This window comes from Acidobacteriota bacterium, assembly GCA_016715115.1.
Classification (GTDB): domain Bacteria; phylum Acidobacteriota; class Blastocatellia; order Pyrinomonadales; family Pyrinomonadaceae; genus JAFDVJ01.
The window spans coordinates 171,713-287,055 of the sequence record JADKBM010000001.1; the positions used below are offsets into that span (position 1 = coordinate 171,713).

The 115,343-nt window shown below is 54.5% G+C and carries 80 protein-coding genes and 3 pseudogenes (1 of these 83 cut by a window edge); 37 read left to right on the plus strand and 46 right to left on the minus strand.

Features of this window, described 5'->3' with window-relative positions; genetic code table 11:
- Positions 1-24 precede the first annotated feature (24 nt).
- The 15 genes and pseudogenes from IPN69_00850 to IPN69_00920 form a co-directional block, all read right to left on the minus strand.
- Positions 25-231 carry a hypothetical protein gene (locus IPN69_00850; protein MBK8809269.1) on the minus strand — a complete coding sequence of 69 codons (207 nt, stop codon included), beginning with the start codon at positions 229-231 and terminating at the stop codon, positions 25-27.
- 31 nt (positions 232-262) lie between these two features.
- Positions 263-775 (minus strand): annotated as a pseudogene (locus IPN69_00855) (restriction endonuclease).
- 17 nt (positions 776-792) lie between these two features.
- Complete coding sequence (locus IPN69_00860) at positions 793-3,330, minus strand: DUF2357 domain-containing protein (protein MBK8809270.1); 2,538 nt, start codon at positions 3,328-3,330, stop codon at positions 793-795.
- Positions 3,331-3,332: 2 nt separating this feature from the next.
- Positions 3,333-5,063 (minus strand): AAA family ATPase, encoded by a 1,731-nt coding sequence (locus IPN69_00865; GenBank protein ID MBK8809271.1) that lies wholly within the window; start codon positions 5,061-5,063, stop codon positions 3,333-3,335.
- A gap of 56 nt (positions 5,064-5,119) precedes the next feature.
- Complete coding sequence (locus IPN69_00870) at positions 5,120-6,070, minus strand: hypothetical protein (GenBank protein ID MBK8809272.1); 951 nt, start codon at positions 6,068-6,070, stop codon at positions 5,120-5,122.
- A 99-nt stretch (positions 6,071-6,169) separates the two neighbouring features.
- Positions 6,170-6,526, minus strand: coding sequence for a hypothetical protein (locus IPN69_00875; GenBank protein ID MBK8809273.1), 357 nt, complete (start codon positions 6,524-6,526; stop codon positions 6,170-6,172).
- A gap of 304 nt (positions 6,527-6,830) precedes the next feature.
- A complete protein-coding gene (locus IPN69_00880) occupies positions 6,831-7,181 on the minus strand; it encodes a transposase (GenBank protein ID MBK8809274.1) in 351 nt (116 codons plus the stop codon).
- Between the two features lie 91 nt (positions 7,182-7,272).
- Positions 7,273-8,013, minus strand: a complete 741-nt coding sequence (locus tag IPN69_00885; protein MBK8809275.1) for an OmpA family protein — start codon at positions 8,011-8,013, stop codon at positions 7,273-7,275.
- A 3-nt stretch (positions 8,014-8,016) separates the two neighbouring features.
- Positions 8,017-9,825 carry a MotA/TolQ/ExbB proton channel family protein gene (locus IPN69_00890; GenBank protein MBK8809276.1) on the minus strand — a complete coding sequence of 603 codons (1,809 nt, stop codon included), beginning with the start codon at positions 9,823-9,825 and terminating at the stop codon, positions 8,017-8,019.
- A gap of 17 nt (positions 9,826-9,842) precedes the next feature.
- Positions 9,843-13,973 carry a hypothetical protein gene (locus IPN69_00895; GenBank protein ID MBK8809277.1) on the minus strand — a complete coding sequence of 1,377 codons (4,131 nt, stop codon included), beginning with the start codon at positions 13,971-13,973 and terminating at the stop codon, positions 9,843-9,845.
- Positions 13,974-14,006: 33 nt separating this feature from the next.
- Positions 14,007-15,542 (minus strand): hypothetical protein, encoded by a 1,536-nt coding sequence (locus tag IPN69_00900; protein ID MBK8809278.1) that lies wholly within the window; start codon positions 15,540-15,542, stop codon positions 14,007-14,009.
- A 25-nt stretch (positions 15,543-15,567) separates the two neighbouring features.
- Positions 15,568-16,062, minus strand: coding sequence for a hypothetical protein (locus IPN69_00905; GenBank protein MBK8809279.1), 495 nt, complete (start codon positions 16,060-16,062; stop codon positions 15,568-15,570).
- A 30-nt stretch (positions 16,063-16,092) separates the two neighbouring features.
- On the minus strand, positions 16,093-17,619 hold the full coding sequence (locus IPN69_00910; protein MBK8809280.1) for a hypothetical protein: 1,527 nt from the start codon (positions 17,617-17,619) through the stop codon (positions 16,093-16,095).
- Positions 17,620-17,639: 20 nt separating this feature from the next.
- The gene (locus IPN69_00915) at positions 17,640-18,215 is read right to left on the minus strand and encodes a thermonuclease family protein (protein MBK8809281.1); all 576 of its coding nucleotides are present in this window, start codon (positions 18,213-18,215) and stop codon (positions 17,640-17,642) included.
- A gap of 1,150 nt (positions 18,216-19,365) precedes the next feature.
- Positions 19,366-19,689 carry a hypothetical protein gene (locus tag IPN69_00920; protein ID MBK8809282.1) on the minus strand — a complete coding sequence of 108 codons (324 nt, stop codon included), beginning with the start codon at positions 19,687-19,689 and terminating at the stop codon, positions 19,366-19,368.
- Between the two features lie 519 nt (positions 19,690-20,208).
- Here IPN69_00920 and IPN69_00925 point away from each other — a divergent pair.
- Entirely contained in the window at positions 20,209-20,574 is a 366-nt protein-coding gene (locus tag IPN69_00925) for a hypothetical protein (GenBank protein MBK8809283.1), read from the plus strand.
- Positions 20,575-20,880: 306 nt separating this feature from the next.
- Here the strand turns inward: IPN69_00925 and IPN69_00930 are convergent, their stop codons facing one another.
- The 4 genes from IPN69_00930 to IPN69_00945 form a co-directional block, all read right to left on the minus strand.
- Positions 20,881-22,677 carry a hypothetical protein gene (locus tag IPN69_00930; GenBank protein ID MBK8809284.1) on the minus strand — a complete coding sequence of 599 codons (1,797 nt, stop codon included), beginning with the start codon at positions 22,675-22,677 and terminating at the stop codon, positions 20,881-20,883.
- Positions 22,674-24,206 (minus strand): C1 family peptidase, encoded by a 1,533-nt coding sequence (locus IPN69_00935; GenBank protein MBK8809285.1) that lies wholly within the window; start codon positions 24,204-24,206, stop codon positions 22,674-22,676. Before IPN69_00935 ends, IPN69_00930 begins: the two co-directional genes overlap by 4 nt.
- Positions 24,207-24,259: 53 nt before the next feature.
- Positions 24,260-25,672 carry a hypothetical protein gene (locus tag IPN69_00940; protein ID MBK8809286.1) on the minus strand — a complete coding sequence of 471 codons (1,413 nt, stop codon included), beginning with the start codon at positions 25,670-25,672 and terminating at the stop codon, positions 24,260-24,262.
- A 682-nt stretch (positions 25,673-26,354) separates the two neighbouring features.
- A complete protein-coding gene (locus IPN69_00945; protein MBK8809287.1) occupies positions 26,355-28,439 on the minus strand; it encodes a hypothetical protein in 2,085 nt (694 codons plus the stop codon).
- Between the two features lie 273 nt (positions 28,440-28,712).
- Here IPN69_00945 and IPN69_00950 point away from each other — a divergent pair, with 273 nt between their 5' ends.
- Both IPN69_00950 and IPN69_00955 read left to right on the plus strand, forming a co-directional pair.
- Positions 28,713-29,603, plus strand: coding sequence for a DUF2935 domain-containing protein (locus tag IPN69_00950; GenBank protein MBK8809288.1), 891 nt, complete (start codon positions 28,713-28,715; stop codon positions 29,601-29,603).
- Between the two features lie 32 nt (positions 29,604-29,635).
- Positions 29,636-29,860, plus strand: coding sequence for a hypothetical protein (locus IPN69_00955; GenBank protein ID MBK8809289.1), 225 nt, complete (start codon positions 29,636-29,638; stop codon positions 29,858-29,860).
- A 401-nt stretch (positions 29,861-30,261) separates the two neighbouring features.
- Here IPN69_00955 and IPN69_00960 read toward each other — a convergent pair whose 3' ends face one another.
- The gene (locus IPN69_00960; GenBank protein ID MBK8809290.1) at positions 30,262-31,815 is read right to left on the minus strand and encodes a radical SAM protein; all 1,554 of its coding nucleotides are present in this window, start codon (positions 31,813-31,815) and stop codon (positions 30,262-30,264) included.
- Between the two features lie 257 nt (positions 31,816-32,072).
- On the opposite strand from IPN69_00960, the pseudogene IPN69_00965 reads away from it, so the two are divergent.
- Positions 32,073-32,440: pseudogene (locus IPN69_00965) on the plus strand (transposase).
- Between the two features lie 27 nt (positions 32,441-32,467).
- Positions 32,468-33,246 (plus strand): annotated as a pseudogene (locus tag IPN69_00970) (IS3 family transposase).
- Positions 33,247-33,976: 730 nt separating this feature from the next.
- Here the strand turns inward: IPN69_00970 and IPN69_00975 are convergent.
- Positions 33,977-34,786: an SDR family oxidoreductase gene (locus IPN69_00975; protein ID MBK8809291.1), complete on the minus strand. Its 810-nt coding sequence runs from the start codon at positions 34,784-34,786 to the stop codon at positions 33,977-33,979.
- A 295-nt stretch (positions 34,787-35,081) separates the two neighbouring features.
- Between IPN69_00975 and IPN69_00980 the strand changes: the two genes are divergently transcribed.
- Together IPN69_00980 and IPN69_00985 are read left to right on the plus strand one after the other, a co-directional pair.
- A complete protein-coding gene (locus IPN69_00980; protein ID MBK8809292.1) occupies positions 35,082-36,338 on the plus strand; it encodes an exonuclease SbcCD subunit D in 1,257 nt (418 codons plus the stop codon).
- A 5-nt stretch (positions 36,339-36,343) separates the two neighbouring features.
- Positions 36,344-37,042 carry an LON peptidase substrate-binding domain-containing protein gene (locus IPN69_00985; GenBank protein ID MBK8809293.1) on the plus strand — a complete coding sequence of 233 codons (699 nt, stop codon included), beginning with the start codon at positions 36,344-36,346 and terminating at the stop codon, positions 37,040-37,042.
- Here the strand turns inward: IPN69_00985 and IPN69_00990 are convergent.
- Positions 37,036-38,013 carry a hypothetical protein gene (locus IPN69_00990; protein MBK8809294.1) on the minus strand — a complete coding sequence of 326 codons (978 nt, stop codon included), beginning with the start codon at positions 38,011-38,013 and terminating at the stop codon, positions 37,036-37,038. The two genes, IPN69_00985 and IPN69_00990, sit on opposite strands and share 7 nt — an antisense overlap.
- 155 nt (positions 38,014-38,168) lie before the next feature.
- On the opposite strand from IPN69_00990, the gene IPN69_00995 reads away from it, so the two are divergent.
- Both IPN69_00995 and IPN69_01000 read left to right on the plus strand, forming a co-directional pair.
- Positions 38,169-40,010: a hypothetical protein gene (locus tag IPN69_00995; protein ID MBK8809295.1), complete on the plus strand. Its 1,842-nt coding sequence runs from the start codon at positions 38,169-38,171 to the stop codon at positions 40,008-40,010.
- A gap of 216 nt (positions 40,011-40,226) precedes the next feature.
- Complete coding sequence (locus IPN69_01000) at positions 40,227-40,775, plus strand: HD domain-containing protein (GenBank protein ID MBK8809296.1); 549 nt, start codon at positions 40,227-40,229, stop codon at positions 40,773-40,775.
- 229 nt (positions 40,776-41,004) lie between these two features.
- Here IPN69_01000 and IPN69_01005 read toward each other — a convergent pair whose 3' ends face one another.
- The 4 genes from IPN69_01005 to IPN69_01020 all read right to left on the minus strand — a co-directional run bounded on the left by IPN69_01005 (position 41,005) and on the right by IPN69_01020 (position 44,231).
- Positions 41,005-41,523, minus strand: a complete 519-nt coding sequence (locus IPN69_01005; protein MBK8809297.1) for a GNAT family N-acetyltransferase — start codon at positions 41,521-41,523, stop codon at positions 41,005-41,007.
- Positions 41,524-41,838: 315 nt separating this feature from the next.
- A complete protein-coding gene (locus tag IPN69_01010) occupies positions 41,839-43,014 on the minus strand; it encodes an acyl-CoA dehydrogenase (protein ID MBK8809298.1) in 1,176 nt (391 codons plus the stop codon).
- Positions 43,015-43,081: 67 nt separating this feature from the next.
- Entirely contained in the window at positions 43,082-43,726 is a 645-nt protein-coding gene (locus IPN69_01015; protein ID MBK8809299.1) for a pyridoxamine 5'-phosphate oxidase family protein, read from the minus strand.
- 4 nt (positions 43,727-43,730) lie between these two features.
- On the minus strand, positions 43,731-44,231 hold the full coding sequence (locus IPN69_01020) for an SRPBCC domain-containing protein (GenBank protein MBK8809300.1): 501 nt from the start codon (positions 44,229-44,231) through the stop codon (positions 43,731-43,733).
- 679 nt (positions 44,232-44,910) lie between these two features.
- Between IPN69_01020 and IPN69_01025 the strand changes: the two genes are divergently transcribed.
- The 7 genes from IPN69_01025 (at position 44,911) to IPN69_01055 (ending at position 53,555) form a co-directional block, all read left to right on the plus strand.
- On the plus strand, positions 44,911-45,981 hold the full coding sequence (locus tag IPN69_01025; protein ID MBK8809301.1) for a flippase-like domain-containing protein: 1,071 nt from the start codon (positions 44,911-44,913) through the stop codon (positions 45,979-45,981).
- A 60-nt stretch (positions 45,982-46,041) separates the two neighbouring features.
- A complete protein-coding gene (locus tag IPN69_01030) occupies positions 46,042-46,596 on the plus strand; it encodes a 6,7-dimethyl-8-ribityllumazine synthase (protein ID MBK8809302.1) in 555 nt (184 codons plus the stop codon).
- Between the two features lie 5 nt (positions 46,597-46,601).
- A complete protein-coding gene (nusB, locus tag IPN69_01035) occupies positions 46,602-47,072 on the plus strand; it encodes a transcription antitermination factor NusB (protein ID MBK8809303.1) in 471 nt (156 codons plus the stop codon).
- Positions 47,073-47,087: 15 nt separating this feature from the next.
- Positions 47,088-48,215 carry an Hpt domain-containing protein gene (locus IPN69_01040; protein MBK8809304.1) on the plus strand — a complete coding sequence of 376 codons (1,128 nt, stop codon included), beginning with the start codon at positions 47,088-47,090 and terminating at the stop codon, positions 48,213-48,215.
- A gap of 2 nt (positions 48,216-48,217) precedes the next feature.
- Complete coding sequence (locus IPN69_01045) at positions 48,218-48,856, plus strand: hypothetical protein (GenBank protein ID MBK8809305.1); 639 nt, start codon at positions 48,218-48,220, stop codon at positions 48,854-48,856.
- A gap of 242 nt (positions 48,857-49,098) precedes the next feature.
- A complete protein-coding gene (locus tag IPN69_01050; protein MBK8809306.1) occupies positions 49,099-51,186 on the plus strand; it encodes a S8 family peptidase in 2,088 nt (695 codons plus the stop codon).
- Positions 51,187-51,479: 293 nt separating this feature from the next.
- Positions 51,480-53,555 carry a S8 family peptidase gene (locus IPN69_01055; protein MBK8809307.1) on the plus strand — a complete coding sequence of 692 codons (2,076 nt, stop codon included), beginning with the start codon at positions 51,480-51,482 and terminating at the stop codon, positions 53,553-53,555.
- 483 nt (positions 53,556-54,038) lie between these two features.
- Here IPN69_01055 and IPN69_01060 read toward each other — a convergent pair whose 3' ends face one another.
- On the minus strand, positions 54,039-54,275 hold the full coding sequence (locus IPN69_01060; protein MBK8809308.1) for a hypothetical protein: 237 nt from the start codon (positions 54,273-54,275) through the stop codon (positions 54,039-54,041).
- A gap of 173 nt (positions 54,276-54,448) precedes the next feature.
- Between IPN69_01060 and IPN69_01065 the strand changes: the two genes are divergently transcribed.
- The 3 genes from IPN69_01065 to IPN69_01075 all read left to right on the plus strand — a co-directional run bounded on the left by IPN69_01065 (position 54,449) and on the right by IPN69_01075 (position 60,421).
- Positions 54,449-54,607: a hypothetical protein gene (locus tag IPN69_01065; GenBank protein MBK8809309.1), complete on the plus strand. Its 159-nt coding sequence runs from the start codon at positions 54,449-54,451 to the stop codon at positions 54,605-54,607.
- Between the two features lie 137 nt (positions 54,608-54,744).
- Positions 54,745-58,458, plus strand: coding sequence for a multifunctional oxoglutarate decarboxylase/oxoglutarate dehydrogenase thiamine pyrophosphate-binding subunit/dihydrolipoyllysine-residue succinyltransferase subunit (locus tag IPN69_01070; protein ID MBK8809310.1), 3,714 nt, complete (start codon positions 54,745-54,747; stop codon positions 58,456-58,458).
- Positions 58,459-58,657: 199 nt separating this feature from the next.
- Positions 58,658-60,421 (plus strand): tetratricopeptide repeat protein, encoded by a 1,764-nt coding sequence (locus tag IPN69_01075; GenBank protein ID MBK8809311.1) that lies wholly within the window; start codon positions 58,658-58,660, stop codon positions 60,419-60,421.
- A gap of 44 nt (positions 60,422-60,465) precedes the next feature.
- Here the strand turns inward: IPN69_01075 and IPN69_01080 are convergent, their stop codons facing one another.
- Both IPN69_01080 and IPN69_01085 read right to left on the minus strand, forming a co-directional pair.
- Complete coding sequence (locus IPN69_01080; GenBank protein MBK8809312.1) at positions 60,466-60,786, minus strand: DUF4157 domain-containing protein; 321 nt, start codon at positions 60,784-60,786, stop codon at positions 60,466-60,468.
- Positions 60,787-60,861: 75 nt separating this feature from the next.
- The gene (locus IPN69_01085) at positions 60,862-62,766 is read right to left on the minus strand and encodes a winged helix-turn-helix domain-containing protein (protein MBK8809313.1); all 1,905 of its coding nucleotides are present in this window, start codon (positions 62,764-62,766) and stop codon (positions 60,862-60,864) included.
- 162 nt (positions 62,767-62,928) lie between these two features.
- On the opposite strand from IPN69_01085, the gene IPN69_01090 reads away from it, so the two are divergent.
- From IPN69_01090 to IPN69_01100, 3 genes are read left to right on the plus strand one after another with little or no spacing between them, the layout of a single operon-like run.
- Positions 62,929-63,189: a hypothetical protein gene (locus IPN69_01090; protein ID MBK8809314.1), complete on the plus strand. Its 261-nt coding sequence runs from the start codon at positions 62,929-62,931 to the stop codon at positions 63,187-63,189.
- Between the two features lie 57 nt (positions 63,190-63,246).
- Positions 63,247-65,118 (plus strand): tail fiber domain-containing protein, encoded by a 1,872-nt coding sequence (locus IPN69_01095; GenBank protein MBK8809315.1) that lies wholly within the window; start codon positions 63,247-63,249, stop codon positions 65,116-65,118.
- Positions 65,119-65,138: 20 nt separating this feature from the next.
- A complete protein-coding gene (locus IPN69_01100) occupies positions 65,139-66,206 on the plus strand; it encodes a VCBS repeat-containing protein (GenBank protein MBK8809316.1) in 1,068 nt (355 codons plus the stop codon).
- Positions 66,207-66,269: 63 nt separating this feature from the next.
- On the opposite strand, the gene sulP is transcribed toward IPN69_01100, so the two are convergent.
- The 4 genes from sulP to IPN69_01120 all read right to left on the minus strand — a co-directional run bounded on the left by sulP (position 66,270) and on the right by IPN69_01120 (position 73,196).
- The gene (gene sulP, locus IPN69_01105; protein MBK8809317.1) at positions 66,270-67,943 is read right to left on the minus strand and encodes a sulfate permease; all 1,674 of its coding nucleotides are present in this window, start codon (positions 67,941-67,943) and stop codon (positions 66,270-66,272) included.
- A 60-nt stretch (positions 67,944-68,003) separates the two neighbouring features.
- Entirely contained in the window at positions 68,004-69,263 is a 1,260-nt protein-coding gene (locus IPN69_01110) for a VCBS repeat-containing protein (GenBank protein MBK8809318.1), read from the minus strand.
- 276 nt (positions 69,264-69,539) lie between these two features.
- A complete protein-coding gene (locus IPN69_01115; protein ID MBK8809319.1) occupies positions 69,540-71,333 on the minus strand; it encodes an SLC13 family permease in 1,794 nt (597 codons plus the stop codon).
- Positions 71,334-71,420: 87 nt separating this feature from the next.
- Positions 71,421-73,196, minus strand: a complete 1,776-nt coding sequence (locus IPN69_01120; protein ID MBK8809320.1) for an alpha/beta fold hydrolase — start codon at positions 73,194-73,196, stop codon at positions 71,421-71,423.
- Positions 73,197-73,385: 189 nt separating this feature from the next.
- Between IPN69_01120 and IPN69_01125 the strand changes: the two genes are divergently transcribed.
- The 5 genes from IPN69_01125 (at position 73,386) to IPN69_01145 (ending at position 80,113) form a co-directional block, all read left to right on the plus strand.
- Positions 73,386-73,712: a hypothetical protein gene (locus IPN69_01125; protein MBK8809321.1), complete on the plus strand. Its 327-nt coding sequence runs from the start codon at positions 73,386-73,388 to the stop codon at positions 73,710-73,712.
- Positions 73,699-74,187, plus strand: a complete 489-nt coding sequence (locus IPN69_01130) for a hypothetical protein (protein ID MBK8809322.1) — start codon at positions 73,699-73,701, stop codon at positions 74,185-74,187. Before IPN69_01125 ends, IPN69_01130 begins: the two co-directional genes overlap by 14 nt.
- A gap of 117 nt (positions 74,188-74,304) precedes the next feature.
- A complete protein-coding gene (locus IPN69_01135; GenBank protein MBK8809323.1) occupies positions 74,305-75,537 on the plus strand; it encodes a VCBS repeat-containing protein in 1,233 nt (410 codons plus the stop codon).
- A gap of 580 nt (positions 75,538-76,117) precedes the next feature.
- Positions 76,118-77,011 (plus strand): right-handed parallel beta-helix repeat-containing protein, encoded by an 894-nt coding sequence (locus IPN69_01140; protein MBK8809324.1) that lies wholly within the window; start codon positions 76,118-76,120, stop codon positions 77,009-77,011.
- A 270-nt stretch (positions 77,012-77,281) separates the two neighbouring features.
- Positions 77,282-80,113, plus strand: coding sequence for an SBBP repeat-containing protein (locus IPN69_01145; protein MBK8809325.1), 2,832 nt, complete (start codon positions 77,282-77,284; stop codon positions 80,111-80,113).
- 88 nt (positions 80,114-80,201) lie between these two features.
- Here the strand turns inward: IPN69_01145 and IPN69_01150 are convergent, their stop codons facing one another.
- Positions 80,202-82,421, minus strand: a complete 2,220-nt coding sequence (locus IPN69_01150) for a TonB-dependent receptor (GenBank protein MBK8809326.1) — start codon at positions 82,419-82,421, stop codon at positions 80,202-80,204.
- A gap of 362 nt (positions 82,422-82,783) precedes the next feature.
- Here IPN69_01150 and IPN69_01155 point away from each other — a divergent pair, with 362 nt between their 5' ends.
- Entirely contained in the window at positions 82,784-84,589 is a 1,806-nt protein-coding gene (locus tag IPN69_01155; protein MBK8809327.1) for a M20/M25/M40 family metallo-hydrolase, read from the plus strand.
- A gap of 703 nt (positions 84,590-85,292) precedes the next feature.
- Here the strand turns inward: IPN69_01155 and IPN69_01160 are convergent.
- The 6 genes from IPN69_01160 to IPN69_01185 all read right to left on the minus strand — a co-directional run bounded on the left by IPN69_01160 (position 85,293) and on the right by IPN69_01185 (position 94,662).
- Positions 85,293-86,075 carry a response regulator transcription factor gene (locus IPN69_01160; GenBank protein ID MBK8809328.1) on the minus strand — a complete coding sequence of 261 codons (783 nt, stop codon included), beginning with the start codon at positions 86,073-86,075 and terminating at the stop codon, positions 85,293-85,295.
- Positions 86,076-86,080: 5 nt separating this feature from the next.
- Entirely contained in the window at positions 86,081-87,964 is a 1,884-nt protein-coding gene (locus IPN69_01165) for a histidine kinase (GenBank protein MBK8809329.1), read from the minus strand.
- A 158-nt stretch (positions 87,965-88,122) separates the two neighbouring features.
- On the minus strand, positions 88,123-89,883 hold the full coding sequence (locus IPN69_01170) for a transglycosylase SLT domain-containing protein (GenBank protein ID MBK8809330.1): 1,761 nt from the start codon (positions 89,881-89,883) through the stop codon (positions 88,123-88,125).
- A gap of 222 nt (positions 89,884-90,105) precedes the next feature.
- Positions 90,106-92,538, minus strand: a complete 2,433-nt coding sequence (lon, locus tag IPN69_01175; GenBank protein ID MBK8809331.1) for an endopeptidase La — start codon at positions 92,536-92,538, stop codon at positions 90,106-90,108.
- Between the two features lie 179 nt (positions 92,539-92,717).
- Positions 92,718-93,215, minus strand: coding sequence for a transcriptional repressor NrdR (gene nrdR, locus IPN69_01180; GenBank protein MBK8809332.1), 498 nt, complete (start codon positions 93,213-93,215; stop codon positions 92,718-92,720).
- Positions 93,216-93,579: 364 nt separating this feature from the next.
- A complete protein-coding gene (locus IPN69_01185; protein MBK8809333.1) occupies positions 93,580-94,662 on the minus strand; it encodes a flippase-like domain-containing protein in 1,083 nt (360 codons plus the stop codon).
- Between the two features lie 247 nt (positions 94,663-94,909).
- Between IPN69_01185 and IPN69_01190 the strand changes: the two genes are divergently transcribed.
- From IPN69_01190 to IPN69_01215, 6 genes are all read left to right on the plus strand, one after another.
- Positions 94,910-95,503 (plus strand): sigma-70 family RNA polymerase sigma factor, encoded by a 594-nt coding sequence (locus IPN69_01190; protein ID MBK8809334.1) that lies wholly within the window; start codon positions 94,910-94,912, stop codon positions 95,501-95,503.
- 76 nt (positions 95,504-95,579) lie between these two features.
- Entirely contained in the window at positions 95,580-96,353 is a 774-nt protein-coding gene (locus IPN69_01195; GenBank protein MBK8809335.1) for a zf-HC2 domain-containing protein, read from the plus strand.
- Positions 96,350-97,081, plus strand: a complete 732-nt coding sequence (locus IPN69_01200) for a B-box zinc finger protein (protein MBK8809336.1) — start codon at positions 96,350-96,352, stop codon at positions 97,079-97,081. Before IPN69_01195 ends, IPN69_01200 begins: the two co-directional genes overlap by 4 nt.
- Positions 97,082-97,163: 82 nt before the next feature.
- Entirely contained in the window at positions 97,164-97,379 is a 216-nt protein-coding gene (locus tag IPN69_01205) for a hypothetical protein (protein ID MBK8809337.1), read from the plus strand.
- A 273-nt stretch (positions 97,380-97,652) separates the two neighbouring features.
- Entirely contained in the window at positions 97,653-98,483 is an 831-nt protein-coding gene (locus IPN69_01210) for a M23 family metallopeptidase (protein MBK8809338.1), read from the plus strand.
- Positions 98,484-98,622: 139 nt separating this feature from the next.
- Positions 98,623-100,803 carry a S46 family peptidase gene (locus IPN69_01215; GenBank protein ID MBK8809339.1) on the plus strand — a complete coding sequence of 727 codons (2,181 nt, stop codon included), beginning with the start codon at positions 98,623-98,625 and terminating at the stop codon, positions 100,801-100,803.
- A 747-nt stretch (positions 100,804-101,550) separates the two neighbouring features.
- On the opposite strand, the gene IPN69_01220 is transcribed toward IPN69_01215, so the two are convergent.
- The 3 genes from IPN69_01220 to IPN69_01230 form a co-directional block, all read right to left on the minus strand.
- A complete protein-coding gene (locus IPN69_01220) occupies positions 101,551-102,312 on the minus strand; it encodes a transglycosylase domain-containing protein (GenBank protein MBK8809340.1) in 762 nt (253 codons plus the stop codon).
- Between the two features lie 383 nt (positions 102,313-102,695).
- A complete protein-coding gene (locus IPN69_01225) occupies positions 102,696-104,159 on the minus strand; it encodes a phytoene desaturase (GenBank protein ID MBK8809341.1) in 1,464 nt (487 codons plus the stop codon).
- A gap of 88 nt (positions 104,160-104,247) precedes the next feature.
- Complete coding sequence (locus tag IPN69_01230; protein MBK8809342.1) at positions 104,248-105,213, minus strand: histone deacetylase; 966 nt, start codon at positions 105,211-105,213, stop codon at positions 104,248-104,250.
- Between the two features lie 657 nt (positions 105,214-105,870).
- Between IPN69_01230 and IPN69_01235 the strand changes: the two genes are divergently transcribed.
- Positions 105,871-108,588 carry a protein kinase gene (locus IPN69_01235; protein ID MBK8809343.1) on the plus strand — a complete coding sequence of 906 codons (2,718 nt, stop codon included), beginning with the start codon at positions 105,871-105,873 and terminating at the stop codon, positions 108,586-108,588.
- Between the two features lie 266 nt (positions 108,589-108,854).
- On the opposite strand, the gene IPN69_01240 is transcribed toward IPN69_01235, so the two are convergent.
- From IPN69_01240 to IPN69_01250, 3 genes are all read right to left on the minus strand, one after another.
- Positions 108,855-109,895 (minus strand): hypothetical protein, encoded by a 1,041-nt coding sequence (locus tag IPN69_01240; protein ID MBK8809344.1) that lies wholly within the window; start codon positions 109,893-109,895, stop codon positions 108,855-108,857.
- A gap of 166 nt (positions 109,896-110,061) precedes the next feature.
- On the minus strand, positions 110,062-110,283 hold the full coding sequence (locus IPN69_01245) for a septum formation initiator family protein (protein MBK8809345.1): 222 nt from the start codon (positions 110,281-110,283) through the stop codon (positions 110,062-110,064).
- A gap of 97 nt (positions 110,284-110,380) precedes the next feature.
- Positions 110,381-111,772 (minus strand): phosphoglucomutase/phosphomannomutase family protein, encoded by a 1,392-nt coding sequence (locus IPN69_01250; protein ID MBK8809346.1) that lies wholly within the window; start codon positions 111,770-111,772, stop codon positions 110,381-110,383.
- A 681-nt stretch (positions 111,773-112,453) separates the two neighbouring features.
- On the opposite strand from IPN69_01250, the gene IPN69_01255 reads away from it, so the two are divergent.
- A complete protein-coding gene (locus IPN69_01255) occupies positions 112,454-114,481 on the plus strand; it encodes a radical SAM protein (protein ID MBK8809347.1) in 2,028 nt (675 codons plus the stop codon).
- Positions 114,482-114,772: 291 nt separating this feature from the next.
- On the plus strand, positions 114,773-115,343 hold the start of the coding sequence (locus IPN69_01260) for a HEAT repeat domain-containing protein (protein MBK8809348.1). Its footprint extends 3,149 nt past the window's final position; 571 of the gene's 3,720 nt are visible here — the first part of the coding sequence; it begins with the start codon at positions 114,773-114,775; its stop codon lies off the right edge, out of view.

The following is a 115,343-nucleotide window of genomic DNA, read 5'->3' on the forward strand; positions in this document are numbered from 1 at the left end:
CACTCGCGCCGCGGCGCCGCCGCCCTACCTTTTTTCCCGGAGCATCTTCAGCATCCGTTGATAGACAGCGAATACTTCACGCGGCGAAACCGTCGGCAGGCGATTGTCCTCATTCGGCGTGTAAAGCGTCGTCCGACGGTCCTCCCCAAGAAAAGCCTCACGGCGAATTTGTCCGGCATAAAATGCCTGGGTCAGATTGCTCGCAATAATCTCCAAATCGTTCTTGATCACAACTTACCTCCAATTTTTTCGCGAGTGGCTTCTAATCCCTCGCCACCACCGTATCGTAAAGTCCATAACGCGTAAGCCCCGCGTGGCTCTCGATTCCTGTGTAATTCAATGAAGCGTCCTCATACCGACGAAATGCGAAGACGACCTGATTCATTTGCTCGGTGTTGAAGACCCGCAAACTCACCAGCGCATGAAAATCCTGGACCGTCAGGCCGGTGACGATCCTGAACAGGTCCGGTTCGAGCTTCGTGATGACGTCCTGGAACGTGTTTTCACGAAAATCCGTCAGATACATAAACGCCGGAATGCGCTTTGCAAACTTGATCAGCTTTTCCTGAACCAGTTTGCGCTTCGACTTGTATTCCTTCTCTTCGTCACTGAGTTCCTTCTTCTCGCTTGGCGAAAGACCGCCGTTCTTGGCCTTGTTCTTCAACTCTCTCACCTTCTCGCTCTTGTTGATGATCGTCTCGATGACGTTGTCGCCGAGCGACCGCCATCCTTCGATCCGCCCAACGGCGGCCATCGCTTCGGGATCTCCGAGAATAAGGACCTGGACAGAATTCACTGACGCAGCAGCTTAGCGATGCAGTCTTTGGGACGAAACATCAATTCACTCCAAGAAAACTCAATATCGTTGCCAATGAAGCAGGCTGTCCAAGGATCAAAACGGACGTTCAAATTCGCTCGTTCGGACCTCTTGATCGAAAATCGCAAACGCAATTGACCAATGTCATAAACCTGCTCTCCGCCGCTTGATTCATCAAATACCCCAACATCAAGGCTTGCCAGACGGCACTCGCGATAAAAGCGACGTTCGGGTTCCCGCAAAAGCAGGAGTTCGGGAACGTTCGTCGCCTCATTCAGCGCCAATCTGGTGGTGAACGCGAACCTTGGCGGCTGGCCAGTGTAGCGCAACGGGGTCGTCAACGACTGTGGCGTAGAAAGTGAGAACCAGATATAGCGGTCATTCTCATCGCTGCCACGCGATGACGGCGGCGGGGGCGGCGCAATCTCCCTACGCTCCCCAAAATGAACGGACTTGATTTTTGCTTCGAACGCGACGCCACTTTGACCTGGAAATTTTGATTGACTTAGCAGGAACAGTATGAAGTCGGCCCTCAGGCGAAGGCCCCATTTGCGGTGTCGGTTATATGGGCTATGGTAAATACCCATTTCCCGAATGTAATTCAACTGTTCCTGCGATGATACAATTGCGATCAACCCGTATTCATGGGCAGACTCAATTCGGTACCGCTCGTCCGCCGTGCTCAACTCGACCGATGTATCCTCGACCGAATCCGACGACATTTGAATTATGCTCCGCAAGAGCGTCGTGACTTCAACACGTCTTGACGGTAAGAACGGTACACCTCCAATTCCAACCTTTCTTATCGATGTGAAGAAGCGATTCTGGTTCGCATCTGCTCCTGCATATGGATAAAGTACAAATGCCCCGACGGTCTGCTGAACCCATTGGCGATGTCCCATATCCCACACTGTGGCCCCGGCAGATGGAGACGGGCCAAGGGTATTTTGCTCCGCCACAATCTGATCCCTATATGCATGCATTCGATAAATCGTGTCTGCCGGCGGACCCGGCGCTTTGTTTATCCGCACGTAGTCCGGGTCGTCGTGCAGTCTATACTTAGCATCGAAGACGTACCGGAACGATCGGATGTCACCTTGCTTGAAGATCTCCAAGGTGTTGTCAGGACAGGCACTTCCGGTGGGTGTGTTGTCGTTGCGATTGTATACGACACGAACGCACTCCTCGCCATCCCTCTCCAGACTCAATACGGAAGTCTTACCTTTGACAAGTTCTAATGCTACCCGCTTTTGGGTTACCCGAAGCCAAGAGGGAGGGCGCGGGGTGAGTCCAAGTTCGTTGCGCAGAATGCTCGAAAGCGCAACGAAACACCACAATTCGTAAAGCGTGGCAAGATCTTTCTCTGGTAACTCGAGCGGTCCGCCACCAACCTCAAGAACCGATTCGAGCGCGAGCGCTGACGAAAAGAATTCCCGATACCCTGGAGAAAGGTGCAAAGCAAGGGTGGGAGCGATATGTGATTGTTGCTGCGGTTGCAGTTCACGCAAGAATGTCTGGGTCTGAAAGAAGCGCAACTTGTTATCAGCCTCTGACAAGAATTCGGTCCACTTCGCAAAACGCTCCGCGCCCGACACTCCGACAAGTTGATTCTGAAGCCGTCTCAAACGACTGCGAATGCGACCGATGGTAGACGCAACGAATCGGTTTTCTGGTGTGTTCGGCGTGAGCGTCTTTCGCATCCGCGGAATCTCGGGTGACAGCCACGAAACTCCTTGCACTTTGAAATGGCCGTTCGCGGCTTGAACACACTTGCTACCGTTTTTGCGTAGGTATGTTCGAACTACTGAACTCGGACGTGCAGATCTCATTGACCGCTCCAAAGCGTGGGTCACTTCAACCCTCTGCAACGGCGAACGCGATATGATGTCCAACGCGTGTACCAAATTCTTAAATTCGCTATTAAGGAGTGTCAACCACTCGATCTCGCTCGGACGTTGTCCACGCTTCCGGTGCAGGGTCTGAAAGGTTCGTCCATACAGCTCGAAAACCAGCGAACGCACTTCCATTTGCAGGTCTGCGCGAAGTTCAACGAGATCCGTTCGGTAATCAAGTTTTGTGGGAAAAACCTCAAGCCTCAGAGCGAAGCATCTTTTGCTTCCGATCCAAAGTTCGACATCCGTGAATCCGACTTCCGATTGAAAATTCACCGGCACGGAATATACATTTTGAGAGCCAATTTTTCGACGACCTTTAAGCAGGTCCTGCCCATGCAACAGCAAGCGCGGTTTTATTTGGACGTCAGTCTCAACCGAAAGATTGAATAGATACGAAGTCTGCTCGAATAGAAACGGACTTGTCGTGGCCGTACCTCCAGAACTTGCTTCTTCGGAGAGAACAAGAAGTTGGAATGGATCGGAGCTGCCACGCGCGACAAGACTTGTTCGCGTGAGCGTTGGGCTGCTCAAATGGTGCGTAGCTGGTGTCGGCCCGGAAATTGAGAATGTCGTTGTTCCCGGAATCTTCAATTCAAGCAACGCTGATTCGTTACTCATAATCACACAAGCCAAAACGACGTGAAGTTCTCCTCACGGAACACGAGTAGCATCCCCGCGATCTTCCGAACGACCATTGAAGTGTCGCCGTCACCGCGTAACTCGGCGAGCCGTTGGTCAAAGTTTGGATCTTCGATCTGTGGTGCCTCGATATCGCCTTTCAGTTTCTGGAGCAAGGAATACAGCAATTTTCCAACACGGGGTGAACTGCCGTGGATACGCGGCAGGATTTTTTGTAGTACGATTGCGTCCCCTATTGAAGCTTCCGCAAGTCCGGCCTCCGCTGCATAGACAGCAAAACTAATTGCCTCATCTCGAACGCGATAGCCTACCTCAAAGCCCGCGGCAGCGAGTTCAGTGTTCAGATCGTTAACGAACTTTGCGACTTCCTTCGCCTTTTCCCGATGTTTTGGCAATATGTCGTTCAAGCACGTGAACTCGGGACTGAAGAATGACTGATGAAGATCGAGAGCCGGCACATCGGCGAAAGCAATCTGTTCATCAAGACCTTGCATCAGGTCGATGTCGTTAAACTCAAGAGTGTGCGCACGATCCAAGACCTTTCTGCTAAAAGGTTGGGTCGTTTCATCCATGTTCACAGTTCCGAATACAAAAAGATTTTCTGGCAAACCAACAGGTTGATTCGACGAGATCAGGTTGTTTGCGGCCGCCCCAGCCTCAGAGCGCAGGCCATCCAACTTCATTTTATTCAGTTGGGCCTGAGAGAGGATGGGGTCGGTCACAATCTTTTCGCCGCTGCGCCGCCTTGACTCTACGATGCTCAAAAAATCCGAGAAATAATGCTCTACCTTCGCGAGGTTCATTTCGTCCAGACACACGAAAAACGGTCGCTCAGGCATATGGTGTGCCATCAAAATCGTGGAAATCAGGTGTCCCGGATTGAATTCACCATTTAGGTCGAAGTAACCCAAAAGCTCGGAGCTGTCGTTCCAGTCTGGCCGAACCGGAATCATCGTAAAGCGACCATTCTCAACCGTCGCGCCGCTTGCCTCGGCAAAAAGCCGAACGAGACGGGACTTTCCTGTTCCCGAGTTGCCGGCTAAGATGACGAACGGCTTGGAACGCAGTGACGCATAAAAGGCTCGCAGAACGTGTCCGGAAAAAACAAAGCCGCGCGACGAAATGTAGTTCTCAATTTCAATCAGGGTGTCGCTAATCCTGAGTTGCTCCGTATCTTCGCTCTCCTCATTCGCGTGATCCATATTCCGATCCATCTCTTCATGTTCTCCGTCTAGAGGCCAAGACGTCAGTTCTTCTAAATAGCCAGAGTTAGTAATCGCCGATCGCCGAAGGGCGTCAGACAAGCTCAAGGGCAATTTGCCTTGACCGGACAGAGGAGTTGGCTCGTTGAGGCGTTGAACGTCCCCGAAACGAAGTCGATACGGATAAATTACACGGGAATCACGTTCTTCGTCGGGCCATTCCGGCAATGTCTCCAACTGCAATTCTCTTGTTACTCGACCCCATGCGAGTTCGCTGATTGCGCCCAATCGCCATTGGTCCTCCGGAATACGCGGAGAACCGCCATCGAATCCTCGGCCAAAAAGGATATAGTCTCCAATCTGAATTTGTTCGGCATTTTGACTTCGGCTCGGTTTGAAGCCCCATAAGCCGTGTCGCAGGCCGTGGTCGTAATTTTCAAGACTTCCCTGTCCAACATAAACGATTAGAACTTTCATGGCATTCTGATTCCCAACATAGCGCTCGAGCATTCAAATGATCTAAAGGTTGGTCGATGAGTATACTCTCAATCAGTATCCAAAATGAACTAGTTGTGTTCTTGAGAATCTAATAATCTCTTGATTTCCTCACGATACCAATTCCCAAAGCAAATTGGTTTCCATTTTGAAAAGAGTTGACCAGAAATTTTTTTCGATAAAGTTTCGATCCCTTTGCCACTAAGGTTCTTTACGACTTCCTTTGTTAACGTATCGGCGTCTTTGAAAAACGCCTCTGCACCAATCGAAACACCGACCTGGGCCAAGACCCCAAACAACTGCAACGTCGATTTTGCGCGTCGAGTAAAACCACTTTCTTTCGCAACCTCGTTGTGATAAGCAATCAGAGCGTCGCGGTCTCGGTCAGCCTCGCATTGTAGCCATTCACGAAACCGCGTGGCTTTCGCCCGTATTCCTAGGACTTCGTGGAGCTCAATTCGCCCGTTATTGACATGTTCGCGGAGACTTGGAAATTCAACTTCTGTCACAAAACCCTCAATTATCTCAGGGATTCGCATCTGCCGCTGTTCTTTTTCTCGCTGACCGATTTCATAAAGTTTGTCACCGACAATCTTACTTATGGGACTTGCAAGAAACAGGTCGCAGTTCGCCGTCTCTGCACAGCGGATCATTAAGTTGGACAAACCGGTTTGCGATAAGGGCAACGTTGCAAGTCCTTTTGTTAATGGTGTTTTTGTACGGTCCAAAATCCTCAGGTTGTTGATAAGCTCACTGTTATACTCAACCTCATAGATTCGGTATTCGTCGTCGTTGAGATTTCGCCCAATCACAAAAGAGTTAAGATTCCGAGCCACTCGATCGAAATCCCTTGTGACCTCCCTAATGCTTACTCTAACAACCGGATTCTTTTTTACGTTATTTGCTCTGTAAGCTTCGGTGACAAGGTTCTTGACAATCAAGGCATTACGTTTCGAACTCAAGAAATCTTCATAGGCATTATCGACAATCCCAGCAGAGATTTCTTCGCTGGTCAAGGACAAAGCCGTTCGCTCCGCGGCTTTACAGAATCTAGTGAATTGCTTCTTCTGAAACGCACCAAAGACGGAGAAACTATCCTTTAGTTGCTCGAAACCGAGAAACTAGTCTGAAAAGTAGCCGGGTTTATCCATTGAGTCTTCTCGGAAAACCCAGAGACTGGAAACCATGTCATCTCTGCCGTAACCCATAAATGGCGCAACCCAGAGACTATTGCAGAACCGAAGTGTTCCCTCCTCTACAAGCGCATTTAACTGATCATATGACAGTCCTTGTTGAATAAGTAGACTTATTAGACCCGCAAACTGAGGCGGATTATCAACATGAACGTAAACAGTTTCATAATAAAGTAATGATTCTGCCAAAAGACCGGTATCAGCGACCACGCCCTTTACGAATAAGTCAGGCGACTGAAAATATCCGGTAGCAATTGGGGCAAGCGTACAAGTGTGGTTTACCATAATTTCATGTCAACACCAGCAACTTTGGGGCGCGTCCTCGAAACAACCGTATTTCACGAGTTTTTCCTAAAAAGCCCAACTAATGGAACTCAGCTCTTCGTTCAGAAAAAACTGTAAGCTGAATTGGTAACCGTTCCTAACCACCGCCATGAATCCGAGTTTCGTTGCCTTCGTTGACGGACTTTTTCATAGATGTGGAGCAGATCGACGACCGTTTCTGAAAACGTCGGTGAAACATCGGCAATCGTTTCGACAAACTCTCCGGCCGTCCTTGCCCAGAGTTCCTCGTCTTCAGTGATTCCATTTATCCAGACACGAAAGGGCTTATCAGCGGGTGTCCGGGTTCCGCGAAGCGCCTCACCACCTCACCTCGAGTGACCCAGTTTTTTTTCATCGAGTCCAGTTCAACTTTGAGTTGACCGATCTGCTGATAAAGCCAGTTGCGAAGTTCCTCCTCGTCACGCGCGTCGCGCGCCCGCCGGTCCGTAAAAACTCCCGGCAACTCTTCCTGTGCCTGCTTCTTCCAGAGGCTGACGAGGTTCGGATGAACGTCGTACCGCGAAGCGATCTCGTTGATCGTTTCCTGTCCCTTGATGGCCGCGATCGCGACCCGCGCCTTGAACTCCGCGCTGTATGATTTCCGCTGTTTCGGCATACACTTTGTCCAGTTTGCCGACAGCGATTTTACACCTTATTCAGTTGTCCGAAATTGGGGACCATCATATTCAGCACCATAGCGCGTTCACTTAACGGCGGTAAAAAAGTACGATTTCGATTCGCCGGTTCCGGCTTTTTGAAGTCAGGTCTTTATTATCCGCATCCAGTTTTTCCTTGTTATAAGGATCGGGATTGCGGACCCGCTGAACTGAATTATATTCACCGAAAGAGGTGGCTGACATTAAAGTCTCCTCTGGCTTGATGCCGACCATATCTTTGAAAAAGAAGAAAACGCTAATGGCTCTGTTTGCGGCCAATTGGGTGTTATTCGAACTCTTCGGGAGGTCGGTATCGGCATGGCCTTCGATTTGGATCTGTTTGATCCGGTCAAGCTTGGTCTTGATTACATCTCCAACAACTTTGAGTACGTCTTTACCCTTGGTCTTTAACTCATAGTTGCCGGAATCAAACAAGATCCATTCACTGAAAGTGATTCGTTGTTTATCGAGATCATTGTAAATTTCAATATCGTTTCCGATCGTTTCACGAAAACCAAGATCCTCGTCAATGGATTTTCTAAGTTCTTCGGGTAATCGAATGCCGTACGCATCCTTGATATTCGGTAAATCTTTGATCTCCGCCCTGTAGCGTTCGGCGACCGACTTAACAATGACCATCTGATTAGTTTCAACCTGTTTAAGGTTTACGGTTCCGAGCGTGATGACAGCAATGATGACAAACAACAACATACAAAGCACCAGCAAGAGAGAAAGCATGAGGTCGGCAAAAGCCGTCCAGAAATTAAAATCGAGTGATGAATCGTTTTCCATAACTTAACTCCAAAACAGCCTCTGTATGATATTTCCCGGGGGACGATCTTCTTTCGGTCGCGGTTGTCCTTTTTGGGTTGGATTGGAGGGGCGCGGGTTGGGCGGGACGTTGTTGATTATCTTAGCCCAATCTTTGACGGGTTTTTCCATATTGTTCAAGCTTTCCCGCAACGACCCCAGATCCTGGCTGAGCGTTCCGAGAGCAGAGTTCAGTAATTGGATTTGGGCCAGGTAATCATGATTCTGCTGGTTCTGATCAGAAAATTCGGTTCTTATCTGATCCAGCAAAGCTCCCATATTTGTGTCGAACATTTCAGTGATTGCGCTCATGCGTTCGGCGGCGAGATCGAGCGGTGTGGTGGTCTGGGTCAGCGTGGTTGAAACTCTGCCCAATTCGGTAGAAATGGTGCCTAAGGCGTTCGTCATTTCTTCTTTCAATGGAGTTCCGATGGTTTCCGCCAACCCGCGGATGACCGCCTCGTTTTGATTGCCCAGTTTTTGATTGGCTTCCTTAACGGCCGCCAGGGTCTCAACCAAAGTTTCATCAATGGAACGACGGGAAGAGACGTAAGCTTCTTCATAGAGGTTCAAACTGCCTAGTAATGTCGTAAGCTGTTCTTTCTGTTCATTATACTGAGTGTTGAACGACTCGTTTTGTTCAGCGAAATGCGCGCGCACGGTTTCCAGGAACTCTTTATTACTTTCGAGAAATACTTCACTGTCCTCCAGTGATTTATTGAAATTGGTCTGGAGCGGGACTAAGAAATTGGTCAGCTTTTCATCAATGTTTTGCATAACCGTGTTGAGGCCGTTATGCATAACCTGTAATGAGTGTCCGACGGTTATTTGAAGCAGTTCGGAATTTTTAAGAGTCTGTTTGTTCAGCTCACGCAGTTCATTCTGAAAAGCCGGTAAATTATTGATACTTTTGTTGAAATTCTCGGAAAATTTGACCAGATTTTCTGATGCGTCACGGAGATCTTTGAATTTAACCCGGGTCTCGTTTATATCTTTTTTCAACCCTTCGGCATCATCCCGGATCTCTTGGGCAAAGGCGGCCACATCTTGGGCGGCCTTCAGATTGTCCTGCAACTGTTGTTCGCTTCGTTCGAGCTGCTTCGTCAATTGTTGCGGGGTGCTCGGAAACAAATTGATCGCCCAGTTACTGACCGTTTCTTTTTCCAGAAGCAGACAGACGCCATAGATGTATCTTTGCAAAACCGCAAAAACACCGACCCCTAAAATGGTCAGTAACACTCCTAAAATACTCGGCGTAAAGGCCCCGCTCAGTTGTTCAAGCATAAGCCGGTAACTTTCAGACAAAACGCTGTTGTTGGGACCCGATGGGTTAATGGAGAGCTTTGATAGGCTGGTGGCGAGTCCCATCAGCGTGCCAAGGAGACCGAGAACGATAAAGAGTGAAATCACTGACCGATATGATTGATTGGATTTTGTGATTCTCGCTTCGGTATTTTTTATCAAGGACTGAACATCTAGATTACTGCGATTGAATGCAGCGCGGTAAAGTGTTTCCAAGTGTGAAACAATAAGGGATTTGTCAGGTAATAAAGCAACTTTTCTAAAATCATCAAAATTGGCTTTGGCCATATTAACGGCTGGGTTGCCGGCTCTTTCCAAGGTTTTGACCAGCGAAGTTATGTCTTTGCAGTTGGTTATTTCTCTTTTTGTTCGAATCAGGTTGATGGCTCTGAAAATAACGAAAACGAACCACAAAACAAATAGTCCGGACTGGATAATAATGATGATCTTTCCAAAAAGTTCCGTTGGGAAAAGGTAAGTAATATAATCCATTTATGAGCACCTCGAAATCAAACTTTTAGGGATAATTCCCCGGTGTTGATAAGCACCCACTGATCTCCGTTTTGTGAGAATTCCGCCGGTCGAATGATCTCGCTTAGTGCATGAGAATGACCGCTCTGATAATTCGGGCAATTGTAAACCCTTCCAAAACCACCTTCATTAAATGATGTTTCCGAAATGGTTGTTCCGAAGATTGGAACGACCAAATGGTTTGGCTCATTCGATAATTTGACGGCCAGAAATTCACCGCTGTCTTTAGATCGAAAGTCGAATTCCGTAGTTTCGCCACGGGCTTGCGCATAAGCATTTTTATTTCCGAAGCGATGCGTATTCTGGTATTTGGCCCAAAAATCCTGTCGTTTTGTCCGGTCATCAACCGAGAGATTGTATAAATCGATAAAGTCACGGCGCGGATCGTCATAGGGGACGACAATTGTTTTGTAACGTGATTCCTCACCCGAAGGGTCGAGAAAGCTTGTCGTTTGGTTATGATGACTTTCCGTATAGCCGACATAGGGACCTTGATTAGAAATCGGCCGTTCGGTTTCAGCGATATAGATTGACGTTTCATTAGAGGGCGATGTTTTACCAAATGTCTTTTGAGATTGATCAAGTTTTGTCATTTGAGGCCGATAAAGATCTTTGATTTTCTGAACCTTCAAATTTATCTGGCGCAATTCGCTATTCAGAATCTTCAACTCCTCTTGGAGTGATCTCTCTTCATTTAAGCTAAGAGCGTTCGAACTTTGGTTGGGAACAATGTTATCTAAGTGGTTATTTATCGTTTTTACCCAATTAGCAGCATTCGTTAACTCGTCCGTGATATTCCTTGAAATTTTTCGTTTGAACAGTTTGTTAAGTGGATATTTACGGCCCACAATAAACAAACTGCACCCCACCACGGCAAGTATGATTGAATAGAGTATTAACCACTTGGTATCGGGCAGAATCTGACTGTCCGATCGGCCGAGGGTTTCCAGCAAACTGCGTAATGCGAGTATAAATACGACTTTTTGTTCAGATGCGTCGGCCAGTCTAGTGTCCACCCGACGGTTTACCGAATCCAGAACTTCAGTAGTTAATTCTATTGTTTGAACCAGACCCCTACTCGGGCGCGCGAATTCATTAAATGATTCGACAAAGGCCGTTAAGTTTCCAAAGCTAGCCGGGGGTCTGAAGGTTCCATCCAGAAATTCCGGGTCAAGCTCGTGATCCCATGAATACGGAGCTTCATCATGTACAAAATCTTCGCCGCTGATAATTAGAATTTCCTCATCCGGGACAATAAGCTGGGGAGGACTTACCAGACCGTAGGCTGATTCATGTTTTAACCTTTCACTCATCGTGAGGTTAAAAGTACCTCTTAACGAGGAACTGACCGCCGCTTGAAAGACTTTTTCGAACAGTTTAACCAACGGATGTGAATTAGTAATGCTGGCTCCGCTACAGAGCCAGCGAAACATCTGCGAGCCGTTTCCACCAAAATATATATGGGGCATATCCGGTGCATAACGGTTCCGGTTCATCAGGTGCTTGATGTTGAGACCCAAATAATAAAATAATCCGGCCATTCCGACCGTCAGATATTGTTTCAAGGGCTCAAGCCGATCATCTTCGAAATGAGCGGGCAGATCGTGAAATATCCTGTTGCTGTTATTGCGCAAAACAGAATCGGCTTGCGACCAGAACTTTTCCCGGTTTTCCCTTAGATTCCTAAGGTCAGTCGTATCGATTTTGAACACATCAAAAACATCCAGATGACCCCACAAATAATTAAGAAATATGTCGCGTCCGGCGTAACGCAGGGAAAGTTGCAGCCGCAAGGAATCTTCCTGCCAGATGGAAATATCTGAGGTGCTACCGCCGATGTCGATAAAAACAGCACCTGTCACCGTTGGAGCCGGATCACCGTTTAAGGATGCTCCGCCGTTACGAAAACACTCGGCCGATGCAATGCTCTCGGAGAGATCCGTTGGCGGGCCGACAGACCTTATTCCAGTTAACTCGCTGTTGGTGTTGACGATCTGCTGCCAGGTCTGGTTAAAATTTGTGGCCTGAGCGGGCGAGAACGCGGTTGGGAAAGAATACCGCCAGGTGATTGCCCCGGCGCCCAGCACAGCTAATTCGGCGGAAGCCTGTAGGCAAACCTGCGCCAGAAAAGATTTAACGCGGTAATTAGTATTCGCCGCTGCGGACCATTTCAAATTGGTATAGATGTCGTCATCCGACAAATCCAGTACTAAACCGAATAAGTAATAAATATGCCCGTGTAACATTGTTTGGGCTTCCCCATCGTAATTGTTAAAATCCTGATAGATCGTCAAAAATGAAGGGATTATTTCATCTTTGGGCAAAAAGAACTTGAGTATTTCAGCCTCCTGAGTATCGGAAATTTCCGTGACTCGCAGCTTTAAGTTTGAGAACTTGAGGGGAATCTTCTGGTTTCCGTCGGAATAATAGATCATCGTGCCGGAAGCGCCGAAGTCAACACCGACCGTGAAATTGCGGTTTGGAACGGGAGCTTTCTCAGGTGTCGGAATCAGAAGCATTCCGATTTCGGCAAGTTGATTACTACCCGGCTGTCTCATTGTACATGCAAACGCTTCCGGAAATTTGCCTAGTCGCCAAATTTTGCGTGAGCCGCCCTGATTATGGGAGATGTTCAAATCGACCGGGTCAGAGTCGGCCGACACCGGGTCTATTTGAAACGTGTCATTTAGATTGTCGGTTGAATAGGCGATATAGTAAGCCTGCCAGATCTCGGAAGTGAAATTTGGAAAAATCTCCAGAATCGGCGATTGCTCAATCGGTTCCATGTCATCTCGTTTATAAATTTTTTCAATTTGATAGTTTCGAGGATGATTGTCGATCCCGGAAAGCCGGACAGTAAACTTGACGATTATTTCTCCGTTGTTATTTTGGCTGAAGACCAGGTTGGTTAAAATATCCGTAGGGTTCAGATGGTTAAGCAAAACTTTATTGAGGGGCAGGACTATTGAAATATCACGGCCGTTGAGATTAGGCGGATTTCCAGGCCAATTTTCAAGACTTGCACCTGGAAAAGCTCGCTTTTGTTGAAGGTAATAAATTTTTTCGGTTAGTAGATCCTGCGGCCGCCAAATCTCGGCGTCCGCAAAAATGGTATTGCCGATTCTGTCATGTTGGTTCGGTGCTAATCCCTCATATGGGATGGATCCCAAGGTCAGGTTTCGATGAATCAAAATAGTTTGTGGATTGAGCTGCCATTGTTCGGCAATATCCGGATCGGCGATTAGCATCGGTATGGCCGGGATCCGGTCATTTGATGGCAACAGTCTAACGCAGGAATGAGTCGGCGGAATCTCCCGCGGCTTGGTAGGTTTGTCGAGTAAAGTAAAAACTCCGGCCTTTACGCCGCTGATCCCAAATCCGAATTCAGATGGGATAAAGGGGAGCGGATTTTGAGTGAGGTCATCCCGGAAGTTTCTAATTAAACCGAGTAGTTTGTTGCCCCGATCACCATCTCGAGTTGGTTGAGGCTGCAAATTCGTGTAAAGATTGTGGAGCCACGAAGCCAGACCTTCACGGTCAATGGGTGAAATTTCATGCTGCAGAGGATCCGTTAGCTGAGTTTGGTTATACCAAATGACCTGTGCCCTCGGAATTGTCAGAACGGGATAATGGGTTCCGGTGGCGATTAGCGTCGTTGGTGAAGTAACACCGATGGGTCGGCCATCGACTAAAAAGAGAAACAGATTTCGCCAGGTTGTATTCTCATAGATCTGTGTGGAGGGAACTAACTTGAGGAGGGACGAATGCCAGATTAGGTTTCGATCGGCCGGATCCCCTTCCAAACTAAAAGGAACAGAAGCTAACAGGTTCAAATGTTTTATTTCCCGCAAGGCAAGCAAAGCCAGCATCCCGCGCCATTCGCCCATCACAACTGGATGAAGACGATGATTTTCATCAAAAAGGGCGTTTTCGAATAAAAGAAGCCGGGCCCACACGTCCGGAATTGAGTTGATATGGGTGGTTGTCGGTCGGGTTTCCAACCCGTCGCTGATGGCCAGCAAGGTGTCGGCGGTTACTTCAAGAAATCTGCCGCGTCTAGCAATCGGAACATTGTGGTTGGCAGTTAGGCGGGGAAGTTGGTTCGGCATAAAACTCTCCTTTTCAAAAGTGAAACATTTCGATTAATGGCTACCGCATTGACGGTACAAAGCATTGATGAAGGGCCATGAGTTAACAATACTGGGGTTTGATGGCAGTTCCCTACACAAGCGCTCCCACAGACTGGCCAGATCTGCGTTATCCCGTGACATATTGGGTAAAAGAATTTCCGCGAAACCGTTCTCCAGAAAATTTGCTTCAAAAGTATCATTATCCCGATTCCGGCCGAGCAAAGTGATCTCATTGGTATTGGTCGCCGGATTCAGAATATTATGAGCGAACGAAGTGTAGGGAATTAACTGGTGGCTCTCATTATCCTGCCCGTTGATACTAAACTCGATGTTGGCCAGCCAACGTAGAAATTTCTCACAGTATTCCTTGACGGAAGTTAATTCCGAACCTAGCCGCTCACGGAGATTCAAATTCTGATTTTCAAAGAAATCCACATACCAAGGGGCTCGGTAACCGCTACCCGTTGATTCGATATTTTCGAGCATCGGGTAATAGGTTGAAAGAAAGGCAAAGCTGAAACGCGCAAGTTTGAGAAGTTTTTCCTGAACTTCGGCGTGCGGCAGATCCTCCCATTGCAGGTTGTCTGCGGAATTGCAGCCAAGCAGACGATAGGTGGCGCTCGCGGCATTGTCGGCTCCGAAAAAGTCAACTGCCGCGAGCGCCCCACAAAGCTCAATCCAGTGCGCGGGGTTTTCCTGGGTGGCGCTGCCTAGTGAAGTGACGGGCATTTCCCGTTGCTGATCAGCTCCAAGCAAATAGGTGACATTGATGAATTCGTGAAAATTCTGCTGATGATAATACCTCAGCGCGGCCTGTGTATTGAGTACGAAATCATGCGATTGAACATGAACCTCGTTTTGGGGAATTGCATTGCTATCAAAAGAGAAATATGGCATTAGCAAAACTCCCCCGATTTGGAGGGGATTTTCCCGAGCATTTTGCGCCCAGTCGGAAAGGAGCCGGGAAATGGTCGGAAACCCCGCGGCACCAGTACCTCCAAAGATCGATCCAAAGACGACGACTTTAGAAACTTGTCCCATTCCGGCATCGGCTTGCATTCTCTGGCGCATGGACTGCCATGGTTCCGTTTCGTGAAGGTTGACAGCATTGGCCATCACGGCGGCTCCGATGGACGGGCGCCCTCGAAAGCCTTCATTGAGAACCGTCGCCGCTTCTTGCGGAGAGAACATCATATCGAAGAAGTATTTGTAATTTTCTTCCAGATTTTCTTTAACGATGAAATTATCAAGGCGTTCGCCAATCCGGGTCGGCGACCAGCTGTTTGGGGTATTTGCATCGCCCGCGCTTTGGAGCCGGGGAATCGCGGTTTTGAACAGATCCTCGCCACCGACATAATTTGCCCGGCATTCCTGATATGTTCTGAAGAGTTGTTCGGAACGGGTGCCATTGCCGTTTGAGCGGTCTGAGTCGACAAAAAGAAGATAAAGGTTATCTTTATCGGGCATTAACCCCGCGGCTGAAAGGTGAATCAATGCTTCAAGGCATTTTGCACCGGATCCACCGATGCCGATTGCGTAGTAACTCATAAAAGAAGTCCCTCCTGTGAAAAAATCAACTAATCAGGGTTCGTAAGGCTCTGATTTTGCGAAGTTGTTTAGCGCCGGGCGGCGCAAATTTAAGGGTTGCCGGCGATTGTAGAACAGTAGCTAACCAGTAAACGAAAACAGCATTGATTCCGTAAAAAAGCGCGGCGATATAGTTGCCAGCATCATCAGTTGCGAAATTCATAAAATACCCAAAAATGAAAACCACAAAGACCAGCAACCCGAACAGCACCCACCACAGAGTGCGGCCGCCCGCTGATCTCCAATTCGTGATTCGGTACTGAAAATAACCCGCGATTAGCCAGATAAATGTAAAGAACAGGCTTATTAACAAACAGTAGATTCCAACGTCACGGAATTGAGCGATCCATTGACTCTGGTCAATCTGGGTGAGAACGTCAAAGCTAGTTTCAAGGAAATATGACTCAAACGGAATTAGAAGAAAGAAAACGGGAACAGCCAAAATGATGGCAATCAAACAACTCAAAAGAACTCGGATCATCGTTAGCCTCCAGGGACGCGAAATAGGAGATTATTTGGTCTTAAAATAGCAATAAAAATCTGCTACTTTGGGATTATGTGTCTGCACAGTTGACTCCAGGATTGTTTGTAAGAAAGGAGCTAGGTTATAAGTTCGGCTACCGTCAAAATTCTTGTTCTTATAAAACAACTCGACCTGTTCGCCGGTCAGGTTCCAGTCGCTGATCCATCGGGGAAGCGTAAAGTCGGAGGGATGTAACGTGATCTGGAAACAATGATTTGACAATTGCTTGTCAAATTTGTCCGTTATGGCGGTAACGGACAAATAGATTTGATTCTTTGAATCAGCATTCACGTTCGGCTCGTTCGGTTTTTTGTCGTCCCCGGCTGATTCGGACTTAATCGCAATAGTTTTCTTCGGCGCAAAGACTTCAGACTCCTTAAAGCCGGCCTTGATTTCAAGTGCCCCGATTTGGCTCAATGTGGTTGAAATGTTGGATTCCTTTGTTTCGTTATTCATAACCGCGTTAGTATTGTTATTCTGTAAACTTTTTGTTGCGGTGGGACTTCCTTGTTGACATGAACAGCCTTGAACTTTGGGTTGCAACCGGGTGTATTCGGCGCTTTCAGGTAACGACTTGAACGGTATTTTCGCTTCAAAAAGAGCCGTCGTGGCGTTGCTCTGCAACTTAAATTCCTTGAAGTTGTTTTCGACGGGCGGGTTCTTGATGATCGAACCGGACGAAGTGTTCAAATTGTCTTTTTTGGTAATCTCGACGGTTGAAAACGGTGTCAATTTGTCAGTTAGCAAGCGGGAGAAAATGACGTTATTTTTATCGGGAAAAACAGAAGTTTCATTGTTTAACCCGTTGAAGTATTGCGCTATGTCGGGATGGGTACCAAAAGCTAGCAAATAAAAAGGACGTAAGGCGGTTTTTCCGCGTTCGGTTGGATACGGAAATGAATAGTTGTTTGTCCCGACATCAAAAACCGTTCCCTGAAACTGGCTTTTGATACCCATAACACCGATAGCCAGGTTGTTCGCAATATACTTATCCTTGATAATCTTGCTAAGCAAGTCAATGTCGGATTTCTCTTGAAACAAGTCCGTTATGATGACGATCAGATGGTTATTGTCAGCCGTTTTCAAGACGTTTTCGATCAACGTTTTATTATTGATCTCGCTGTCAAGATAGAACGATTTCTTATCGGCATCACGGTAGGCTCTGTCGGCTAATGGTTTGATTTCAGATCCAAATTTATAGAAGTTTACGTGGCCCCCGTGATTGATTGTCGGCCGTTCAAGCAAGGAAATGGTCTGCTGATAATAACTTAATGAGCCTTCGGTGATAAAACCTTGCATCGAAAGTGTTGAGTCGAAAAAGATGTCGACCGTCAAATTCTGAGTCGGTGCCTGAAGGGTATCGGTTATCGGCAATGTTGGCGGGACGGAGCAGGTTTGTTTTGTTTTGTAGATGTCACAGCTAACCCCTATAAAAGATAAAAAACCAAAAGTGAACATACCCACGATCCACTTTCGACCTATTAGCACTTTGTACAGATTACCGTGATTATTCATAACTCTCTTCTATTTCTGCGTCAATCCTGGCCATAACCATTTCGCCGCTGTTCCCGAATACTCCATGGCGGCATTGGATCCTGACTTTGCCAGAGGCCAGTGCGCTCCGTCCGTGCCTTCGTTTCAGCATCGTCGTACAGTTTGCGGTCGGATGGGGATTGTTCTTCTTCGTACTTCTTGAAATGCCAAGCCAATCCTTTCCGAACCATTTCCAGACAAACATCACGATCTGTCAAAACCTTTGCGACGCGCCGGCGAAAACGATCAATCTTTTCACCTTCCAACATAACTTCACGATTCCACACCAACGCACTGAGTGCTTCCGTTGCCACTTTCGAGTAAGGCTGTCCTCTCTCCGGAGAATCAATACCTGCGAGGCGAACGCGAAACAAATTGTTGTGTTCATCACGGACGTCGATCGTATCCCCGTCAATCACCTTCGTCACGCGAAATCTTCTAGGCGAGATCTGTGCGTTCGGCGTAGACCCAACTACGTTCGTCGGGAGGTTACGGTTCCGTAGCTCGCGGCTGCGGCATCCCGACAACTCGAGACTGCTAATGACGATGAGCGCGGCAAGCAAGAAATGGCTCAACATCGGCTTGCTCCCTCTCACGTTTTCGGATGCCCGTGACATTTGTGAACCTGTCGAGTGTTTTTCGAATTGCAGTGCGCGCAACGGACACCACCGCTCGTCGTGGTTCCGCAGTTGTGGCAAGAGTGCTTCCCGCAATCGTTGCACTGATAGATCCACATCCACGAGCTGGTAAAACCGTACGGATTGTGGTCGCAGTTGGGGCATGTGGCCATATTGTGCGTTCTAACCTCCGATTGTCATTTCACGACGCAGTACTTAACTCCAACGACGTTCCGAACTCAGAACATCGAAATTATTGTGTAACTGTGAATTCCCTCTCTCCGATTACGAAGGTCGAAACTCTGTGCTCCGTGACAAGGATTCCTGTTTTTTTCAAAGCAAAAAATGTGAGCCGAACTTTAACTCCATACGCCACGCTGAGTTCGGAAAACCGCGGTTCGAAGATCAACCAAAGGCAACCGATCGAACCTGTAACTCACCATTTCTCAGCGCTTGACCCGTAGGAAGAAAAAAACAGTTGGTGCTACTAAATGCATGAAGCCTGTAAGACACCGTCATTTCACTTTCTGATCCGATTGCGTCAAACCCGTTCACGATCTCTCGTATAAGCCGGGAATGAAGACTTTCGAGAAGATCGCCCGCGCTAAACATGCAAGCAAGGACATCGTTAAATCATTGGACTGACAACGGCTTTATAGCACACGCCTGCAAAACACGCAAGATTATTTATTCACAGATTATTAATTCACAGATGAAAAGTCGCTTTCGTCCCGCAGGCATCATTCGCGAATCAATCTTGTCGCCCGGTTCGTTCATTCGGGAGACGAATTTCATAGAGATTTCCAGTTGTAGTCGATCAATGCGAATGCGGCCAGCGCAAGATACGATCCGATGATCGCAAGGAACAAATAATTCACCACCACCGCATGCGGCCCCCGCGTTCATCCATCCGGGTCGTGAAATCATACAAAACGAATTCACGAATGGCTCCGCGCACTGCTTTTTTCCATCCTGCCCCACCCGTCTCAGCCGGTTCACAAGGCACTCCTACAAATTTCTTCTTATTCGACCATTTAGTAATGTGTTTTTTAGCTAAAACCTCACAAATTTTTTTCGATTTCTTTATTTTTTTCTCTATATACCGGTTTTCTCACTCTTCATCCTGAATCTCGACGCATTGGAACTCGTTTGGTCTTCGGCGCACCAATTTCGTCGCAGGCATATCAGGTTTCATCGTCGGGAAACTAAGTCTCGCCGTCGGCAGATTAAGTTCGGTCGTCGGCAAACTAAGTTTCGTTTTCGGCGGAATGAGTTCGGTCGTCGGTAAACTACGTTTTGTCGTCGGCGGATTTAGTTCGGTCGTCGGCAAACCAAGTTTCGTCGTTGGTGAATCAAGTTCGGTCGTCGGCAAACTAAGTTTCGTCGGCGGCCGATTAAGTTCGGTCGTCGTCCGTCTAAGTTTTGTCCTCGGCAAACTAAGTTCCGTCGTCGGCAAACTGAGTTTTGTTCGATGCGAAACAAGTCTGGTTGGACGTGAATCAAGTTCGCTCCGGGGCGGATTAAGTTTGGTGAAAGGCGGACTTTGTTTCTTGCGAGAAATCGCCCGGATCGACCGAAAATCGCGAATTTGGGGCTTGCGAAACGGATATTTGTTGTGCTACAAAATTTGCGGCGGTCCGGGGTGGGCCGCGGAATAACGGATCTATCGCGCGGCGCGCGGCGGGTTGCTTTCGTCGAAACCTCCTACAGGGCTTTTGCGGACGCTTGCGGGTCTATTCAACCCGTTCTTTGCATCCGAGGCCGAAGTTTTGGTGACTCCACCCGGTTCGTCAGCGAGAACGGCCCAGGCGATTCGCGCCGGATCCAACGATCAAAACAGGTTCTCTTCTCCCATAAAGCAGTAAAACCAGGAAGAGTGTCTTGTCCAGGCAAATAACCCGGCTCCCACAAGGCAATGCCGGACGCCCGCGTTTTGCGGGCCAAGGAGAATACTATGGCAAGAAGCAAGAGAGTATCGAAAGTACTTGAATCGGCAAAGGTCCGTCTCGCGGCGGTGAAATCGATCGATCCGAACCTCGACCTCGGCAATGGCGTCACGGCCGCGGATTTTGAAGCAAAGATCGGCGTCGCCGACGAATCGCTCGACGGTTACAACACCGCGCTGTCGCTGATCGACGAACGCAAGATCGCGTTCGACCGGCTCGAGGACGCCGTCAACGATTATCACGAACGGATCCTGCTCGGCGTCGGCTCGAAGTTTGGCAAGGACAGCGTCGAGTACGAAAAGGCCGGCGGAACGCGCAAATCGGAACGCCGCCGGATCCGAACGGCTATTCCGACGCCGTTGCCGGTTGGATGATGTCTGACACTCTTTCGAAAAATGCCGCCGGCGTTCGACGCGCCGGCGGCATTTTTGCGGGAATGGTTTGCGGGGGCGTGAATGGCCGATCCAAAACGTCTGGAACACGCGCAACTCGTGGCGTCGCGATCGGTCCACGTGTTCCACACGCTCGGTTGAGTGATTGCCGCTTACACCTGGGTTCCGCTCCGCTCCACGTGGTGCTATCGTACGTGCGTGTGCTCCGCACACTGATTCGGTTTCTCCGACGGGCCCCAAGATTTCCGGCCGCAGAGTTTTGCCGGCTCGGGACCTAAAAGCTCCGGACTATTTTCGATCGAACGGCTGTGTTCTGTGCAGTACGCCGCCGACGTGGATCTCAACCGAATAGGTTCCGGATTCAAACGGCTCGGTCAGGAGTTGCAACAAATACTTACCGGGTTCTTTTTTGTAATCGAAGGTCCGTATGCTTTCTTTGTTTCTTTTGATAACGATCTGCACGCTTTCGTTCGTCGTGACCGTGAACGGTATCGACAACGCCTCGGTCGTGGATACATCGCCCTCCCCCGGAATCTCGGCAACGCCCGTCAGGGGTTCGAGATTTGCGAGATACGTGCGACGCCCGCCGGATTTCCCGAAACTCGAAGCCGCCCAGACCTCGCCCTTTCTTGTACGGATCCTTGAGACTCCCGAATAGTCTCCCCAACGTTTCTCGCCGTTGATCGTTGATTCGCCCCGACGCAGTATCAGTTCGGATCCGCAAGTCAGATCCGCGTCGCAGGTCCTGTAACGGATTTCGGGAAACGCCGTCTTTGACGCCGAATTGTACATCAAAAAGATCGAGACGGGTTCGTTTGCGTCTGAAAGGACAGCCAGCGAAGGGTAGGCGTAACTAGCATTCGGAAGATCGCCAAGCAGTTTGCTCCGGGCCCGCAACCCGGGAACCGTCAGATCGATCACGCCGAGCGTGATCCGACTGAAGTGGCGGTCAGGAAGTCCGGAAGTGAATGTGTAAATGAGTTTTCCATCAACCAATGCGGCATCCTGCATCCGCAGATCCCCGTTGTCGATCGTCTGTGTCTTCTGATCGGCCAATGCAAAAAACCAGTATTCATCGCTCGGAACCTTGTACAGGCGCAGTTGCGGATTCGTATCTATCGGGCCCGTTACCTCGTACAATCTGACGTAGTTCGCACCGTTCGCCCAAACCGAACCGACAAGCAAAACGTCGTCGTTCTTCGGATCGCCGAAGGAGTAGGTCGCCGGCTGCAACACTGTCGGGGCATCTGCAAGCGCCGTCCAGACGATGTGCCGGACCGCTCCGCCGACGAATCCGGTCGCCTTGTCAATCTGATAAACCGCCGTTTCGGAAAATCGATCGTCCGTAAAGAGATGCCCGCTCAAAAACAGTTCGCCGCGCGTCAGGCCGATCTTTGGATAATCAAACCACTGACCCTTTTTGTTCAGAGGGTTTCCGTTGAGCACATAGATGTTCCACGCCTGCATTGGATCGGAACTTGTCGAGAATGCGAGAACGAGCTTCGATGCGGCTCCCTTGGCGCAAGTTTGGGCAAAAAAGATGAACCTCTTTTCGAGCGGATCAAAAATGATCTTTGGATCGCAAGGCCGATCGATCAAACCACCGACGAAGCGATCCAACGTGGCGCGATAAATAGGGAGTTTGCTTGACTTGTAGAACTCGATGAAACTGTTCGTCGCGCTGATCATATAACCGTTTTCGGACGCCGCGACCGTGTTGTCGAAGGGCACGTACCCATCGTTACCGTTTGACTCGATCGAAGACTTGAGTTTCATCTGGCGGGACGCCGCCGACATCGGCGGAACGTTCAAAGCGGAATAGACCAACGGCGTCGATTCCTTGAACGTTTCGAAATCCAGCGAAAGCGGCAATTCGGCGCGCTGCACGGGGGCGGCCGGCACCACCATCGGAAATCCGATGTCAGCGGTCGGCGTCAGAAACGCGCGGCGATCGACGGTGATCACAGCAGATTTGACCCCGGCATTTGCAACGTCGGGGTTCTGAATCAGGATCGGCTTTGTTTGCCCTGAAGCGGCGTTAACCAAGACCGAAATCGCCAATATCATCCAGAATCGTTTGGTCATTGATTTCTCCTTTTCAGATCAATTGATTTGAGTATTTGTTTGTCCCTCACGAATTGGCCGACCCATTCCTGAAAGACGGAATTGTTGGGTCTGTACAATTCGACGGGCGTCGGATTGGTGTCGCTGTAGGCATCGATGGCAACCGGATCGACGCCGAGCGCGAAATTCCCAACCGCTTCTGAAGTCGTGAAGATGTAACGCTTACCGTCGGCGGACTTTGAAAGCATCCAACGAGAATTGGGTGTCCGATCGTCGTCATCGAGCGAAAGACGACGGTCGACGATCGATAGGAATTTTCCGTTGTATGCCCGAATCAGATACGTGTTTGGTTTTTCGATGAGAATTACGTCCCAGATCTGGTTTTCGCCGTTATGACAGCGATATACGATAGCATCGCGAAAGCCCTCTTCCGGACGCTCATCAACGTACGTGTTGGCATCGAGGCAAAGATCCGTTTCGTCACTCAATTGGTAGTTCAGTTTGAAGCGAGTCGCGCCGATACGTTGTCCGGTCTCGATCGGTCGACGATCACCAGCCGGAACGCTCGAGACAAAATAGACTTCCTTGACGAGACGTCGGAATGCTTCTTCCGTGAGCCACAGATATCCGCGGTCGCCCCAACCCGGACCCCACGAGTTGATGAGTTTGAAAACCTGGGCCGGACCGGAATCGGCAGTCTCGACGCGGTCATAGCCGACGACCGTCATCGCGTGGAATCCGGAGTATGGTTGCAACGAATCGAGCCCGACAATCTCACCCTTGTTATCCTTGAAATTGACGTTTACGCCAACGACGACCGGAACGCGCTGAGCGAGTGTTTGCTTGATCTCGTCAATGATTTCAGGACCGATGTCGGACTCGAAATTGTTTGAAGGCATGAAATAGCGTGTTTCGGATGTGTATTTCGCAGTGATAATGGACTTCAAGGCGGGTCGCAGACTCTCATCGGATTTTCCGCAATCCGCCTGGCTGTATTTGTCCTCGATCGGAAGGCCGCCGACTCGCTTTAATTCATACAAACCTCGCGGAATACTGATTCCGCCCTTGCTGCAAAGTCCGCATCCGCAATCCCGGCAACGACGGCGATACTCCGCCAGGTTTTCGTCGGCGGCAATCGACATATTAATCCGGTCTTCTCCCCAATTGGTGCAGACGGCGGAGTCAACCTCGGGCAACGGCGCTTGATCGAAGTTCATTATCCGGTGAACCGTCCAATCCCACAGAAAGTATGGACTGAGTTTTAACGGCTCACGACCGGCGTTCAAGTTCAGGATCTCCGCGGCGTATGCGATCGCAAACGCGGTGCAGGCGCCCTGCTGATACTGGTGACGGACGGTCAGGCCCGTGCCGATATCCACCGATTTGGGCAGCACCTCAGACTCGTTCGATGACGTCGGCGAAGGCCGATAGGCATCGATACGTTCGAGATCGTCCTTGGTCGCCGGCAAATTTCCGGTTGCGACCGGTCCTTGGCCGAACGCCGCTCCGCAGTTCGCCGCGATCAACATCAACAATGCAATTCGTTTCATTTTCATTTCCGTTTGTGATGGCTGCAATTAATGCGATGAATGTTTTATCCGAACTACGGGGCCTTGACCAAAACCCAACTTCGGCAATCGTAGTCGGCGTCTTTCTTCAGTTTTGAGTAAGGCGCATAGGACATTATCGTGTTGCTTGCCAGCACGAGTCCGTCCATTCCGACGAGCCGATAGCTGACGACCGCGCCGCCGCTGAACGTAATGCTCTTCCCGCGTGTAAAGATGTCGATGATCGGACTTCCCTTTTCCCGAACGTTGCCGCCGGCCTGCGCGACTCGGGCATCGAGCCACGCGACTTGTTTTGTGTCGTCATTATCGTCTTTGTTTATGATCGCCAACACCTGTTCAGCCCGCAGATAGGAAACGAGCGATCGGCCCTTGGGCGCATCGTCCTCAGCGCCCTTTGACGGCTCAAACTGTCCGATGGCAGCTTCTGCGAGAGACTTCAGGCGATTCAGATCCTTGATGATGTTTGCAAAATCCGCATCGAATTCTTCGACCTGCTTCTTGGCCGCCGCGAGGTCGTCTTTGGCCGCCTTTTCCGCTGCGGCAAGCTCAAGCTTGGCGACCGCGAGTTGTTTCTGAATAGCGGGCTTCGTTCTCGCGTTTGCTTTTTTGAGCTTCTCCTCAAGATCGGCGACAGCCTTTTGTTTGCTTTTGACCGTTTCTGCAAGCGCCTCCTGATTGCCTTTCAGAAGTTCGGCTCGACGGTCCGATATTCGTTTCAGCATCTCCGAAGCCCTCCGGCTTTCGACCAGTAGGTCGTTCAATGAATTAAGCAATCCGGACGGTTCGCCAAGATTGACCAGACGTATCGGATCGTAAACCTGGACCCCCAATTTCGTTGAGATCATCGATACGAAATCGTCACGCTCGATTGTCACTTTGGCTCCGGTGATCTTATCGTCGACCTTGAAAAGTGCGAGGATGTCGAGGGCCGGCCCCAGAATTGCCGCAGCCGAAATGTTCGTGACGGGTCCGCCCGCTTTTTCCGTTGCTTTCAGTTTCACGTCTGCATCCTTGAATCCTTCCTTGAACGCCTGAAAGATCAGTCCATTGTGCTGAATCAACGCCGAATACTCGTTCAGTGCGTCTGCCGTAGGCTGATCGAATATCAGGATCGCGCTCACTTTTGAAACATCGATCGTGCGTGTAATCGCCCCCGCGGCGCAGCTTGCCGCCCGGAATGCGGCGATGTCCTTTTCGATAAGATCGCCGGTGACAGTCGTCGTACTTTTTAGATTCTCGAGCTCGTTCTTCCGATTCTCGATTTCCTGTTTTCTCGCTTCGGCCGCCTTCTGTCTCGCCTCGGCCTCGGCGGTACTCGCTGCGGCTTTGTCTTTTCGACGCTGAATTTCGGGATCGGGCGTCGGTGTTGGCTCCGTTTGGGAGTACGTTGCGTTGGATAAACCAACAATTATTAGGAATGTCGTTGCGGCAATCAGTGTCTTGTTCAAGATTTCACCTCTCAGATTCTGTGTTTTATCAGGAGCCAGAGAGAATTGGTTTCCAAGAATGAATGGGCAATCTGTTTGGTTCCTGCAGTCATATATGCCAAACAGGAACAATTCCTTTCATTCATGGCGAAAAACAAGGAATACTCTGGAACTCGAGTCACACGGCCAGTGGTCGGTAACCCTTATTTCGTTCGGGTTTCTGCATCGTTCCGGAGATTTGGAAGAAGATCAGCGCCTGTTGATCGAGTGGGTTTTTCTGAAAAGCCTTTCCGCAATTTCGGGCGGCAAGGCACTGCGCAGTCAGGGCGGCGTAGCCGCGATCTAACCGGCGGCCTGACGGAAAAGCCGAGCTTTCCCGCACATCCGGGCGGCAAGCCGCGGGGCAATTTTGGATTTTGGATTGGGGATTTTGGATTGGGGATTGGGCCACGGGGCGTGAATGGCCAATCGCCTCGATTTCAAAAGCGTGTGGAAACGCGTAACTCGAGGGGTCGCGATTGGTCTGGGTGTTCCCCCCGCTCGGTTGACTGGTCGCCGCTTACACCTGGGCTCCGCTCCGCTTCACGTGGTGCTATCGTACGTGCGTGTGCTCCGCACACTGATTCGGTTTCTCTGACGGGCTCGAAGGCAAGAAAAGTCCGCGTTGCGGGGCTGTTTTCACCAATCGCGCCGCGTTTGCGTTTCATTTGCACCGCGTCAGGTCCCATGAATAGGTCGTTTCGCTGCCGTCGCTGTTTTGGATCGTCTTTGTGCCTTTGATCTGGTTCGGGGTTCGCGGATCGGCGTCGAATTCGACTTCGAAGTCCGGGCCGGGAATGTCGCGCGGGACGGCGTCGCGCTCGGTCGAGCTGTTGGCGGCGTTGTAACTCGGACAGTTGGACTCATATGTCCTGATGTGGATCACTTCGGCAAGGATCTGCGGCGGCGAAAACGATAGGTAGCCGCGCCGGCCGATGACGCTGATCGCTACCAGAATCCTCGCCGTTGCATCGCCTTTGGTTTGGGACTCGTATTTTTGGACCTGGCCGGATTCGATGATTCCGGTCGAGCAACTCATCCGTCCCGATGCGTAAGTCCGCTCGCGATAGTCGGACGCGAGGTAGCCGGCGCGGGCCGCGCCGATGAAGTTATTGACGATCCCGCCGGTCAGATCGCGCGTCCCGGGAAGATCGATCTCGACACTGAACGTCTGGCTTTTGACAGATACGGATCTGACCAGCCTTCCGCTCGGCGCTTCTTCCCGATCCTCACGCCGTGTGTTGACGGCTTTGACGGTTCCCGTCCAACCGGCGTCACAGTCCTTGGGCTTTGGGGTTTTGGCCGGAGGCTTTAGCTTTTGCGGTTCCTCGACCGGGATCTCCAGCACCTCGAGCCCGATTCCGCGTCTTGAAATCGACTCGACGACGATCCTCGCCGTTCCCTTTTTGGGAGCGGTCAGCGTGAAGACGATGTTCGGCTTGCCGGGCCCGTTTCCGGGCGTCACGCTTTGTGTTCCGCTCCCCGAGAGGTTCGCGTTGAACTGCGTCGAATCAAGTTTGCTGACGCTGACCGCGTCCACTTCGGTCGACTCGTTCGGCTTTAGAGCTTTCTTTGGCGAGACGCATTTCACGTCGACGCACTCGTAATTTCGCCAGCGCGAGACCGACGAGAGCATTATCGGCTTCAGATCGAGCATCAACAGCGAAAGCGCCAAATTATGCACTTGCGAGATCCGTTTGGACTCTTCGATCGTCGAAATTCCGGACGATCTTTGCGTTGCGTTTCCGATTTGGGCGTCGCCAGACCCGGTCGGCGGGGTGTTGCCCGTCAGGCTGTAGTTGATAGATCTCGTCCCGTCGACGACGCCGGTTTTGTTTTCGGCCAAACCCAATCTGTACGCGCGGTCATAACCGAACGTCTTCTCGGTGATCGTTCCCGCCATATCAAAATCGGTCATTTCGGCGCTGTCGTTGACGTGGGCGGTGATCTGATATTCGATAACATATTCGATCGTAAGCGCCGCGAGCTGTGTCCCCGTATTTATCGTCGTTTGCTTAAACTGTCGGTATCGGGCCTTGCCGCGCACGATCCCGGCGGCATCCGGACAAACGCCGAACGATACGGCTCCGCCCTGCTTTGTTTCGTTGGTCAGTTTGCTTCGATCGGTTTTTGAGGCGGCTTCAACCTTGGTCGAGGTGTTGCTTTCCTGGGACATCGAGTTCCCTTCGAAACTGACGTTGCTGTCGACGCCGACCGTCTGCGTGACGATCGATGTTTCATTCTCGATCGTTTTGACGTCCGTCGCCTTGGATCCCCGGCTGGTTTCGGTTTCGGTGACGATTATTTCGGGCGAATCGGCGGGTTGCGCAAGGTAACTCGCATTGATGAAAGAAACGTCTGTTGGAAGCAGGCTTTGCGGCTGCAAAACGAACGGACTCTGCGGAGTTGTCTTCCCGTTCAAAACGCCCTGCTGCTCGTATCGGTTCTTGTTGAATTCCCGCGCCTTTTCGACGACCGTCTGAAAGTCATCTTTGATCGCGTTTTGAAAGAAGATGAGAAGATCGTCACGCCGGGCCTCGATTGTCCGCGCCGTGCTTTTGTCGGAAGTGATCGCGGTGAGCCATTTGTCCAATGCTGGGTCGCTCAACAATGCGCGGTTGGCTTCAAACCGGTCGCTCGATAGGACGATTCCCGCCGTTTCAAACGATCCGACCGAATTCTGGGCCGAAGTCGGTATGGCATTGACGATGATGCTGATTATCAGCGCTGATGATATCCAAATTCGCACGATATTGATGTCCTCCGCAATATCACGCGAGAAAGAAGGTCGAAGAGTATCAGGGCGGCGGGGATTCGTTTTCAAAAACACTGAGTCCGATGCAGCGGATGCCGGATTCTCTTCCTGATCCTTGAGCGAAACTGTTTGCCTATGTGCTGCAACGCACGGACTTGAGTTTGCTCTCATTGATATTGTTAGTACAGAAGTCAGCCGGAAAGAATTTTGAATCGAACGAATTCCGAGGCTTGGCGAAGTAATACAACCGAAAGGGAGAAAACAAAATTGTCAGTTGCAACGATCGAAACCAAAGAAACCGGCGGATTTATACAGTACAACCGAAGCGGCGGCGGTGAAACCGAGCAACCGTTTGAAAAACCGCTGATTGTTCCGGCGATCGAGAACTCGGCCCCGACGGCACATGCTTGGGCGGATGCACGGTTCGCGGTCGATATAATGGCCGAGCACGCGCTTTTTTTTACATTGATGCTGCCCCCGGAGGTCGCCGAACGCGAACATGCCGCGGCAGTTAAATTCAACGAGACTTTTAACAATTTGTATCAGTTTATCGGCCCAACCGCGCCCAGCCAGAACGATTTGAAAAGCTTCGTCAGCAAGATTACAGCGGAAATCAAGCCGTTCATCGAGTACAAATCGAAGCTTGGCGAGGCACAGGCCTCCGGCAGATTGCGGAGTTTGGTCTGGCCGCTTTTTTTCGAACATACGCAAAATGAAGCCGAACGATGGGTGCGGCGGCTCGAGACTCTGGCCGGCGGCGAGTCGGAGCTTGATAAAGACGAGGTGTCGACGTTTTGGACGGGCATAATGGACGAACACGCACGGTTTGTCGGACATTTGCTTGATCCGGATGAATTTGAGTTGATCGAAACCGCGATGAAGACGAGTCGCGTGTTTAGAGATATGCATAACCACGGCGCCATCGCCGGAGCGGCAGTCGCACTCGTGCACGAACCGGCGACCGTAGTTGGTTCGTTGGTTGAAAACCCGGAGACCAACGCGATTCTGAGCGCCGCGGAAACGATCCTGGATTTCACCACAATGGCGGCAAGAGGCATCGAAGGCGCGCGGATCAAGAGCATCATCGACCCGCGGCTCGCCGATCACGTGAGGCGTGAGTCGCTCAAATTCGTCGATGAACTGAAACGCGCCGTTTAGCGGCTGATGTCCGCGTTCAAAAAGGAGTAGTTATGGAAAACAATGGAAACGGAACCGGCAGCAATGCCGTTTGGGCGATCGCACTCGTTGTCGTCGTGGCGATTATCGCAGCGCTCGTGTATTACAGCGGCATCCTCAAATCGGTCACAACAAACCCGAAGGTCGATGTCAAAATAACCGCGCCGGCCGCGCCGGCACCGGCGGCACCGGCCCCTGCAACGCCGGCACCCGCAACGCCTGCGGCCCCGGTTCGATAGAATTGAAACTAACTGAGGAGAACAAATATGACAAACGAAGTGAAATGTGCGCACGGAAGCTGCAATTGTCCGGTCGGGACCGAAGGTGAATTTTGTTGCGATCACTGCCGGGCAGCTGCCGCGCAGGATATAGTTGAAATCAACTGCGATTGCGGCTGTCCCGGTTGCAAATAGGTTACGGCGCGTTGAACTATGATGGCTTTTTCGCGCTCCGGTCAAGTAAGGGTGCCACGGCGCCTCGATTTATGATGGCTTTTTCGCGCTCCGCGCTCATTGCAAGCGGGGACGCTTGCGCTCCAGTCAAGTAAGGGCCATGGCGCCCCCGCGCCGTCAGTCTCGATTTATGATGGCTTTTTCGCGCTCCGCGCTCATTGCAAGCGGGGACGCTTGCGCTCCAGTCGCTAGACGTTCGGGACGGCTTCGCCGCTCACTTTGGCCCGGCGGCGCGCGTTGCGCCAGGTTCGCAATCCCTCGGCCGTCAACGAGAAGATCGTCTTCCGGTTCTGGAACAGAAGCTTGATCCAAGCCATCTTGCCCATTTGCGGGAAATAGATGCCGCGGAAAAAAAGGCGCGCGACGAGGTGGCTGATGCGGACCTGGATCGGCGCGTCCTTGATCGATTCGATCGCTTCGGCGTTGCGTTCCGGACTGTACGAACGCGACCAGGCGTTGAACGTTTCGGTCTTCGCTTCTTCGATCGTCATCTTCAAAGGATTGTGCGCCATCACGAACGGCGCAAATTCGAGCCAGTGTTTCGGACGATGGAGACGTCCGGCCTTTTCAAGCCGGTCGTACAGAGGCGTTGCCGGGAACGGCGTCAACTGGCCGAAAACCGGGAGTCCCGGCGCCCAGCTTTCGATCTCGCCGACGGTGCGGTCGGCGACTCCGACCGTGTCGTTGTCCATTCCGAAAATGAACGAAGTGATCGCGTAGATATTTCGGCGACGAAGCCCTTCGAGCACCGCCTGATAATTCGCGGGCTTCGAAAAGGTCTTGTTGACGTCCGCCATATTCGCCGGATCGATCGATTCCATTCCGATAAAGATCCATTTTCCGCCCGCATCGGCGATGAGATCGACAAGTTCTTCGTCAGCCAACAGGTTGGCGCTGATCTGGGCGACCCAAGGCAGGATCGCGTCGGCGGCAATGATCTCGCGGAGCAGGCCTTTGAGGCGCTTTTTGTTGATCGCAAGGTTGTCGTCGATGAAGAATACGGCGATCTGTCCTTTTTCTTCCTTGGCACGCGCTTTGAGCCGCAAGAGTTCTTCGACAACGCTCTCGTTCGTGCGGAATCTGATCGAATCGCCGAAAAATCCGGTCACGGTGCAGAATTCGCAACCGTAAGGACATCCGCGACCGGTTTCGATCGGGACGACAAAGAACTTGCCCCAACCGGCTCCGAGCTTCGACATCGGTCCGCGCAAAAACTTGGGCACGAGACTGAATTGTTCGAGATCGAGAGTTTCCCAGGGAATATGCGGATAATCCTGCAGCGACGGTTTGATGTCGTTGCCTTTCGGGTCAACCGCCGGTTGGTAGCGCTGCTTGAGTTCGCCGTTCGCCGCATCCTCGACGATCTGCGCCCAATACGAGTCCGCTTCGCCGAGCGCGATCGCGTCGGCGTGCTGCGGCCCGCCGTCGAGTCCGAGCGCTTCGTCCGGGCATTCGGTCACGTGCGGTCCGCCCATCACGACCTTGATTCCCGCGGCGCGGAGCGAATCCGCGACGAGGTACGCACGCGCGACCATCCGCGTCATCGCGCCGATGCCGACGAGGCCGATGTTCTCATCCTTGCAGAATTGGACCAGTTCTTCGCGCGTCATCGCTTTGGCGTTGCCGTCGATGAGAATGACTTCGTGCTGTTTCGGCGTCAGCGACTGCAGAAGAAACATCCACAAATGCGGCATAAAGTTGCGTGTGATGCCGTTATCGGGGTTGTAAAGAAGAATTTTCATATAATAGCTGCCCTCCGAAAGTATCGCTTCGGCGCCACCTGCTCGAATTTTGGGGGATCAAAAAGCCCGGATGGTTGTAAAAAAACAAATATGAAAGCAGTTTCGCACTTTTTTGGTGAATTAGCGAATAGGACTTTGTGGAAAGTGCATAGTGCAGAGTGCACAGTGTCCTTGCCTGAAATAGGTTGACCGTTTTTTGAGTTTAATTTCAACTCAAGGAGCGAACAACTATGGCAAATTTAAGTGAATATGAAAAGCTGACGGTCAAGGAACGACGCAACAGGACTTTCAGTGAAGAGTTCAGGCGAAAGAAAGTGGGTGAGATCGAGCGTTGCGTCACGTCGGTCAGTGAGGTGAGCCGCGAATATCAGGTTTCCCGGTCTGCAATATATGCATGGATGCGTCAGTATTCACGTATGAGAAAAAAACAGGAGCGGCTTGTGCTGGAGAGTCTGAGCGACACGAGAAAGATCAAGGCGTTGAAGGAAAAGGTGAAAGAGCTGGAGCAGGCTGTCGGGCAGAGCAGATACAGATCGATTTCTTTGACAAGATGATCGATCTGGCGGAGGAAGAGTACGGCATTGATATTAAAAAAAATGTACTTCAAAGCCCTCCGGTGGTTCTGGTCGAACCGGGAAAGGCACGGCACAAAATGAATCAGCTGTATCGGGCAATGGGTATCAGCAAGCAGGCGTTTCACCAGCATACGGAACGTCATCTCAGGATGTTGGAAGAGCAGGAGCAGCTTCTGCCGGTGATCGCCGAGATACGGCGCGATCATCCGCAAATGTCGTCGCGCGTCATGTACGGGATGATAAGGCCGATGCAGTTTGGCAGAGACCGGTTCGAGCAGTTTTGCTTTTCGCACGGGTTCAAGATCGAGCGGAAAGGGCATATCACCGCACGACGGATTCGCGCGGGGTGACGCGATTTGACAATTTGATTGCCGGATTCGAGTTGACGGGTGTAAACCAGGTTTGGGTCAGCGACATAACCTACTACAGAATAGGCGAAAGGTTCTATTACCTGACCTTCATTATGGACCTCTTCTCAAGACGGATCGTGGGCTATGCGGTCTCGGACAACCTGATGACCGAACACACCACGCTGCCGGCAATACGGATGGCGATCGCGGGTCGCCGGCCCGCACCTGGTCTGATATTTCATTCGACGGCGGCGGCCAGTATTACTGCAAGGAATTCGTGAAACTGACCCAAGCCTGTAATATGAAAAACAGCATGGGCACGAGTGTCTATGAGAATCCGAATGCCGAACGCGTAAACGGAACTATTAAAAACAGTTACGTCAGATTCTACGGGCGGAGAATTTATCCCAGCTAAGGCAGATGACTGAAAGGCGGTCAATATGTACAACAATTACAAGCCGCATACGGCATTGAACTCCTTAAGCCCCGATGCATTCGAAAGGCAGCAGGAACGAGTTTTCTTAGGCATGGAGGGTTCAAAAGTAATTGAAGAAAAGCCGGACAATAAATGCCCGGCTCCGCGACAAACTACTTCGTCACCCGGAGGTCTATCCCTGGTGAGTTGCTCTCCAGCATTGCTCACTTCCGTTTCGATCTCCGAAACGAAGGTATCCGATATTTTGACGAAAAAGCAAACAAATGTTTTCTAGCAAACTCAAAAAACGGTCAACACTATTCAGGCATTGACACAGTGCAGAGTGCAGAGTGCAGAGTGCAGAGTGGATAGTGCAGAGTGGATAGTGCATAGCGCAGAGTGCAGAGTGCATAGTGGATAGTGCAGAGTGCATAGTGCAAAGTGCAGAGTGCAAAGTGCAGAGTGCAGAGTGAATAGTGCAGAGTGGAGAGCAAACCTAACTCTTGAATCTTGCCCGTTGAACTCTACTCTCTGCACTTTGCACTTTGCACTTTGCACTTTGTCACTCTGCACTCTGCACTCAGTCTGCACTCTGCACTCTGCACTCTGCACTCAGTCTGCACTCTGCACTCTGCACTCAGTCTGCACTCAGTCTGCACTCTGCACTCAGTCTGCACTCTGCACTCTGCACTCACTCTGCACTCAGTCTGCACTCTGCACTCTGCACTCACTCTGCACTCAGTCTGCACTCTGCACTCAGTCTGCACTCTGCACTTTGCACTCTGCACTCTGCACTATGCACTATCCACTATCTTCCGCTTTCATTTCACCAACGCTCCCTTGATGACCTTGAAAAACGCCCATTCGGGAAGGAAACGCCGCGCAAAGAGCATTCCTTTGGTATTGACGTTGTAGCGAAGACGTTTCGAGCCATCGGTCACGGCGTTCCAGACCGCGTCGGCGACGACCCGGCCGTCGGGCGCGTCTTCGCCGGCCTTGAGCATATTCGGCATCACGCGATCGATGAACTGATCGTAAACCGTCAATCCTTCCTTGCGAGTTACGTCGGCCGAACGGTCGTAGAAGTCGGTCTTGATCGGGCCGGGCTCGATGATCTTGACTCGAATGTTGAACTGTTCGAGCTCATACTGGAGCGATTCGCTGAATCCCTCGACCGCCCATTTCGTTGCGTGATAGAGACTGTAAAGAGGAAATGTGATGCGGCCGCCGACCGATGCGACGTTGACGATCGTTCCGCGCCTTTGCTCGCGAAAATACGGCAGGATCTCGCGCGTCACGTTCATCAGCCCGAAGACATTCGTTTCGAACTGGCGCCGGATCTGCTCGTCCGAAGCCGATTCGAAAGCGCCGACCAAGCCGTAGCCGGCGTTGTTGACGACGGCGTCGATCCGGCCGAATTTCCCGATCGCGCCGGCGATCGCCGACTTGATCGAATCGACGTCGGTGACGTCGAGGCGAAAACACTCGACGTCGGCGATCCGCTGCAGATCGTCCGCCTTTTCGGGGGAGCGCATCGTCGCCGCGACGCGCCAGTTCTTTGCCTGAAACAACTTCGCCGTTTCCTTGCCGATCCCGGTCGAAGCGCCGGTTATCAAGATTACTTTTTGCATATGGCTATTGAACTTTGATCTTTGATTTTTGATATTTTTGATCTTTGATCTTTGGACTTTGATCTTTGAACTAACTTTGGACTTTGATCTTGGAACTTGGAACTTTGATCTTTATCCCTTAAATTTCTCAGATTATACCAGACCACCCGGTCTTAGTTGGACTTTCAAGATTAGACCGCTAGAATTTAAGGTTCAGAGTTCAAAGATCAAAGATCAAAGTCCAAAGATCGAAGATCATAGTTCATAGTTCATAGTTCATAGTTCATAGTTCATAGTTCATAGTTCACAGTTAAATATGAAATTTCTTCACATCGCCGACGTCCATCTCGGATGCACTCGGTATCAATTGGCAGAGAGCCAGCGCGATTTTTTTGACGCGTGGGTCGACGTGCTCAAGCGCTATGCGATCGACGAAAAGGTCGACTTCGTCCTGATGGCCGGCGACTTTTTCCACAAACGGCAGGTTCCGCCCGAGACGATGAATTACGCTTTCGCGGGACTTAGTCTGCTGAAGGACCACGGCATCCCGGTCGTTTCGATCGAGGGCAACCACGACCAGAAACACACCGACACCGAATACAGCTGGCTCCGTTCGCTCGAGAGTTGGGGACTGATCAAGCTTCTCGAACCGCGAAACATCGACGGCAAGTTCGTTTACGAACCGTGGGACGCCGAAAACGAAAGCTACATTCGCGGCGGCTACGTCGACATCGGCAATGCCCGGATCTTCGGCTCCGCCTGGTACGGCGCATCGGCGAACTGGGCGATCCCGATGCTCACCGAGGCGCTCGGAAATTGCCGCCGGGAAGGAGCGTTTCATATCCTTATGCTCCACACCGACGTCGAGGGCCATCAGACGCATCCGATCCCGGCGCTGACGCTCGCGAACCTAAAGGAACTCAAAGCGGTGACCGACTACGTCGCCATCGGCCACACGCACAAGTGCTTCGAGATCGACAACTGGGCCTTCAATCCGGGGTCGCTCGAGATCACGAAGATCGACGAGTTCCGTGAAACGCGCGGCGCGTGGCTGGTCGAGATCGGTGAGAATAACGAGGTCAACGCGCAACACGTCCGCGATTACCGGCAGCGGCCGTTTCAAAGACTCGATTTCGACGTTTCCGGCGTCGCCGATCCGAAGATCATCACGGACGGTGTTTTCGCCAAGGTCGAAACCGAGGCGCGCTCCGCCGAAGAAGGCAAACCGGCGCCGATCATCGAGATCACCTTGCGCGGACAGCTTGGATTCCCTAATTCCCTGCTTGAAACGCAAAAGATGCGCGAAGAGGTTCAGACACGAACCGGGGCGCTCCACGTTCGCCTCAAGAACCACACCGTCCCGGTCGATTACGCGGTTGCCGCCGATCTCGATGACGACGTCTCGCGCGAGTCGCTCGAACGGCGCGTGATCGAGGATCTGATCCGCAACGACAACCGTTACAAACTTCGCGCCGAAGCGATGGCCGAAGCCGTCATCGGCGCCAAGCGAATGGTGCTCGGTGACGAAGAACCCGAGAAAATCGCGGAATTCATCGCGCTCAAGGCGCTCTAGAAACTATGTCGGAACAATTTGAAAGAGTTGAGAGGTTTCGATATCTGCCGATCTTTCCGCTGCCGCTCGTGCTGATGCCGAACGAACTCTTGCCGCTTCACATCTTCGAGCAGCGTTACCGGCAGATGCTTACCGATATCGAATCGAACGGCAATGTCTTTGGCGTGAGTTTTTTCAAGCCCGGTGACGGGTTCGACGATCGCCCGGCTCCGGGGTCGATAGGCTGCATCGCGGAAGTCCGCGAGGTCGAGAATCTCCCAGACCGCCGTGCAATGATCGTCACCGTCGGCGTCGGGCGCTTCGAATTGCTTAGATATCTTGAAACGGGTGACGAATATCTGGTCGCCGAGATTGAGTTTTTTGAAGACGATCCCGGCGATCGGGACGTCATCGAACCGCTGGCCCGCGAGGTTTTCGAGATCTTCAAACGCGTTGCACGCGCGGCGTTCGACCTTACCGGCGAAAGCGGAACTATTCCCGAAATCCCGCAGAGCGATCCGGAAACGATGTCATATCTGATCGCCGCCGCGCTCAAGGTCGAGCCCGAACAAAAGCAGAAGCTTCTTGAAATTCGCTCAACCGCCGAACGGCTCGAGCGGTTGCGGGAAATGCTCGGCGGGATCGTCGAAAAAATGGAAGACACCGCGCATATTCAGAAGATATCGCGGACCAACGGCCATTCGAAACGGAAAATAGACTATTGAACCGGCGGCACAACGCCGAGCGATTGCCTGAAGAACGCGATGACGCGATTATCGTATTCCTCAAACTGCTGCAGCGAAGCGTTGACGAGATTCGTTCCCGACGGGTATAGGTCGGTTTTGGACTCGATCTTCGCCGAGTTTGGGAAACAGCGGCTCAGCCCGGTGGTCGAACTCTGGAGTTCCGCGTTGTCCCCGCCGGCGAGGAGCAAGACGTGGCGGTTTTCGAGATTCTTCGCGACCTCGCAAACCGAATCGCTTCGGTAACAGCCGTTGTAGAAGAACAGCGGTGTGCCGAGTTTGGCAAAACGCGAGGTCAAGGAACTGGCGAACGGAAAGCGCTTGTTGATGACCATCGCGAGGAGATCGTCCGAATTGGCCGGAACCGAATCCAGCGCCAGCGACTTCACCGTTTCGTCCTTCGCGGCTGTCATTGCGCCGACCAACGCACCCATTTCCGTGCCGTAAATTCCGATGTTCTGGCCGACGAGCGGAGTGGTTTCGTCGACTTTCAGCCCGCGAAGATATTTGATCGCCGCGACGGCGTCATCCGTTTCACAACCGCCGAGTGTCGAAAAACGCACCAGCGGCTTTTCGCCGTGTCCCCGCTGATCGGGCATCAGGATCGTGAAATCGGTCGCTTCGTTAAGCTTCACCCCGAGATTAAGAAGATAGGAACGATCGGTTCCGTAGGCGTGAAGCATTACCACCGCCGGCGAACCCGGCGTGCCGCGCAGAAGCCAGCCGCGCGAGGTCGTTCCGTCGGCGTTGATCCAATGCTCATCCGTGATCTGCGCGCCGCGTGAGCTGAGCTGAGCATACTTGTCGGGAGTGATCAGATAGTTGTTCTTCGGCGCCTGCGACGATTGAAAAACGAGCCAGACCGACGCCCCGATTCCGGCACCGGCCAAAAGCAAAAGAACCGGCAGCAGAAGCCGCGAAAAACTTTTGAAAAGACGTCTTGTACTTGGCATATAACTAAGGTCGGATGGATTAAGTTCGAATTCGAAGTGCAACTTGAAAGCCGTTCAGCGTGTCTTAGTGATAGTCCGGGAAAATTGGACTTTCGGGAAGCTGTCTAAAATGTTACCATAAGCGCCACGTGTTTAGGAAGACTTTTTTAATGATGATGAGACTGCCGCTACTGACCTTTTTATTGGTATTTTCGGGTATTTTGTCGTCCGCATACGGCCAGAATCCGATCTCCTCGAAAACGGAATTCTTTCCGCTTTCTGAACTTCGCGAGGGAATGCGCGGAACGGCGTGGACGGTCTTTCGCGGATCGAAATCGGAGGAATTCAATGTCGAGATCCTGGGCGTCGTCCCCGGTTCGATCGGGCCGAAACAGGATATGATCATCGGCCGGATCAGCGGCGGACAGGCCGACCGGACGTTCGTCTTCGCCGGAATGTCGGGCTCGCCGGTCTATATCGACGGCAAACTCGTCGGCGCGATCTCGTACAGTTTTCCGTTTGCCAAGGAACCCATCTGCGGGATCACGCCGATCTCGCAGATGATCGAGATCTTCGAGCAAAAACAGCCGTTGCGATCGAAGTCTTCCGAACCGCGCCCGGTCTCGTTCGCCGAACTCGCATCGACCACCTGGACGCCGGGACTCCCGCGGACTGCGGCGCTTTCGGGCGGCTTGCTTTCGGTCGCGAACGGCACGGCAATGGCCGCCGTCGCCGGCCAATCGTTCCAGCCGATCGCGACGCCGATCGCGTTCAGCGGTTTTTCTCCCGAAACATTGAAGGTTTTCGCGCCGCAGCTAATTGAAGCCGGACTGCTTCCTGTCGCTGCTGCCGGCGGTGCGGCGCGAATCACATCTCTCAAACCGGCGGACGAGACGACGCTCCGCGGCGGCGATTCGGTCTCGATGCAGCTCACGCGAGGCGATTTCAGCCTGGCGGCTGCGGGAACGGTCACGCTCCGCGACGGCGAAAAGATCTACGCCTTCGGTCACCCGTTTCTCGGTCTCGGATCGTCCGATCTTCCGATGTCGGAATCGCACGTCGTGGCGGTCATTCCGAATATGAACAACTCGTTCAAGCTCGCCGTTCCGGACGCGATGGTCGGTTCGATGATGCAGGACCGCGCGACCGGCGTCTATGGCAAACTCGGCGTCGCGCCGAAAATGATCCCGGTCGAGATCGAGCATCAGACTAGCCGCGGACAGATCGAGAAGTTCAATTTCGAGGTCGCGAAAGACGAGTTCCTAACGCCTTTGCTGCTCAATATTACGGTTTATAACGCTCTGATCTCCAACGAACGCAGTCTCGGCGACGCGACCGTCGAGATCGGCGGCGAGATCACCATCAAGGGACAGGATCCGGTGAAGATCGCAAACCGGCTCGGCGGAATGCAGTCGACCCAGTTCGCTTCGCTTTCGGTCGCATTGCCGGTCAACGCGCTCTTGCGGAGCAATTTCGACGGACTCGAGATCACCGGGATCAAACTCAGGATCAACTCGACGGACGGTTCAAAGTCCGCGACGCTCGAGCGGATCGCGGTTGACCGGACGCGTGTCCGCGCGGGCGAAACCGTCGAAGTCCAGGCGTTCGTGAGAACCGAATCGGGCCGCACCTTCGTCCAGAAGATTCCGGTCAAGATTCCGTCTGACACGCCGGCAGGGGCGATCTCGGTGATGGTCGGCGACGGCAACGCGGTCCAGCAGACTTCGGTTTTGCAGCAGTTCATCCCGAAATCGATAGCCGAACTTGTCTCGATGATCAATCAGATGAAAAAGGCTGACCGGCTTTACGTGCAGACGTTCCGGACGACGAACGGTGCGGTCATCGGCGCCAGCGAGTTGCCGAATCTTCCGCCGTCGATGCTTGCGACGCTCAACAACGACCGGATGGCCGGCGGGTTCAAACCGACCGTGCAGTCCATCGTCGGCGAGCAGGAAATCGCGCCGGCCGAGTTCATCATTTCGGGCCAGCAGACGTTGGCGATCGAAGTTGTTAAGTGAGAAGTTTTGCCACGAATTGCTCGAATTTCACGAATGCGCTTTTGAACTAGATTCGAAGGCGCATTCTTGCCGTTGCCGAACGGTATTCTTTGCCAAAAAAGCAAAATTGATGCGCTTTGGCCCCAACAGATTCGTGCCGCCATTCGTGACATTCGTGACATTCGTGGCTAGTTAAGCGGCTCTTGAAATTCGTTCGATTCGTGGCAAAATCAGATTATGAAAAACGAATACTCAAAACTCCTCGAGGCGGCGAGCCTTTCGGCCAAGAAACATCGGTTCCAGACGCGCAAGGGCGCCGAGTCGGAGCCGTATATCAATCACCCGCTTGAAGTTGCGAATATTCTCGCAAACATCGGAAACGTCACCGATCACGAGATCCTGATGGCGGCCATTCTGCACGACACCATCGAAGACACCGAAACGACTGCCGAAGAACTGACGGCGCTTTTCGGCGAACGTGTGTGCCGTATCGTCCTCGAAGTCACCGACGACAAATCGCTGGCGAAGGAAGAGCGGAAACTCAAGCAGATCGAGCACGCGCCGCATTTGTCGGTCGAGGCCAAACAGGTCAAGCTCGCCGACAAGATCAGCAACATCACCGACGTCGTCGGGAATCCGCCGCACGACTGGCCGTACGAACGCCGCGTCGAGTACGTCAACTGGGGCGAAAAGGTCGTCGCCGGACTGCGCGGCGCGAATGCCGCAATGGAACGGCATTTCGATGATTTGGTCAAGCGGGCGAAGGAAGAACTGGAAAGTGCATAGTGCAAAGTGCAGAGTGCATAGTGCAGAGTGGATAGTGCATAGTGCAGAGTGCATAGAGCAGAGTGCAGAGTGCAGAGTGCATAGGGCAGAGTTGGACGGACAAGATTCAATTCAAGCGTTTGGCTTGTACTCTGAACCGTAATATGCACTATCCACTCTGCACTATGCACTCTGCACTATGCACTATGCACTCTGCACTATGCACTTTTGCAGCACTCTGCACTCTGCACTATGCAAGTTCGATCTGCATCAAATGATCTGTCTGCGGATCGGATCCGAGTTGGAAGACGTGTTCGCCGACGATGCGGAAGCCCTGTTTTTCGTAGAATCTCTGAGCCCGCGGGTTAAACTCCCAAACGCCTAGCCACATCACATCGCAGTTCCGCTCGCGCGCGAGTTTCAGGCATTCGTCCATCAACGCTTGCCCGACACCTTTGCCGATGAATTCGGTGGTCGAATAGAGCCGGCATAACTCGACCGGCCGCGCCGCCGTGACCGGTTCCTCGATGTTTTCGAAAAGCAGTTTCGCGTAGCCGGCGGGCCGTTCGTCAATCTCGGCGACGAAAAAAACGGAGTTCGGATCGGCAAGTTCTTCAGCCAAACGCTTTGCCGTGAAGGCCTCGGACATATACGCGTCGAGGTCTTCGGGCGCGTTCTTCGGATGATCGTGAAACGCGTCCCAAAAGGTTGTAAACGACAAATCCGCCAACATTTCGGCGTCGGCGGATGATGCAAGTCGGATCTTCATACTGTCTGAGAGTGCAGAGTGCATAGTGCATAGAGCAGAGTGACACAGTGCAGAGTGCAGAGTGCAGAGTGCATAGAGCAGAGTGCAGAGTGCAGAGTGCATAGAGCAGAGTGCACAGTGCAGAGTGCAGAGTGCACAGTGCAGAGTGCACAGTGCAGAGTGCAGAATGCACAGTGCAGAGTGCATAATAGGTTCGAGTTTCAAAATCGGCGCTCTGACAGCAACTTTGCACTATGCACTCTGCTCTATGCACTCCCCACTGTGCACTATGCACTCTGCACTCTGCACTCTGCTCTATGCACTATGCACTCTGCACTATTTCGTGATCAACTTCGCGATCGTCTGGAGCTGCATATTCGATGTCCCTTCATATATCGAACCGATCTTCGAATCGCGCCAGAATTTTTCGACCGGGTAATCCTTGACGTAACCGTAGCCGCCGTACAGCTCGATCGCTTTCGACGACACCTTTTCGGCGACGCGCGAGGTGTAAAGTTTGGCGATCGCGGCTTCCTTCAAAAACGGTTTGCCCGCGTCTTTCAGGCGTGCGGCGTTGTAGGTCACGAGCCGCGCGGCCTCGATCTCGACCGCCATCTCGGCAAGCTGGAACTGAACCGCTTGGAAACTGTTGATCGCCGCGCCGAACTGCTCGCGCTCGGCCGTGTATTTGAGCGCGCATTCGTACGCGCCCTGCGCGATCCCAAGCATCTGCGCGGCGATCCCGATGCGGCCTTCGTTTAGCGTCTCGATCGAAACCTTGTAGCCCTTGCCGACCTCGCCGAGGACGTTTTCTTTCGGAACCTTGCAGTTCTCGAGGATGAGTTCCGTCGTCGAACTCGCGCGGATGCCGAGCTTGTCTTCCTTTTTGCCGACGGTGAATCCTTCAAACCCTTTCTCGACAATAAATGCGGTGATTCCGCGGTAACCCGCTTCGGGATTGATGTTGGCGAAAACGATGAATATCTCGGCCTCGTTCCCGTTGGTGATCCAGAGTTTCTGGCCGTTCAGTTCCCAATGGTCGCCCTTGTCGACCGCCTTGGTCTTGAGCGCGAAGGCGTCGGAACCCGAACCTGCTTCGCTCAAAGCGTAGGCGCCGACGCGGCCCGTCGCCATCTGCGGCAAGTACTTCTTCTTGATCTCGTCATTGCCCCAACGCATAAACGCGTTCGTGCAGAGCGTGTTGTGGACGTCGACGAACACCGAAACGCTCGCATCGACGCGCGCAAGTTCTTCGATCGCAAGAATTGCGTTGAAGATCGTCGAACCGGCGCCGCCGAATTCCTCGGGCGATTCGATCGCCATCAAGCCGAGTTCGAAACATTGTTTGATGAGTTCCGGATCAAGTTTCGACGCGCGCTCCATATGCTCGACGCGCGGCCGGACCTCGCCTTCGGCAAACTCGCGGACGGACGCCCGAAACAGTTCTTCCTCTTCCGAAAGATCGGTCAATGCCGGCGTATAATTCTCTCGTTCCAATTGCGTAGCGTTCATATTAAATTACCTTCTAAAATTGATGTGAATAAGTTTTAGTAATTACATCATAAGACGCCGCAAGCCTTCAAGCGAGGTAGTCCGGCAGTTCGATTCCGGGCAAAAGCTGCGTGTCCGCGACCGGCTCGCCGAACGCCGTTTCGACGGGGACAAGCCCGGCCCAGATCGGCAGATTCATATCCTCGGCATCGTCGATCGGCATTCCCGACCGCGCTTTTGCGGAGGCTTCTTCGATCGTTATCCTGACGACGGTCGTGACATCCAACTCTTTCTGATTCGGCAGGCGGGCGTCTTCCCAGCGTCCTTTGAGCACCGAATCCGAGATCGCCTTGAGCGCGTCCATCTTCTCGGAATCGTCCGAAACCGCTTCGCCCGTTCCGAAAACGACCGCCGACCGGTAATTGATCGAATGGTGAAAGGCCGACCGCGCGAGCACGAGGTCGTCGACCGTCGTCACCGTCAGGCACAGACGCGATCGGCCGGCCGCCTGCCCGAGCATCCGCGAGACGTTCGATCCGTGGACATAGATAACGTCACCGACGCGTCCGTAAAGCGTGGGGATCACATACGGCTGACCGTCGACAGCGAATCCGAGATGGCACAAATAATTCGCGTCAAGGATCGCGTAAACCGTTTCCCTGTCGTAACTTCCCCGCTTTGCGAGACGTCTGACCCTATTCCGTTCCGTTTGTTTGAATTCGTTGTTGCTCATCCTCTTAGTCTTCGTAGCGCTCCGTGTACGGGACGCGCTTTCCCTTTTCCAGATACCGGCGCAGGATTCTCAGGTACAGCGCCCAGCAAAATGACGAATGACGGAAATGTCCGCTCGTTTCGGACCAGCCCGTGTGGCGAAACTGAAGGCGTGTGCCGGATCCTTCTTCGACAACCACGAAACCGACCTTTGTTCCGATCCAATCGTCCGTCGCGTCGGTGATCGTGAGCTCGAATTCGCGGTTGAGTTCGAAGAGCGAAACCCGGGCCTTCCACTGATACTCCGGGCCGAAACCCAGCTCGTATTCGGCATCCGTCGCGACCGTTCCGCGGCAAGTTTCCGTCCACCATTCATCGAGAAAAGCCGGTTCCGAAACGGCTGCGAAGACCTTCGCGAGCGGCGCCGCAATGCTCAGATCGTGTTTTATGTCCGCCATCAGATCAAGCCCCCGGAAGACAATATAATCGCCCGCCGCACTTTCGCCAACCGGCGGATTTCGTTTCAACGCAGATTGCGCATTAGGCGTCGTGCGGCCGCGGTTGCCCGCCCGCTCACGCAGGCGGTACTGACTCGCTGATCGTCGGGTTGACGCGTTGCCGCGGCCGCACGTCGCGAAAGCCCGAAATATCCCAAATCTCGGACCTGACGCCGATCGCCCGGATATTCGAATCGTCAGGTTGATTCGCGGCACACGCGGCAAGGCAGAAGTTCTTTTGCGAGTCGTCAGGTTTCTCAAAGCTCCCGAATCCGGAATATCTGGGAGTCTGTCGGAAAATGCCGTTTGAGAACTGAATCTACTTCTTCAAGCGTGTGGAGCACGTGAACTTGCGATAGCACCACGTGAAGCGGAGCGAAACGTGGTGACTCGTCGCGATTGACTCATCCGAGCGTGTGGAACTCGCGGACCTTTTGCATCAATGAGAGTTACGCGTGTTACACACGCTTTGGAAGTCAGGGCGACGGGCCACCACGTTCCGCTCCGCTTCACGTGGTGCTATCGTATGTGCGTGTGCTCCGCACACTGAATCGAATTCCCCGACAGGCTTCGAGAACAACTTTGCGTACCTTGCGAGCTTTGCGTGAAGCCTCCCGCTAGGTAATTCAACGATGTGACCGCGGATCATCGTCCGTTTGCGGCGAAGCGAGCTATTGAGCTAGCATCATTCTAGCTAACACCCGTCGCGATGAATTCAGCCAAAGATCCCGAAAAACCCGAGTCAAGCACGTCGAAGCATCTCAACCGCGTGAAGATCGCGGCGATTGTCCTGACGTGTCTCGGAATCGCGCTTTTCGGTTATTTTCTTTATTCGGTCGGATTCCGAGAAGTCCTCGACGGCATCGGACGGATCGGATTCGGTGGATTTGCGGTCGTCATCTTGCTCTATTTCGGACGGATCATCGTGCGCGGCATCGCCTGGACGCTCACCGTCCACGATCCGTACAGGCTGACCTTGCGCGACACGATCCCGGCCGTCATCATCGGCGAAGCGATGAGCAGCGTGATCCCGCTCGGGATCGTGGTTTCGGGCACTTCGAAGGCCATCGCCGTTCGAAAGAAAGTTCCGATCGTCGTCGGACTCTCGTCCGTCGCCACCGAAAACCTGTTCTATTCGCTCGCTACCGGACTGTTCATCGCCTTGGGCGCGTTCATTTTTTTGCGCACGTTCGATCTCGCCGGCGGCTGGACGATCACGCTCGACTCGTTGATCGTCGTCATCTCGCTCCTTCTGCTGTTCGGCATCCTGATGGTCGTCCGTCAATGGCACATCGCTTCGGCCGTCTGCGACCGGATCTACGACCGCGGCCATTTGCGCGGAATTCTCGAACACGGCCGGCTTCAGGTGCGGCTTTTCGAGAATCTGATCTACGGTTTCTATCGGCGTTACCCGCGACGCTTTGTCCCGATCTTCCTGCTTCAGATCGTCTTTCATCTTTTCGGCGTCATCGAGGTCGTTTTTTTGCTCTGGAAACTCGGTGAGGTCCCGAGTCTTCTGAATTCCGTGCTGCTCGAATCCGTCAGCCGCCTGATCGCGATACTTTTCAAACTCGTACCGTTTACGATCGGCGTCGATGAGGCGAGCGCCGAGCTTGCCGTCGAAACGCTCGCGATCGGCGCGGGGATCGGGGTGACGCTCGCGATAATTCGAAAGGGCCGCGTCCTTTTTTGGGCGATCGTCGGCGCGGCCCTGATCTTCAAACGCGGAATCTCGTTTCGGGAGTTGCGGAAGATCGGCCTCCCAAAGTCGTCAGAGTGAAAAGCGCCGTTTCGCCCCGACTACTTGTCAATCCCAAGCCGCCTTCTCTATACTTAGGTGATGGCGCCCGGAACGGACGCCGGGAGTAAATTGTTGAATCCGAAGACACATCAGGGAATGCTCAGCGCGAAAGGGTTTCGTTTCGCGATCGTTGCCGCGCGTTGGAATGATTTTCTAACGTCGAAGCTTGTCGAAGGCGCGCTCGACGCGCTCGAACGGCTCGGAGCCGACGAGTCCGACGTCGAGATCTTCAAGGTCCCGGGATCGTTCGAACTTCCGCTGACGGCGAAAAAGATCGCGAGCGGCGGCAAGTTTGACTCCGTCATTTGCCTCGGCGCCGTGATTCGCGGCGAAACGCCGCATTTCGAATACGTTGCGGGCGAGGCCGCGAAAGGCACCGCACAGGTCGCGATGCAAACGGGCGTTCCCGTGCTTTTCGGTGTCGTCACGGCGGACACGCTCGAACAGGCCATCAACCGCGCCGGGGTGAAATCCGGCAATAAAGGCTTCGAGGCCGCGATGTCGGCGGTCGAACTCGTGAATCTGTACAGAGGGATCGACGGCGGCGAGGAGTCGGCGGAGATAAAGGAAAAGGTTTTTCCGCACGTAGTTTGATAATTATGGGAACACGGCGCAAGGCTCGTGAATGTGCTCTTCAAATGTTGTTCGCTGCGGATGTTTCGAAAACGTCGGGCGACGATCTGACAAGCGCGTATTGGAACGAGATCGGCGAAACCGAAACCGACGAACCGCTCCGAATTTTCTCGAACCGTTTGGCCATCGGCGCGCTCGATAAGATCACCGAGGTCGATGCGTGCATAAAAACCCGCGCCGAACATTGGCGGATCGAGCGAATGGCGATCGTCGACCGGAACGTTTTGCGGCTCGCCGTTTACGAGTTCCTGTTTGAGGACACCCCGCATACGGTCGTCATCAACGAAGCGCTCGAGATCGCGCGCCGGTTCTCGACATTCGAAGCCACACAGTTCATCAACGGGATCCTTGACGCGATCAAGCAGGATCTTGAAAAATCTTCAACGAAAAAGTCCGACCCATCGGAGAGCGAAAAGTCGCAGGTCTCTTCGGTTTAGGACGAAGTCCGGCGAATGAATGAATTTCGCGAAAACTTCCTGAGAGAGTTCATCGAACCGCTCGTAGACCTTTTGCAGAAGATCTCGATCGATCTCTCGAACGATGTCCGCAACGACGCGTACCGACTGGTGCATTCCGTAAAGGGTTGCTCGTCCACCTTTGGACTCAAGCACAGTGCCAACCTCGCCTCCGAACTAGAATCCTTGCTTGCGGAAGGCAATTTCGATGAAACCCGGAAATCACGGATCATCGGCAACCTGTCGGTCCTGATCGAATCATTGAAACGGCCCCAAGTCGAGCCGGAATCCGGTTCGCGCCGACCCGGCGCAGATTTCATTTCAAAATCGAATCTCTTTTTCAATCGCATTCGCGCCGAGCAATTCCGGCAGCTGGCGGAGCGTGAGAAAACGGCCTTCTTTTCGGCGCTCGAGAATGGATGCGATCTCTTCCGCGTTTCCGCGGCAGTCAAAACAGAGGCGTTCGTCGACGAGTTTCGCGATCTGCGCCGCAGTCTGACCGATGACGGTGACATCATCGCTGTCCTGCCCGGTGGCGACGCGTTCCCCGAAAAGACCGCCTTTGAAATGATCGTCTCGTGCCCTGAGGGCGCACGGCCGCGGACAGGCGAGCCGGAACTGCTCAACATACGGGACGTGCGGCCGAAATCAACGCAGATGCTTTCCGAAGTCCGCGCCCACGTCGAGCGCGTCAGCAGCGAAGCGGCGAAGCTCGTCCATCTCGATATCCTTGCGAACGACGCATCGCTCAACGGCAGGTCGGCGCCGATCTTCGAGATACTGATCCATCTGACATCAAACGCGGTCGATCACGGTATCGAAAAATCCGGACGCGTTGAGGTTCTATTCCTGCGCGATGCAAAGGGCTACGAACTTTCGGTCGCCGACAACGGCGTCGGGATCGATCTCGAAAAGATTGCGAAACACGCGCCGTCCAATGGGGGAACGGATTTCGACATCCTGTTCGAGCCGCGCTTCACGACCGTTGACAAACCTGCGGATAACTCGGGACGCGGCATTGGGCTCTTTATCGTCAAAACCGAAGTTGAGAAACTAAACGGCAAAATTTCCGTGAAATCACGTAAAGACCTTGGCACGCGCTTTGAGATCACGCTGCCGGAATAGCTATGTTCAAGACCATCAAACAGTCCATCGGCAGCGGTTTAGTGATCCTCGCGGCATTGGCGGTGATTTCGTCGGCGATGAACGCCGTCGGCCAGGAACTGCCGGACGAGATCCGTGGTTACAAGGTCGAAAAGGCGAACATCATCATTTCCAACCGGACGGATGCCGTCGAAAGTAATAAATCCGAGGCGCGCGTTCGCGTCGGCGACCCTGAATTGACCGACAAGTCGCTCTCGGGCATTACGTTCGAGGTGAATGCCGAACTCGATTCGCTCCGCAACAGCGGAACGGTCGATTTTCTGGCGTTTCATCAATTCAAGGTAAACGGCATCGATGTCAGCATCGACGATTACAACAATTCGTTCGAGTTCAAGAAGAAGCAGACCTTGTTCCTCCCGAAACCGATCAAGGTCTTCGTCGGAACGTTTCAGACGCTCCGCGGCGCGCTCGGCGAGATCCGCGATTCGAAACCGGAATGGGAAGTAACCGGCACCGTCTTCGTCTTCGGCAAATTCAAGAAATGGGGAATGAAATTCAAACGCGTCGTCCCGGTCGAGGTTCGTTTGACGATCAAAAACCCGATCCGCGATCAGAAGATTCTCTCCGAAGTCACTTCCGTTTTTTCAATCGCGGGGACTTGATCTAGAAGCTTGCAAATTTCGACAACTGAGTTCCGCCTTCCGGTCTCGCGAATCCAAATTCCTGCACCTTCGTTCAAATTGACCTGAAACCGGTCACGATTCCGTAGCACCCTGACCGTACTGCTCTGTGCGGCATTCCGCGAGTGGGGCCGCCTAACCTAGCGTTTTCAATACTTTAAGAGTAAGCATCTGTGCGGCACGCCGTTTGCGCTACCCGAAGTGCCCCCGGTGTGGAGGAAAATATGCTTACCAAATCAAATCTCAAATACCTATTGGCGACCGTTGTACTGTCGGCAATGACGTTTCAGGCATTTTCGCTTTCGGTGCTCGCGCAGAAGCAAAAGGATGTAACCCCCTTTTCCGACGAAAAGCAGGTTCCGACCGAAACTCGCGCATCACTTGGCAAAGTCGCCCCCGACCTCGACGAAAAGGCGGAATCGTTCGCTGCGGGCTTTCAGGGAGAGGAAACCGAACGGGTCATCATCAGACTAAAATCCGACACCGGACTCAACGGTATGTTCGGCAATTCCCTTTCGTACGGCGAACAACGCCGCATTTTTGCCCGAGAAATCCGCAACAATCAGGAACGCTCGGGAATTCTGCTTTCGGACCTGATCAACATCGGCGGCGAGATCAAGAAGTCTTACAACAGCCTCGGTCTTGTAAGCGCCGAGATGCCGCTTTCGCGCGTGCGGCAGATAGCCGAATCCGACAACGTCGAGTACATATCCCCCGATCGTGAGACCAGAATGAGCGGGCATGTTGAAACGACGACCGGCGCAAATCTCGTCCGGAATCTTGTTTCAGGAACAACCGTCGACGGACGGGGTATCGGCGTGGCGGTGATGGACAGCGCCTATCACCTTTCGAACGAACTGTTCAAGAACTCCAGCGGACAGCTCGTCAGCCAAGCCAATTACGACGTTTTCGGATTTAATATGATGTCAAAGGACGGGAATGGACACGGAACGCACGTCGCGTCACTCATCGCCGGCCAGCCGTCCTTCGTAAGCGGTTATTACACCGGCGTCGCTCCCGGAGCGAAGATCATCACGGTTCGCGTACTCGATGCTGGGGGCAGGGGCACGGTGAGCAACGTCATCGCCGGTATCGACTGGTTGATCGCGAACAAGAGCCTGCACAACATTCGCGTTCTAAATATGAGCCTTGGCGCAGCCGCGGTCGACAGCTATCTCAACGACGCCCTGTGCATCGCCGCACGACGCGCCGTTAACGCGGGCATCGTGGTCGTCGCTTCAGCCGGCAACAACGGAAAGACCGCAAGCGGCGGAAAGGTATACGGCGGCGTCAACACACCCGGAATCGAGCCTACCGTGATCACGGTCGGAGCTTCGAACTCGCTTGCCACGGACGGCCGTTCGGACGATACGATCGCCTCGTACAGCTCGCGCGGCCCGACGCGCGGTTTCCGGATCGTCAGCGGTGCCAAGAAGTACGACAACCTGGTCAAGCCCGATCTGGTTGCGCCCGGAAACAAGCTCATCGGCGCGCAGTCGATGCAGTACACGAACGCCATCATTCCCGATCTGATCATCAGTCATCCATCGCTGAACGCCCGTCCGCACGATATGTATTTTGACTGGACGACCTACACGGTCGTTGGCACGGAAAACGGAACGATGACGTTGAGCGGAACGTCGATGTCGGCGCCGCTCGTAAGCGGAGCGGTTGCCCTTATGCTTCAGGTCAACCCCAATCTGACTCCGAACCTCGTCAAGGCGATCCTGATGTACTCAGCACAGCCAACGAAGAACTTCAATACCTTCGAACAGGGCGCCGGCGTACTTAACGTCGACGGAGCCGTGAGGCTCGCAAAGCTTGTTAAGACGACGCTTCCATCGGTAAACGGCGATCCTCTGCTGACCGCGTCGCTTCCCTCGTCGCAAAGCAGCATCATCGCCGGACAATCCGTTGCGTGGGGAAAGGGCGTGATAACGAACTTCGGCTTTCTCAACGGCAACGATCTGATGCTCAAGTGGCAGGGTATGTACGGAAGCGGCGTCGTTATGGGCGACGGCACGCCGTTCGTCAAGGATAAGCTGACGCTTTCGACGACCTTGACGAAAGGAGCGTTGACGATCTATCAGGGTTCAATCAAGAACAACGGTGTTCTGATGGGCGACGGCACGGTGTTCCTGAGCAGCAAGAACCTGTTCAACAACCTTAACAGCAGCGGCGTCCTGATGGGTGACGGCGTCCTGATGGGTGACGGCGTCCTGATGGGCGACGGAGTCCTGATGGGCGATACCTATTACGGCAACGCGATCTATGGTGACAACACCGCCGGAATGACGTCGGCGAACTATTGACGAGTGGACAACTACCTCGCACACTCAAACCCAGCGAAGGCCGGATCCGAAATGGTCCGGCCTTTGCTGTTTTCGGTTTCGGATCGCCCGGAGAGCAAGGAAATTGATCGGATCAATCAGATTGACGGAAAACGATCGGATCGTGTCGGTCAATTTGATTGGGTTGCTTCGTCAAGGTCATTTCGACCTTTCGGCAACTCATTGCAAATACGACACTTACTGCACATCCGTTGAAGGGCACGGGCATTGCACTATTGAATTTCGCAGTTCCCCCGACTTGGAGGATCAAGATTATGAACAGACTCAAAAAACTACTTACATCTTTCGCACTCGTCGCAATGTTCCTGCAAGCCGGAGCGTTTTCGGTGATCTCACAGAAACTGCCGCGCGGAGAGTCAGAGGCGCCGGTACAACCGGAAGCATCGCAGACCAAGCGTGAGCGGGTTGCTCCGGATCTCGCTGAACGAGCCGACGAAGCCCGGAACGGACTGCGTTCGGACGAAGACGTCCGCGTCATCATCCGTTTGAAATCAGAGACCGGCCTTAACGGAATGTTCGGCAATGCCCTCTCAAAAAGAGAGCAGAAAGAGATTTTCGACAAGGAGGCCGAAAACAATCGCACGGCCGGCGGAATCATCTTGTCCGACCTGACTGAGGCCGGCGGAACAATGGCAAAGAACTTCGAGAGAATGGGATTGATGAGCGCCAAGCTTCCGCTTTCGCAGATTAACAAGATCGCGAATTCGGAATACGTTGAATACGTCAGTCTCGATAGCGAAGTCGCCGGGCTCGGCCACGTCGGACAAGCCGCAGGAATCTACAACACGGGAATCTCGGACCGCGGCGACAGCGATCCGAACACCTGGCTTGTCGGCTCCGGCATCGGATTGGCAGTCATCGACAGCGGCGCCTACGGGACGCACGATCTGTTCAAACGCTGGGACAATGCATCCAAAGTCACCGCATACGACTTCACCGGCGGAAACAACGTCGCCGATCAGTTCGGCCACGGTTCGCACGTTGCCTCGATCGCCTCCGGAGACTACCGTCTCGGGGGGGCGGCATACGAGGGCATCTCGAGCGGCGTTCAGATCTACAGCCTCAAGGCCCTCGACAGATACGGCATTGGATACGCGAGCAACGTTATCGCGGCGATCGACTGGGCGATCGCCAACAAAGCGGCGACCAACATCCGCGTCATCAACCTTAGCCTTGGCGCTCCCCCGACAAACAGTTACACGAACGATCCGCTGTGCCTCGCGGCACGCCGCGCGGTCAACGCCGGTATCGTCGTCGTCGCATCGGCCGGAAACTGGGGTAAAGACCTCTTGGGCAACAAAATGTACGGCGGCATCAACACGCCGGGCATCGAACCGTCCGTGATCACGGTCGGCGCGGTGAACTCTTACGGAACCGATTGGCGAAGTGACGATCAGGTCGCAACGTTCAGCTCCCGCGGCCCGACGCGCGGTTGGGTGACGCTCGCCAACGGAGCGCGCAAATACGACAACCTGATCAAACCGGACCTCGTCGCGCCGGGCAACAAGATCATCGCGGCGCAAAGCCCGAACAATACTTTGGTGACGCTTTTGCCGAGCCTGAACGTTTCGCCCGCGACTACGGTGGCCAACCAAAAGCTGATGTATCTCAGCGGCACCTCGATGGCGGCTCCGGTCGTATCGGGCGCGGCGGCGATGCTGCTCGACACCAATCCGAACCTGACGCCGAATCTTGTCAAGGCGATCTTGCAGTACACTGCACAGGTCATCCCGAACACAAACACTTTGGAACAGGGTGCCGGACACCTCAACATCGACGGCGCGGTTCGCATTGCACGGCTCGTTAAGGCAAACCCGACGACGCTCTCGAACGGAAACGCAATGTTGACGGCGAGTCAGCCGACGAACAAGTACAGCACGATCTCCGGCGAAACGGTAAATTGGGGCCGGGGCGTTATTACAAACTGGGGAATCCTTTACGGAACCGACCTGATGACAAAATATCAGGGAATTTACGCCAACGGCGTCCTGATGGGAGACGGAACGGTCTTTTCTGGCACAACGCTCTCGAAGGTCTCGACGAAGACCACCTCGACCGTCAGTCTGTACCAGGGCGCGATCAAGAACAACGGCGTCCTCGTTTCGGACGGAACGCTGTTCCTCAGTGCGAAGGATATGGCGAGCAGCCCGACCCCGTTCACGAACTCGCAGGGCGTGCTCGTCAGCGACGGCGTGTTGATGGGCGACGGCGTGTTGATGGGCGACGGCGTCCTGATGGGTGACGGCGTCCTGATGGGTGACAATTATCGCGCAATGGCGACAACGAGCTATCTCGGCGACAACACGATGTGCATGCTGCCGGCGCCGTAACAAGTGGACAACAACCTCGCACACTCAAACCCAGCGAAGGCCGGATCCGAAATGGTCCGGCCTTCGCTGTTTCCAGATTCCATACTCGGGAGCTTTGAAAAACCCAACGGATTTCCGTATTCGAGCCGGGACGAGTCAGTACGGTCTGCGGTTGCGGATGGTTGAAGATAGGTTGGTATCAATACTTCGGTCCGGGAGTGCCGCGTCCAGCCATCCGCTACCGCAGATGGTACCGACTCGACGCGATTGCCACGCGATTCGGGCACCGCGCCAACCCGACGATCAGCGAGTCAGTACCGGCTGCGTCAGCGGGTGGGCAACCGTAGCCGCACGACGCCTAAATCCCAACTCGGGAGCTTTGAAAAACCCCAAGGGATCTTTGTATTCGGGGCAGGGGCGAGTCAGTACCATCTGCGGTAGCGGATGGTTGAAGATCGGTTGGTATCAATGCTTCGGTCCGGGAGTGCCGCGTCCAGCCATCCGCTACCGCAGATGGTACCGACTCGACGCGATTGCCACGCGATTCGGGATTCCCAGTCTGGAACCCTTGGAATCCTGGAATCTGGATTCGGGTTCTTTGAAAAACCTGACAACACGCGAAAGAACTTCAGCCTTGCCGCGGGTGACGCGGATCAACCTGAAGATGCGAATATCCGGGCAATCGGCATCAGGTCCGAGATTTGGGATATTTCGGGTTTTCGCGTCGTGCGGCCCCGGCAACGCGCCAACCCGGTGATCAGCGAGTCAGTACCGCCTGCGTTAGCGGGCGGGCAACCGCGGCCGCACGACGCCAAAACCCCAACTCGGGCGCTTTGAAAACCCGACATGAAGGAAGCAAATCGCGTTTTTTCCAGAACACAGTTTGGCGGGATGGCGCGGATTTGTTTCACTCAATGGGGATAGAAAAGGACGAGCTGCGAGTCGAGATCGACGGTGCGAAGTTCGGCGAGGGCCGTGTTCCGCGCATTCGAAAACGGATCGGTGCAAGTTCGCGTTCAATCGATGCAAAGAAGTTGTTTTTCATCCGTGCGAAAGATGTTCCGATGTGGTGAGCGGCTGCTTTGTAAACCTTTTATTGTCCGTCTTTTCTCGTTGTCCGCGATCGTGACGCCGATCGACTTTTTATCTTTTGCCTGCTTTTGCGATAAGATTGTTGATTGATCAAATTGTGGGAGAAACGCAGGGTTTTATGAGTGACAAGGTAACGAATTTCAGCGAATACATTGCCGAGAATTTCGGTGCGAACGCAAGTTATGTCGAGGGGCTTTTGGCGCGGTACAATGCCGACCGAAATTCAGTCGACGAATCGTGGCAGGATTTTTTCGGGGAAATGCTCGGTGAAAGCCGCGTTGACGCGGAACCCGAGACGGGCCGCCTGAAGGCAGAACTCCAAACGGAAGCCCAACCGGAACTCAAAGCGGAACCGCCGAAATCCGAAATCCAAATTCCGAAATCCGAGATCCAAATCGGCCCCGGGACGAACGTTAAGCCCCTGACCGGTCCGTCGAAAAAGGTCGTCGAGAATATGGAGACCTCGCTGACGGTTCCGACCGCGACGAGCGTCCGCAACATTCCGGTCAAGGTCCTTGAAGAAAATCGAGGAGTCATCAACGAACATCTCAGATCGTCGGGTCGCGGAAAGGTTTCGTTCACGCACATCATCGCCTGGGCGATCATCAAGGCCGTCAAGGCTTTGCCGGTAATGAACAACGGTTTCGGCGTGGTCGACGGCAAGCCTTCGCGGCTCGAAAATTCGTCGATCAATCTCGGGATCGCGATTGATCTCGAAAAGAAGGACGGCTCGCGGAGTTTGCTGGTTCCGAACATCAAAGGTTGTGAATCGATGGATTTCGCGCAGTTTTTCGCAGCCTACAACGAAACGGTTCGACGCGCGCGCGACGGCAAACTCGAGATCCCGGACTTTCAGGGGACGACCGTTTCGCTCACCAATCCGGGAACGATCGGCACGGTCTCTTCGAATCCGCGTCTGATGTCGGGCCAAAGCGCGATCATTGCGACCGGAGCCATCGAGTATCCGGCGGAATACTCGGCGATGACCCCGGCGGCGCTCTCGCAGATCGGCATCAGCAAGACTATCACCCTGACCTCAACGTACGACCATCGCGTGATTCAGGGCGCCGAAAGCGGAATGTTCCTCGCGCGGATCCACGAATGCCTCGTCGGCAAGCACGCGTTCTATGACGAGGTCTTCACAGATCTCGGCATTCATTATCCGCCGATGCGCTGGGCTGAGGACTTCAACCCGTCGCTTTTCGGAAACGACCGTTCGAGCGAGCAGGCCGAAAAGCAGGCCAATGTCCTGCAGCTGATCAACGCCTATCGGATCCGCGGCCATCTGCTCGCCGACATCGATCCGCTCAATATGACGAATTATCGGGCCGCCGAACTCGAGCTCGAGAACTTCGGCCTGACCATCTGGGATCTCGACCGCGAGTTCATCACCGGCGGCCTTCACGGGGAAAAGACCGCGACGCTCCGGCGGATTCTCGAGATCATGCAAAAGGCATATTGCGGCAAGGTCGGAACCGAATACCGCCATATTCAGTCGAAAGAAGAAAAGGACTGGATCCGGCTGCAGGTCCGCGAACAGTTCGTCGATACGGTCCCGCTCGCCGCGGATCTCAAGAAGGAATTGCTCAACAGCCTGATCGAGGCCGAGCAGTTCGAGCAGTTTCTGCACAAAAAGTATCTCGGACAGAAGCGCTTCTCGCTCGAAGGATGCGAGACCGTCATTCCGATGCTCGATCAGCTTGTCGAAGGCGCGTCCGCCTACGGCGTCGATGAGATCTATATGGGAATGGCGCATCGCGGGCGGCTCAACGTGCTCTCGAACATCATCGACGACACGATGGCCGAACGCATTTTCACGATCTTCGAGGGGACTTCGCACCCGAACTTCCCCGCCGACGAAGGCGACGTCAAGTATCACCAGGGCGCGATCGGAAAGCGTTTGACGAAACACGGTAAAGAGATCACGATCGAGCTGTCGTGCAATCCGTCGCATCTCGAGTTCGTCAATCCGGTCGTCGAAGGAATGGTCCGCGCGCGGCAGGACGATCTGCGAAACGCTCACAACGACCCGCGCGAGGTGGCGATCGACAAGATCCTGCCGGTGCTGATGCACGGCGACGCGGCGTTCGCCGGTCAGGGCGTGGTGATGGAAACGCTGCAGCTAGCGAACCTTCCGGGCTATCGCACCGGCGGCACGATCCATCTCGTCATCAACAATCAGATCGGATTCACGACATCGCCCGAACTGAGCCGCTCGTCGATCTACTCGACCGACGCCGCGCAGATCACGCAGACGCCGATCTTTCATATCAACGGCGACGACCCCGAAGCGGCGTTCCGCGTCACGCAGATCGCGCTCGCCTATCGCCAGAAATTCAACAAGGACGTCGTGCTCGATCTCGTCGGTTTCCGCCGTCTCGGCCATAACGAGGGCGACGAGCCGAGCTACACGCAACCGCTGATGTATGCGCGCGTCAAGGCGCATCCGGGAACGCGCCATCTGTACGCGCAGCAGCTGATCCGCGAGGGCGTCATCACCGAGGACGATTTGAAATCGATGACCGACTCGATCATCGAGAAATACGAGGGAATCCTCGCGCGCGCCAAGGCGATCGCGGCGGACAAGCCGTACAAAGCGAAGCTGACGGCGATGGCCGGCGATGAAGACGGATCGACGGTGCTCGAAACCGCGATCACGCCGGAGTCTCTGAAAACGGTTTCGGAAGCCATCTCGCTCGTTCCCGAAGGCTTTCAGATCAATCCGAAGATGGTCGGCCAACTCGCTCGCCGCGCAAAGATGGGAACCGGCGAAGTCCCTATGGATTGGGGATTCGCCGAGGCGATCTCGATCGGCTCGCTCGTCCTCGACGGCACCGCCGTCAGGCTTTCGGGTCAGGATTCGGGCCGCGGAACGTTTTCTCAGCGCCACGCGTCGATGTATGACGCGGTCACCGGGACGCGTTGGTCGCCGCTCACCGAACTCCGGAGCGAAACCGTTCAAAAGGCGCGCTTTTATGTTTTCGACAGCAGTCTGTCCGAGATGGGCGTGCTTGGATTCGAGTACGGTTATTCGTGTATCGCCAAGAGCGATCTGGTCATCTGGGAAGCGCAGTTCGGAGACTTTTCGAACGGCGCGCAGGTCATCATCGATCAATACATTTCGTCGTCGGAGGACAAATGGAACCAGAAATGCCGGCTCGTGATGCTTCTGCCGCACGGCTTCGAGGGGCAGGGCCCCGAACACAGTTCGGCGCGGCTCGAACGCTATCTGCAGCTCTGCGCCGACAACAATCTGCAGGTCTGCTATCCCTCGACGCCGGCGCAGTATTTCCATCTTTTGCGTCGGCAGGTAAAACAGGAGATCGTCCGGCCGCTGATCGTGATGACGCCGAAATCGCTGCTGAGGCTTCCGGCGGCTTCGTCAACGGTCGAAGATCTGACGAACGGCGGATTCAACGCGGTCATTGACGACCCGAAGATCGCGGATCGCTCGAAGGTCAAGCGAATCGTCGTGTGCTCAGGAAAGGTCTATTACGATCTCGACGCCGGGCGTCCGGACGACGGTGCGACTGCGGTCATTCGGCTTGAACAATTTTACCCGTTCCCGAAATCGCGTCTCGCCGATGTCTTCGCGTCGTATGGAAACGCGGCTGAGATCGTCTGGACGCAGGAAGAGCCAAAGAATATGGGTGGCTGGACGTTCGTTAAAGACCGACTCGAAGAGATTCGCGGCGAACTTAGCCTGGATTACGTCGGCCGCATCGCCTCGGCGTCGCCCGCTACGGGAAGCTACGCGATTCATAATCTCGAGCAGGAGAAACTCGTCCGCGAGTCGTTCGGACTGAAGGAAAAAACGGCCGCGGGCGAATAGGGATTTTCTTAGGAGTTCAGATCGCGAAAACGGTGACTGAAGCCGTTTCTTGCGTGTGAATCAAACGATCAGGGTCGGGCTGTTGCCCGACCGAAAAAGCCCCGACGGAAGAATCGGGACGATGCCCGCCGGTTCGATTCGAATTCCGATTTTGATTAAAATTTAGATTCGCGATCTCCAACCCGCGAACAAAAGACGTATGCGACAAAAGTACTTTCTTGCAGCGCTGTGGACACTTACGCTCGGCGCCTTGACCTACGGCCAAACAATCGATGCCCTCAATCTGAAGGCGAAAGAAGCCTTCGACAAACAGGATTACGCGGCGGCAAATGCGTCGATTGCAAACGTTCTCAAACGTCAGCCGGCGAATGAAGCGGCGCTGACACTGCGCGCGCGGATGAACGTCCGTCAGGGCAAACTCGCCGAAGCCCTCGCCGACGCCGAAAAGGTACTCGTCAAGAATCAAAGGAATTACGAAGCGCTCAATGTCCGCGGCGTCGCGCGGCGCGAATTGAAGAACGATCTTCCTGGATCGGTCGCCGACCTCGCGCGGGCACTCGAGATCAAACCGGACTACTATTACGCCGCGTACAATCTCGGCCTGACCCAAAACAGGTTCGGCCGCGCCGGCGACGCTCTCGTCTCGTTCGCGCGTGCCGCACAGATCGATCCAAACGCCGCCGACCCGCTCCGGCAACGCGCATCGATCTTTATCAATTACACGATGTACAAGGAATCGGTTGCCGAACTCGACAAAGCGATCCTGCTCGACGCGAAAAATCCGGCATTGTTATCGATGCGGGCTTATGCGAATCTGAGGCTCTACCTTGCGGGTGACGATGCCTCGAAGGCGCGCTTCGTTTCCGATGCTGACGCGGCGCTCGCCCTCGACCCGGACAATTCGGGCGCGCTTTCGGTTCGTGCCGTCAAACGATTCGAGGCAAAGGACATCGACGGCGCAGTGGCCGATGCCGACCGCGCGATCGCGCAGAATCCGAAGAATTATATCGCGTTTATGGTTCGCGGATACGTCAAGATCGGTAAGAAAGACTACGACGCGGCCTTTGAGGAATTCGACAAAGCGTCGCGACTGACGCCCCGGGATTCCTGGCCGCGAAACCAGCGCGAAACTGCGCTCGGCCGCGCGACCGGGCCGAACGCGATGGCCGCAAAGGCCGAATTTGTCAAAAACGCAAAACTCGCGGTAGCGGACGATATCTGGGATTTCGAAACCTATGACGCGCTCAGCGACACTTTCCGCCGTGTCGATCCGTTCGGCGACGCCAATCTCGCCAAAACGTACTGGGAACAACTCATCGCGGAAAACCCGAACAACCTGTGCGCGATCCGTTTTCTCGGTGAATACAAAGCCCGAAGTTGGCAGGAAATGACCGGATACTGGGAGGACGCCTTGCGACGTTACGACGGGAAGAACGGAACCGAATGCGCCGCCCAGATCGCGTTCCGCCTCGGCCGTGAATATAACGGCCGGAAGTTGTTCAGTGACGCCGAACGGGCGTTTGCCAAGGCGAAGGAACTCAAACCGGACATCGAGTTCCTCGACAACAACATCGCCGCCAACAAAGTCGAGCGCGCCGAACGTGAAAAACCGCTTCCGATCGTCACCCGCCAAACCGTGTCGACGCGGCGGGATCCGGCCTCGACCGGCCCGATCGCGAGTCCGATGCGTCTCCGTGCCGCACTCGCAGCCTACGATCAAGCTCATAAACTAATCGAACTCGATGTCCGCGAACTTCAGGGGGCGATCAGCAAATACAACAGCGCGGGATATTATTCCTATCTTTACACCGGGACCAGGCTCCGCATCGACAGGATCGCGGCACGCGCCCGCGACCGCGTCAACAGCCTCCTCAAAGCCGAGGGCGACTTTCTTCCGCAGGAACTCAAAGATCACCTCGAATCGGATCTCGACATCATCGGTTCCGCCCTCAGCCCGAACTGAGAGTGACCGATAACACGATCCGCCGCGCGGTAATCCAAATCGCCTTATTCGTCGTTCGCACTTCCCTGCCGCTGCTGCACGACGTGGGTCAGCTCGTGCGCCAGCAACTGCCGGCCGTCCTCGGTATGAGGCTGATACTTTCCCGGCGCAAAAAAAACATCCTGGCCCGACGTGTACGACTGCACGCCCAGCAATGTCGGCGCGTGCCCCTGGTGGACGCGGACGTTCGACAGATCCGCCTGCAATTCGTTTTCGTAGTGATGCTGGAGCGTCGGCGGCAACGGGGTGCTCTGTGAATTCGATTTCACGTCTTGCGGTGTCGGCAGATGGGCCGTGCCGTTGACGTTATTGTTGTTATCTGGCATATAGTCTCTCCTTGCGAGTCAATTCCTGGAATTTGTGCGAGTCTCTCGACGCGGCTCGAACCGTGGCGAAACGACTCAATGATTCAGCCGTGTTACAAGTGCCTTGAACCGATCATCGTCGCGCAGCGAGTCGAAAACCGGATCGACCCCGATCTGATGCCACATCGAACCGCGATTGTTGAAACCCTTTTCGATCTCAAGGATCGCTTCGTCGGTTTCACCCAATAGAGCCAAGCGCGTCGCGACGTTGTAATCCGCAACTTCGGTGCTGCGGCCGGCCCGTTCGCGAAGAAACTCCACCTGCTTCTTCCAAAATCCCTTGATTCCAGAATGTTGAAAAGCCTCGCGCAACGGCTCGACGATCGCCGGGTCGCGCCTTCCCAACCGGCTCAATTCCGCCTCGACCGCTTCGGCCTGCAATCCTCTGAGCTCGCTCGCGGCCCGCAGGATCAGGAGCGGTGTCGTCTGTTTTTCATCAAGTTCGAGAGCTTTGCGCGACTGCTCGATCGCCCGGTCGTATTGCCGTGTGAAGTAATACAACCAACCAAGGTAGACGGCGATGCCGCGCGAAGTCGGATCGATCTGCGCGGCCCGGTTAAGTTGCGCCTCGGCCTCGGCGAAACGGCCAAGGCCAATCATATTCATTGCATTCGAACCGAGCGCGTTCACGTTGTTCGGATCGAGTTCGATCGCCCGCGTATAGTGTTTTTCAGCACCGTTCCAGTCCCAACGGTACAATGCCCTCACCAAACCGACCGAGGCGTGCGCATCGGCCAGCGTCTCGTCAAGCTCAAGCGCCTTGCGCGCCGCCGCCTCTGCTTTCGGAAAAGCCTCCGCCGGCGTCAGCCCACCGCGCTGTTCGAGAAGCGTGTAGCAGTCGGCCACTCCCGAATACCCGAGCGCGAAGTTCGGATCGAGCGCGATCGATTCCTCGAACGCCCTGATCGCCTTGAGGTACGACTCGATCGAGCGCTCGCTCCAGAAGTACCGGCCCTTCAGGTAAAGATTGTAAGCTTCGATATTCTCGGTCGGACGCTTGCCGCCGAGATCGGGGTTGAGTTTCAGCTTAAGCGCCTGCGCCGTTTGAAAGGCCATCGCGTCCTGGAGCTGAAATATCCTGGTCTCGGATTCGTCGAACGCTCCGGCCCAGATCTGGACGCCGTCGCTGACGCGGATCAGCCGCAGCGTAACCCGAAGTTGGCCGTTTGCCTTTTGAAGAGTGCCGTCGAGGATCGCGTCAGTCCCGAGTTTCTTGCCGGTCTCAATGGGTGCCGCGTTCTCGTCCGCGAATTGAGTGACCAGCGCCGTCGGCGATACCTTGATGTCCTGAAGTTTCCCGAGACTTGTGATGAGCGCATCCGCAAACCCGAGACTCAAAGCCCTGTTCTCCTCGTTGCCAAGCGTTCGGAGCGGCAAGATCGCGATCGTTCGGATCGTCGGCTCCGAGGATCCGCCGCGGGTGAATATGTACCCGCCGACCGCGACTGCAATCAAGAGCCCGCAAACCGCGGCCCATCGCGCGTTTCGTCTCAGAAACCCGATTCCCGACCGTTTGCCGGGACCGGAAATGAACCCGGGCTGCTCCGAGTCCTCAGTGACCTCGATGACTGTTTCGGTGACCGACCGTCTTTCGATCGTCAGTAGCGCATCGTCCGGCTCGAGATCGATCTTTCCCGTAAACCGGTAACCTCGGCGCGGGATCGTCTGAATGATCTCAGATTCGCCGTATTCCGCGAACATCTTCCGAAGCCGGTAAACGTATCGCGAAAGGTTGCTCTCTTCGACGAAAGAATCGGTCCAGATGCGCGACAGTATTTCGTCCTTCGTCACCACCTCGCCGCCGTTTTCGGTCAGAAGGCAAAGCAATTCAATCTCTTTAAGCGCAAGCTTCACAGGTTCGTCGCCGTGCCAAAGAACTTTTCGCTCGGCATCGAGACGGAAATCCCCGAAACTGCGTAAGTTGTTGATATTACTGGTCATACGCACATCGCAGAAAAAATGGAGATTTAATGGAGAAAAACTTCAGGACACATTTCCGCTTACCAATTACGCTCCATTCGTCAACGAGGCTTTCGTACGCGACAGTCTGGAAGATGAAATTCAAAGACTTTGGATTTCCGCCGTTCGCTGATTCTAAATCAAATGCCGCAAAAATCAAAGAAATATAAGATCACGACCCGGACCCGCGAGATGTTCGTTTTGCGCCGTCGGCGGCAACGAGCCGATTCCGGGATCTGTCCGGTCTGCCGCCGATCGAGCGACTTCCAGACATTGAATTCCGCGACGATCGCCCTGAAGCGCGGCAAGCTCGAAATCCTGCGACTGATCGCGGAGCAGGTTGTCCACGCCTTCGAGGCCGATGACGGCGAATTGCTGATCTGTGACGGGAGTTTAGGAATTTGAACGGTCGCGGATCGCACGCCGGTTCCCAATAAAGATCGAACTATTTAGGAGAAGAAGATGAAATACTTTAGCGCGATTCTATTTTGTCTGACATTGTGCGCGGCGAATTTGGCCGCTTTTGGTCAGACAACACAGTTTACATACCAGGGCAGCCTGAAAAACAGCGGCGTGGCCGCAAACGGGAATTTCGATTTCGAATTCGCTCTCTATTCGGCAGGCGGGACGCAGTTGGGCCCGACGGTCGCATTGAACAACGTGCCCGTCGCGAACGGTATCTTCGCAGTCACGCTAGATTTCGGGAACCAGTTCCCGGGAGCTTCGCGCTTGCTCGAGATCCGGGTCCGCCCAACCGGAAGCGGTACAGCCTTCACGATCCTGACACCGCGCCAAGTTGTCAGTACTTCGCCGTATTCGATGAGAAGCTCGATTTCGACGATTGCCGACAATGCGCTGCTCCTCGGCGGTTTACCGGCGGCAAGTTTCATACAAAACACCACGACTCAACAATCATCGACAAACTTCAACATCGGCGGCACCGGCAACGCCTCGGTTTTCAACGCCACGACGCAGTTCAACATTGGCGGCAGCCGCGTCTTCACGATTTCGGGCGTTGAAAACACCTTTGCCGGGATCAATGCCGGCCTTTCAAACACCGCGAGCGTCGGGAATTCCTTCTTCGGGAATTCTGCGGGGCAGAATAATTCGACGGGAGGGCAAAATTCATTTTTCGGCGCGAGGGCCGGGCAATTGAGCAACGGAACCGGAAATTCATTTTTCGGCTATTCGGCCGGTCTCGTCAATACTCTCGGCAGCGACAATTCGTTCTTCGGCGCCGGTGCGGGCGACGCCAATACGACCGCAAACTCAAATTCCTTCTTCGGCCGGGTCGCCGGCGGCAACAACACGTCCGGCTCCGAGAATTCTTTCTTCGGAACGCGCGCCGGCCAATCGAACGTCGGGGCGAGTTTCAACTCATTTTTCGGATACGAAGCCGGCAAAGCTTCGTTTACGAATTCGATCAACAATTCGTTTTTCGGCCATCAGGCCGGGTTGCTGACGGGCAATGGGAGCAATAACTCTTTCTTCGGTTCCTCGAGCGGAGCCGGAAATACGGACGGAACCGACAACTCATTTTTCGGCGTAAGCAGCGGCCGCGCGAACAACGACGGTAACAGGAACAGTTTTTACGGACGCCTTTCCGGACGATTCAATACTTTCGGGAGCGACAATACTTTTGTCGGCTACAACTCCGGGGATTCGAATACGATCGGCAACAACAATACTCTGGTCGGATCCGAAACCGACGTCGTCGGACCTAATTCGATTTCGTTCGGGACCGCAATCGGCGCCGGCGCGACGGTTGCAACCAGCAATACGGTGGTCCTGGGGCGAACAAGCGATCAGGTCCTTGTCAAGGGGATCTTCAAGGCGACGCAGCTTCAGTTTGGGTCGTCGTTCACGGTGAATTATGAGAGCCTGTCGTTGCCCGGGAACAACGCCGCTTGCTGGGGAACCGATGAGATCTACGGCAACTATTTCGGAAAATGCGTCTCAAGCATCCGCTTCAAAACGAATGTCAACGATTTCAAAGACGGACTCGAACTGATCAATCGCCTGCGTCCCGTCACCTTTGACTGGAAATCGAACGGTTCGACCACGATTGGTTTGATCGCCGAGGAAGTCAACGAGGTCGAGCCGCTGCTGGCGGTCAAAGACAAGGACAACGTCGTTGAAAGCGTCAGATTCGAGGGCGTCACCGTCGTTCTGGTCAATGCCGTCAAGCAGCAGCAGAAACAGATCGAAGATCAGCAGAAACAGATCGAAGAACAACGCGAACTGCTGGAGCGGCAACGACTGGCGCTTGAAGCGCTGCGAAAACTCGTCTGCGCACAAAACACGTCGATCGAGGTTTGCCGTCCGCTGAACTGATCAGGCAAGGGTGAAGAATTATGAAACTCATTTTATTGACAGTCTTTTTGCTGGCTGTGGCTGTTTGCCCGCTAAGGGCGCAATCGGGCCAGACGTTTCAGATCGAAAGGAACGTTCTCGCGAGCGGCGGCGGACGAGTTTCCGGCGGGAACTTTCAGATCGAAGGGACGATCGCCGAAACCGTCGCCGGATCGCAGAGCACCCGCGGCGGGTTCAGCTTCACGTCCGGTTTCTGGGCGGCCGCAAGCAATCCATCGATCATCCGGTCGCCATTCGATTTCGACGGCGACGGCAAGTCGGACATTTCGATTTTCCGGCCCAGCCTCGGTCAATGGTGGCTCAACCGAAGCTCGCTCGGCACCATTACGCACACCTTCGGCAATGCGGCCGACAAAATAACGCCAGCGGATTTTACCGGTGACGGTTTCACGGATGTTGCGATCTTCCGGCCTTCCGTCGGCGAGTGGTTCGTACTCCGAAGTGAGGATTTTTCGTTTTTCAGCTTTCCGTTCGGCGCATCGGGCGACATTCCCGTTCCTGCCGATTATGACGGCGACGGAAAGTCCGATGCGGCGGTGTTCCGACCCTCGACGTCGACGTGGTTCGTCCAGCGTTCCACCGGGGGCACGACGATCGAAGTATTTGGCGTCACGGGGGATTTCCCGGTTCCGGCCGATTACGACGGCGACAATCTCGCGGACATCGCGGTCTTCCGGCCCGCGCTTGGCCAGTGGTGGCTCAAACGCTCGAGCGAGGGCGTGATCGCGCTGACGTTCGGCACCTCGACCGACAAGAACGTTCAGGGCGATTATACTGGCGACGGACGCGCGGATATTGCATTCTGGCGACCGTCAACGGGTGAGTGGTTCATTCTTCGTTCCGAGTCATATACGTTTTTCAGCTTTCCGTTCGGACAAAACGGCGACACGCCCGCGCCGGGAGACTACGACGGCGACGGGAGGATCGACGCCACCGTTTTCCGCCAATCGAACGCGACTTGGTTCTCGCAGCGGTCCACCGCCGGAACGTTGATCCAAAGTTTCGGACTGGCAACAGACATTCCGGTGCCGGGCGCATTTGTAAGATAGACCTCGGAGATCGGCCGCGGGAGACGCGAAAGGCTCAGCGCAATCGGCCGGAAAAGCATCGTTTCAGGATCTCGCCTCGTCCGCCGAATGGTTGCGGGCGATCTCGAGCGCCTGATAAATGTCCTTCGCGAATCTGTCCTTGCCGGCCTCGGCGACGAAACCGCTCTTTTTCATCAGCTTGAAAACCCCCGGGGCGACGGCCGAGAAAATCACGGTGCAGCCTTTCGCCTCAAGGTCGCGACGGAGTTCCGAGAGGGAATGAAGTCCGCTCGCGTCGATCGAATTCACGTCGCGCATTCGCAGGATCAGTACCTTCGGATCCGTCGAGACGCGCCGCAGCGCATCCTTGAAATGCTCCACGGCGCCGAAGAACAGCGAACCGTAGATCTCGAACGCCTCGACGCCCGGCGGGATCTCGATCTTCGACATATCGCGCGTCTCGCTGTCCTCGCGTTCGCGCAAGTTGTCGGTAATATCCTTGAGCTGGGTGTTGGTCGACATTCTTTGCAGGAACAAAAACGCGGCCAGGAGCACCCCGACCTGGATCGCAGTCGTCAGTTCGACGAAAACGGTCAGCAGGAATGTCACGATGAGGACCGCGACATCGCTTTTCGGACTCTTCAGCAGTTGTCCGAATTCGCGCCATTCGCTCATATTGTAGGCGACGACGATCAGCACCGCGGCCAGCGTCGAGAGCGGGATCAGCGACGCGTAGCTCCCGGCGAACATCAGGATCAGGAGCAACACGACCGAATGGACGACCGCCGCGATCGGCGTCCGGCCGCCGTTCTTGATGTTCGTCGCCGTTCGCGCGATCGCGCCCGTGGCGGGCAGGCCGCCGAAAATCACGGACACGATGTTTCCGGCGCCCTGCGCGATCAGTTCCATATTCGACCGATGCCGCGTCCCGAGCATTCCGTCGGCGACAACCGACGAAAGCAGCGATTCGAGTCCGGCGAGGAGCGCGATCGTCACCGCGGGCGAGAACATCTTCTTGACGAGATCCCAGCTGATCTGCGGGAGGTGCGGCGACGGCAACGAGTTCGGAACCTCGCCGAAGCGGCTCTGGATAGTTTCGACGGGAAGTTCGAAGAAACGCGCCGCGACCGTCATCACAACGATCGCGACGAGCATTCCGGGAACGCGGTGCGTAACGCGGGGCCAGACGGCGATGATCGCCAGCGACGCCGCGCCGACGATGATCGAATAGATATTGAACGTCGCGAAATGTTCGGCGTAGGCGATCCATTTTTCGACGAAGTCGGCCGGCACGTTTTCGATCGTGAGCCCGAAAAGGTCGCGGATCTGCGACGAGAAAATGATCAGTGCGATTCCCGAAGTGAACCCGACCGTGACCGGATAAGGAACGAACTTGAGCAGCGCCCCCATCCGCGCAAGTCCCATCAGCACCAGCAAGATGCCGGCGATGAACGTCGCCGTGACGAGCCCTTCGTAGCCGTATTGCTGGATGATGCCATAAACAATGACGATGAAAGCGCCGGTCGGCCCGCTGATCTGGGCGCGGCTGCCGCCGAGGACGGCGATCACGAATCCGGCGACGATCGCCGTGTAAAGTCCCTGCTCGGGCTTTGCTCCCGAGGCGATGGCGAGCGCGATCGAAAGCGGGAGCGCGACGATGCCGACAGTGATTCCCGCGGTGACGTCCTTGACCAGCTGCTGGCGGGAATAGCCGGCCTGAAGGATCGTCAGAAGTTTCGGTTTGAACTCTTGGTGCACGATCTACAGTTTACACCGAATCGCTGAACGCCACCGCCGTTCGCGCGTGTCGCATTCGGCTCACGGGGCGATGCCGGCCGCCGGAACATCGGTCGGGAGTCCGAAACCCATCGCAAACTGGCCCGCGGTCGATCGTTTGAGATACCAGGTTGCGCCGGCAGGCCGGAACACGGCGGCGTCGAACTTGCCGTCGCCGTCGTAGTCGCCGGGCACGGGCAGATCGCCGTTGACGCCGTACGGGAACGAGTAGAACGTCCAATCCTCGCTGCGCAGAACAAACCAATCGCCGTTCGACGGCCGCCAAAAGGCAATGTCGGCCTTGCCGTCGCCCGTGTAATCGCCGGGCACGCATTTGTCCGACGACGTCCCGAAGGTCAGCGCGATGACCCCGGCGGTCGACCGGTTCAGCCACCACTGGCCGGCGGACGGACGAAAGATGGCGATATCGGTCTTGCCGTCGCCGTCGTAATCCGCAGGCACTGGGCGGTCGCCGGCGGCGCCGAAAGCCTCGATCACGATCCCGCCGGATGAGCGCTGAACATACCAAATCGAGTTCGACGGCCTGAAAACGGCGGCGTCAGCGCGATCGTCGCCGTCGTAATCGGCCGCCAGCGGGATGTCGCCGGCGGTCCCGAACGGAAATGAAAAGTAAGTAAAATCTTCGCTCCGAAGGACGTACCAGCTTCCGTCCAAAGGCCGGAAAACGGCGACATCTGTAACGCCGTCGCCGGTGAAATCAGCCGGAGTAAGGATGTCGGTGGAGTTGCCGAACGTATGGACGATAAGTCCGGCGAGGCTCCGGTTGAGCCACCATTGCCCGTTCGATGGGCGGAAGACAGAGATATCAGATTTGTCGTCGCCGTCAAAATCGGCCGGCGTGTCGAAACTGATGACGGTGTCGTCGTCATCGATCGTGCCTATTCCCTCGGCGCGCTGGATTGTCGCGTTCTGAGGTCCGACGAGGTTGACGATAAAGGTCTCGTCCGGTTCGGGAACGGTCTCGCCGATGACCGAAACGTTGACCGTTTTGGTCGTTTGCCCGGGCTCGAAAACGAGCAGCGTCGCCGGGATCCGGATGTAATCGAATGGTTCGTGAGCCGAAAGATCGGTCGTCGAAGTGTTGACGGTCACCGTCTGGGCCGACGCGCTGCTCAGTGTGACGGTAAAACCGAACGTCGTCGTCCCGCTATTTCCCTCTTCGAGCCTCACGTCATTGACCGACAGCGTCGGCAATCCAGCCTGCCCAAACGCCGCCGCTGCCAAAAAGCAAATGACCGACATCAGCCGCGAGAGATTCCATGCATTGCAACCGATCTTCATACACCCATATTTTACATCAGGACGGTTTGGTTCGAAAGAAACGTGCAAAACGCATTCGGCCTTCCGCGTGGCGTGCCTTAAGACCCATTCCCAATCTTAAGCAAGCATCTGCGCCCGGGCGATCGGACGAGCGAGCCGATGTGCTACCTGGTGAGATCTGAATGCCTTAGTCCAAAGAAAGGCCTTCGAAACCGCAGTCGGTCACGCATTCCAGCGTGACCAAAGCGCTGCCTCCGATGCCTGCAGGCGGTAGCCCCAGTTTCCTTATTGAGTCCGCTAAAGTTTCCAAAATACGGGCACGAGGAACATCGCGACCGCGAAAACGACGATCGTCAGAACGGTTCCGATCTTGACGAAGTCCATAAAGGTGTAGCGGCCGGGCGTGTAAACAAGGATGCAGGCCGGCTCCAATGGGGTGATGAATGAAAATGAAGCGGCGTAGGTGACGGCGACGGCGAATGTGCGCGGGTTGAGGCCGAGCGCGATCGCGGTTTTCACCGCCACCGGGAGAACGACGAGCGCTGCGGCCTGGTTCGACATCGGCTGGGTCAGCGCGACGGTCAGCGCAAAGAATCCGCCGAGGACGGCGAGCGGGCCGTATTGTTCGAAATATCGGACAATGAGATCGGCGAGAAAAACGTCCGTTTTCGTCTGTTCCATCGCGATCCCGAAACTCATCATACAGGCGATCAGAACCAGCAGGCGAAAATCGATCAGCGAGTAAAGTTCGGCATATCTCACCGTCTTTGTCGCCAGCAGAAGCAACACGCCGAGAAGTACGGCGATCGCCAGCGGGACTTCAAAACCGATGACTATTTTTGAGAGCGAAAGCGCCAGAAAAAGGCCGAAAGCGGCGAGCGCCCATTTGCGCTTGTCGGTCCGCATCGCCCCTTCCGACAGGTCCTCAAGCAACAGGACCTCGCCCTCGACGACCAACGGCTCGACGCGCCGCCGTCTTCCCTGCACGAGCAGCACGTCGCCGAATTCAAGACGAACATCGCTAAGTTTCTCGAGAAAGGTCTGACCGTGCCGGTTGACGGCCAGGACCGTCAGATTGTAACTCCGCCGAAAATCGAGCGATTTCAGCGTTTGGCCGACGAATTTCGAGTCGCGCATCACGAGAACCTCGAACAATTCGACTCCGGCGCCTTCAAAGACCTCGTCGGCCATCGTAAAGTCGGCCTTTATCTCAAGCCCGGCCTGCGTCTTGATGTTCAGAAGATTGGTAAGTTTCCCTTCGACGATAAGCAAATCGTTAAGCTGGATCCGATCCCTCGGCCCCGGAACGATGCGTTCCGCATTGCGCCCGCGAATGATGCCGAGAACGTTGAGTTCGAGTTCGTGACTGAGATCGGCCTCGGCGAGCGTTTTGCCGATCAAGTGCGAGCCCGGAAGGACGATCAGTTCCGAGATGTATTCGCGGATATGGTATTGCTCGGTCAGCGACTCCTCGCCGCCCCGCTTCGGCAGCATCTTGCGGCCGAGCGTGAGCATATAGACCATTCCGACCGCGACCGTGATAACGCCGACGGCGGTCAGTTCGAACATCGTATAGCCGGGCATCCCGTAGCGCTGCATCGCACCCGAAACCGCGAGATTCGTCGATGTTCCGATGAGCGTGCAGCTCCCGCCGAGGATCGCGCCGAATGCGAGCGGCATCAGAAGTTTCGACGGCGGGATCTTGGCGCGCTCGGCGAGTCCCATCACGACCGGCAGGAACATCGCGGTCGTCGTCGTATTCTTCAAGACCGCCGCCGACGCCGCCGCGACGCCCATTATCAACGCCGTCAGCATAAGTTCGTTGCTGCCCGCGATCGCGTAAAGCCGGCGTCCGACGAGATCCACGAGTCCCGTCTTGATCAGCCCTCCGGTGAGCACGAACAATCCGCCGATAGTGATGATGACGTTGTCGCCAAATCCGGATAATCCTTGATTTACAGTCAAAACGCCGGACATCACGAGTCCGATGACGAGAATTATCCCGACGACGTCAACGGGCAGCTTTTCGGACCCGAACAGAACGAGCGCGAACGCCAGGAGACTGAGTACGATTATGATCTCGGTCGGCATTCGAAGAGGATAAATGAATTTCGAGAATTTGGAAAGAAACTTTCGATTTTGGATTTTGGATTTTGGATTTTGGAAACCAGTCGCAGATCACGCTGCAACCCGAAACAGCCGCCATTGATCGGGATGATCGCCGAGCGACATTAGTCCGTGTTCGGAGAATCCGATGCCCGAACCGGCGACGAGGTCCTTAACCGTGCGCGACGCGAGGATCTCGTTATCCGCGGCCTCGTTCGCGATCAGCGTCGCCAGTTCAACCGCGATGCCGGAGTATTCGTCCCCTCGGACTTCGCATTCGCCGGTGTGGAGGCCGGTGCGGATCGCGAGGTTCAGGCGCCGGGCCGAATCGTTGATCGCGGTCGCGCAGCGGATCGCTCGCGCCGGTCCGTCGAAAGCGGCCGTCACGCCGCCACGGTCGATCGAGATCTCCTTGCCCTTGAACAGTTCGATCTGCCGCCGCACAAACACGCCGGCACGCATCAGCATATCCGCTTCGCTCCCGTCCGGAAGGCGGACGATCTGAACGTTGACTACCGTCGCCAACACGCGGTCGATCTCCTGCGCGCCGCGCATTCCGGTCAGAAATTCCTCGATCTCGTCGAGTATCTCGTCCTGATTTCCGACGAACGGCAGATGATCGATACCGTCAAATTCGACGTATTTCGATCCGGGAATCAGTTCGGCGACGTATCTTCCCTCTTCAGCCTTGAGGCAGAGATCGCCGGTGCGATGAATCACGAGCGTCGGAACGTGGACCAGCGGCAATACGTTGCGGACATCGATTTCGGCGTTCATCTTGGTCAACGCGACCGCCGCGCCGGGGCTCGCGCCGTTGCGCAGGTATTCGGCCCACCAGGCGCGAAACTCCTCGTCTTCGACCATCGACGGCGCGCGCGCCTCGATCCCGACCGCTTTCCCCCAATCGCGTTGCATCAAATCATAGAATTTCTGATGTGCTTCGGGCGAAGTTCCCCACGGATAGTCGAAGTCTTTCAAACGCTTGGCATACGTTCCGATCATCACCACCGCCGAAGTGCGGTCAGGATAGGTCGCGGCAAAGAGCGAGCACATCGGACCGCCTTCGGAAACGCCGATGAGCACCGCCCGCTCCGATCCGACGGCGTCCATCACGGCGTGAACGTCTTCCATCCGCTGTTCGAGCGTCGGAAGTTGCGATAGGGGAACGCGATCCGATAATCCCGTACCGCGTTTGTCGAACAGGATGAGGCGCGAGAACGACGCGAGCCGGTTGAGGAACGACGCGAAAAGATGATGTTTCCAGAAATACTCGAGATGCGATACCCAACCCATCACGAAAACGATGTCCATATCGCCATCGCCGACGACCTGGTACGCGATGTTGACGTCGCCGTTCTGAACATAACGCGTTTCGGGGACCCCGGACGCGAGCGCCGGAATCGATGCGCGATCAACGCGGATCGCAGCAACCGGAATCTCGCGGGCTTCGTCCGGTTCGTCAAGTTCCCTGACGAAGATCCGCGCGGTCGTTCGTTCGGCTGTCAGAGTCTCGATCCGTGCCGGCGGTTGATTGACGGGCGCGACAAATCGATAACCGAACTTCGGGACCGTTTCGATGAACTTGTTGTCGGCCGATTCGCCGAGAACCCGGCGTAGATAGGAGATATTCTGCGCCAGATTGTTTTCTTCAACGAAGGAATCCTCCCAGATCTCCGCCATCATCCGTTCCTTGGAAAGGACACGGCCGCCGTTGCGAACCAGCAATAGCAGCGTGTCGAAGATTTTGGGCGCGAGAGCAATCGACCTTTCGCCGTCGAAGAGCATCCGCTCGCCGCCGTCAAGCCGGTAATTCCCGAATTGGTAAATCTCGCTGTTCGAATCAGTCATTTCATTGTCTTCACAATTTCTTCAGAAAAACTTCACAGGTTTCTAAAGAATCGAACGGAGCAATCGCGATAAAACTGACTTGCACCTAAATGGGAACGACGTGATTCTAACCCACTTTGGTCGAATCTCCAAAAAAATGATTGCGTACGGGCCGCCAGCGATATGTTCTCGACAGGATTCAAAACGGCTATGAAAGTTCTCAAATCGCGCGAGATCGTCATCGAATTCGAACGCGTTCAATTAATCAGAAAGCGTGCGAGGACACAGGTCGTCAGGTGCGCCGAATGCCGATCCGAGGCGGATTTTGTCACGATCGGCGACGCCGCCGAATTGTTCAATACGGAGGCGGATCGGCTGACGCGCTTTGTCGCAGAACATCGGTGTCATATTCAGACCGATTCGATGGGCGGCGTTTTTGTCTGCGTCGGATCGTTGCTCGCAAAAATGCGCACCCGGGCCGACGGCCAAACAATGCTGACTGAAGGTGGTCAAGGAGAGCAAAATGATCGGATTTGAGCTGAACGCGACGAGCAACACGCGTTTTACAAGAAATTACACGCAATGGACTGAAGGCGAAGTCTGGCTCGCAAAGGCGTTTGAGGTCGTCCGCGGAATAAGCAGTCCGGCCGAAATGGTCCTGGGACAGGCCTGGAGCGCGGCGATCGAAAGCCCGGCAGATGCCGCGACGGCAGCGTTCAAAGGATTGCTCAACGGAATGCTTGCGGATCTGGCCGGCGTGAGAAATCAGATGGGCGTTACTGTCGAGGGCGTCGGCGGGACGTTCTTCTGTCACGGACTGTTGAACATCAATGAAAGCGGCATTCCGATGATCCGCGAGTTTCTGGCGACGATCAAACGCGCCAGCGACGCGTATGGCCGGGAAATCGGCGATCAGGTGATGATCCAGATCTGCAAAACGATCAAGATGTTCGACCTCCATCTCGGACTCGGCAACGCCGTCGGACAGCTTTGGATCGAAATCAAGTTTTGAGAACTGCAGCAAATTCAGGAAAACTTCACAAAAAACTAAAGATTCCCGGAAACGAAACAGTTAGATTGACGACAACGCCCCACGGGGCAATTCAAAAAACCTTTAGGAGGATCAAATATGTTTTCTATGTTTTCTAACAAATTGGCGATTGTGAGCTTGGTAGTTTTGTTTGCGGCGTCGGCGTCGATCGCCGCGCCGGTCGTTCGGCAAGGATCGGGAGCGAATGCTGCGGCGCTCCAGGCCATTGTCGACCAGTTTCGAGCGGATCTCGGCGGCAACAACAACGGAGTCGGCGGATCATTCACCAGCGGCCGCCGCGAGATAAACTGGGACGGTGTTCCGGACAGTTTTGCGGAACCAAACAACCTCCCCCTTGATTTCTTCAACGTCAACAGTCCTCGCGGCGTGATTTTCAACGCGATCGAGGACGAAACGGGTGCGGCACTCAACCAATTTGCGGTAAGTTCAACGACCGCCTCGGGCGTTCCGGTTCGGTTTTCGAACATCAATGCGACGTACTCCACGATCTTTCAGACATTCAGCGCGCAGAGACTGTTCATCGCGCGCAGTACACATCTGCTTGAGATCAACTTTGTCATTCCCGGGACCAATATCCCTGCCACTGTCAATGGCTTTGGCCTTGTTTTTGCTGATGTCGATTCGTCGACCGGCGGAAACCGGAGCCTGATTAGGGTTTATGGAAAAGACGGGCGTCAACTCTCGGCAGCGTCTGCGCCCGTACTAGACAACGGATTGTCGTTCGTCGGCATTTCATTCAACGCCGGTGAACGCATCTCGCGGGTTGTGATCGAGTCCGGAAATAGTCCGCTTTCGGCTTCCAACACAGACGGAGTCAATGGCGTTGATGTTGTTGCGATGGACGACTTCATTTACGGCGAACCGCGCGCGTCGCAATGGCATGCGTCGGATTTCGACGGTGACGGAACGACGGATCGGACGATGTTCCGTCCGTCAACCGGCCAGTGGTTCGTGCTTCAGAGTGGATCGAACACGCTGACGGGAACGACCTTCGGGACCAACGGCGATGTCCCGATCGAAGGAGACTTCGATGGCGATTCGCGAAGCGACTTTGCCATCTGGCGTCCGAGTACGGGCCAGTGGATTTTCAACAACAGCAGCAACGGTTCGAACACGTTCGTCAATCTCGGCGTCGCCGGCGACAAACCCGTCCCCGGAGACTACGACAAGGACGGCAAGACCGATCCGGCCGTCTGGCGCGCCGCTAACACGGGTTGGTTCTATCTCGAGAGTTCGAACAACTACAACACTTTCAACGTCATCGGCTTCGGTTCCCCCGGAGACATCGCTCCGCAAGGCTCGGCGCAGTAGGCGAGAGAACTCGGAACGGAGAACGGAGAACGGAAAACGGAGAACTGAGAACTGAGAACGGAGAACTGAGAACGGAGAACGGAGAACTGATAGATGAGAACTGAAAACTAAGAAAGCTGAGAATCCGGTTCCGCTTCTCATTTCTCAGCTCCGTTCTCAGTTCTCCGTTCTCAGTTCTCCGTTCTCAGTTCTCATTTCTCCGTTCTCCGCTCTCAGTTCTCCGCTCTCAGTTCTCATTTCTCCGTTCTCAGTTCTCAGTTCTCCGTTCTCCGCTCTCAGTTCTCCGCTCTCATTTCTCCGTTCTCAGTTCTCCGTTCTCAGTTCTCATTTCTCCGTTCTCCGCTCTCAGTTCTCCGCTCTCAGTTCTCCGCTCTCATTTCTCAGTTCTCAGTTCTCAGTTCTCAGTTCTTCGCTCTCAGTTCTTTTCCCTTCAGAAAAACTTCACAATTTATTCAGCAAAAGCTAACGACTTCTTCAGTCCAACAATTCTAGAGTGGTTGAAACGACACGAGATCGTTGCGAATAGTCGCTTGGGAAGCTTTCCCACACTAACCAACAGACCATTTTCAAGGAGAATCAAATGAAAAAGTTCAGATTTGTTTTGCTAATTGCTATCGGAGTTCTGTTTGCAGGAATCGCAGACGCACAGGCGACGCGAACCTGGGTTTCGGGCGTCGGCGACGACGTCAACCCGTGCAGCCGCACCGCGCCCTGCAAAACGTTCGCCGGCGCTATCTCGAAGACCGCGACCAACGGCGAGATCAACTGTCTCGATCCGGGCGGTTTCGGCGCCGTGACGATCACGAAGTCGATCACGATCGACTGCTCGACGGATTTCGGCAGCATTCTTTCGTCAGGCACGAACGGCATCGTCATTAACATCACAGCCGCCGCCGACACGAAAAAAGCGGTTCGCCTTCGTGGTGTCTCGATCAACGGCGCCGGCACCGGCTTGAACGGAATCCGCATATTGTCGGCGCTTTCCGTATCAGTCGAAAACGTAACGATCGACGGAATGACTTCGCATGGCATTTCGGTTGAAAGCAACCTCTCGCCGAAGATCACGGTGGTTGATTCGACGTTTCGCGGCAATACCGGCAACGGCATCAACACCTTTGTGACGACCGGAACCGTCAACCTTTCGGTCGCCGACGCGGTTTTTAGTTCGAATAACATCGGCATAAACCTCAGCGGAAGCACGAAAGCGACGGTTCGGGATTCGAGTATGGTGAACAACCTAACCGGGGTCACGGCTTCGAACGCGGACATAGGTGTTTTCCATTGTTTGGTCTCAGGTAATTCGACCGGATTCTCGGCCTTGGCCGGAGGCAACATCCGGCTTTCGGACAATATGGTCACGAGCAACACTACCGGTCTGTCGATTTCGGGCGGCGTAATCGCATCTTTTGGCAACAATATGATCAATGCCAACACGACGGACGGCGCGCCGAACGCGTTCGGAAGTTTGAATTAGTTCTTCAATCCCCCGACTACCCCCCAAAAAGGGCGGCTCCGATTTATCTGGAGCCGCCTCTTCTTTGTTTGGGATTTGTGTTTTGGAATTGAAATCTGCAGTCCCGGAATCCTGAAATCCCTTCAGCCCATTCTCGGCCCCTCTTCATTTTTTCGTCACGAAAACTTCAACACAACTTCAGAAGAAACTAAAGATTCACGCTCCTTAATCGGGCTTTAATGCTCGTACCAACTTCGGTTCACAAAATTTGTAGAGGAGATTTCAGAAAGCATGCAGACTAAAATTCAGGGATTTATCGCAGCAATCACAACGATCAGCACTGTTCTTTCAATGATCGTCACCGGAAGCGGAATGGGCGACGCGTCAAGCGCGTTTGATAAGAATCAGATTCGGCTCCCGCTTCTATTCGAAACCAACAAGGGGCAAACGGACAAAGAAGCGGCGTTCATCGCGCGCGCCGGCGGCTACACGGTCTACCTGACGAGGGACGGCGCGGTCTTCGATCTGAAACACGTCGTAGGCGATGACCGCAACGATGAAACGCCGAAGACCGGAAAGACGATCGAATCGGATCGGCTAAAGATGAATTTCATCGGCGCCAACGAAGCAACTGAGATCTCGGGTGATTCGGAAGCGATCACGAGGACCAACTACTACTTCGGGGACAAGAAGTTCGAAAATCTGTCCAACTATCGAAGAGCAAACTATAGGAAACTATACGACGGTATCGACGCTGTGTTCTACGGAAATTCGTCGGGCCAACTCGAATATGATTTCAACGTTGCGCCGAACGCTGACCCGAAGATGATCAAAATCGGATTTGAAGGCGCAAAGAACTTTTCGATCGACGGCAATGGCAGTTTGATCGTCGAAACCGAAAACACCAGTTTGGTCCAACAAAAACCTGTCGCCCATCAGACCGTAGACGGCGAACGCCGCGAAATCGCCGTGAGCTATCGATTTACGGCAGATTCGGAAATCGGATTTGAACTAGGCTCGTACGACGCTTCCCTGCCGCTCGTGATCGATCCCGCGCTGAAGTATCTGACATATATCGGCGGCACCGCTTTTGACGACGTGTTTGAGGTCGCGGCTGACAATCAGGGCAACGCGTATATTTCAGGACAAACCGCGTCGCTCAATTTTCACGGCGAGGTTCGAAACGATAACGACGCCGACGGAGCCTACGTCGCGAAGGTCAATGCAGCCGGGACCGATTTCGTGTATGTCACGATCCTCGAAGGCAACGGCGACGATACGACGCGCGGAATCGCCCTCGACGCAAGCAACAATCTTTACGCGACCGGAATTGCGTCCCATTTTTTCCCGACGACCTCCGGCGCTTATGACACCACGCATGGAGTGATAAACAACAATGATGTCTTTGTCGCCAAACTAAACACGACGGGCGGTTTGGTTTACTCATCATTCCTGGGCGGAAACGATGCGGATGCAGGCTTTGACGTGGTTGTCGATACGGCCGGCAAAGCATACGTCGTCGGAAGCACGTATTCTGCAACGGCATTCCCAACGAAGAACAAGTATCAGGGCTGCGGCTTTGCGTGGCCGTCCTCGCTCGACAGCGAAGATGCATTCTTGACTGTAATGAACTCGACCGGCAGCGATATCACATATTCAACCTGCATCGGCGGTGCCGCCACAGACGACAATGCCTTCTCGGTCGCGCTCGACGCATCGAACAATGCCTATCTTACCGGTCTCGCGAAGGGCGGGAACTTCCCGACCAAGAATGCGTTTCAACCATCGAGTGCCGGAGGAAATGACGGTTGGGTCGCGAAGTTCAACGCCGCCGCGAGCGGTGAAGCTTCGCTTGTCTATTCGACTTACATCGGAGGCACCGGCACCGATCAGGGCAACGGCGTCGTAGTCAACGCGAGCGGACAGGCCGTCGTTGTCGGCCTGACGGGTTCGGCGAACTTCCCTCTCGTCGGTGCGTTCGACTCGACCAACCAGATCAACGAAGGCTTCGTCGCGGTCATCAGTTCGACGGGAACTTCGCTCGTCAATTCGAGTTTCATCGGCGGCGCGGACACGGATAACGCCAACAACGTCGCGCTTGACCCGAGCGGATCGATCTACATCACCGGCAACACGAAATCGAACGATTTTCCGATGGCGCTGCCGTTTCAAGCGGCGCGGCGCGGGGTCAAAGACGCGTTCTTTGCGAAGGTAAAATTCGGCCGCGGCGTGATCTCGTCAAGCTATATCGGCGGCAACGGCGACGACAACGGCGACGGCATTGCCGTCAAAGGAAATTTCGTCTACGTCGGCGGCGATACCGCGTCGACGAATCTGCTCACGACGCCCGGCGTGATCAAGGCGACGACCGACAATTCAGACGGTTTTCTGGCGAAGATCCTCGACACGCGACTCGATTCGGTTGGCGTGTTCAGACCTGCGTCAACGTTCCTGTTGACCCAATCAACGACAAACATCGTTTCGCAAACAGCCACGTTGTCGACCAACCTCGCCGGATCGTCGGGCGTTTCGGGAGACTTCAACGGCGATGGCCTCGATAGCACGGGAACATTCACGAACGGCACCTGGAAAGTCCGCGACGCCAATTTCCCTTTGATAACCGTCACACCCAAACAAATCGCCTTCGGAACCGTCGGAGACCTTCCGATCGTCGGCGACTGGAACAACGACGGAATCGATACGCCGGGCGTCTTCAGGCCATCGACAGGTCAGTTCTTCCTGACCAACTCGACATCGACGGCGCCGACGATCGACATCGTCCTGAATTTCGGGCTCAACGGCGATCTCCCTGTCGCCGGCGACTGGAACGCGGACGGTTTCGATACGGTCGGGGTCTTTCGCCCGTCGGCATCGAACTTCTTCCTGACGAACAGCGAAACCGCGGCGGCGATTGATATTTCCACGTTTTTTGGCGTCGCGGAGGATCTGCCGATCGCCGGCGATTGGGACGGCAACGGAACAGACTCGATCGGCGTCAGACGTCCATCGACATCGCAGTTCTTCCTCTCGAACGACAATTCGACGATCGCGAAGACCTTCGTTTTCGGAATTGCCGGCGATCAGCCGATCGTCGGCGACTGGGACGGAAGACCGCTTCCGTAACCTTTGCATCGTATAAACAAAAGGGCCTTCCGAAACCGTTGCGGCTGAGTTTCGGAAAGCCCTTTTATCTCTGTTCGAAAGACCGGGTTTAGAAAAACCGGAACGTATACCCGAACCGGATCCCGCGTCCCATTTCGGGTGCGAGGTCCTTAATGAACGAAAGATGGTTTCGATAGAGACGATCCGTCAGGTTGAACGCGTTGAATGTGAAGATATGCGCGTAGTGGTCGCTTGCGACCGTATATGATCCGCTGACGTCGAACATCGAATAGCCGGCGGTCGGTGTTTCGAGCGGATAGGTCTTGTTTTGTTTTCGAATGAAAGAGAGTTCGGGGCGCACATTCAGCCCTTTGACCGAAAAGTCGGCACCGAGACGAAGACGTCCCTGCGGAATGCGCGGCAGGTTCAGATCGATCTCAGGCAACCTTGCACGGACCGCGTCGGCGTTAACGAATGCGCCGAAGTACTTGTTGAAACGCGCCTCGGCACCGACCTCGATCCCGAGATAGCTCGCGTTTTCCTGTTCATAGCGTGCGACCGGCAATCCGTCCTCAATATCGACGTTGCCGTCGCCGTCCTCATCCTGAAACGCCAGAAAGACGAAATTATTCACCCGATAATAGTAAACGTCGCCCGTGAAGCGGAATCGGTCCGAGTAATGACGCAGCGAAACGTCGATGCCGTTCGTCCGCTCGCCCTTGAGATTCTCGTTGCCGATCTCGAATGTCACCGTTCCGATATGCGGGCCGTTGTTGTAAAGTTCCTCAAGCGCCGGGGCGCGGAACGAGTTCGAGTAATTCGCGACAAACGCGCCGCCCTTCCAGAGCGCAACGTTCATCCCGACGGCCGCCGACAAACCGGTGAAGCTCCGGTCGCGGTAACGTGGGTCGTCCGCTTTGTAGCGGTTGTTCTCGAGACGTCCGCCGAATTGAAACTTGATGCGGTCGAAACTGACCTCTTCGAGCCCGAAAACCGAGACCGAGTTTTGCTTCACCTTGCCGGTAACGAGCTGTTCGGCGCCGTTGACCTCGTAATCGCGGTTGAACCCCTCGAACCCGAAGCGTCCTGTCAGCGCTTTGTACTTCGACTGTTCGAACAACGATCGGTACGAAAACGACTTGTTGGTGAAGATCGTGCCGGTCTCGTCGGTCCCGTCAATTACTTCGATCTCTTTGTGCCGATAGTCCGAGTAACCGATGTTGTACTGCATTCCGCTCAGGAACGGGTTTTTCCAATCACGAAATCCACCGTTGAACTTGAATCCGTAGCTTCTCTGCCGCAAATCGATGTCGTCATCGGGCGCCGGCGGCAATTCGCCGAACTTCGTCATACCGCCGCCTTCGAAGAGAGCCGCGTACGGGATCCCGTAACGCCGCACATCGATGTCAAAGCTACCCATCGCATAGGCCTTGTTCCGGAAATATCCGGCGCCGAAAGACTCTGAGTTTGAACGTGCAGCGGAATTCGGGATCTTTCCGATCGGCGTCCGGTAATCGCCCGACCGTTGCGCGCTTGCGCTTCCGCGGAAAATCCAATTCTTGATGCCGTAGTCCAATCCGCTTGAAAAGCCGAGCGAGTTGTTGGTCGTTCCGCCGAAGCCTGTGATGAATCCACGAAGACCGTCGTGCGCCTTGTTCTCGTCGTTGCTGATGACATTGACGACGCCGCCGATCGCGTTGCTCCCATAGAGCAGTGTCGCCGGCCCTTTGACGACCTCGATGCGTTCCGCCGACAGCGAGTCCGTGGTCTCGCCGTGATCGCCTGACTGTGAGCCGATCGAACCGGTGCGCTGGCCGTTTTGAAGAATGAGTACGCGGTCGCCGTCAAACCCGCGGATCACCGGTCGGGACGATCCGACGCCGAAAGAACGCTTTGAGATTCCGACCTCCGATTCGAGAACTTCGCCAAGCGACGTCGCCGAGCGTTGTGTGATTCCGGTCGAGCCGACAGACGTCACGGATTGGAACGAGTCGAAAACAGTCTGTTCCGAACCGCTCGCGGTGATCGTCACCTGCTCATTGACGCCGGAGACTTGCATCTCAAAATCTACCGTCAATTGACCGCCGGCAGGGACGTCAATGATCTTCGCGGCGTCAGAGAATCCGTCGATATGAACCAAGAGCGTGTATCGCCCGGCCGGAACGCCTGTAAACTCATATGCGCCCTCGGCATTCGTCAGAACCGTCCGCCGGAGCTGAACTATCTGAACCGAAGCATCGTGCAGAAACACCGACCCGTTGAACGAAACGTTGCCCGATATCCGTGCCTCCTGCGCCGAAGCTGCAGAAAAGGTGACCAGAACAAACACAAAAACAGAAAGTGATCTTAAGAGATTTTGCATAGCGGTAAAAATATATCAATCCATTCCAATAACCCAAGATTAACAATTTTCAAGGCAACCCAAAGCAATCCGGGAACTCTTTTCAACGAACTGCCCGGTTGAACCGCTGAGCGGCAAGATTCGGCGATGAACGGAATCCACGTTTTTTCGCGGGACGGTGAATAATTTGCAAAACCTAAGAGCCGGATCATACGTATTTACAAGTCTTGAACCTGAAATCAATTTGAACAAGTCCGGAGTTTCTCGTTCCGACACTTTTCTCGGAGCCATTCGGATTCTGTTTCCGAACGTTAAAAGGTAAGGTTTCAAAAACTAACACGCAGGAGTAGATTATGATTCGACGGAAAATTGTATCCGTGGCCCTCTTGGTCACGTTTTTGGCCCCGGTCGCAGCGCTGGCGCAAACACCGGCGGTGGCGATGAACGACGCGGCCGCGAAGCTGCGCGATGAGGGTATGAATCGCTCGCAGGCGATGAAAACTATGCGTTATCTGACAGATGTGATCGGCCCGCGCCTGACAAATTCTCCGAATCAGCGGCGCGCGAACAAATGGACACGCGATCAGTTGGAGGCTTGGGGACTCCAGAATTCGGTGGTCGAAGAATGGGGTGAGTTCGGACGTGGCTGGGAGTTGAAGAACTTTTCGGTGTCGGTTCAGACGCCGGACGGGTTTATCGCGTTTCGCGCCTTTCCGAAGGCTTGGTCGCCGGCTGTCAAGGCGGAAGGCAACATCGTTTATGTCGACGCGAAGGATGAGGCCGGGCTCGAAAACTACAAGGGTAAACTCAAAGGCGCGATCATTTTGATGGTTGACGAGCGGCCCGTCAAACCCGGGTTTGACCCGGCGGCGTCGCGAAACAGCGACGATGCGCTTGCGAAGATGGAAGCCGCCAAACCGAATGACGCCGCGCCGCAGCAGTTTACGCCGACGCCCGAACAGCGGGCGGCCCAGCAGTTCAACAATCGCAAGATCCGATTTTATGTTGAGGAAGGCGCCGCCGTGCTGGTTGAGCCGAGCAACGGAACCGATGCCGGCACGATTCGCGTGATGGGCGCGAACTTGCCGCCGTCGGCAACGCCGGGCGGCAACCCGTTCTCGGGTCCGCGCGTTTATTCGAAGGGCGCGCCCGCAACGTTGCCGCAGCTGGTGGCTGAAGTCGAGCAATACAATCGCCTGGTCCGACTCGCGAAACAAAAGATCCCGATGACGATGAGCGTTAATCTCGATGCGCGTTTCTACGACGACGACCTCAAGGGCTACAACACGATCGCCGAAATCCCGGGAACGGATCTTAAGGACGAGGTCGTGATGATCGGCGCGCATCTTGATTCGTGGCACGCCGGAACCGGCGCGACCGACAACGGCGCCGGCGTGACGGTCGTGATGGAAGCGATGCGCATCCTTCAGGCGTCGGGCGTCAAACCGCGCCGGACGATCCGCGTCGGACTTTGGACCGGCGAAGAACAGGGACTTCTCGGATCTCGCGGCTATGTCGCGAAGCACCTTGCAACGCTCGGCGACGGCTCCGATGCGTCAGCCTTCGGGGCGATGGGCGGCGGCGAACGGCCTAAGGTCAACAAGAAGCCGGCGTACGACAAATTCGCCGCATATTACAATCTCGACAACGGCACCGGACAGATCCGCGGGATTTATATGCAGGGCAATGAGGCGTTGCGCCCGATCTTCAAGGATTGGCTCGCGCCGTTCAGGGATATCAATGCGACGACAGTGACGGTCAATTCGACCGGCGGAACCGACCACCTCGCGTTCGATGCCGTCGGACTTCCCGGTTTCCAGTTCATTCAGGATCCGGTGGAGTATTTTACACGCACCTGGCACACGACCCAGGATGTTTCGGATCGGACGATCGAGGAAGATCTCAAGCGCTCGGCCGTGATTATGGCGACTTTTGCCTTCAACTCGGCGTCGACAACCGAGAAACTTCCGCGAAAGATCACTGGGAACGCCTCGTTGCTCCGGAATTTCGATCTCACGGCCGGATTCGACGAAATCGACTCTAAAATGTCGGGACTCGGACATTCGGTCTGCGGACACGTGATCGAGACGAACGAGATCCCGCATGGCTTCCCAGGGTTGCTGACGCTTTCTCAGATCGGCACGTACGCTGAATAGCTCATCTCCGAATCGTGCGTTGAAAGAGCCTCCGCTCCCGGCGGGGGCTTTTCCGTTGATCAAAGGCGGAGATTCAAGATTCCGGAGACTTTGAATCAATCAGTTTGATTCAAGATTCGGGTTCCTGGAAAAGCCCGAGAATCGCGAAAGAAGACATTTGCCTGGCCGCGGATGACGCGGATCAACTTGAAGATGAGAATGTCCGGGCAATCGGCGTCAGGTCCGAGAGTTGGGATCTTCCGGACTTTCATGTCGTGCGGCCGCGGCAAAGTGCCAACCCGGTGATCATCGAGTTAGTACCGCCTGCGTGAGCGCGCGGGCAACGGTTGGGATCCAGGGAATCTGGAATCCTCGAAATCTTGAATTCCCCATTCCAGGATTCAGGAGCAGCTTGAACAACGAGAACAACGGCGTCTGCGAAGCTACGTCAACATCGCATCCACCAGAGTCAGTTGCTTGCTGTTCATATAACTATTAAATAATTCAATCAGTTACGAGCTACACGCAGAGCCCCGACCTTGAGGAATTCATCAAAGCTCCCGATTGGGGATTCAGGCGTCGTGCGGCCGCGGTTGCCCGCCCGCTGACGCAGGCGGTACTGACTCGCTGATCGTCGGGTTGGCGCGGTGCCGCGGCCGCACGACGCGAAACTCCGAAATATCCCAAATCCCGGACGTGATGCGTTGTCTGCTTTCACGCGATTTCAGAGTCGCAAAAGCCGTTCACGGAGAATCCGCGACTGAAGGCGGCTGGACGGAATCTCCTGGCCGTTCAGCAACGTGATCGCATAGGTTCCCCCGGGCATCGGACTGATGTGTGAAACATGATCGAGATTCGCGATCGCGCCCCGCGAAAGCCGCACGAAGCGGTCGGGCGCAAGCCGGCTCTCAAGATCTTTGAGCCGGTAGTTAATGACGTAACGATCTTTCTCCGCAGTCGTTATGTGAAGCAATTCGCCGTCTGCAACGATCGACGCGATTTCGGCAACCGGTATCAAATAGATCTCGTCGCGGCGTTTTACGGGAATCCGTTCGAGATAGGACTGCCGCGATACTGCATCGTAGGCCTCCGCCGCAGCCTTGAGATTGGTCGTCTCGCGGTCCCGCCAATCGTCGTGTTCGAGACGTTCTTTCGCGCGGTCCAACGTCTCGCGCAATCGGGCCGGCTCGATCGGCTTGAGCAAGTAATCGACGGCGTTCACCTCGAACGCCTGAACCGCAAATTCGTCAAACGCGGTGACAAACGCGACCAGAGGCGTCTGATTCTTGCGCAACGCCTTTACGACCTCAATCCCCGTTGCTTCCGGCATTTGCAGATCAAGGAGAGCCAGGTCCGGCTTCAGTTCGCGAATCTTCTCGATCGCTTCGGCCCCGCTTTCCGCCTCGCCAACCAGATTGGCATCCGGCATCGATCGCAGGATTGCTTTCAGAAACTCGCGTGCCGGACGCTCATCGTCGGCTACAAAAATGCGTATCTTTTCTATCATAGGTTTCAGGCGGCAACGCGCGCTGCGGCTTCGTTCAAAGGCAAAACGATTTCAGCCCGCGTTCCGCCGTTGGATTCGGCCACGACCGAGAGTTCGGCATCGGCTCCGTAATAACTTTGCAGTCTCTGCCGGACATTCTTGAGTCCTACTCCGTCGGGACGCTCCAAAAGCCCGGCGCTCCTGCCGGATCCGGTATCTCTTACGGTCAGCCGGATCAGGCGACGATCGCCGACCGCCTCCTCAGCCGCGAGGATCCGGACTTCCCCTCCGGCCCGGTTCTGCGAAATACCGTGCTTGATCGCGTTTTCGACCAGTGGCTGGATCATCAGGCTCGGTATCCTCACCGTTCCGAGTTCCGCCGGAATCTCGATCGTTACACCGAGACGCTCCTCGAACCTGGCCTTTTCGATGTCGAGATAGTTCTCGATGAGGTGGATCTCGTCCGCGACCGTCGAAAACTCGCCGGTTGAGCTGAGCACGCTGCGCAGAAGCCGCGTCAGGCGCATCAGCGTATCGAACGCCTTGTCCGGGGCCGAACGGATCAGATAACCGATGGTCGTCAGCGAATTGAAAAGAAAGTGCGGATTGATCTGCGCCCGAAGGGCCGAAAGCTGCGCCTCGGTCGCGAGTTTCGAGAACTCCTGTTCCCGGATCTCGACCTCGCATCGTTCGTGGGTGACCCGAAGCGAATCAACCCGACGTGCGGTCATCATTGCCACGGACCCGAGCATCTGGATCTCGCCGGAAAGCAGGTTGCGGCCGCCTGAAAAATCGGAGAGCCCTATCTCAAAATGCGGCGATTCAACGGTTGCGATGCTGACCGTGGCGCGCCGTCCGGCCGCCGATACTGCTTGAAGGACGCGATTCGCGCCTTCGCACTCACGCCACTCTGCAGTTTCAGCCGCAAGCGCGTTCTTGAGATGACCGCAGACCGCGTCGAGGATTCCGGTGACGTGGTCGTGCTGTTCGATATCGGCAGCGATACGCTCAAGCAATCGTGCGAAATTCGTGCGCTGAAGAACAATCGAATCGACGAACCACTCCGCAAACGCATGAATCTTGGGATAGGCGAGCGCGGTCGCGATCCAGAGTCCGAGAACGGTGACTGCCGCCTGAACGTCGTTGCGGTCGTGTGTTTCGTGCCACGCCAAAAGCGGCACGGCGACGCCAACATAGAGCGTGAACGCACCGAGCGCGAGGATCATCAGCGATAACGCTCGTTTGAGAAAAAGATCCGCAAACGCGAATCGATAATCCTGGAGAAGTATCGCCAGCGCAAGCGGAAGCGACGATTGGTGCGCGACGAGCTCAACGATCCAGGACGACTGATCTGAATGCGCACCAAGATGAAGCGCCGAAACGGCGAAGATCAACAGGGCCGTAATCCAAACGGCCTTCTTCTCAAGCGCTTGGCGAAACGCGAGAACGAGCAGTCCGCAGAGCAGTGCGAGCGCGCCCAGCGTCAGGATCCTGAGCGCGAGTCCCGACGGAACAGAACCGATGACAATCGCCGAGTAGAAATTCAGCGCGGCCGCCAAGGAACTCACGCCGTAAGCCGCCAATGTGAGAGAGCGCAATCTTCGGCTTCCCGGTTCAACGTTTTTCCAGGTCGAATGAACGACGACCGAAGGGAGAAATCCGAGTGCCGAATACGATGTCGCCAGAAGGGCCGGCGAGATCGGCCCAGTTCCAAAGTCCTTGAGCACGAACACGACGAATTCACCCAAATTCCAGACCAATCCGAGACATGCCGTCGCGAGCAGAAGAATGTCGAACGTCGGACGCCCGGAATCGCGCCGATGACGGACGACCATTACGAACAGTAGTCCGTACAGAGCGATTCCGATCGAGAATCCGAGCAGGTTGATTAGAAGCGACGTGTTCAGCATGCAAAACTCAATTAAACGCAAGTTCCGGGCTAATTGCAAAACTTATCGAATCAGCAGCGGATATTTGGCAATGGGCAGTCAAAAACAAAAGCTGGGATCTAACAAAAAAAATGGCCGCCGGAAAACCGACGGCCGCCAGATTGAAATAGAACAGATGATCAGCGTCGCGGAATCTTGATCGCGCGTCCTGCCGGCAAAGCTTCATTGATCGACTTGATGCCGTTGAAGTTCGCCAAGTCCGCCGCCGACACGCCGTAGCGCGATGCTATCTTGGCGATCGTGTCGCCGGAGACCGACTTGACAGTTGCAAAGGTTGGCACGGCCGCGACCTTGTTCGGCGTCGTCGGACGCTGATAGGATGTGTTTCGGACGTTGTTCGAATTCGGGATCACGACTTTGCCCTGCGGCGTCTTCATTCCGCCGTTCGCCGCCATCAGATCGGCGACTGAAACACCGGTGCGGTTCGAAATATTCTCCCAGGTTTCGCCTTGAACCGATTTCGTCAGATTCGCGGTGTTCTGGTTCGAACGCGGAACGCGCTTGAAGATCGCGACAACCTCGGCGCCCTTGCCGGACGGCACGCGAATGACATACGGTTCCGGGGGCGTCGAATTCGTGCGCAGTTCAGGATTCAGATAACGAACGTAATCGACCGAAGTGTCGGCGACCTGCGCGAGGAACGACAAACTCGTGCCCGGCGGAACGAGGACCGTTTCCCACGTCAGTTGCGGCGCCGGGCGGACGTTTCCAAATCCAAAATAACGCGGATTGTTGGCGATCATGATCGTCGCCAGAATGTTCGGCACGTAGTTCCTTGTTTCCTTCGGAAGATACGGATACGCGACCCAGAAGTTTGCGACTCCGGCACGCGAGATCGCGCGATCGACGTTTCCTTCGCCCGAGTTGTATGCCGCCATCGCCAGTTCCCAGTTTCCGTTGTAGCGGTTCGCGAGGAACTTGAGATACCGCGCCGAAGCCTGCGTCGCTTTTTCAAAGCTGTTGCGTTCGTCGAGATACGCTGTGCGTCGCAAACCGTAACGCGCTCCGGTTCCGGGGATGAACTGCCAAAGCCCGGATGCGGACGCCCACGACATCGCCTGCGGCTTCCACATACTTTCGACCTGGCCGAGCCACGCGACATTCTCCGGAATTCCCTCTTCACGGAAAATACGGCGCGCCATACGCATGAACATTCCCGAACGGTAAAGTCCGGTCTCCATCGTCGAACGTCCGCGGCCCTGATAATAATTGATATACTGCTGAATCATCGGGTGGACCTGAAATTTCAGCCCAAGCGAATTGTTCGAAACCGCGTACGTGATGTTCTGAAGCTGCGCCTGCGCTTCCGGAGTGTCTACGTTGGCCTCGACCTCGTTAAGCTGCAGCGTCGCCAGTTCGTCGAGATTCGAACGCTCGAATTTCTGTTCGACAAAGCCCTGCGTCGATTCGCTCGGAAGCTGGCTCAGGATCGCGTTCGTCATATTCGTCGTATCGGCCGCCGGTCCGGACATTACGAGCTTCGCAACCCGATCGGCTTGCTGATTCTCGATGATCCAACCGCACGTCGCCGACAGCGATCTGATTTGCGGCTGTTGCTTTTCGGTCGGAAACTCGATGCGATAGATCGTCTCGATCAATTGGTTGTAACAGTCGCGCGCCTTGGAATTATTGTTGGAGTTGAGGTTGATTCCCGACATCAGAAAAACCTCAATCGATTTGTCGAACTTTTCGCGCGCATTCGGCCGGCGATTATCCTCTAGCGCAGACAATCCCGCCTTGAATTCCGCTCCGGAACGGTCGAGAAGGATTTTCACCTGCTCCTCCGCACGCCGAGTTTCGTCGGTCTGCGCGAAAACATTGAGTCCAAAAAATATGATTGCGGTAAAACTGAAAAGCCTTAAAAGGTGTGTCTTATTCAAACTCGTCTATACTCCTTATGTAAAAAAATCTCTCAGGGTTAGGGCGAATCGCTGCAACGACCCATAAACAAAGCGTCAGATCTGCTAACGCCGGTGACCCGTGAAAGTTCCACGAATATCCGAGAAACAAGGCCACAATCTCAAAGGTACAACTTCAAAAAACGTATGTCAAAACGCCGACCGCCTGTAAATGCTGGCTTTGGCGTATTGCGAAGGCCGCCGCTACGGTTTTTGCCGCGCACTTTGAGCCTTCGCCTTGTCGGTTGGCTTGACTCTTTCGAGCAGCGCTTCCGCCAAAACTTCGCGTACGTTCTCCACAAATATAAACGTCAAATCGTCGGCAACTTCCTGAGGCAGATCCTCGAGATCGCGTCTGTTCGGCGCCGGCAGAATCACGGTCTTCAGATGCGCTCGCCGCGCAGCGAGCAGTTTTTCCTTGACGCCGCCGATCGGCAAAACATTGCCGCGCAACGTGATCTCGCCGGTCATCGCGACGTCTTTTCGCACCGGTCGCTGCGAAAGAACGGAAACAAGCGCGGTCGCCATCGTGATCCCGGCGCTCGGGCCGTCCTTCGGAATCGCACCTTCCGGAATGTGGACGTGGATGTCGAAATTCTCAAAATCCTCGGGATCGATACCGAGTTCCACGGCGCGCGCCTTGGCATAACTGAACGCGGCCTGCGCCGATTCCTGCATCACTTCGCCGAGTTGACCCGTCAGTTTGAGATTTCCCTTGCCCTTGGTTTTCAGCGCCTCGATAAATAGGATATCGCCGCCAACGGCGGTCCACGCCAACCCCGTGACAATGCCGATCGCGTCCTTCTTGAGCGCCTCTTCGCGGAAGATCTTCGGCGCGCGGAGATACTCTTTGACATCGGCGGCAGCGATCTTCTGCGGCAGAAAGTCGCTTTCGAGTTCGGCTTTCTTGCGCGCGACCTTGCGGCACACCTTCCCGATCTCCCGCTCGAGCTGTCGGAGTCCGGCTTCCTGAGTGTATTCGCTGATGATCTTCGTCAGCGCCTTGCGTTCGAATTTCAGATCTTCCTTTTCGAGGCCGTTCTCCTCGACCTGTTTCGGGACAAGATGACGTTTGGCGATCTCGAGTTTCTCCTCTTCGGTATAACCCGAAAGCGAGATGATCTCCATCCGGTCGCGGAGCGCCGGCTGGATCGTGTCGAGAACGTTGGCGGTCGTCATAAACATAACGTTCGAAAGATCGAACGTGACGTTCAGATAGTTGTCACGGAACGAGAAGTTCTGTTCCGGATCGAGGACTTCCAGCAGCGCGGACGACGGATCACCGCGAAAATCGGCGCCGACCTTGTCGATCTCGTCGAGAACGACGAGCGGATTGTTCGTTCCGGCTTGCTGGATCCCCTGAACGATGCGCCCCGGCATCGCTCCGACGTAAGTCCGTCGATGGCCGCGAATTTCGGCTTCGTCGTGCAGTCCGCCAAGCGAAATGCGAACGAACTGCCGGTTCAGGGCTCGGGCGATCGATCGTCCGAGCGACGTTTTGCCGACTCCCGGCGGGCCGACGAGACAGAGGATCGAGCCTTTCGGTTTCTCACGAAGCTTGCGCACGGCGAGCGCCTCGACGATGCGTTCCTTGACGCGCTCGAGGCCGTAATGATCCTCATCGAGGATCTTTTCGGCCTTTTTCAAATTAAGATTGTCCTTTGAAGACTTGGACCAAGGCAGCTCGATCATTATGTCGAGCCAGTTTCTGAGCGTCGCCGTCTCGGCCGTGTCGGGATGCATTCGTTCGAGCTTTTTAAGTTGCCGGAACGCTTCTTCCTCGGCGTGCGGCGGCATTATCGCCTTAGTGATCTTGTCGCGATAGAGTTCGATCTCCTCAAAAAGCTCGTTTCCCTCACCGAGTTCCGCCTGGATCGCCTTCAATTGCTGACGCAGAAAATACTCGCGCTGCGAACGATCGATGTCGGCGCGCGCCTGCGTGTTGATCTCCGCCTGGACGGTCAAAACATCGATCTCCTTGTTGAGCAGGTCGTTGACCCTGCGGAGACGAAGGATCGGGTCGAAGTTATCAAGTACGCTCTGCGCGTCTTCGACCTTGAGTTCGAGATTCGATGCCGAAAGATCGGCGAGCCGCCCGGCATCTTCGAGATTGGCGATGATCGCCAGAACCTCCGGCGAAATGTTCTTTCCTAGGTTCGCGGCGCGTTCCATCGATGCGCGGACGTTGCGGACGAGAGCTTCGACCTCGAGCGAGTTCGTCGGCGGAAGCGGCTCGGGAATCGGCGTCAGGTTGGCACGGACATAATCGCCGGTTCCGCTGACGGACTCGACGCGCGCCCGCGAAAGGCCCTGGATCAGGATCCGGATACGACCGTCGGGAAGTTTCAGCATTCGCATAATGACCGCGACTGTCCCGACCTTGAAGAGATCCGCCTGTTCCGGCTCTTCCTTATCGACGTCTTTTTGAGAGACGAGCATTATCATCCGGTTTTGGCTGAGTGCCTCGTCAACGGCCTTGATCGACCGGTCGCGAGAAACGAACAACGGCACGATCATAAACGGGTAGATGACGATATCGCGCAGAGGAAGCACGGGCAGTTCCGAAGGGATCTGCATTTGAGGATCAGCGATCTCGGGATCGACAATCTTTTCAGAGAAGTCTTCAATTTCGTCCATTAGATTATGGTAGAGAAAAAAGGACGAAAGAGCAAAAACGAGAGTAGCCGAGGGGGGAACGGCGATTCAAAACACGTCGGGCCGCCGGGCGCGGAGATTGGTCAAGATCGGGAATGCGGGTACAGTTCGTTCAACCGCCGTAGTTCCCTCGATCCTCCAAACATTCCGTTGGACGCGGATTACTTTTTCGATTTCGCCCGCGTTTTTTTCGACGGCGAGCTGTCACGGGAGCGAACGAGAACCTTGAGTTCCGTCATAAACTCGGAAACGTCTTCGAACTCGAGATAAACCGAGGCGAACCGGACGTATGCGACCTTATCGAGCGCCTTGAGACGCCGCATAATGATCTTTCCGATCTCGCTCGTCGAAAGTTCGCGGTCCTGCGAGTCCTGCACGTTCTTTTCGACCTCGTTGACGATCGCTTCGAGTTGCGCCGAAGAAATCGGACGCTTTTCGCAGGCGCGCAGGAGTCCGGCCATTATCTTGTTGCGTTCGAACGCCTCGCGACGGCCATCCTTTTTGACGACCATATAAGGGATCTCATCGATCCGTTCGTATGACGTGAACCGGCGTCCGCAAAGCAGGCATTCGCGGCGACGCCGGATCGAATCGCCTTCCTTCGACTCGCGCGAGTCGACGACTTTGTCTTCAAGATGTCCGCAAAATGGGCAACGCATACGATTTTAGATTTTGGATTTTGGATTTTGGATTTTGGATTTTGGATTCTTCGATTTTAGATTTTAAAAATGATTTTAGATTTTAGATATTTTAGATTTTGGATATTTTAGATTTTGGATATTTTAGATTTTGGATTTTGGATTTTGGATTTCTGGAATCCTGGAATCCTTGGAATCTTCAAATCCTTGGAATCCTTGGAATCCTGAAATCCTGAAATCCTGGAATCCTTGGAATCCTTGGAATCCTGGAATCTTCGAATCCCTGGAATCCTGGAATCCTTGGAATTCTGGAATCTTCGAATCCTGGAATCCTGAAATCCTGATTGTCCGGCTCCGTCCGGACGATCGTAACCTTTTTCCTTTCCTAACTCACCTCGGCGGGTATCGTTTCTTCCAAAACCTCGGGATCGTTTTCGTGCTCGACCTCATCGACGGCGTTTTCGGATGTCAGCAAATTCCGCATTCGTTCAAACGAAATGTCGCCGTGAAAGAAATAGAACAGTCCAAAGATCACGGCCGGCGCGAAATAAACGAGGTGCATCGCGATCGAAACCGCCGCCGCCTGCTCCCTTTCAACATTCAAAAAGATCAAACTCGCCGCGGTCGCCGTATGAAAAGCGCCCGCCGCGCCGCCGGGCGTCGGAACCACCGAACTGACGGCGGCGAAGCCCATAATGAACAACGAATCACTGAAAGTCAGCGGAAGATCGAACGCGAGCAGCACGAGCCACGTCGGAAGCGCGATCGCCAGCCAGAGTGCGAACGTCCAAAAAGTGACGCCGGCGATCTCGCGCCAGTCACGCAGGATCCCGAGCGCGGTCGAAAGCTGCCGCAGGATGCTGATGATGATCGCCTGGATCCGTTTCGGAATGAATTTGCGGTCGATGAACCTCGACGTCCAGCCGATGACACGCGGCGCGATGCGTTGAAAGACGATCAGCGCGATGAAGCCGATAACAACTCCGACAAGCATCAGGTAGCCGGCGATCTCGACATAGAAGAACTCGCGCTCGCGCCCCGCGGGCGTGTTGAACCAGAGCAAATTGACCGCAAAAAGCGAGATCAGCGCGGCGAGGTCGAACACGCGTTCGACGCCGAGCGTGACGAGCGCCGCCGACGGGCGGACGCGCTTGTCGCGCATCGGCAGCCACATCGGCCGAACGATCTCGCCCGCGCGGCCGACAAAGAAGACCGCCGCGAATCCGACGGTGGTCGTCGCAAAAAGCTCCTTCAGCGACGACTCTGTGATCGGTTCGAGCAGCACTTTCCAACGCACGGCGCGCAGAAAGTAACCGAAACAAATGATCAGCACGGCCGACGTGATATAAACCGCACGCGCCTTCTGAAGGCTCGTACTCACCTCTTGCCAGTCGAGGTTCCGGCCAAAGAACCAGAACAGAAAGACCGCAAAAAGCGCGAGTAAAATGAATTTGATGGACTTCCGCAAAATTAAACCGTCTCCACCCTTGATGATCGACTGCCAGCGTTTAGAATGAACCAAGTTGTCCGTTGGCCACGGCGTCGTGGACAAACAAAGACAAAAGATTAACTCAAACGGGTTCGAAAAGTAAAAATCGACTTTGAACTGTTATGTCGGAACTTTTTGGAAATACGACTCGTAGGGTCATATGACGGGGAATATGTTGGTCCCGGTTGCGTTTGGCGGAAGTCATTTTGCTGTTGGAGAAAGAGCGTTGGAAGCAATTAAGGTAGCTTCGGAGACAAATGGGGCCGAACTCGTGCGGCGTTGCCGCGCCGGAGACGGTTCCGCGTGGGAAGAGATCGTGACGCAGTATTCGCGACGGATCTTTAATCTGGCATTTCGGTTTACATCGAGTGCCGAAGCCGCGGAGGATCTTACTCAGGACGTGTTCATTCGCATCTACAGGACGCTTGAGCAGTACGATCCGAAACAGGGCGATCTTTCCAACTGGCTGATGCGGCTTGCCCGGAACTTGATAATTGACGACTATCGCCATCGCCAGCGGAACCCGCAGGACTCGATGGCCGACGATGTCGAGGACCACACCTTCCACCTTCGGGCTGTGGGCGGCACCGCGCAGAAGGAAATCGAACGGAAAGAACTCGCGGCGCAGGTTCAGGATGGAATCGACAAACTCCCGTCGGATCTTCGCACTTGCGTCATACTCCGCGACATCGAGGAGTTGAGTTATCAGGAGATCGTCGACGTTTTGAAGATTCCCGAAGGCACGGTCAAATCGCGGATCAACCGCGGACGCATCGAACTCGCAAAGATTCTTCGGAGAATGAGGGTGGTGACAATATGAGATCGGGCAAAATCCACGATTTGAAGCGTCAACCGGACAACGGTGTCGTCGATCCCGATGCCAAGGGGGTTAAGGTATGAACTACGAAACGGAAAGAATCATCGAATGTTCACAGTTTGAAGAGTCGCTGACGGAATACCTCGACGGCGCGCTCGAACGTTCGGAGCACCGGTCGGTCGCGGCGCACGCGCTTAAATGCCCGCTCTGTCACTCGCTTCTGAATGAAGTCAAGGAAGCGCTCTCCGCCTGTCATCAAATCGCCGCCCCGAAACGCTCGATGACCCATCTTGAAGCACGCGTACTGTCGATGACGATGCCCGACACCGCGATGGTCTGTGAGCAGTTTGAAGAGTATCTGACCGATTATCTCGATGGATTCTTGCCGGCGACGCTTTTCCATCGATGGGAACGGCACGCGGTTCTTTGCGATAACTGTACCGATCTTCCGGGCGCGGTCGTTCGCTCCATCGCGGCTTGCTATACATACAAATTGGACGAGCTGCCGGTTCCCGCGGCCTTGCACGATAAGATCCTGCGGGCGACGATCGGAACTGCCGAGGCGAAGGATATGAAAGCGGCCTGGCCGTCGCGCGCGGTTGAGTGGCTTCGCGGACTATCGTTCCCGATGCCTGTTCCGCAATTCGCGTCCGTCGTGATGATGTTCGTTTTTGCCGCGTTCGTTTTCAGCCAGACCGTTTCGGCCGATGTTTACCAGCGAAGTTACGAGCTTGCCGAACAAACCTACAAACAGAGTGCCGGAATCGTGCTCGGCACCGAAGAAAATCGCACCCCGAACACGAATTCTGAACCTATTCAGGGAGTTTACGTCAACGAGGAAGGCAAGAAATGAATTGCGCCTATCATACACATAACGCTGCCAACGTGAACTGCAACGGTTGCGGCAAATCGCTTTGCCCGGCCTGCGACCATCGGATCAAGGGGTTTCCGTACTGCCAGGACTGCATCGTTCAGGGAGTCCAACTCCTGCGGAATCAGAATCAAGGTTCATATTCGCAGTTCGTCCAGTCGCAGTCGTCGCCGTTTGCCGCTTTCTTGCTCTCATTCTGTCCCGGCCTCGGCGCGGCGTACAACGGTCAGACCGTGAAGGCGCTCGTGCACTTCGGCGTTTCGGTGGGACTTTTGCAGTTGATGCTTCAGACGGGAATGGCGATCTTCTTCTTCGGATTCCTCGGAATGTGGGTGTATGCGGCGGTCGACGCCTGGAAAACGGCGCGGATGATCCGCCGCGGCGTGGTCCCCGAAACGGCCGAAACGATGCTTGCGCAACGCTTCTCGGGCAGTTTGAAAGTCTGGGCAGGCGTGCTGATCGGCATCGGACTGTTGTTTTTTCTGGATGCGCGGTTTTTGGTTCGCGGCCTTTTGCCGATAATGCTGATCGGACTCGGTGTCTATATCTTACGGGCCTATTTCTTCAGTTCGGAGCGAATTCCGAAGTATGAATCGCAGAGCGATCCGGGGCTGATCGCGGCGGTTTCCGATTACCGGAGTGACCGGTTCGAATCGCGCTATGATTCCTCGCCGAGTGGCGCTGAGGCTAAAAGTTGGCGAAATCGTTAGTCGTGGGTTAATATGGAAACAGGACGACGTTGGTCGTTTTTGATTAGCGGTCCTGTGGTGAGAGACGAGTGAGGTTTGAAATATGTCGTTTTATTTGAAAGCCGCCGCAGGGATTGGCAGCAGCCTTTTGGTCGTTCTGGCGTTGGTGATCGCCTTGTTGAAAGGGTTGATCGGTCTGATCGGATTTGTTACGACGGCGATCAAGATCATCATTGTGCTTGGTTTTGTGGCGGTCTTCGTCGGCGTGGGAATCTTGGTTTTTCGCACTTTTCGCGAAAGCCGGCGAGATAACGACTGACCCTAACTTACTGACAACACTGGCTTTAGTGCGGCAAAGCGGTTTTCGGGCGGGTTTGCGCTTGAAATGGTCTTTGCGCTTGTGCTAACTTTTACCCAATTCTTTTAAGTTATTAAGTAACAGACAATTGAATTATCCCCCTTGATCGGAGGATTCGCTTGAATCTTCGAACAGGATTCGCGTTTAGTCGCTTGCGGCTGTTCTTGCGTGATTCCGCGTGCTGAAACGCTGGACTTTCGGCGCGAAATCATTAAAAGGAGCTTTTAAGGCGTAATGCAGAAGAGCAAAAATAGTTACAGTTTTTTACTAACACACACCACCAGATCAAAAATTTACATTCGCAGGGTCGAAGTTTCAAAGCAGCTTTTACACTCGGGTTTCGTTGCGTGCCTGTTCACGCTGGTAATAGTATCGGTCGGAGCATTCAGCTTGACGCGTTTCAACGTTCTCGCGAACGTTGATCCGGAAGCGACTCAAAATCTGGTGGCGCAACAGGCGGCTATTCCGCAGCGGGTTATTCAACCGAAGTCGCTCGATTACAACCGTCCGCAATCCACTGACGAGTTCGCCGCGAACAGCGGCGGACCGGATTCCGAACTTCAGATCTCTGAAAACGAACTCGGAAGCGCGGAAAGCGGCGAAGTGGAAAAAGAACTCCGGACGATACAGGCGATGGCCAGCCCGGACGCGCTTCCCACGATGTGGGCGCATCTCGGAAAGATCAACAACGAGTTTGGCTTCAGACGCAATCCGTTCGGCGGTCGCAGCTACGAGTTCCACGCCGGAATGGACATCGACGGTGAAAAGGGCGACACGGTCATCGCGCCCGGAAAGGGCGTTATCATCAAGGCCGGTTGGCAGGGCGGATACGGCAATATGATCGAGATCGATCACGGAAACGGAATCACGACCCGCTACGGCCATCTCTCGAAGGTCGAAGTCGAAGTCGGACAGACGATCGGACGCGGCGAGCTTATCGGCTATGTCGGTTCGACGGGCCGTTCGACCGGACCGCATCTTCATTACGAACTTCGCCTTAACGACAAACCGATCAATCCGCGGTTCTTTCTCCCGCCGGAGCCGACCGAGATCCGACAAGGTTAGTCGAGTTCAACAATTTAGATCCTTCAGAAGCGAGCCTGACCGGCTCGCTTCTTTCGTTTGTGATTTTTCTGACGCTTTGCGCTAAAATCGAGTAACAGACTGCATTCGATGCAAATTTAAGAAAAAAAGGAATTTAACTATGCGTTATTCACTTCGTTATCCAACTTCGCTGCTTTTGGCGGTTTCCGTCCTTTTCGGTTCAATTGTCCCGGCCGTGGCCGCGCCCGACGAGGGGATGTTCACCCCCGACAAGATCGTCACGCTTCCGCTTAAGGAAAAAGGATTGAAGATCAAGCCGATCGACCTTTACAACCCGAACGGAGTCGATATTTCCGACGCCGTGATCCAGCTCAGTGTCGGCTGCACCGCGGAATTCGTCTCGCCGCAAGGGTTGATCCTGACGAATCATCACTGCGGTTTCGACGCACTCGTTTCGGCGTCGTCCGCCGGCAAAGACTACGGCAAGGACGGTTACAAGGCCGACTCGATGAAGGACGAACTCCCGGCCAAAGACTACAGCATCTTCATCACGAACCGCGTCGAAGACGTGACCGCGAAGATCAAGGCCGGCACCGATTCGCTGACCGGCGACGCGCTTGCGAAAGCGCTTGCCGACAATGTCAAGGCGCTTCAGACCGCCGAACAGGCGAAAGTGCCGGAAGGCACTGCGATTCAGATCCGGATGCTCAACAGCGGGTTCTTCTACTATCTCTACGAAACCGTCGAGATCAAGGACATCCGGCTCGTTTACGCGCCGCCGCAAATGATCGGTTTCTACGGCGGCGACCCGGACAATTTCGAATGGTCGCGCCACACCGGCGATTTCACCTTTCTGCGCGCGTACGTCGCGCCCGACGGCAAGTCGGTGCCGTATTCGGCGAACAACGTCCCGTTCAAGCCGAAAAAGCACCTGACGATCTCGCTTGACGGCCTCAAAGACAACGATTTTGTCTTCGTGATGGGATTTCCCGGCGGCACGACGCGCTATCGCGAAAGCCAGGCGATCGAATACGCGAAGACGACGAACTATCCTTTTCTCGTCGATTATCTGACTTCGTGGAGCAACGCGCTGAAGAATCTCGGCGCGGAGGATGAGGAAAAGCGCGTCGCTCTCCAAGGTGAGATCGCGAGTCTGGACAATGCCCGAAAGCTTTACGAGGGCAGAGTCGCCGCGCTCAAACGCTCGAACTTTGCCGGCACTCGTCGCGCCGAAGAAACGAAACTCGAAGCCTGGATCAAGGGCGACGCGAAGCGCACCGCGAAATACGGCGACGTTCTTGCGGGCCTTGATCGTATATCGAACGATTTCTACGCTTTCGGCGCCCGCGACCGGTTGCTCAGGACCTTCCCGAACGTCGGCAACGCACCGGTTTACAAGCAGATCATCGACGCCGTGGCATCGGTGAAAAGCAATCAGAAGCTGACCGACAAGAAGCGGGCCGAGATCGTCGCGACGATGAAGGACCGCGAACCGCTCGTCGAACGGGAAATGATCAAGTATTTCCTGCGCGCCGCGTCGGAACTGCCCGCGAATCAGCGCTTTGCAGCTGCCGACTCAACCTTTGGCGGCGGCAAGACCAGCGAGCGGCGCAAGAAGGAAGAAGCGTTTGCGAAACTGATCGTCGATTCGGACGCGTTCGATTCGGCGGAAAAGATCAGCGCGCTTTACGATCTTTCGTGGTCCGATCTTCAGGCCAAATACCCTGACGTCGCGCGTATTGCGTCCGCGCAAGCTGATGAGAGAGCGGCGTTTGCGGTGCGCGGCAACAAGTTCAACGGCGAGATCGAAAACCTCCGGCTTCGTTATCAGCAGGCAATGGCTGAGATGAAGGGCGTCAGTCCGTACCCGGATGCGAATTCGACGATGCGCTTTACCTACGGAAACGTTCGCGGTTACCAGCCCCGCGAAGCGGTTCAGTACACGCCGTTCACGACCCTCAAGGGCGTGATCGAAAAAGACACCGGTGTTTTCCCGTTCGACGTTCCGCAGAAGCTCAAGACACTTCAGCAAGACAAGGATTTCGGCCGTTTCGGCGTTGGCGATTCGGTTCCCGTGAACTTCCTTGCGACGACCGACATCATCGGCGGAAACTCCGGAAGCCCGATTATGAACGCCTGGGGTGAACAGGTCGGGATCATCTTTGACGGAAATTATGAAGGAACGGGCAACGATATGTTTGTCGATCCGAATTATGACCGGTCGATCGCCGTCGACATTCGCTTTGTTCTTTTCGTGACAGAGAAATTCGCCGGAGCCGGCTGGATCCTGAACGAAATGACGCTCAAGGGCGGTGCGAAGGTCAAGAAGGCGAAAGCCTAAACCGTTGAACCACGAAGGGCACGAAGTCGCACGAAGTAGAATAGGATTTTCTTCGGGCTTCGCGTCCTTCAGTCATTACGCCCGTTTGATCGAGTTCATCCCGCGAAGAATTGCTTTCAGAAGGCGAAATCCCAGACCGTTTAGCCACGAAGTCGCACGAAGTAGAATAGGATTTTCTTCGTGCTGCTTCGTGTCCTTCAGTCATTACGCCCGTTTGATCGAATTCATCCCGCGAAGAATTGCTTTCAGAAGGCGAAATCCCAGACGGTTTAGCCACGAAGGGCACGAAGTCGCACGAAGTAGAATAGGATTTTCTTCGTGCTCCTTTCGTGTCCTTCAGTCATTACGCCCGTTTGATCGAATTCATCCCGCGAAGAATCGCTTTCAAAAGGCGAAATCCCAGACCGTTGAACCACGAAGGACACGAAGTCGCACGAAGTAGAATAGGATTTTCTTCGTGCTGCTTCGTGTCCTTCGTGGGTTGAGCAAACAACTCTGGTAATTGTCAGTTCGCGCAACCTGGGCGATAAACGGCCTTTCCACAATAGCTTACAAGTTTGGCGCGGCCAGACAATGCTCAGCCGGGCCGGTCATCGAGAAGACAGTTTCGCGTTTCTTAGCGTTTTTTCGCGGTCAAACTTTCTTTTGCGCAATCTGGGTTAAACCATGAAGGAAATGAAGTTGCACCCGAAGAAGAGGATGTTCTTCGTGTTGCTTAGTGCCCTTCGTGGTTTGAGTAAACAACTCTTAGTAAGCCAGTTTGATCGAATTCATCCCGCGAAGGATCGCTTTTTGGCGTCTCGCGACGCGTTTCGGATTTTTCTTCGGATTGAAAACGTTGAGCGGCGACGGAATCATCGCCGAAAGATAGGCGGCTTCCTGTGGCGAAAGCTGCGACGCGGACTTGTTGAAATAAACCCGCGAAGCGGCCTCCGCGCCATAAACACCCTCGCCCCATTCGATGACGTTCAGATAGATCTCGAGGATGCGCTGCTTGGAAAGCTCCTTTTCAAGAAAATACGTGTAGGCGGCCTCGCGCCCCTTTCGCAAGAAATTGCGGTCTTCCGAAAGGAACAGATTCTTCGATAACTGCTGCGTCACCGTCGACGCCCCGCGTTTGAATGACGGCATCGGCGGGATCCAATCATTCGGATCGTAATCGCCCTCCGCTTTGGCTTCCTTTTCGCCTTCTTTGACGGCTTCGTCCCAGGCCTTTTCGATCGCCTTCCAGTCAAAACCGTCGTGCTCGAAGAACCGTGCGTCCTCGCCGGCAAGCACGGCGCGCTGCAAATTCGGCGAGATCTGCGCGATCGGCTGCCAGATCATATACTTGCGCGGTTCACGATTCTCACGGCGCGCTTCGGAAAGTCTGAACTCGATCATCGAACTCGTCGAAGGGTTCTCGGTCCTGAGTTTCGAGATCGACGGGAACGTCACCAACTCGTACACCAGCCAAACGCCGATAGCGCCGAGAAGGATCAGAAACAGGATTTTTGTCCAATACCACATAGCGATTTTCGATTTTGGATTTCGGATTTTGGATTGACGTCCCCCGAGCCAATTTCGGAATTATCCATCAATGCCATCGAAAAACAAACCTCCGGGGGCTAAGGAACGGCAAAGTTGTCCACGTCGCGTCCCCCCGCACCGTCGCCGCCATGGAAAAGGGACGCGGGATGATCCGCGTGGGAACGGATAAGGCGACGATTGAATCAGCCGTCGCTGACGCGACGCTTCTTGAATAAACGAAATCCGGTGGGTTGAAATCCACGGCAAAATTCAGGGCATCGCAACGCGATTCGGGTTGGGCGGACGGATCGTCGCACCCCGGCAATCCGAAATCCGAAATCCCAAATCCCAAATCCCAAATCCCAAATCCCAAATCTTGATTATCACAAATCCGAGATCTGTTTGGCGACGATCTTGCCGCTTGAGATAACGCCCGGCATTCCGGCGCCGGGATGAGTTCCGGCGCCGACGAAATAGAGCCCCACGACGTCCTCGCTTTGGTTGTGCGGACGCAGATAAGCCGACTGCATCAGCGTCGGCTCCACCGAAAACGCGCTGCCGAGATAGCTGTTGAGCGTCCCTTCGAAATGACGCGGATCGATGATGTGCTCCGAGACAATATGTTTGGTGAGATCCGGCAAGTAGTGTTTTTCCAGATACTTATAGATCAGATCACGATAGCGCGGCGCCTCGGTCGCCCAGTCCGTCGATCCGCCGAGATGCGGGACGGGCGAGAGAACATACCAGCAGTCGCAGCCTTCGGGCGCGAGCGTCGGATCCGTCGCCGTCGGCCGGTGCAGGTAGAGCGAGAAATCGTCCGCGAGTTTTTTATCGACGAAGATGTCGTCGAGCAATCCGCGGTAGCGGTTGCCGAGTATGATCTCGTGATGCGCGACCGAATCGTACTTGCGGTCGGTCCCGAAATAAATCACGAACAGCGACATCGAATACGTCATCTTCCTGATCTTCGCGTCGGTATATTTTTTTCGCCAACGCGGCGCGATGAGGTTAAGATATGTCCACGCGACGTCCGAATTGGCGACGACGATGTCGGATTCAATGATCTCACCGGAATTGATCCGCACACCGCGCGCCGCACCGTCCTTGACGATGATCTCCCCGACCTCGGCCTCGGTATAGATCACGCCGCCGATGTCCATAAAGAGGTCACCGAGCGCTTTGACCAACGCTCCCGTGCCGCCCATAGCGAACCAAACGCCGAATTTTTGCTCCAGTTCGTGAATCATCGCGTAGATCGACGTCGATGTGAAAGGGTTTCCGCCGATCAGCAGCGGGTGAAAGCTGAACGCTTCGCGGAGCTTCTCGTTTTTGAAGAACTTCGACGCGAATTTGTAAACGGATCTGTCCGACCGCAGTTTGATCATCTGCGGGACGATCTTCGCCATATCCCAAACGGTCGAGAAGGGCTTGTCGATGAGTTCGAATCCGACGCGGTAGATGTCGTCGAGCGACGCTGCGAACTTCTTGTAGTTCCCGACCTCTTCCGGTGCGATCTTGGCGATCTGCGCGATCAGGGTCTCGCGGTTGTCGTTGTAATGAAATACCGTTCCGTCTTCCCAACGAATGTTGTAGAAAGGGTCGAGCTTGACCAGTTCAAGATAATCGCGGGTTTGCTTTCCTGCGATCGTGAAGAATTCGTCGATCAGCCACGGCGCGGTGATGATCGTCGGCCCGCCGTCGAACTTGAAGCCGTCCTGTTCATAGACGTAGGCGCGCCCGCCGATCTTGTCGCGCTTTTCGACGATCGTCACGTCGTGCCCGCTCGCCTGTAGACGAATCGCGCACGAAAGTCCGCCAAAGCCGCTCCCGATAACTACAATTTTCATTTTTGATCCCGTCGCTTCCGAAGCAAGTTACAGAGTAGGAAGTGAGCGAAGAAAAGACAAGTGCCCGGAATAAATGCGCGGTTTCGACCTACCTCGAGAGAAAGACATTTCGTACCGCGCGGATCGTGTTTGCGTGTATCTCGACCGTTTCGTCGATAGTCGCCCCGTATCCGCCGCTCATCGTCGTAACAATCGGAACATCAAGGCTTTTCGCGTAGTTCAGGACGAGTTCGTCGCGTTCCCGAAGTCCTTCCATCGTCAGACTCAACCTTCCGAGCTTGTCATTCTCATAGGGATCCGCGCCCGCGAGGTAGAAAATGATCTCGGGATCGTGAAGCCTTATCCGGTGAAGCGCTTCGTGCAATGTCTCGAGATACTCAACGTCGGATGTGCCATCCGCGAGTTCGATGTCGAGATCGGAACTCTCCTTGAACAGAGGATAATTCTTGGCTCCGTGGATCGAGAACGTAAAGACGCGTGGATCGTCCCGAAAAATAAACGCCGTCCCGTTTCCCTGATGGACGTCGCAATCGACGATCAGCGCCCGTTCACAGAGCCCTTCGCGCTGCAGAACGCGGATCGCGACGGCCACGTCGTTGAGCACGCAAAACCCCTCGCCGCGATCGGGATATGCGTGATGCGTCCCGCCGGCGAGATTCGATGCGATTCCGGTCGCAACCGCGGTTCGGGCGGCGTTGATCGTTCCCGAGATGGCGTGGAACGTGCGCCGAACCAACGAGCGCGACCAAGGCAATCCCAATTTGCGGATCTCCTTCGCGGTCAACGTGCCGTTTTGAAGCCTTTGGATGTAATCAACCGTGTGAACCAGCAGCAGATCGCCGATCTCCGCGGGCAGCGGTTCGAAGATCTGGGCTTCGGACAGAGTTCCCTCTTTCAACAGAAGATCGCGGACGAGTTCGAACTTTCGGATCGGAAAAACGTGCTCATCGCCGATTTCGGCGTAATAATAGGGCGAATAGTAAAGCCTATAATCGGACCTCGGATCTCGAATCTGCAAACTCTGATTTTCGGTTCCCCGGTTCGTGTCTTGCATAAGTGCTTGTTGACCTAGTATTTAACATTCGGCGCGGTTGTTCAATTCCGGTATCCGAGCTTTTTGAAATCGGAGTTTCGCCGATACGGCGGATTTGCGGCAGGCGGGTCGCTTGAACCCGAATTACGCAAAAGAGGCAGATTCAGAGAATTTCCGCTCTTTGCGATCTTGGCGGACTCTGCGCGAAGATCCGGCTTTGGATCGCTCGGATCTCTCCGGCAAATCCGGGAGCGGTTTCTCTCCGCGGACCTTTCGCATCCGCGGGAGTTGCGCGTGTAACACACGCTTTGGAATCGGCGTGACCAGCCAGCACGTTTCGCTCCGCTTCACGTGGTGCTATCACAAGTTCGCGTGCTCCGCACGCTTGAAGAAGTGAATTCAGTTTCCGACGGGACAAAAGGAACGGTTGCTTCGAGTCATTGCGCCGGTAAAACGAGTTCCCTGGATCCTGCGCGGAACTCCGAAGTTCAGCGAATGGAACGATCGAAATGAATTGATCGCGCCTCTCTCAGGATTCCGGCAGGTGATTGTTGTTAAATGCGTAATCTGCGTTGAACAAGCGGTGACCGCAATTCGGCGCCGGCAATGCCATTTTTCCTTGGCTTTTGTACTATACTCAATCAAAACACCGCTTGCTCTCACATTGCGGTTTGCCATTTGTCCTTGATGGAAGTTCAGAGACTACAGAAAATCGAAGAGATCTTTCACGCCGCGCTGGAAGTGGAGTCCGGGCAACGCGCCGCCCTTCTAACGGACCGATGCGGAACCGATGATTCGCTTCGGCGCGAGGTCGAATCGTTGCTTGACCACGAAAGCGCACTCAGCGACTTCCTCGACACCACGCCCGAATCATTCATTGCCGAAGCGTTTACGGAATCGGATGCCGCCGCGTTGCTCATCGGAAAGAAGATCGGGCATTACCGCGTCCGCGAACTTCTTGGCAAAGGCGGCATGGGAGAGGTTTTTCTGGCGGAAGACACCAGCCTCAAACGCCGTGTCGCGCTCAAATGCCTTCCGCCCGAATTCGTTGAGAACAAGGACCGGATGACGCGTTTCATCAACGAAGCGCGTGCGGCGTCGGGGTTGAATCACCCGAACATCATCACCATCCACGAGATAAACCAGTTCGACGGGATCCATTTTATCGCGACCGAATACATCGAAGGCAAAAATCTCAGCGAATTCACGAAAGGCGAACGCTTGAGTGTCCGCAAGGCACTCGAGATCGCCATCCAGATCGCTTCGGGCCTCGGCGAGGCGCATTCCGCCGGGATTATTCACCGCGACATCAAGCCGGACAATATAATGATCCGCAAGAACGGTCTGATCAAGATCCTCGATTTTGGCATCGCGAAGCTCGTCGAAGGGCAGATCAACGTTTCGGAAGCAAATTCCGCGTCGGCCGAATTGCCCGGAGAAATCAGAGATCAGTTTCTGACGAATCCCGGCTCGATCATCGGCACCGCAAGGTATATGTCGCCGGAGCAGGCACGTGGAAAAGAGATCGACTCACGCAGCGACATTTTCAGTTTTGGCGTTTTGTTCTATGAGTTGCTCGCCGGAAACACCCCATTTCCGGGCGAAACCCCTCTGGAAATCCTCGGCGCGATAATGCAGACCGCTCCGAAACCGCTGGAGTCGACAGACATTCCGTGTGAGATCCGCGACATCGTCGGCAAATGTCTGGCGAAGGATCCGGACGAACGCTATCAAACGACCGACGATCTCCTTTCAGATCTCACAAAGGCAAAGGAGAAACTGGCGACGGATACGCAACGGCTCCGTGCGTTCGCGACCGGCGAAACCGTGCTCAATACGACCGACGCGCGGGTGGCCGAAATCGGACCAAGCCGTCCGCGCGGGTTTGGAATCGCACGCCTGAACCGGAATTTCGTCAGACTCGTTCCGTTCGTCGTACTGCTCTTGCTCGTCTCGGCGATCGGATTCTGGAGTTACCGTTATTTCTCAGCAGCGAAACAGATCAAATCGGTCGCTGTAATGCCGATCGTCAACGAAAGCGAAAGTAAAGATGCCGACTATCTTTCGGACGGAATGACGGAGAATCTGATCAGCAATCTTTCGAACATCCCCCAACTTTCGATAAAGGCCCGGAGTACGGTCTTCACGTATAAGAACCGATCGGTCTCGGCAAAGACGATCGGGCAGGAACTGAATGTCGATGCTGTGCTCATCGGAAACCTGATTCAGCGCGGCGAGACACTGCGCGTCAATCTCGAGTTGGTCGATGCGGAAACCCAGGACGTGCTTTGGTCCGAAAATTACGAGCGCGATATCGACTATTTGGTTTCGCTCGAAAGTGAGATCGCAAGCGATGTTTCCGAGAATCTCAGGCTCAAGCTGACCAATGCCGAGCTGAAACAGGTCGCGAAATCCTACACCACGAACTCCGAAGCCCAGCGAATGTATCTCAAGGGGCGTTTTCATTGGAACCGGAGGACCGAACGGGATTTTGAATCCGCGGTTCGTTATTTCGAACAGGCGGTCGAGATTGATCCAAACTATGCGCTCGCGTACACAGGACTCGCCGACACCTACGCATTGATGCCTTTGTACGGCAACTTCCGTCCGAATGATTACATCCCGCTCGCGAAACGGGCGGCGCTCAAAGCCATCGAACTCGACCCGCAATTGGCGGAGCCACACGCGTCGCTCGGCTACATCACGAATACGTACGATTACGATTGGGAGGGAGCCGCTCGCGAGTACAGGATCGCGATCAGGCTGAATCCGAATTATGCGACGGCTCATCAGTGGTACGCCGAACACCTGGCGTTCAAAGGAAAAAATGACGAAGCCTTGAACGAGATATCGCTGGCGTTGGAACTCGACCCGTTCTCCGTCGTCATCAACCGGATGAAAGGAAACATCTTGGGATTTGCGAAAAGACACGACGAAGCGATCGCGCAACTGAAGAAGACGATCGAGCTGTTTCCCGAGAATGCGCTCGTCAGATTCAACCTCGGTGACGTTTACGCCGCCCAGAGAGCGTACCGGGAGGCCATTGAACAGTATCTGATCGCGCTCAAACTCGACGGCCGGGACCCGGCGGATGTTCAGAGATTCGAATCCGCGTATCGAAAACTCGGCTGGGAGGGCTTTTGGAACGAGTATCTCCGGAGTCTTCTGGCGGGAAGGAATTCCGCCGCGGCGTCCGGCCAAAGCGAGTATTTCAATAGCGAAAACATCGCCTTCGTGTTTGCGGCAACAAAGAACAAGGAACAGGCCCTCGAGTATCTACACAAAGCGTTCGAAGAGCGCGACCCGACTCTCATCAGTATCAAGGTCTCCGGCGTCTATGATTTTCTCGAAGACGATCCGCGGTATCAGGAGTTGCTAAGGAGTATCGGCCTGTAGCGTTTGCAGAATCAAGACATTCCGGATTCCAAATTCCAGGATTCCGGATTCCGGATTCCAGATTCCAGATTCCAAGATTCCAGGTTTCCAGGATTCCAGGATTCCAGGATTCCAGGATTCCAGGATTCGAGATTCGGGAGCTTTGAAAAACCCACGGGTTCTTTGTATTCGGGGCCGGGACGAGTCAGGACCATCTGCGGTAGCGGATGGTTGAAGATCGGTTGGTATCAATACTTCGGTCCGGGAGTGCCGCAACCAACCATCCGCTACCGCAGATGGTACCGACTCGACGCGATTGCAACGCGATTCGGAATTCCCAGTCTGGAACGCCTGGAATTCTGGAATCCTCTGGAATCCTCTGGAATCCTCAGGAATCCCCTGGAATCTCTGGAATCCTCTGGAATCCTCTGGAATCTCTGGAATCCCCTGGAATCTCTGAAATCCCCTGGAATCCCCTGGAATCCCTGGAATCTCTGGAATCCTCTGGAATCCCCTGGAATCCCCTGGAATCTCTGAAGTCCCCTGGAATCCCCTGGAATCTCTGAAATCCCTGGAATCCTCTGGAATCCCTGGAATCCTTTGGAATCCCTGGAATCCTCTGGAATCCTCTGGAATCCCTGGAATCTCTGGAATCCCTGGAATCCTCTGGAATCCCTGGAATCTCTGGAATCCCCTGGAATCTCTGAAATCCCCTGGAATCCCCTGGAATCTCTGAAATCCCCTGGAATCTCTGAAATCCTCTGGAATCCTCTGGAATCTCTGGAATCCTCTGGAATCTCTGGAATCCTCTGGAATCCCTGGAATCCCCTGGAATCCCCTGGAATCTCTGAAATCCCCTGGAATCCCCTGGAATCTCTGAAATCCCCTGGAATCCCCTGGAATCTCTGAAATCCCCTGGAATCCCCTGGAATCTCTGAAATCCTCTGGAATCTCTGGAATCCTCTGGAATCTCTGGAATCCTCTGGAATCCCTGGAATCCTCTGGAATCCTCTGGAATCCCTTGGAATCCTCTGGAATCCTCTGGAATCCCTGGAATCCTCTGGAATCTCTGAAATCCCTGGATTCCCTGGAATCCTCTGGAACCCCTGGAATCCTCTGGAATCTTTGGAATCCCTGGAATCCCTGGAATCCCTGGAATCCCTGGAATCCCTGGAATCCCTGGAATCCCTGGAATCCCTGGAATCCTCTGGAATCCTCTGGAATCCTCTGGAATCCTCTGGAATCCCTGGAATCCCTGGAATCCCTGGAATCCTCTGGAATCTCTGGAATCCTCTGGAATCCCTGGAATCCCAAATCGCAAATCCCAAATCGCAAATCGCAAATGGAGATGCGGCCCTGAGTTTCGGGTAACTCAGGGCCGCGATTTTAAGCGGAAGGCTTAGCTGTAGGCAAAGCGGAGCGGACAGGCAAAAGGCGGATTACTTACGGGCAGGGCTATCTATAGTCAACGAACCAACTTCTCCGCAATTTAGTTTAGTTCGCCGGCACAAGAATCTTTTCATTCGGACGACTCATACCGATCTTTCGCGCTTCGCGCTCGATCGCGTTCTTGTCGTTCTTCAGGTTGTGGATCTCTTCCTGCAAGGCGAGATTCTCTCCTGATACTTTTTCAATTTCGACGTTCAGTTCGGTGTTTTGCGCGGCTCCTTCATTCATTTCCGAAAGCGCGCGAAGGTTGATCGCAAGTGCGAGCATCAAACCGATTGAAAACACAACCACGAATACGAACCAATTTGGTGTTCCGTTACGGCCCGCCGACTTTGACCGACTTTTCGCGTTCGAATTCCGCGATCTATTCCAGTAGGTAGCGACGTCCTTCCTCAAGCAACACCTCCAAATCTTCCGAACTCTCCGATTCCGCGTAAATTCTGACGAGCGGTTCGGTTCCCGACGGCCGCATCAACATCCAGCTTCCGTCTCCGAAGAAAAACTTCACACCGTCCATACGGTTGATGCTTTCAACTTTGCGCCCGCCGATCGAATCGGGTTTGCGGGCCAACTTCTCTTTCAAACTTCCGGCCACTTCGTCGGTCAGTTTCACACCGATCCGGCCTGATTCCAGTTTCCCGACCCGGGAATAGATCTCATCGAGCTGCGCCGTCAGGCTCTTTCCTCGTACAGTGACGGCTTCGACCGCTAAAAGACAGGCCAGGATCCCGTCTTTTTCCGGAAAATGTCCGCGAATCGAAAGTCCGGCGGATTCCTCACCGCCAAGAATGATCTCGTCCCGATTTATCAATTCGCCGATGAATTTGAAACCGACCGGCGTCTCATAAACTTTCAAACCACGGGTCGCAGCGACCCGATCAACGAGGTGCGAGGTGGCGACGCTGCGCGCGACCCCGAGCGTCCATCCGCGCGATTCCGCAAGATAATCTGTCAATATCGCGATCAGGTGATTCGGCTGGATGAAAGCCCCGTTCGAATCTATCACTCCGAATCGGTCGCCGTCGCCGTCGGTCGCGAGCCCGAGCGTCAAGCCTTTTGTCTTGACCGCTTCGATCAATTCGCCGACCTGCTTCTCGCTCGGCTCCGGGGATCTTCCGCCGAACGTCACATCGCGCCAATCGTGAATCGTTTCAACCTCGAGGCCGTAATCGCGAAGTATCTTGTCGAGATATCCCCGCCCTGTGCCCCAAAGTGCGTCGTACGCGAATCGGCCCTTTGCGTCCGCGATGGCGTCGAACCGGATCTTTGATTTCAAATCGTCCAGATAAGCGGGACGCGCATCGAATTCCTCGATCGAACCACCCTCTGCGTCCGGGGCCTTGGAACCCGATTCATACAACGCCTCGATTCGTTTCGTGATCTCCGGCAGTGCCGGCGCTCCATCGGACGTTGAGAACTTGATGCCTTGGTACTCCGGCGGATTGTGCGAAGCCGTGAAATTCAGCCCGCCAACCGCGCCGTTGTTCCGGATCGCGTGCGAAATGGTCGGCGTCGGGGTCGGATGGTTGCAGAGCAGCACCCGGAAGCCCTTTCGACAGGCGATCTCAGCGGCAACGGCCGAGAATTTCTCTCCCATAAACCGCGAATCGTGTCCGATGATCAGCGTTTTTCGATCGTCGCCGATACTCTCTTTCAAATAGCCGCAAATCGATTCCGTTACCCGGCGAACATTGTCATAAGTAAACTCATCTGCGATGATTGCCCGCCAGCCTGAAGTTCCGAAACGAATTGACATAGGATTGAGTTCAAATTATTTGTCTAAGTTTGGAACCAAATCCAGTCTTAAATGCTCCGGACGCGCGTTCAATTTTTATCGATTTGACCAGTTTCCCTTGAAGGTGAAAAAAATTTAGCATAAACACTTTCTTATGTAAAGAGGCAGTTCCTACCGCTAAGTCGCATATTGGCAATACTTTACATTTCTTTCCTCAAGTAAGGGATAAGTCACCTGCTTAAAGTTGAACGAATGGTGAACAACCGGAGCCTTGTAGCCGAACCCCACATACAAACTGTAGATTAAATCAGGATTTGGCGGCATTTGACGTGTTCCGTTTCATAAGTGTTCGACCAAACCGTGTTAAGCAATGGTTTAATGGCGAGCTTTCGATTATTCATTCTGAAAATCCGATCGGCCGCAATTGCGACGGATTGTGTGTGTCAATTATGCCCCGATCGCGCTGGCAACCCGTTTCAGTGTCAAACTGACCCACATTTTTGATCTGCAATTCGCGCCCGACCTGATACGGTAAAGGCATATTTCGCTTAGACTTAAGACGCGAGATTTCGATTGGCACGCGCCTTGCTATTCGTAAGACAACATTTATCGGATCGCGCTCGATCATCGACCAGTTGCGATCCTTCTTTGCTTAAACGCATTTACAGAATTTAAGTCATTATTTGGAGAAGAGAACATTTTATGAGACCCGTGAAACATTTTGAGAAAGGCCTGACCGTTGTCGCAAGTGGCGTATTCAATGCAGTTAAGGCTGTCAACAAGTACAAGCCGAACGCTTCGTTCACGCCGAAATGGGCGGACAAGCCGATCCAGAAGTCGTGGGAGAAGTCGAAGCCGACGCTTGGGTTCCCCCGCACGACCGATTCGCTCTGCCCGAACTGTGTCATTGAGGCACGCGAAGAGATCCTGAGCGGCAAACGCGACGTTTCGACGCTCGTCAACGAGAAGGTCGGTGAGATCAAAGCCCAGATCGTCGAACGTGACGGCCAGATCTGGATGATCAAGGATTGCCCGGAGCACGGACATTTCGAAGACCTGATGGCGATCGACTCGGAATTCCTGAAGCACATTGAAACTCTCTTCCCGGGACGCGATATGCGCTCGCACAACGACGAAAAGCTTCATAACCACGGAACGTCATCGATCAAATACGGCCGCGGCGCCGTTTTGACGGTCGATCTGACCAACCGCTGCAATATGATGTGCGACCCGTGCTTTATGGACGCCAACCAGGTCGGGTTCGTTCACGAACTCAGTTTTGAAGACGTCACCGAGATCCTCGACAATGCGATCTCGATCAAGCCGCGCCGGCAGATGTCGGTTCAGTATTCAGGCGGTGAGCCGACGCTCTCGCCGTACTTCCTCGACGCCGTTCGATACGCCCGCAAGGTCGGTTACAACTCGGTTCAGGCCGCGACCAACGGCATCGAGTTCGCGAAATCGAAAGAATTCTGCCGCGAAGCCGCCGAGGCCGGACTTCGTTTCGTCTATCTGCAGTTCGACGGTATTGGCAACGATGCCAACTCGCATCGCCAGATCGGCAACTTGTTCGACGTCAAGCTTCGCGCGATCAACAACCTCCACGAAGCCGGCGTTGACATCATTCTCGTGACGACGCTCGTCAACGGCGTCAACAACGACCAGGTCGGAACGATCGTTCGCTTCGCGCTCGAGAATCCGAAGAAGATCTCGTTCATCGCTTTCCAGCCGGTCTCGTTCACCGGCCGCGACGAGCACATCACCGAACAGCGCCGTCTGCAACAGCGCTACACCTTGTCGCATCTTGCGCTCGACGTTCAAAAACAGGTCGGAATCACCGAACCGACGCGTGATTGGTTCCCGTTGTCCCTGATGGGCGCTTTCGCGGACTTCGCGGACGTCGTTCACGGACCGGAAGCCGAATGGGGTCAGGTATCGTGCGGCTGCCACCCGAACTGCGGCGTCGGCACGGCGGTGATGATCAACAAGGAAACGAAAGAAATGGCGCCGGTTCCGCAGTTCCTGAACATTCAGGGATTGGTGACCGATATGCAGCACATCACCGACACGAACCGCGGCAAATGGTTCTCGAACATAATGATGGGCCTCGCGCTCCTCAAGAACTACAATCCGTACGGATCGCCGAACAGCCTGACGCTCGGCGGCATCCTGAAGAAGTTCGACAAATCGTTCGGCCTGTCGGGCAAGAACTACGGCAAGGTCAGCGGCGACCGCACGATGGAAGACATTGAAAAGCGTCGTCAGGACCCTTGGAACTTCCTGTTCATCGCCGGTATGTGGTTCCAGGATCTTTTCAACTATGACTTCCGCCGCACCGAAATGTGCATCATCCCGTACGGCACGCAGGAAGGCGAAATCTCGTTCTGCGCTTACAACACGGGCATCGGCTGGAGAAACATCATCGAGCATATGCACCAGAACGCGACCGTCGCGCAGTGGTACAAGGACCACGGACGCCACGAGATCTTTGCCCGCGGCAAGGAAGTCCCCCTCGCGGACAAGTCGCACGGTTTGAACCTCAACGAAGTCGATCTCCAGCGCCCGGACAAACCGGAAATGGAAGGTCCGAAGACGGCGGCCGAAGAAATGCAGATGATGCGCAAGCTTTATCAGCAGATGGTTCTCGACAAGAACCAGATCAAGGGCGACAATCTCGTCCAGATCGGCGGCATCAAACGCGAGAAGAAAAAGGAAGCGGCCTCGGCCTAGTTTTCTGCTTCATTTAATGACTGTGGAGGCTGTCCGAAAGGGCAGCCTCTTTTTTTGTTTTGGGTCTCGATAAACTACGTTCGAACTCTTTTTTCGGGCATCCGGAGCAACTGCTCCGGATGCCCTTCTTGTTTTCAACGCATCTGCTTTCAAAGGCAATCGCCGGGCGCCGGGCGAACTCTCCCGAAACACCGGCTCAAGGCATCGTGAAGATAGGTCAGCCGCATCGAAAAGCCGTTGCTTTTTTTGGTCGTTAGACACATAATTCAGCAAACGAGGTGATTGGTCTTTATGAAACGATTTCTGGCGTCGATTGCGTTCTGTGTCCTTCTGCTGCTGGTCGGTTTGATCGCCTTTTCGCCAGGATCCCGCGCGGACGGCGATCTTGCCCGGAAACTGATCGAACTTCCAGCGCCCCCGCCGCCCAATCCTTTCTTCAAACCCGAACGAAACGCACGGCCGGACGATTTTTACGACCAACGAAAGCCACCGTCGGATGAAGCGCCGATCGATGACCTTCTGGACTTTTGGCAACGCCAAAATCAGGTTGACCGGAAGCGCAGCTACAGCATCAATCCATCGGACAAGACCCTCGAGCGGATAATGGATCAGATCTCCGACGATCCCGAAAAACTGACGCAGTTTCTGAACATCTTCGAAGGCAACGAAGACGGCATCGAATTCGTCAAGCGCATATACGACTCGGAACTCATCAACCGAAAGTTCGAAAAAGACTGGCGCGACACCGTGAAAACCTGGCTGACGTACAACAGCCCTTATTTCAGCAACGAATTGGCGCGAATGGCGCAGGCGGTGCGCGACGAGAACGAATACGTCACGAACCAGGACGAACTTCGCGCGC

Bases quoted from the DNA above. Each gene is read 5' to 3' on its own strand.
- IPN69_01095 (MBK8809315.1), top strand. From the start codon at position 63,247: ATGAAATACTTTAGCGCGATTCTATTTTGTCTGACATTGTGCGCGGCG.
- IPN69_01205 (MBK8809337.1), top strand. From the start codon at position 97,164: ATGTCGTTTTATTTGAAAGCCGCCGCAGGGATTGGCAGCAGCCTTTTG.
- IPN69_01000 (MBK8809296.1), top strand. From the start codon at position 40,227: ATGAAAAACGAATACTCAAAACTCCTCGAGGCGGCGAGCCTTTCGGCC.
- IPN69_00885 (MBK8809275.1), bottom strand. From the start codon at position 8,013: ATGGAAAACGATTCATCACTCGATTTTAATTTCTGGACGGCTTTTGCC.
- nrdR (MBK8809332.1), bottom strand. From the start codon at position 93,215: ATGCGTTGCCCATTTTGCGGACATCTTGAAGACAAAGTCGTCGACTCG.
- IPN69_00990 (MBK8809294.1), bottom strand. From the start codon at position 38,013: ATGCCAAGTACAAGACGTCTTTTCAAAAGTTTTTCGCGGCTTCTGCTG.
- IPN69_01025 (MBK8809301.1), top strand. From the start codon at position 44,911: ATGAATTCAGCCAAAGATCCCGAAAAACCCGAGTCAAGCACGTCGAAG.
- IPN69_01110 (MBK8809318.1), bottom strand. From the start codon at position 69,263: ATGAAGATCGGTTGCAATGCATGGAATCTCTCGCGGCTGATGTCGGTC.
- IPN69_01045 (MBK8809305.1), top strand. From the start codon at position 48,218: ATGTTCAAGACCATCAAACAGTCCATCGGCAGCGGTTTAGTGATCCTC.
- IPN69_01145 (MBK8809325.1), top strand. From the start codon at position 77,282: ATGCAGACTAAAATTCAGGGATTTATCGCAGCAATCACAACGATCAGC.
- IPN69_01210 (MBK8809338.1), top strand. From the start codon at position 97,653: ATGCAGAAGAGCAAAAATAGTTACAGTTTTTTACTAACACACACCACC.
- IPN69_00960 (MBK8809290.1), bottom strand. From the start codon at position 31,815: ATGAAAATTCTTCTTTACAACCCCGATAACGGCATCACACGCAACTTT.
- IPN69_00930 (MBK8809284.1), bottom strand. From the start codon at position 22,677: ATGACCAAACGATTCTGGATGATATTGGCGATTTCGGTCTTGGTTAAC.
- IPN69_00880 (MBK8809274.1), bottom strand. From the start codon at position 7,181: ATGCCGAAACAGCGGAAATCATACAGCGCGGAGTTCAAGGCGCGGGTC.
- IPN69_00865 (MBK8809271.1), bottom strand. From the start codon at position 5,063: ATGCTCGAGCGCTATGTTGGGAATCAGAATGCCATGAAAGTTCTAATC.
- IPN69_01135 (MBK8809323.1), top strand. From the start codon at position 74,305: ATGTTTTCTATGTTTTCTAACAAATTGGCGATTGTGAGCTTGGTAGTT.
- IPN69_01090 (MBK8809314.1), top strand. From the start codon at position 62,929: ATGCCGCAAAAATCAAAGAAATATAAGATCACGACCCGGACCCGCGAG.
- IPN69_01070 (MBK8809310.1), top strand. From the start codon at position 54,745: ATGAGTGACAAGGTAACGAATTTCAGCGAATACATTGCCGAGAATTTC.
- IPN69_01250 (MBK8809346.1), bottom strand. From the start codon at position 111,772: ATGTCAATTCGTTTCGGAACTTCAGGCTGGCGGGCAATCATCGCAGAT.
- IPN69_01130 (MBK8809322.1), top strand. From the start codon at position 73,699: ATGATCGGATTTGAGCTGAACGCGACGAGCAACACGCGTTTTACAAGA.
- IPN69_01055 (MBK8809307.1), top strand. From the start codon at position 51,480: ATGAACAGACTCAAAAAACTACTTACATCTTTCGCACTCGTCGCAATG.
- IPN69_01215 (MBK8809339.1), top strand. From the start codon at position 98,623: ATGCGTTATTCACTTCGTTATCCAACTTCGCTGCTTTTGGCGGTTTCC.
- IPN69_01245 (MBK8809345.1), bottom strand. From the start codon at position 110,283: ATGCTCGCACTTGCGATCAACCTTCGCGCGCTTTCGGAAATGAATGAA.
- IPN69_00995 (MBK8809295.1), top strand. From the start codon at position 38,169: ATGAGACTGCCGCTACTGACCTTTTTATTGGTATTTTCGGGTATTTTG.
- nusB (MBK8809303.1), top strand. From the start codon at position 46,602: ATGGGAACACGGCGCAAGGCTCGTGAATGTGCTCTTCAAATGTTGTTC.
- IPN69_01140 (MBK8809324.1), top strand. From the start codon at position 76,118: ATGAAAAAGTTCAGATTTGTTTTGCTAATTGCTATCGGAGTTCTGTTT.
- IPN69_00975 (MBK8809291.1), bottom strand. From the start codon at position 34,786: ATGCAAAAAGTAATCTTGATAACCGGCGCTTCGACCGGGATCGGCAAG.
- IPN69_01010 (MBK8809298.1), bottom strand. From the start codon at position 43,014: ATGAACGCTACGCAATTGGAACGAGAGAATTATACGCCGGCATTGACC.
- IPN69_01165 (MBK8809329.1), bottom strand. From the start codon at position 87,964: ATGCTGAACACGTCGCTTCTAATCAACCTGCTCGGATTCTCGATCGGA.
- IPN69_01225 (MBK8809341.1), bottom strand. From the start codon at position 104,159: ATGAAAATTGTAGTTATCGGGAGCGGCTTTGGCGGACTTTCGTGCGCG.
- IPN69_01050 (MBK8809306.1), top strand. From the start codon at position 49,099: ATGCTTACCAAATCAAATCTCAAATACCTATTGGCGACCGTTGTACTG.
- IPN69_00935 (MBK8809285.1), bottom strand. From the start codon at position 24,206: ATGAAACGAATTGCATTGTTGATGTTGATCGCGGCGAACTGCGGAGCG.
- IPN69_01195 (MBK8809335.1), top strand. From the start codon at position 95,580: ATGAACTACGAAACGGAAAGAATCATCGAATGTTCACAGTTTGAAGAG.
- IPN69_01080 (MBK8809312.1), bottom strand. From the start codon at position 60,786: ATGCCAGATAACAACAATAACGTCAACGGCACGGCCCATCTGCCGACA.
- IPN69_00985 (MBK8809293.1), top strand. From the start codon at position 36,344: ATGTCGGAACAATTTGAAAGAGTTGAGAGGTTTCGATATCTGCCGATC.
- IPN69_00900 (MBK8809278.1), bottom strand. From the start codon at position 15,542: ATGAGTTACTACGCAATCGGCATCGGTGGATCCGGTGCAAAATGCCTT.
- IPN69_01115 (MBK8809319.1), bottom strand. From the start codon at position 71,333: ATGCCGACCGAGATCATAATCGTACTCAGTCTCCTGGCGTTCGCGCTC.
- IPN69_01065 (MBK8809309.1), top strand. From the start codon at position 54,449: ATGGGGATAGAAAAGGACGAGCTGCGAGTCGAGATCGACGGTGCGAAG.
- IPN69_01125 (MBK8809321.1), top strand. From the start codon at position 73,386: ATGAAAGTTCTCAAATCGCGCGAGATCGTCATCGAATTCGAACGCGTT.
- IPN69_01085 (MBK8809313.1), bottom strand. From the start codon at position 62,766: ATGACCAGTAATATCAACAACTTACGCAGTTTCGGGGATTTCCGTCTC.
- IPN69_00895 (MBK8809277.1), bottom strand. From the start codon at position 13,973: ATGCCGAACCAACTTCCCCGCCTAACTGCCAACCACAATGTTCCGATT.
- IPN69_01230 (MBK8809342.1), bottom strand. From the start codon at position 105,213: ATGCAAGACACGAACCGGGGAACCGAAAATCAGAGTTTGCAGATTCGA.
- IPN69_00890 (MBK8809276.1), bottom strand. From the start codon at position 9,825: ATGGATTATATTACTTACCTTTTCCCAACGGAACTTTTTGGAAAGATC.
- IPN69_01160 (MBK8809328.1), bottom strand. From the start codon at position 86,075: ATGATAGAAAAGATACGCATTTTTGTAGCCGACGATGAGCGTCCGGCA.
- IPN69_01120 (MBK8809320.1), bottom strand. From the start codon at position 73,196: ATGACTGATTCGAACAGCGAGATTTACCAATTCGGGAATTACCGGCTT.
- IPN69_00860 (MBK8809270.1), bottom strand. From the start codon at position 3,330: ATGAGTAACGAATCAGCGTTGCTTGAATTGAAGATTCCGGGAACAACG.
- IPN69_00875 (MBK8809273.1), bottom strand. From the start codon at position 6,526: ATGGTAAACCACACTTGTACGCTTGCCCCAATTGCTACCGGATATTTT.
- IPN69_00925 (MBK8809283.1), top strand. From the start codon at position 20,209: ATGGCAAGAAGCAAGAGAGTATCGAAAGTACTTGAATCGGCAAAGGTC.
- IPN69_01030 (MBK8809302.1), top strand. From the start codon at position 46,042: ATGGCGCCCGGAACGGACGCCGGGAGTAAATTGTTGAATCCGAAGACA.
- IPN69_01005 (MBK8809297.1), bottom strand. From the start codon at position 41,523: ATGAAGATCCGACTTGCATCATCCGCCGACGCCGAAATGTTGGCGGAT.
- lon (MBK8809331.1), bottom strand. From the start codon at position 92,538: ATGGACGAAATTGAAGACTTCTCTGAAAAGATTGTCGATCCCGAGATC.
- IPN69_00910 (MBK8809280.1), bottom strand. From the start codon at position 17,619: ATGAATAATCACGGTAATCTGTACAAAGTGCTAATAGGTCGAAAGTGG.
- IPN69_01100 (MBK8809316.1), top strand. From the start codon at position 65,139: ATGAAACTCATTTTATTGACAGTCTTTTTGCTGGCTGTGGCTGTTTGC.
- IPN69_00915 (MBK8809281.1), bottom strand. From the start codon at position 18,215: ATGTTGAGCCATTTCTTGCTTGCCGCGCTCATCGTCATTAGCAGTCTC.
- IPN69_00905 (MBK8809279.1), bottom strand. From the start codon at position 16,062: ATGATCCGAGTTCTTTTGAGTTGTTTGATTGCCATCATTTTGGCTGTT.
- IPN69_01255 (MBK8809347.1), top strand. From the start codon at position 112,454: ATGAGACCCGTGAAACATTTTGAGAAAGGCCTGACCGTTGTCGCAAGT.
- IPN69_00980 (MBK8809292.1), top strand. From the start codon at position 35,082: ATGAAATTTCTTCACATCGCCGACGTCCATCTCGGATGCACTCGGTAT.
- IPN69_01220 (MBK8809340.1), bottom strand. From the start codon at position 102,312: ATGTGGTATTGGACAAAAATCCTGTTTCTGATCCTTCTCGGCGCTATC.
- IPN69_01040 (MBK8809304.1), top strand. From the start codon at position 47,088: ATGAATGAATTTCGCGAAAACTTCCTGAGAGAGTTCATCGAACCGCTC.
- IPN69_01015 (MBK8809299.1), bottom strand. From the start codon at position 43,726: ATGAGCAACAACGAATTCAAACAAACGGAACGGAATAGGGTCAGACGT.
- IPN69_01075 (MBK8809311.1), top strand. From the start codon at position 58,658: ATGCGACAAAAGTACTTTCTTGCAGCGCTGTGGACACTTACGCTCGGC.
- IPN69_00955 (MBK8809289.1), top strand. From the start codon at position 29,636: ATGGAAAACAATGGAAACGGAACCGGCAGCAATGCCGTTTGGGCGATC.
- IPN69_01200 (MBK8809336.1), top strand. From the start codon at position 96,350: ATGAATTGCGCCTATCATACACATAACGCTGCCAACGTGAACTGCAAC.